Source organism: Pseudomonas fragi (assembly GCF_025426255.1).
Classification (GTDB): domain Bacteria; phylum Pseudomonadota; class Gammaproteobacteria; order Pseudomonadales; family Pseudomonadaceae; genus Aquipseudomonas; species Aquipseudomonas kulmbachensis.
In genome coordinates this window covers 624,735-740,077 of sequence record NZ_CP104861.1, presented here as the reverse complement: position 1 = coordinate 740,077, position 115,343 = coordinate 624,735, and the positions used below count along the sequence as shown (strand labels likewise).

Annotated in this window: 104 protein-coding genes (2 of these 104 cut by a window edge); 43 read left to right on the top strand and 61 right to left on the bottom strand. The window is 57.0% G+C overall.

All coding sequences use genetic code 11. The annotated features are described in order from the left end of the window. Positions 1-789: the 5' portion of a murein biosynthesis integral membrane protein MurJ gene (gene murJ, locus N7D90_RS03545; protein ID WP_261740903.1), read on the bottom strand. 750 nt of this gene lie to the left of the window's left edge; 789 of the gene's 1,539 nt are visible here — the first part of the coding sequence; it begins with the start codon at positions 787-789; its stop codon lies beyond the left edge, outside the window. Between the two features lie 250 nt (positions 790-1,039). Between murJ and rpsT the strand changes: the two genes are divergently transcribed. Then, positions 1,040-1,318, top strand: coding sequence for a 30S ribosomal protein S20 (rpsT, locus tag N7D90_RS03540; protein WP_003443902.1), 279 nt, complete (start codon positions 1,040-1,042; stop codon positions 1,316-1,318). 296 nt (positions 1,319-1,614) lie between these two features. Here rpsT and N7D90_RS03535 read toward each other — a convergent pair whose 3' ends face one another. The 5 genes from N7D90_RS03535 to rplU all read right to left on the bottom strand — a co-directional run bounded on the left by N7D90_RS03535 (position 1,615) and on the right by rplU (position 5,381). After that, the gene (locus tag N7D90_RS03535) at positions 1,615-2,076 is read right to left on the bottom strand and encodes a CreA family protein (RefSeq protein ID WP_261740902.1); all 462 of its coding nucleotides are present in this window, start codon (positions 2,074-2,076) and stop codon (positions 1,615-1,617) included. A 14-nt stretch (positions 2,077-2,090) separates the two neighbouring features. Next, positions 2,091-3,209, bottom strand: coding sequence for a glutamate 5-kinase (gene proB / locus N7D90_RS03530; protein WP_261742367.1), 1,119 nt, complete (start codon positions 3,207-3,209; stop codon positions 2,091-2,093). Positions 3,210-3,332: 123 nt separating this feature from the next. Next, positions 3,333-4,559, bottom strand: coding sequence for an Obg family GTPase CgtA (gene cgtA, locus N7D90_RS03525; RefSeq protein WP_261740901.1), 1,227 nt, complete (start codon positions 4,557-4,559; stop codon positions 3,333-3,335). A 197-nt stretch (positions 4,560-4,756) separates the two neighbouring features. Then, positions 4,757-5,032 carry a 50S ribosomal protein L27 gene (gene rpmA, locus N7D90_RS03520; protein ID WP_003443913.1) on the bottom strand — a complete coding sequence of 92 codons (276 nt, stop codon included), beginning with the start codon at positions 5,030-5,032 and terminating at the stop codon, positions 4,757-4,759. 34 nt (positions 5,033-5,066) lie between these two features. Beyond that, positions 5,067-5,381 carry a 50S ribosomal protein L21 gene (gene rplU, locus N7D90_RS03515; protein WP_003443915.1) on the bottom strand — a complete coding sequence of 105 codons (315 nt, stop codon included), beginning with the start codon at positions 5,379-5,381 and terminating at the stop codon, positions 5,067-5,069. A 241-nt stretch (positions 5,382-5,622) separates the two neighbouring features. Here rplU and N7D90_RS03510 point away from each other — a divergent pair, with 241 nt between their 5' ends. From N7D90_RS03510 to N7D90_RS03500, 3 genes are all read left to right on the top strand, one after another. Beyond that, positions 5,623-6,591, top strand: a complete 969-nt coding sequence (locus N7D90_RS03510; protein WP_261740900.1) for a polyprenyl synthetase family protein — start codon at positions 5,623-5,625, stop codon at positions 6,589-6,591. A 202-nt stretch (positions 6,592-6,793) separates the two neighbouring features. Next, entirely contained in the window at positions 6,794-7,135 is a 342-nt protein-coding gene (locus N7D90_RS03505; RefSeq protein ID WP_261740899.1) for a zinc ribbon domain-containing protein YjdM, read from the top strand. Positions 7,136-7,330: 195 nt separating this feature from the next. Then, a complete protein-coding gene (locus N7D90_RS03500) occupies positions 7,331-7,603 on the top strand; it encodes a hypothetical protein (protein WP_261740898.1) in 273 nt (90 codons plus the stop codon). 98 nt (positions 7,604-7,701) lie between these two features. Here the strand turns inward: N7D90_RS03500 and N7D90_RS03495 are convergent, their stop codons facing one another. Then, on the bottom strand, positions 7,702-8,319 hold the full coding sequence (locus N7D90_RS03495; RefSeq protein ID WP_016779413.1) for an FKBP-type peptidyl-prolyl cis-trans isomerase: 618 nt from the start codon (positions 8,317-8,319) through the stop codon (positions 7,702-7,704). 143 nt (positions 8,320-8,462) lie between these two features. Beyond that, positions 8,463-8,951, bottom strand: a complete 489-nt coding sequence (locus tag N7D90_RS03490) for a TIGR00645 family protein (protein ID WP_048362450.1) — start codon at positions 8,949-8,951, stop codon at positions 8,463-8,465. Between the two features lie 142 nt (positions 8,952-9,093). Here N7D90_RS03490 and N7D90_RS03485 point away from each other — a divergent pair, with 142 nt between their 5' ends. Next, complete coding sequence (locus N7D90_RS03485) at positions 9,094-10,926, top strand: hypothetical protein (RefSeq protein WP_261740897.1); 1,833 nt, start codon at positions 9,094-9,096, stop codon at positions 10,924-10,926. Between the two features lie 9 nt (positions 10,927-10,935). Here the strand turns inward: N7D90_RS03485 and N7D90_RS03480 are convergent, their stop codons facing one another. After that, positions 10,936-11,253 (bottom strand): hypothetical protein, encoded by a 318-nt coding sequence (locus tag N7D90_RS03480; RefSeq protein WP_261740896.1) that lies wholly within the window; start codon positions 11,251-11,253, stop codon positions 10,936-10,938. 304 nt (positions 11,254-11,557) lie between these two features. Next, complete coding sequence (locus N7D90_RS03475; RefSeq protein ID WP_261740895.1) at positions 11,558-13,996, bottom strand: Lon protease family protein; 2,439 nt, start codon at positions 13,994-13,996, stop codon at positions 11,558-11,560. A 273-nt stretch (positions 13,997-14,269) separates the two neighbouring features. On the opposite strand from N7D90_RS03475, the gene N7D90_RS03470 reads away from it, so the two are divergent. The 3 genes from N7D90_RS03470 (at position 14,270) to N7D90_RS03460 (ending at position 16,996) form a co-directional block, all read left to right on the top strand. Further along, positions 14,270-14,758, top strand: a complete 489-nt coding sequence (locus tag N7D90_RS03470; RefSeq protein WP_029611228.1) for a DUF3015 domain-containing protein — start codon at positions 14,270-14,272, stop codon at positions 14,756-14,758. A gap of 78 nt (positions 14,759-14,836) precedes the next feature. Next, the gene (locus N7D90_RS03465) at positions 14,837-16,690 is read left to right on the top strand and encodes a DUF4105 domain-containing protein (RefSeq protein WP_261740894.1); all 1,854 of its coding nucleotides are present in this window, start codon (positions 14,837-14,839) and stop codon (positions 16,688-16,690) included. Positions 16,691-16,705: 15 nt separating this feature from the next. Beyond that, positions 16,706-16,996 carry a chorismate mutase gene (locus N7D90_RS03460; RefSeq protein ID WP_261740893.1) on the top strand — a complete coding sequence of 97 codons (291 nt, stop codon included), beginning with the start codon at positions 16,706-16,708 and terminating at the stop codon, positions 16,994-16,996. A gap of 109 nt (positions 16,997-17,105) precedes the next feature. Here the strand turns inward: N7D90_RS03460 and gdhA are convergent, their stop codons facing one another. Both gdhA and ettA read right to left on the bottom strand, forming a co-directional pair. Further along, positions 17,106-18,443, bottom strand: coding sequence for an NADP-specific glutamate dehydrogenase (gdhA, locus tag N7D90_RS03455; protein ID WP_261740892.1), 1,338 nt, complete (start codon positions 18,441-18,443; stop codon positions 17,106-17,108). Positions 18,444-18,753: 310 nt separating this feature from the next. Continuing rightward, positions 18,754-20,421 carry an energy-dependent translational throttle protein EttA gene (ettA, locus tag N7D90_RS03450; protein WP_133078604.1) on the bottom strand — a complete coding sequence of 556 codons (1,668 nt, stop codon included), beginning with the start codon at positions 20,419-20,421 and terminating at the stop codon, positions 18,754-18,756. A gap of 268 nt (positions 20,422-20,689) precedes the next feature. On the opposite strand from ettA, the gene N7D90_RS03445 reads away from it, so the two are divergent. From N7D90_RS03445 to N7D90_RS03435, 3 genes are all read left to right on the top strand, one after another. Continuing rightward, on the top strand, positions 20,690-24,535 hold the full coding sequence (locus N7D90_RS03445; RefSeq protein ID WP_315968149.1) for an EAL domain-containing protein: 3,846 nt from the start codon (positions 20,690-20,692) through the stop codon (positions 24,533-24,535). A 104-nt stretch (positions 24,536-24,639) separates the two neighbouring features. Beyond that, positions 24,640-25,893, top strand: coding sequence for a serine hydroxymethyltransferase (gene glyA, locus N7D90_RS03440; protein WP_019824044.1), 1,254 nt, complete (start codon positions 24,640-24,642; stop codon positions 25,891-25,893). Between the two features lie 143 nt (positions 25,894-26,036). Further along, a complete protein-coding gene (locus tag N7D90_RS03435) occupies positions 26,037-26,591 on the top strand; it encodes a hypothetical protein (RefSeq protein WP_261740891.1) in 555 nt (184 codons plus the stop codon). 124 nt (positions 26,592-26,715) lie between these two features. Here the strand turns inward: N7D90_RS03435 and N7D90_RS03430 are convergent, their stop codons facing one another. The 7 genes from N7D90_RS03430 to katB form a co-directional block, all read right to left on the bottom strand. Continuing rightward, on the bottom strand, positions 26,716-26,985 hold the full coding sequence (locus tag N7D90_RS03430) for a short-chain dehydrogenase (protein WP_261740890.1): 270 nt from the start codon (positions 26,983-26,985) through the stop codon (positions 26,716-26,718). 290 nt (positions 26,986-27,275) lie between these two features. Next, positions 27,276-28,268 (bottom strand): GTPase, encoded by a 993-nt coding sequence (gene yjiA / locus N7D90_RS03425; protein WP_261740889.1) that lies wholly within the window; start codon positions 28,266-28,268, stop codon positions 27,276-27,278. Between the two features lie 150 nt (positions 28,269-28,418). Continuing rightward, positions 28,419-28,616, bottom strand: a complete 198-nt coding sequence (locus N7D90_RS03420) for a YbdD/YjiX family protein (RefSeq protein WP_003443968.1) — start codon at positions 28,614-28,616, stop codon at positions 28,419-28,421. A gap of 15 nt (positions 28,617-28,631) precedes the next feature. Beyond that, on the bottom strand, positions 28,632-30,698 hold the full coding sequence (locus N7D90_RS03415) for a carbon starvation CstA family protein (RefSeq protein WP_261740888.1): 2,067 nt from the start codon (positions 30,696-30,698) through the stop codon (positions 28,632-28,634). A gap of 214 nt (positions 30,699-30,912) precedes the next feature. Further along, a complete protein-coding gene (gene radA / locus N7D90_RS03410) occupies positions 30,913-32,280 on the bottom strand; it encodes a DNA repair protein RadA (protein ID WP_261740887.1) in 1,368 nt (455 codons plus the stop codon). 45 nt (positions 32,281-32,325) lie between these two features. Further along, complete coding sequence (locus N7D90_RS03405) at positions 32,326-32,856, bottom strand: ankyrin repeat domain-containing protein (RefSeq protein ID WP_261740886.1); 531 nt, start codon at positions 32,854-32,856, stop codon at positions 32,326-32,328. Positions 32,857-33,005: 149 nt separating this feature from the next. After that, positions 33,006-34,547, bottom strand: a complete 1,542-nt coding sequence (gene katB, locus N7D90_RS03400; protein WP_261740885.1) for a catalase KatB — start codon at positions 34,545-34,547, stop codon at positions 33,006-33,008. 278 nt (positions 34,548-34,825) lie between these two features. On the opposite strand from katB, the gene mscL reads away from it, so the two are divergent. After that, positions 34,826-35,239 carry a large-conductance mechanosensitive channel protein MscL gene (gene mscL, locus N7D90_RS03395; protein WP_048359302.1) on the top strand — a complete coding sequence of 138 codons (414 nt, stop codon included), beginning with the start codon at positions 34,826-34,828 and terminating at the stop codon, positions 35,237-35,239. Between the two features lie 70 nt (positions 35,240-35,309). Here mscL and N7D90_RS03390 read toward each other — a convergent pair whose 3' ends face one another. After that, positions 35,310-36,086, bottom strand: a complete 777-nt coding sequence (locus N7D90_RS03390) for a ferredoxin--NADP reductase (RefSeq protein ID WP_261740884.1) — start codon at positions 36,084-36,086, stop codon at positions 35,310-35,312. Positions 36,087-36,453: 367 nt separating this feature from the next. Between N7D90_RS03390 and N7D90_RS03385 the strand changes: the two genes are divergently transcribed. Beyond that, entirely contained in the window at positions 36,454-37,167 is a 714-nt protein-coding gene (locus tag N7D90_RS03385) for a LuxR family transcriptional regulator (RefSeq protein WP_261740883.1), read from the top strand. Between the two features lie 152 nt (positions 37,168-37,319). Further along, complete coding sequence (locus N7D90_RS03380; RefSeq protein WP_261740882.1) at positions 37,320-38,444, top strand: methyltransferase; 1,125 nt, start codon at positions 37,320-37,322, stop codon at positions 38,442-38,444. 138 nt (positions 38,445-38,582) lie between these two features. Here N7D90_RS03380 and N7D90_RS03375 read toward each other — a convergent pair whose 3' ends face one another. Genes N7D90_RS03375 through N7D90_RS03365 form a run of 3 tightly spaced genes read right to left on the bottom strand, consistent with a single transcriptional unit; the run spans position 38,583 to position 41,254 of the window. Continuing rightward, on the bottom strand, positions 38,583-38,750 hold the full coding sequence (locus N7D90_RS03375; protein ID WP_261740881.1) for a DUF2474 domain-containing protein: 168 nt from the start codon (positions 38,748-38,750) through the stop codon (positions 38,583-38,585). 53 nt (positions 38,751-38,803) lie between these two features. Continuing rightward, positions 38,804-39,811: a cytochrome d ubiquinol oxidase subunit II gene (gene cydB / locus N7D90_RS03370; protein WP_261740880.1), complete on the bottom strand. Its 1,008-nt coding sequence runs from the start codon at positions 39,809-39,811 to the stop codon at positions 38,804-38,806. Positions 39,812-39,814: 3 nt separating this feature from the next. After that, the gene (locus N7D90_RS03365) at positions 39,815-41,254 is read right to left on the bottom strand and encodes a cytochrome ubiquinol oxidase subunit I (protein WP_261740879.1); all 1,440 of its coding nucleotides are present in this window, start codon (positions 41,252-41,254) and stop codon (positions 39,815-39,817) included. 402 nt (positions 41,255-41,656) lie between these two features. On the opposite strand from N7D90_RS03365, the gene N7D90_RS03360 reads away from it, so the two are divergent. Continuing rightward, on the top strand, positions 41,657-42,880 hold the full coding sequence (locus N7D90_RS03360) for an MFS transporter (protein WP_261740878.1): 1,224 nt from the start codon (positions 41,657-41,659) through the stop codon (positions 42,878-42,880). A gap of 174 nt (positions 42,881-43,054) precedes the next feature. On the opposite strand, the gene N7D90_RS03355 is transcribed toward N7D90_RS03360, so the two are convergent. Then, positions 43,055-43,492 (bottom strand): YolA family protein, encoded by a 438-nt coding sequence (locus N7D90_RS03355; protein ID WP_261740877.1) that lies wholly within the window; start codon positions 43,490-43,492, stop codon positions 43,055-43,057. Between the two features lie 210 nt (positions 43,493-43,702). On the opposite strand from N7D90_RS03355, the gene N7D90_RS03350 reads away from it, so the two are divergent. Both N7D90_RS03350 and trmA read left to right on the top strand, forming a co-directional pair. Continuing rightward, positions 43,703-44,998 carry an NCS2 family permease gene (locus N7D90_RS03350; RefSeq protein ID WP_261740876.1) on the top strand — a complete coding sequence of 432 codons (1,296 nt, stop codon included), beginning with the start codon at positions 43,703-43,705 and terminating at the stop codon, positions 44,996-44,998. Next, positions 44,995-46,083, top strand: coding sequence for a tRNA (uridine(54)-C5)-methyltransferase TrmA (gene trmA, locus N7D90_RS03345; RefSeq protein ID WP_261740875.1), 1,089 nt, complete (start codon positions 44,995-44,997; stop codon positions 46,081-46,083). Before N7D90_RS03350 ends, trmA begins: the two co-directional genes overlap by 4 nt. Positions 46,084-46,197: 114 nt before the next feature. On the opposite strand, the gene N7D90_RS03340 is transcribed toward trmA, so the two are convergent. The 9 genes from N7D90_RS03340 to quiC all read right to left on the bottom strand — a co-directional run bounded on the left by N7D90_RS03340 (position 46,198) and on the right by quiC (position 58,829). After that, positions 46,198-47,487, bottom strand: a complete 1,290-nt coding sequence (locus tag N7D90_RS03340; protein WP_395246661.1) for a TolC family outer membrane protein — start codon at positions 47,485-47,487, stop codon at positions 46,198-46,200. A 29-nt stretch (positions 47,488-47,516) separates the two neighbouring features. Next, positions 47,517-48,845 (bottom strand): HlyD family type I secretion periplasmic adaptor subunit, encoded by a 1,329-nt coding sequence (locus N7D90_RS03335; RefSeq protein ID WP_261740873.1) that lies wholly within the window; start codon positions 48,843-48,845, stop codon positions 47,517-47,519. Beyond that, entirely contained in the window at positions 48,842-50,587 is a 1,746-nt protein-coding gene (locus tag N7D90_RS03330) for a type I secretion system permease/ATPase (RefSeq protein ID WP_261740872.1), read from the bottom strand. The genes N7D90_RS03335 and N7D90_RS03330 overlap by 4 nt, the downstream gene beginning before the upstream one ends. Positions 50,588-50,739: 152 nt before the next feature. Beyond that, positions 50,740-51,369, bottom strand: a complete 630-nt coding sequence (locus tag N7D90_RS03325) for a heme acquisition protein HasA (RefSeq protein WP_261740871.1) — start codon at positions 51,367-51,369, stop codon at positions 50,740-50,742. A gap of 102 nt (positions 51,370-51,471) precedes the next feature. After that, the gene (locus tag N7D90_RS03320) at positions 51,472-54,243 is read right to left on the bottom strand and encodes a TonB-dependent receptor (RefSeq protein WP_261740870.1); all 2,772 of its coding nucleotides are present in this window, start codon (positions 54,241-54,243) and stop codon (positions 51,472-51,474) included. A gap of 240 nt (positions 54,244-54,483) precedes the next feature. Then, complete coding sequence (locus N7D90_RS03315) at positions 54,484-55,485, bottom strand: FecR family protein (RefSeq protein WP_261740869.1); 1,002 nt, start codon at positions 55,483-55,485, stop codon at positions 54,484-54,486. Positions 55,486-55,571: 86 nt separating this feature from the next. After that, a complete protein-coding gene (locus N7D90_RS03310; RefSeq protein WP_261740868.1) occupies positions 55,572-56,078 on the bottom strand; it encodes an RNA polymerase sigma factor in 507 nt (168 codons plus the stop codon). A gap of 96 nt (positions 56,079-56,174) precedes the next feature. Then, complete coding sequence (locus N7D90_RS03305; protein WP_261740867.1) at positions 56,175-56,852, bottom strand: TetR/AcrR family transcriptional regulator; 678 nt, start codon at positions 56,850-56,852, stop codon at positions 56,175-56,177. Between the two features lie 66 nt (positions 56,853-56,918). Then, a complete protein-coding gene (quiC, locus tag N7D90_RS03300; RefSeq protein WP_261740866.1) occupies positions 56,919-58,829 on the bottom strand; it encodes a 3-dehydroshikimate dehydratase QuiC in 1,911 nt (636 codons plus the stop codon). Positions 58,830-59,073: 244 nt separating this feature from the next. On the opposite strand from quiC, the gene N7D90_RS03295 reads away from it, so the two are divergent. Both N7D90_RS03295 and N7D90_RS03290 read left to right on the top strand, forming a co-directional pair. Continuing rightward, complete coding sequence (locus tag N7D90_RS03295; protein WP_261740865.1) at positions 59,074-60,402, top strand: MFS transporter; 1,329 nt, start codon at positions 59,074-59,076, stop codon at positions 60,400-60,402. Positions 60,403-60,426: 24 nt separating this feature from the next. Further along, positions 60,427-61,311, top strand: a complete 885-nt coding sequence (locus N7D90_RS03290) for a DMT family transporter (protein ID WP_261740864.1) — start codon at positions 60,427-60,429, stop codon at positions 61,309-61,311. Between the two features lie 67 nt (positions 61,312-61,378). On the opposite strand, the gene pcaG is transcribed toward N7D90_RS03290, so the two are convergent. The 4 genes from pcaG to N7D90_RS03270 all read right to left on the bottom strand — a co-directional run bounded on the left by pcaG (position 61,379) and on the right by N7D90_RS03270 (position 64,765). Continuing rightward, positions 61,379-61,984, bottom strand: coding sequence for a protocatechuate 3,4-dioxygenase subunit alpha (gene pcaG / locus N7D90_RS03285; RefSeq protein WP_261740863.1), 606 nt, complete (start codon positions 61,982-61,984; stop codon positions 61,379-61,381). Positions 61,985-61,995: 11 nt separating this feature from the next. Continuing rightward, entirely contained in the window at positions 61,996-62,715 is a 720-nt protein-coding gene (gene pcaH, locus N7D90_RS03280) for a protocatechuate 3,4-dioxygenase subunit beta (protein WP_261740862.1), read from the bottom strand. Between the two features lie 98 nt (positions 62,716-62,813). Continuing rightward, positions 62,814-63,743, bottom strand: coding sequence for a pca operon transcription factor PcaQ (gene pcaQ / locus N7D90_RS03275; RefSeq protein ID WP_261740861.1), 930 nt, complete (start codon positions 63,741-63,743; stop codon positions 62,814-62,816). A 35-nt stretch (positions 63,744-63,778) separates the two neighbouring features. Next, positions 63,779-64,765 (bottom strand): YhcG family protein, encoded by a 987-nt coding sequence (locus tag N7D90_RS03270; protein ID WP_405046641.1) that lies wholly within the window; start codon positions 64,763-64,765, stop codon positions 63,779-63,781. A gap of 275 nt (positions 64,766-65,040) precedes the next feature. Here N7D90_RS03270 and N7D90_RS03265 point away from each other — a divergent pair, with 275 nt between their 5' ends. Together N7D90_RS03265 and N7D90_RS03260 are read left to right on the top strand one after the other, a co-directional pair. Continuing rightward, entirely contained in the window at positions 65,041-65,931 is an 891-nt protein-coding gene (locus N7D90_RS03265) for a neutral zinc metallopeptidase (protein WP_261740859.1), read from the top strand. After that, positions 65,932-66,918: an alpha/beta hydrolase gene (locus N7D90_RS03260; RefSeq protein ID WP_261740858.1), complete on the top strand. Its 987-nt coding sequence runs from the start codon at positions 65,932-65,934 to the stop codon at positions 66,916-66,918. 163 nt (positions 66,919-67,081) lie between these two features. Here the strand turns inward: N7D90_RS03260 and N7D90_RS03255 are convergent, their stop codons facing one another. The 3 genes from N7D90_RS03255 to N7D90_RS03245 form a co-directional block, all read right to left on the bottom strand. Continuing rightward, positions 67,082-67,672, bottom strand: a complete 591-nt coding sequence (locus N7D90_RS03255) for an HAD family hydrolase (RefSeq protein WP_261740857.1) — start codon at positions 67,670-67,672, stop codon at positions 67,082-67,084. Next, positions 67,669-68,538: an acyl-CoA thioesterase II gene (gene tesB / locus N7D90_RS03250; protein WP_261740856.1), complete on the bottom strand. Its 870-nt coding sequence runs from the start codon at positions 68,536-68,538 to the stop codon at positions 67,669-67,671. The genes N7D90_RS03255 and tesB overlap by 4 nt, the downstream gene beginning before the upstream one ends. Positions 68,539-68,625: 87 nt before the next feature. Next, positions 68,626-69,195 (bottom strand): GNAT family N-acetyltransferase, encoded by a 570-nt coding sequence (locus N7D90_RS03245; RefSeq protein WP_261740855.1) that lies wholly within the window; start codon positions 69,193-69,195, stop codon positions 68,626-68,628. An 86-nt stretch (positions 69,196-69,281) separates the two neighbouring features. Between N7D90_RS03245 and N7D90_RS03240 the strand changes: the two genes are divergently transcribed. Then, on the top strand, positions 69,282-70,202 hold the full coding sequence (locus tag N7D90_RS03240; RefSeq protein WP_261740854.1) for a histone deacetylase: 921 nt from the start codon (positions 69,282-69,284) through the stop codon (positions 70,200-70,202). Positions 70,203-70,538: 336 nt separating this feature from the next. Beyond that, positions 70,539-71,780, top strand: coding sequence for a TIGR03862 family flavoprotein (locus N7D90_RS03235; protein WP_261740853.1), 1,242 nt, complete (start codon positions 70,539-70,541; stop codon positions 71,778-71,780). A gap of 99 nt (positions 71,781-71,879) precedes the next feature. Here N7D90_RS03235 and N7D90_RS03230 read toward each other — a convergent pair whose 3' ends face one another. From N7D90_RS03230 to N7D90_RS03210, 5 genes are all read right to left on the bottom strand, one after another. Continuing rightward, the gene (locus tag N7D90_RS03230; protein WP_261740852.1) at positions 71,880-73,217 is read right to left on the bottom strand and encodes a DEAD/DEAH box helicase; all 1,338 of its coding nucleotides are present in this window, start codon (positions 73,215-73,217) and stop codon (positions 71,880-71,882) included. A gap of 67 nt (positions 73,218-73,284) precedes the next feature. Beyond that, complete coding sequence (gene yedA / locus N7D90_RS03225; RefSeq protein WP_261740851.1) at positions 73,285-74,175, bottom strand: drug/metabolite exporter YedA; 891 nt, start codon at positions 74,173-74,175, stop codon at positions 73,285-73,287. 320 nt (positions 74,176-74,495) lie between these two features. Beyond that, a complete protein-coding gene (locus tag N7D90_RS03220; protein ID WP_261740850.1) occupies positions 74,496-75,107 on the bottom strand; it encodes a PolC-type DNA polymerase III in 612 nt (203 codons plus the stop codon). Positions 75,108-75,135: 28 nt separating this feature from the next. Next, the gene (locus tag N7D90_RS03215) at positions 75,136-75,612 is read right to left on the bottom strand and encodes an NYN domain-containing protein (protein ID WP_261740849.1); all 477 of its coding nucleotides are present in this window, start codon (positions 75,610-75,612) and stop codon (positions 75,136-75,138) included. Between the two features lie 125 nt (positions 75,613-75,737). Next, entirely contained in the window at positions 75,738-76,397 is a 660-nt protein-coding gene (locus tag N7D90_RS03210) for a DUF2076 domain-containing protein (RefSeq protein ID WP_261740848.1), read from the bottom strand. Positions 76,398-76,573: 176 nt separating this feature from the next. Between N7D90_RS03210 and N7D90_RS03205 the strand changes: the two genes are divergently transcribed. The 3 genes from N7D90_RS03205 to N7D90_RS03195 all read left to right on the top strand — a co-directional run bounded on the left by N7D90_RS03205 (position 76,574) and on the right by N7D90_RS03195 (position 79,225). After that, entirely contained in the window at positions 76,574-77,233 is a 660-nt protein-coding gene (locus tag N7D90_RS03205; RefSeq protein ID WP_261740847.1) for a YciC family protein, read from the top strand. Between the two features lie 89 nt (positions 77,234-77,322). Further along, complete coding sequence (locus tag N7D90_RS03200) at positions 77,323-78,405, top strand: endonuclease/exonuclease/phosphatase family protein (protein ID WP_261740846.1); 1,083 nt, start codon at positions 77,323-77,325, stop codon at positions 78,403-78,405. Positions 78,406-78,559: 154 nt separating this feature from the next. After that, positions 78,560-79,225 (top strand): aminopeptidase P family protein, encoded by a 666-nt coding sequence (locus tag N7D90_RS03195; protein ID WP_261740845.1) that lies wholly within the window; start codon positions 78,560-78,562, stop codon positions 79,223-79,225. 66 nt (positions 79,226-79,291) lie between these two features. On the opposite strand, the gene N7D90_RS03190 is transcribed toward N7D90_RS03195, so the two are convergent. Beyond that, the gene (locus N7D90_RS03190) at positions 79,292-79,915 is read right to left on the bottom strand and encodes a hypothetical protein (protein ID WP_261740844.1); all 624 of its coding nucleotides are present in this window, start codon (positions 79,913-79,915) and stop codon (positions 79,292-79,294) included. 213 nt (positions 79,916-80,128) lie between these two features. On the opposite strand from N7D90_RS03190, the gene N7D90_RS03185 reads away from it, so the two are divergent. Beyond that, positions 80,129-80,470: an EndoU domain-containing protein gene (locus N7D90_RS03185; protein ID WP_261740843.1), complete on the top strand. Its 342-nt coding sequence runs from the start codon at positions 80,129-80,131 to the stop codon at positions 80,468-80,470. Here the strand turns inward: N7D90_RS03185 and N7D90_RS03180 are convergent. After that, positions 80,418-80,873: an RNA polymerase sigma factor gene (locus N7D90_RS03180; protein WP_261740842.1), complete on the bottom strand. Its 456-nt coding sequence runs from the start codon at positions 80,871-80,873 to the stop codon at positions 80,418-80,420. The two genes, N7D90_RS03185 and N7D90_RS03180, sit on opposite strands and share 53 nt — an antisense overlap. Before the next feature lie 477 nt (positions 80,874-81,350). On the opposite strand from N7D90_RS03180, the gene N7D90_RS03175 reads away from it, so the two are divergent. From N7D90_RS03175 to N7D90_RS03155, 5 genes are all read left to right on the top strand, one after another. Next, complete coding sequence (locus tag N7D90_RS03175; protein WP_261740841.1) at positions 81,351-82,553, top strand: pyridoxal phosphate-dependent aminotransferase; 1,203 nt, start codon at positions 81,351-81,353, stop codon at positions 82,551-82,553. A gap of 54 nt (positions 82,554-82,607) precedes the next feature. After that, positions 82,608-83,504, top strand: a complete 897-nt coding sequence (locus N7D90_RS03170) for a transporter substrate-binding domain-containing protein (protein ID WP_261740840.1) — start codon at positions 82,608-82,610, stop codon at positions 83,502-83,504. Positions 83,505-83,612: 108 nt separating this feature from the next. Next, positions 83,613-84,341, top strand: coding sequence for an amino acid ABC transporter permease (locus tag N7D90_RS03165; protein WP_261740839.1), 729 nt, complete (start codon positions 83,613-83,615; stop codon positions 84,339-84,341). A 2-nt stretch (positions 84,342-84,343) separates the two neighbouring features. Then, a complete protein-coding gene (locus tag N7D90_RS03160; protein ID WP_261740838.1) occupies positions 84,344-85,030 on the top strand; it encodes an amino acid ABC transporter permease in 687 nt (228 codons plus the stop codon). Then, positions 85,027-85,755, top strand: a complete 729-nt coding sequence (locus tag N7D90_RS03155; RefSeq protein WP_261740837.1) for an amino acid ABC transporter ATP-binding protein — start codon at positions 85,027-85,029, stop codon at positions 85,753-85,755. Before N7D90_RS03160 ends, N7D90_RS03155 begins: the two co-directional genes overlap by 4 nt. Before the next feature lie 495 nt (positions 85,756-86,250). On the opposite strand, the gene N7D90_RS03150 is transcribed toward N7D90_RS03155, so the two are convergent. The 5 genes from N7D90_RS03150 to N7D90_RS03130 form a co-directional block, all read right to left on the bottom strand. Next, a complete protein-coding gene (locus tag N7D90_RS03150; RefSeq protein WP_261740836.1) occupies positions 86,251-86,574 on the bottom strand; it encodes a DUF2790 domain-containing protein in 324 nt (107 codons plus the stop codon). Between the two features lie 144 nt (positions 86,575-86,718). Beyond that, positions 86,719-86,913: a co-regulatory protein PtrA N-terminal domain-containing protein gene (locus tag N7D90_RS03145; protein WP_261740835.1), complete on the bottom strand. Its 195-nt coding sequence runs from the start codon at positions 86,911-86,913 to the stop codon at positions 86,719-86,721. 139 nt (positions 86,914-87,052) lie between these two features. Further along, positions 87,053-90,220 carry a CusA/CzcA family heavy metal efflux RND transporter gene (locus N7D90_RS03140; RefSeq protein WP_261740834.1) on the bottom strand — a complete coding sequence of 1,056 codons (3,168 nt, stop codon included), beginning with the start codon at positions 90,218-90,220 and terminating at the stop codon, positions 87,053-87,055. 26 nt (positions 90,221-90,246) lie between these two features. Beyond that, complete coding sequence (locus tag N7D90_RS03135; protein WP_261740833.1) at positions 90,247-91,470, bottom strand: efflux RND transporter periplasmic adaptor subunit; 1,224 nt, start codon at positions 91,468-91,470, stop codon at positions 90,247-90,249. Positions 91,471-91,557: 87 nt separating this feature from the next. Continuing rightward, complete coding sequence (locus tag N7D90_RS03130) at positions 91,558-92,775, bottom strand: TolC family protein (protein WP_261742365.1); 1,218 nt, start codon at positions 92,773-92,775, stop codon at positions 91,558-91,560. A 547-nt stretch (positions 92,776-93,322) separates the two neighbouring features. Here N7D90_RS03130 and N7D90_RS03125 point away from each other — a divergent pair. Both N7D90_RS03125 and N7D90_RS03120 read left to right on the top strand, forming a co-directional pair. Further along, the gene (locus tag N7D90_RS03125; protein WP_261740832.1) at positions 93,323-93,997 is read left to right on the top strand and encodes a heavy metal response regulator transcription factor; all 675 of its coding nucleotides are present in this window, start codon (positions 93,323-93,325) and stop codon (positions 93,995-93,997) included. Continuing rightward, positions 93,994-95,430, top strand: coding sequence for a heavy metal sensor histidine kinase (locus N7D90_RS03120; protein WP_261740831.1), 1,437 nt, complete (start codon positions 93,994-93,996; stop codon positions 95,428-95,430). Before N7D90_RS03125 ends, N7D90_RS03120 begins: the two co-directional genes overlap by 4 nt. Before the next feature lie 46 nt (positions 95,431-95,476). Here N7D90_RS03120 and hrpB read toward each other — a convergent pair whose 3' ends face one another. Next, on the bottom strand, positions 95,477-97,996 hold the full coding sequence (gene hrpB / locus N7D90_RS03115) for an ATP-dependent helicase HrpB (RefSeq protein WP_261740830.1): 2,520 nt from the start codon (positions 97,994-97,996) through the stop codon (positions 95,477-95,479). Between the two features lie 98 nt (positions 97,997-98,094). On the opposite strand from hrpB, the gene N7D90_RS03110 reads away from it, so the two are divergent. Then, on the top strand, positions 98,095-98,514 hold the full coding sequence (locus tag N7D90_RS03110; RefSeq protein WP_261740829.1) for a polyribonucleotide nucleotidyltransferase: 420 nt from the start codon (positions 98,095-98,097) through the stop codon (positions 98,512-98,514). Positions 98,515-98,543: 29 nt separating this feature from the next. Beyond that, entirely contained in the window at positions 98,544-99,443 is a 900-nt protein-coding gene (locus tag N7D90_RS03105) for a cation diffusion facilitator family transporter (protein WP_261740828.1), read from the top strand. On the opposite strand, the gene N7D90_RS03100 is transcribed toward N7D90_RS03105, so the two are convergent. Continuing rightward, a complete protein-coding gene (locus N7D90_RS03100; RefSeq protein WP_261740827.1) occupies positions 99,437-100,528 on the bottom strand; it encodes a DUF6515 family protein in 1,092 nt (363 codons plus the stop codon). The genes N7D90_RS03105 and N7D90_RS03100 overlap by 7 nt on opposite strands. 406 nt (positions 100,529-100,934) lie before the next feature. On the opposite strand from N7D90_RS03100, the gene N7D90_RS03095 reads away from it, so the two are divergent. After that, positions 100,935-101,432, top strand: coding sequence for an Lrp/AsnC family transcriptional regulator (locus N7D90_RS03095; protein WP_261740826.1), 498 nt, complete (start codon positions 100,935-100,937; stop codon positions 101,430-101,432). Between the two features lie 252 nt (positions 101,433-101,684). Next, positions 101,685-101,894: a DUF2788 domain-containing protein gene (locus N7D90_RS03090; protein ID WP_261740825.1), complete on the top strand. Its 210-nt coding sequence runs from the start codon at positions 101,685-101,687 to the stop codon at positions 101,892-101,894. Here N7D90_RS03090 and N7D90_RS03085 read toward each other — a convergent pair. The 4 genes from N7D90_RS03085 to N7D90_RS03070 form a co-directional block, all read right to left on the bottom strand. Then, positions 101,889-102,455 (bottom strand): pseudouridine synthase, encoded by a 567-nt coding sequence (locus N7D90_RS03085; protein ID WP_261742364.1) that lies wholly within the window; start codon positions 102,453-102,455, stop codon positions 101,889-101,891. The two genes, N7D90_RS03090 and N7D90_RS03085, sit on opposite strands and share 6 nt — an antisense overlap. A gap of 143 nt (positions 102,456-102,598) precedes the next feature. Then, positions 102,599-104,071 (bottom strand): AMP nucleosidase, encoded by a 1,473-nt coding sequence (gene amn, locus N7D90_RS03080; RefSeq protein ID WP_261740824.1) that lies wholly within the window; start codon positions 104,069-104,071, stop codon positions 102,599-102,601. Between the two features lie 240 nt (positions 104,072-104,311). Continuing rightward, entirely contained in the window at positions 104,312-105,961 is a 1,650-nt protein-coding gene (locus tag N7D90_RS03075; protein WP_261740823.1) for an acyl-CoA dehydrogenase family protein, read from the bottom strand. A gap of 74 nt (positions 105,962-106,035) precedes the next feature. Next, positions 106,036-108,423: a hybrid sensor histidine kinase/response regulator gene (locus N7D90_RS03070; RefSeq protein WP_261740822.1), complete on the bottom strand. Its 2,388-nt coding sequence runs from the start codon at positions 108,421-108,423 to the stop codon at positions 106,036-106,038. A gap of 286 nt (positions 108,424-108,709) precedes the next feature. Between N7D90_RS03070 and N7D90_RS03065 the strand changes: the two genes are divergently transcribed. The 4 genes from N7D90_RS03065 to N7D90_RS03050 all read left to right on the top strand — a co-directional run bounded on the left by N7D90_RS03065 (position 108,710) and on the right by N7D90_RS03050 (position 112,235). Then, positions 108,710-109,507 carry a hydroxymethylpyrimidine/phosphomethylpyrimidine kinase gene (locus N7D90_RS03065; protein ID WP_261740821.1) on the top strand — a complete coding sequence of 266 codons (798 nt, stop codon included), beginning with the start codon at positions 108,710-108,712 and terminating at the stop codon, positions 109,505-109,507. A gap of 17 nt (positions 109,508-109,524) precedes the next feature. Beyond that, positions 109,525-110,148, top strand: a complete 624-nt coding sequence (thiE, locus tag N7D90_RS03060) for a thiamine phosphate synthase (protein WP_261740820.1) — start codon at positions 109,525-109,527, stop codon at positions 110,146-110,148. Between the two features lie 31 nt (positions 110,149-110,179). Then, the gene (gene hemL, locus N7D90_RS03055) at positions 110,180-111,463 is read left to right on the top strand and encodes a glutamate-1-semialdehyde 2,1-aminomutase (protein WP_261740819.1); all 1,284 of its coding nucleotides are present in this window, start codon (positions 110,180-110,182) and stop codon (positions 111,461-111,463) included. A 223-nt stretch (positions 111,464-111,686) separates the two neighbouring features. Then, positions 111,687-112,235: a tetratricopeptide repeat protein gene (locus N7D90_RS03050; protein WP_261740818.1), complete on the top strand. Its 549-nt coding sequence runs from the start codon at positions 111,687-111,689 to the stop codon at positions 112,233-112,235. 2 nt (positions 112,236-112,237) lie between these two features. Here N7D90_RS03050 and N7D90_RS03045 read toward each other — a convergent pair whose 3' ends face one another. The 3 genes from N7D90_RS03045 to N7D90_RS03035 form a co-directional block, all read right to left on the bottom strand. Further along, on the bottom strand, positions 112,238-113,497 hold the full coding sequence (locus N7D90_RS03045; RefSeq protein WP_261740817.1) for a hypothetical protein: 1,260 nt from the start codon (positions 113,495-113,497) through the stop codon (positions 112,238-112,240). 7 nt (positions 113,498-113,504) lie between these two features. After that, positions 113,505-114,002 (bottom strand): glycine-rich domain-containing protein, encoded by a 498-nt coding sequence (locus N7D90_RS03040; protein ID WP_261740816.1) that lies wholly within the window; start codon positions 114,000-114,002, stop codon positions 113,505-113,507. A gap of 492 nt (positions 114,003-114,494) precedes the next feature. Then, complete coding sequence (locus N7D90_RS03035; protein ID WP_019411970.1) at positions 114,495-114,821, bottom strand: DUF1820 family protein; 327 nt, start codon at positions 114,819-114,821, stop codon at positions 114,495-114,497. Positions 114,822-114,953: 132 nt separating this feature from the next. On the opposite strand from N7D90_RS03035, the gene miaB reads away from it, so the two are divergent. Next, positions 114,954-115,343, top strand: partial view of a tRNA (N6-isopentenyl adenosine(37)-C2)-methylthiotransferase MiaB gene (miaB, locus tag N7D90_RS03030; protein ID WP_261740815.1) — the 5' end (the start) only. 939 nt of this gene lie beyond the right edge of the window; only the first 390 of its 1,329 coding nucleotides appear in the window; it begins with the start codon at positions 114,954-114,956; its stop codon lies beyond the right edge, outside the window.

Here is a 115,343-nt window from a genome sequence, read left to right as displayed (position 1 = left end):
GGACACCGACCCGGCAACCAGGAATGAGGCAAAAATAGTGTTGATAATCAGAGAAATTTGACTGACTGAAACGCCCAGAATAGCTGGCAGCATTTGCTTCATGACCCGCCATACCCCGGTGTCACGCAGATTCAGCCGTGGCAGGACCAACATGCCGATTTTCTTTAGATGCGGCAGCTGAAACAGCAATTGGGCCAAACCGCCGGCCAACACCGCCCACCCGAGCGCCATCACCGGCGGATCAAAGTACGGGGTCAGGAACAATGCGAAAATAATCATGCTGACGTTAAGCAGCGTCGGAACAAAGGCCGGCACCGCAAAGCGGTTCCAGGTATTGAGGATTGCCCCTGCCAACGATGACAGCGAGATCAGCAATATATAAGGGAACGTTACCCGCAACATGTCAGAAGTCAGCTCGAACTTCTCTGGCGTGGTGGCAAACCCCGGCGCCGTCGCCCAGATCACCCAAGGCGCGGCAATCATTCCCAAAATGGTCACGATTGCCAGTACCAACGTCAGCAGACCGGCGACGTAAGCCACAAATGTTCGCGTTGCTTCCTCACCTTGCTGGTTTTTGTATTCCGCCAGAATCGGCACAAAGGCCTGTGAAAAAGCCCCCTCGGCGAAAATCCTGCGCAACAGATTAGGCAGTTTAAAGGCAATAAAGAACGCATCCGTGGCCATCCCGGCACCAAAAGTGCGCGCAATAATGGTGTCTCGGATAAAGCCCAGAACCCTTGAAATCATTGTGATAGAGCTGACGGCTGCTAACGATTTGAGCAAATTCATTGAAAGAGTTTTTGCCTATAGAGAAAGAGCAGGCGTACAAAGCGCCCACTTATGCGATACTGCGCGCCGCAACAGCACAGAGCCAAGCTCGCGAGTTTACAGGTCAAGCGCCGGAAATAAATATCCCGTCTGCCTCGATCCACCACTCAGCGGATCGCATCAAACGCCCTTGACAAGAGTTCTCGTCATCGGCATGATTCGCGGCCTATTTTGTTTGTTATTTCCCAAAAGTCTTTCGAGGAGCTCGACGGTGGCCAACACACCTTCCGCCAAAAAACGTGCAAAACAGGCTGAGAAGCGTCGCAGCCACAACGCCAGCCTGCGTTCCATGGTTCGTACCTACATCAAGAATGTAGTTAAAGCCATTGACGCAAAAGACGCTGCTAAAGCGCAAGCTGCTTATGTTCTGGCTGTACCTGTTATCGACCGTATGGCCGATAAAGGCATCATCCACAAGAACAAAGCTGCTCGCCATAAGAGCCGCCTGAATGGCCACGTCAAGGCGTTGAACCTTGCGACTGCCGCTTAAGCGATAAGCTTTTTAAAAAACCGACCTCAGGGTCGGTTTTTTATTGCCTGCGATTTGACACCCTTCCCGAACACAATGCACATCCTGTAGCCGCTGAGGAGCGGAGCGAGGCTGCGCTCAAGCGTGAACTATTCGCAAACCCGATAGCCCTCGCAACACCCGCTCCCCATGGTTTTGCGACGGCTTCGCCGCCGAACGCAGCCTCGCCCCACTCCTCAGCGGCTACAAAAGCGACAACGCAGCAAAATATCGGCAAAAAAAAGCTGCGATAACCGCAGCTTTTTTATTAAGACCCGTTACTCGTGCGGCCACGGCAAAATCGGGATCGCCGTTACCGCATTCTGCGGGCTACCTTCGATCAGACGGTCGCTATACACCAGATACACCAACGTATTGCGCTTCTTGTCGAGGAATCGCACGACCTGCATAGTCTTGAATACCAAGGACGTGCGCTCCTTGAACACCTCGTCGCCATCCTTCAGGTCACCCTTGAAGCTGATCGGACCGGTCTGACGGCACGCAATCGACGCCTCAGCACGATCCTCAGCCAAGCCCAGACCACCTTTCATGCCGCCCGTTTTGGCACGAGACAGGTAGCAAGTCACGCCATCTACCTTGGGATCATCAAACGCTTCGACCACAATGCGATCATTCGGCCCGACAAACTTGAATACCGTCGACACCGAGCCAATCTCTTCAGCCGATGCCAGCAACGGCACCGCCAATATCAACCCCAACAAACCGCCAATCAAGCGCATAGAACACCTCAAAATCAAACCAGAATCAGGTTATCGCGGTGAACCAGCTCAGGCTCCGCCATATATCCCAACAAACCGACAATCGCATCCGACGACTGCCCAATAATTTTTTGCGCTTCGCCAGCGCTGTAGTTAGCCAGGCCACGGGCAATTTCTCGACCGTCCGATGCCACGCACACCACCATCTCGCCGCGCCGGAAACCACCCTGAACCGCCTTGACCCCCACTGGCAGCAGGCTTTTGTTGCCCTGGGACAACGCAGCGACAGCACCATCATCCAGTACCAGCGTGCCTCGGGTTTGCAGATGCCCGGCCAGCCACTGCTTGCGCGCCGCCAGCAGGCCACGCTCAGGCGACAGCAATGTTCCCAGACGCTCGCCAGCCTTAAGACGATCCAGCACACGCTCCAGACGCCCGCCCACGATAATCGTGTGCGCCCCGGAGCGAGCCGCCAGACGCGCTGCACGCAGTTTTGTCTGCATGCCACCACGCCCCAGAGCCCCACCGGTACCACCCGCCACCGCATCCAGCGCAGGATCATCGGCACGCGCTTCGTAGATCATTTTTGCATCAGGGTTAGTGCGCGGATCGGCATCAAACATGCCGTCGCGATCGGTCAAAATCACCAACAGGTCCGCCTCAACCAGATTGGCCACCAGCGCCGCCAGCGTATCGTTATCACCGAAGCGGATTTCGTCCGTAACCACCGTGTCATTTTCATTAATGACCGGGATCACACCCAATTCCACCAGCGCACGCAGAGTGCTGCGAGCATTGAGATAACGCTTGCGATCAGACAGATCGTCATGGGTCAGCAGGATTTGCGCCGTGTGCCGGGAGTGCTCGGCAAAACTCGACTCCCAGGCCTGTACCAAGCCCATCTGGCCAATGGCCGCAGCCGCTTGCAGCTCGTGCATGGCACTCGGTCGCACCGTCCAGCCCAGGCGACTCATCCCGGCCGCAACCGCACCCGAAGACACCAGCACCAGCTCAACGCCCGCCTCGTGCAAGGCCACCATCTGCTCGACCCAAACGCCCATCGCGGCGCGATCCAGACCCTTGCCATCCGCTGTCAGCAACGCGCTGCCGATCTTAACAACCCAGCGCTGTGCACCCGTCACCTTGCTCCGCATCATCATCCAACCTATGCCTGAGAGCAGCGCGACCGAGCGCCACCCATGGAATTATTTTTGATTACCAAATCGTAGATGCTAAAACGCCGCTCATGGAGCGGCGCTGTAGTTTACTGCAACGAATCAGTCGCGGACGTAAATGATTTCCGGACCATCTTCATCATCAACATCTTCCTCATCCCAGTCATCGTCACCGATGTCGTGGACGCTCTTCACGCCGCTGCGACGCAGGGCACGCTTGTCATCCAGTGCTTGCAGCTGCGCACGCGCTTCATCTTCGATGCGCTGATCCAGCTCAGCCAATTCTTCCTTGTAAGCAGGATCATTGGCCAGACGGTCTGCACGATCTTCCAGATAACGCATGATGTCGTGGCACAGTTTTTCGGTACCGATCTTGGCAATAGCCGAGATCACGTAAACCGGGCCAGTCCACTCAAGACGCTCAACAACTTCTTTAACTCGCGCGTCATGCTCGTCTTGCGGCAACGAATCGCACTTGTTCAAGACCAACCAGCGATCACGCTCAGCCAGCGACGGGCTGAACTTGGTCAGCTCATTAACGATGACTTCAGCGGTGTCAGCAGCACTTTCACTGCCTTCAACCGGCGCCATGTCGACGAGGTGCAGCAACAGACGGGTACGCGCCAAATGCTTGAGGAAACGAATCCCCAGGCCCGCGCCATCGGAAGCACCTTCGATCAAGCCAGGAATATCGGCAATCACAAAGCTCTTCCAGCGATCCACGCTGACTACACCCAGGTTTGGCACCAGAGTAGTGAACGGATAATCCGCCACTTTTGGCTTGGCTGCAGACACCGAGCGGATAAAGGTACTTTTACCGGCATTCGGCAAGCCCAACAGACCCACGTCAGCCAACACTTTCAATTCCAGTTTCAGGTCGCGCTGCTCACCCGGTTTGCCCGGAGTAGTCTGGCGCGGAGCCCGGTTGGTACTGGATTTGAAACGGGTGTTACCCAGACCGTGCCAACCGCCATGCACCACCAGCAAACGCTGGCCGGCCTTGGTCAGGTCGCCGATAATTTCCTGAGTGCCCGCATCGATCACCGTAGTGCCGACCGGAACACGCAGCTCCAGATCTTCACCTTTGCGACCCGTGCAATCCGCACTGCCGCCGTTCGAGCCGCGCTGGGCATCAAAGTGGCGGGTATAACGGTAGTCAACCAGAGTGTTGAGGTTTTCGTCGGCGATCATGTAGATCGAGCCGCCGTCACCACCATCACCACCGTTTGGCCCACCATTTTCGATGAACTTCTCACGACGGAAACTCATGCAACCGTTACCACCGTCGCCTGCTTTTACTTTGATCGATACTTCATCAACAAACTTCATAACAAAACACGCCTCTCGTCATCAGGACGAGCCGATAAAAACCAAGACATAAGACTCTTGCAAAAATGAGCGCAGCGACCTCAATCAACGACCGTAAAATCCAGCGCCAGCAGCCCATACAAACAGTTTTGCAAGAGACTCACCCCACAAACGAAAAAGCCCCGTCGCAAGACAGGGCTCTTCCAGCTACCAAGCTATTACGCCGCGACGACTGCAGTCTTCGGAACGATGCTTACATAGCGACGACCGAAGGCGCCTTTAACCTGGAACTTGATCACGCCTTCCACTTTCGCGAACAGGGTGTGATCTTTGCCCATACCAACGCCGTAGCCAGCGTGGAATTGGGTGCCGCGCTGACGCACGATGATGTTGCCCGGAATGATAGCCTGGCCGCCATACATCTTCACGCCAAGGCGTTTGGCTTCTGAGTCGCGACCGTTACGGGTACTACCACCAGCTTTTTTGTGTGCCATGAGTCAATTCTCCTAGTGAGGAATTAGGCTGAAATTAAGCCTGAATACCGGTGATTTTGATCTCGGTGTACCACTGGCGGTGGCCCATACGCTTCATGTGGTGCTTACGACGACGGAACTTGATGATGCGGATTTTATCGTGACGACCTTGGGAGATCACTTCAGCAACAACAGTGGCGCCAGGAACAACTGGAGCGCCGATGTTTACGTCGTCGCCATTGGCGACCAACAGAACGCGATCAAAAGTTACGGATTCGCCGGTAGCGATTTCCAGTTTTTCGATCTTCAGGTATTCACCTGGAGCTACTTTGTATTGCTTGCCACCAGTAACGATTACTGCGTACGACATGGTATTTCTCCGATAATCCTGCTCACCCAGCTCTTTATAGGTAAAGGTATTGGCTGGCATGGCTGCATGGGGCTGGAACGGCCCAAGTGCAATTGCGTAAGGCAGGTGCTGCCCAGGAAGTTCAGGGTGCGCGATTGTACGCAAGCCATGCCAGGGTTGCAAGGGGCCGTCCATCGCGCCTTGACAGGCCCAGCCCCCCGACCTAGCATGCCGCGCAACCCTTCTGGAGCACCTGTCGCTGATGCAACCCCAAGCTTTCTACCGCGCGGTGGCGGACGATTTTAGCGCCGTCGATGGCATCATCAAGAAGCAGCTGACTTCACGCGTGCCGCTGGTCTCAAAAATCGGCGACTACATTACTTCGGCTGGAGGCAAACGCCTTCGTCCTTTATTAGTGCTGTTGTGTGGCAAGGCCCTTGGCCGCGAAGGCGACGATATGCGTCTGCTGGCAGCGACCATCGAGTTCCTGCACACCGCGACCCTGCTGCACGACGACGTGGTCGACATGTCGGGCATGCGCCGTGGCCGCAAAACGGCCAATGCTACGTGGGGCAACGCACCCAGCGTGCTGGTCGGCGACTTCCTGTACTCGCGCTCCTTCGAAATGATGGTTGAGCTGGGCTCGATGCCAGTGATGAAAATCCTGTCGCAAGCTACCCGCATCATTGCCGAAGGCGAAGTATTGCAGCTGTCTAAAGTGCGCGACGCCAGCACCACCGAAGAAACCTATATGGAAGTCATTCGCGGTAAAACCGCGATGCTTTTCGAGGCTTCGACCCACAGCGCTGCGGCACTGGCCGGTGCCACACCAGAACAAAGCGAAGCGCTGCGTACCTTTGGTGATCACCTGGGCGTGGCTTTCCAGTTGGTGGACGACCTGCTCGACTACCGCGGTGACGCCGAAACCCTGGGCAAGAACGTCGGTGACGACCTGGCTGAAGGCAAGCCGACCCTGCCGCTGATCTACACCATGCGTGAAGGCACACCCGAGCAGGCTGCCCTGGTACGCAAAGCCATCCAGAAAGGTGGCATTGAGGACCTTGAAAGCATTCGTGCTGCCGTTGAGGCCTCTGGTTCGCTGGAGTACACCGCACAATTGGCTCGCGACTACGTTGCCCGTGCCATTGTTTGCCTTGAAGCCCTGCCGCCAAGCGAATACCGCGACGCGCTGGTGGAACTGAGTGAATTTGCGGTAGCGCGTACGCACTGATCCCGTGACGCTGTAGCCGCTGCCGCAGGCTGCGACAAGGGCCGCAGGACCTTCGCTTGAGCATTCAAGAAGGGTCGCTGCGCAGCCCGTCGCAGCCTGCGGCAGCGGCTACGCGTTCGGTAAAGCTCCACGTTTACCCGCCCGCCAACAAAACCCTATATAATGCGTGCCTTTTAGCCATCCTGACTCTTAAGGAGCTTTAGTGAGCACGTTGCCACCCTGCCCAAAATGCAATTCCGAATACACCTACGAAGACGGCGCTCAGCTGATCTGCCCGGAATGCGCCCATGAGTGGTCCGCCAACGGCGAGGCTGAAGAAGCCAGCGATGAAAAAGTCTACAAAGACTCCGCGGGCACTATTCTGGTCGACGGTGACACTATTACCGTAATCAAGGACCTGAAAATCAAGGGCACGTCCCTGGTGGTCAAAGTCGGCACCAAGGTCAAAAATATTCGTCTGTGCGATGGCGACCACGATATCGACTGCAAGATCGACGGTATTGGTCCAATGAAACTCAAGTCCGAGTTCGTACGCAAAGTCTGATTCTGTTGCTTACCTTCCTGCGTTTCGCGCAGGAAGGTGCGACCTCCCCCGCCCCACCCCTTCGCAATATCAAAAAGCCAGCCGCTTTGATCGGCAGCAGTTTTTATCCAGAAAAAATACAAATCCGCCAATAGGCACTTGCTATTAATTGAATAAGAATTATTCTCATTGGTATTCATCAAGGAGATGACACACATGACTTATTTGATTGATGCCTGGCTGGACCGTCCACATCCCTACCTGCGAATCCTGCATCGGGAAACCGGGGAAGTCTGTGCCGTACTGGAAGAAGAAGCGCTAAACGAACTACAGGATCAGGGCGACCTGGATTTCAACGGTCTCAACTCAAGCGAGCCGGTGGTGCTCAAGGAGTTGGTGCGTAACTTGTTTCTGTTCTGCTATGCCCGGGCATTGCGCCCAATCGGCACGACCGACACTCACGAGCATCACGCCAAAATAGAAATATGACGTGCGCCAAAAGCAAACGGGCTTGCTCGCGATACAGACGACACACAGTCATCCCGATCGCCAGCAAGCCCGCTCTACAACGTTAAAGCGCCGAGTTCTTACAGAACGTCCAGCAGTTCCACGTCGAATACCAGCACGCTGTGCGGAGCAATGCTGCCAACGCCTTGCGCGCCGTAAGCCAGTTCGCTCGGCACGTAGATGCGCCATTTGCTGCCGGCGTTCATCAGTTGCAGGGCTTCAGTCCAGCCTGCGATCACGCCGCCAACCGGAAACTCAGCTGGCTGACCACGATCGTAGGAGCTGTCAAACACAGTGCCGTCGATCAGGGTGCCGTGGTAGTGAACACGCACGGTGTCTTCACGGGATGGCTTAGCACCTTCGCCCGCAGTCACAACTTCAAATTGCAAGCCGGAAGCCAGAGTGGTGATGCCGTCTTTCTTGGCGTTTTCAGCCAGGAAAGCCTTGCCTTCGCCTGCAGCAGCTTCTGCCTTGGCAGCGGCTTCAGCTTGCATGATCTCGCGGATCACCTTGAAGCTGGCCGACATTTCTTCCTGACCTACACGGCTTTCCTTGCCCGCGTAAGCGTCAGTCAGGCCAGCCAGGATTGCATCCAGGCTGATGCCCGGTGGCGGGTTGTCGCGCAGTTGGTCACCCAGCTGACGGCCAATACCGTAGCTAACGCGGGTTTCGTCGGTCGACAGATTTACTTCGGACATAACACTGCTCCGCTGTGGGGGTGCCCAGAAAAAGCCGTATTAACCGCTGCTCCCGGACACCCTGAACCAAAAAAGGGCCAGCAGACTACCACAGCCCCCAAAGCCTTCGCAGCCCGGGTTTGTGCACGCCTGCACGGCCGACCTCAGTGTTTGGTCAATTTATCCAGATAGCCCATCGCAAACGCCGATATCACAAAGGTCATATGAATAATCACGTACCACATCAGGTACTGAGGCTCGATATTGCGTGCATCCATAAACACCCGCAGCAGGTGGATCGAGGAAATCGCCACAATCGAAGCCGCTACTTTCATCTTCAGCGACGTGGAGTCCATCGTCCCCAACCAGCTAAGCTTCTCTTTGTGTTCGTCGATATCCAGTTGCGAGACGAAGTTTTCGTAACCGGAGATCATCACCATCACCAGCAAACCGCCCACCAGCGCCATGTCGATCAGCGACAGGATGACCAGGATCAAATCCGACTCACTTAGCGCGAACACGTTAGGGATTACGTGAAACACTTCCTGAAAGAACTTCAACGCCAAAGCCAGCAAGCCCAGCGAGAGCCCAAAATAGATCGGCGCCAGGATCCAGCGCGAGGCGTACATTGCGTTTTCGATAAAGCGTTCCATTGAATCTCACAGGAAATAAAAAAATGGGCGCGAGTATATCAGTGGGAAAACGGCATAGTTAAAGGCTTCGAAACAGCCTGTAAAAACAATTTCTGCTAGTGTCCACCTTCTCAGCTTTGTTTACGGACAGGAAAACCGAACCATGGATCTGCGATTCCCCTTGGCTTGTTTTGGGCTTTCGATGGCATTGCTCGCCACCGGCGGCTGCTCCCCTGACGATAAACATCAGCAGGCCAGCCTGGAAGAGCGCAGCGCGGCATTTGAAAAAAGCCTCGATGCCATCAAGGACCAACAGCTCAAAGACGCTGTAGCAGACCTGGGCGGCTCCCTGCTATTGCTGGAACGTGCACGCCTCAAGCTGCAAGACAAACCTGTTGAGACCGAGTACGCCACAGACGACCTCGCGCTGCTCAAGCATTACCCAAGCAGCCAGGCGCTTAGCGATACCTATATCAACGGCCTGTTTGTACTGCGCAAAAACTCCAGCTCCGATTACCTGACGGATCTGGAGCCAGTCTTCCCGTTCCCGCTCAACAGCGCCTCCGAGTTCCCGTTCCCCCACGCACTTGAATGGCAGTCCGTGACCCTGAGCAACAAGCAGGAGATACCCTTTCAACCAGAATGGTCCGAAACCGATCCAGGCATCCAGCTAAGCCCCTCCAGCGCCAACCTGAGCAACCCGGACGACCTGACTGTCACCTACCCCTACATAGACGGGATTGAAGTCGATAACACGCAGCAGCCTCAACCCCTGATGCTGCACGGCAAAGTCGAAGTCATTGCGCCAGGCAAAGTGGTCAACTTCAACCTGAGCAGCAAGGACGTGGGTAAAACCCGCACCGACGGTACGATCAGCGTGACCCTGCTGGCACTGGGCAAAAACTTTGCCGAGGTGGACATCGTCAACAGCGCCGCGCTGGCCGAGCAAGTACGCGACACCCCGCTCAACCCGCTGATCATCCAGGCCCGCGACCACTCCGGGCAGTTCCTGTCGCGCGCAGGCTCGATCAACGAGAACGCCGAACAACTGGCCTTTTATCAGCAGCAATTGGCCGAAATGCTCAAGCAAACAGCTTGGAGTGACGCATTCGAGCAGCAACTGGATACCGAACAAAAGGCCTTTGACCAAAAACACCCCCACCATTACAGCAAGGTGTACTTCAACGGTGTGGTCGAAAATGTCGACATCAACGTGCTCGACTTCTCCACCGCCAATGTCACCCGCAAAGCTCTCGACCTGCCAGTGCGCAAGCTCGACAAAACCGTCGTGGGCAAAGCTATCCAGCCGCTCCCGCTCAACGTTGTGGTCTATGACGATCAGGCCGCCAGCTACCTGAAAGACGCCAACCTTGACCCCGAGCAATTGGAAAAAAGCGTCGTGATCAGCCAGTCAGTGGACGACGCCAGCGCCGCGACCATTGAGTTCAGCCACCCGGCCACCTTCAATGATGAAATGCTCGGCGCGCTCCCCGACACGTCTGACGCACCTGTAACGTTCTTCGCCGAGGACGACAATGGCAACCGTGGCGAGCCACTTGAGCTGCCTGCCGAAGCCTTTGATGTTGACCCGCACACCGGTGTCATCACCTACGACCTGAACCTGTTTCCCGAAACACCGGCGTACGCGATTGGCTCTATCCCCCTGTTTGTCGCCGACATAGACAAACAAGCCCTGGACATCGCTCACCTGCCCAAAGGCCTTGAGCTCAAAGACAACGCACTGATCGTTGATCAAAAATTATTCCCGGCCGAAGCCTGGCGCTTTTACGCCAAGGACGACACGGGTAACTATCTGAAGGAAGTGGTCGCTGTAAGCCATTTGACCGAGCCCAACGGCTCGCCAATCTTCGACGTGCATTACTTTTATGGCCAGCCGACCCAACTGGAAAGCTATGCCCGCATTGCGCTGAACCCTGTCGAGTACGGATTCGAGGTCAAGCTCGATAAAGCCCCGGAAGCCAGCACCCCACAATAGAACCGCTGGTTAGCGGGATGCGTGACAACGCCCGCCATTGATCTGACGCAGCTGGGCCTGTACATGCAGGCACCAGATCTGCGGATCGTCCGCGAGCCGATAGCCATGCAACGTCAGGCTTTCAACAATTGACTCAAGAATAGTTTCGGCCACGAACGGGCCGGGGAATGGGCCTTGCGCCTTGATGGTGGAAGGTTGCTCACCTGCCAGTCCGGCAGCAAAGAGCAGCGTCCACATCCCGTTATTGCCTGCCAGCGGTCGAACGCTGCATTCAATACGGGTCACCAAGCCCAAGCATTGGCGAGTGAGGCAAAGGTTGCGCGACATGGCGGCGACCCTCGGTAGATCCTGTCTTCAGCCGCACACTACGGGCTGCATCGTTCCAGTGACGACAGTGGAGTCCTTGACCTCAGAATAGAAGAAATACCGCATAAGAAAAGTCGCCAATGACCAACGGCCTCGTCGGTTGGCGACTTTGTTTTTTGTGGGAGCAACTGCCTTGATGCTCACGCCGTTTTGTAGCCGCTGCCGCAGGCTGCGACGGGCTACAGAGACAATTCAATCGTGGGAGCGAGCTGACTCGCTCCCACTGGGGGCTTGACCTGGAACAAAGCATCTACAGAGTGACGGGTTAAGCCGGTTTCTTCGCCGCCAATGCTTCAGCCAGCAACTCCTTTTCGGCTTCCTTGAGGTCGTCGTCGTTGATCATTTCCGCAATTACCCGCAACCGCTCTACCACGCGAGCGTTGACGCTGCCTTCAGGGAACTGGCCCTCTTCATCCGGCTCACCGGCAGGCTCACCCACCAACAGGCTCAAGGCCTCATCGGCCTGGCGCACCGCGTACACGTGGAACTTGCCATCACGTACCGCCTGCAGCACCTTTTCATCGAGCATCAAGGTCGCTACGTTGGCCTGCGGAATAATCGCCCCCTGCTCGCCTGTCAGCCCCCGCGCTTCGCAGAGTCGGAAGAAGCCTTCGATCTTCTCGTTGACCCCGCCCACCGCTTGCACTTCACCAAACTGGTTGATGGAGCCGGTAATTGCAAAACACTGCTTAAGCGGCGTTTTCGACAACGCTGAAATCAACGTACAGGCCTCGCCCAGCGACGCACTGTCGCCATCGACGTAACCGTAGGACTGCTCCAGCGCGATACTGGCCGAAATTGCCAGCGGGAATTCCTGTGCATAACGGCTGCCCAAATACCCGGTCAGAATCATCACGCCCTTGGAGTGAATCGGCTGCCCGAGGTTAACCTCGCGCTCGATATCGACAATGCCACTGCCACCCGGATACACCGTGGCGGAAATCCGCGCCGGCACACCAAAGGCCGAGTCACCGACTTCCAGTACGGTCAGGCCGTTGCACTTGCCGACGGCAGCGCCATCGGTATCGATCAGAATAATCCCGGCCAGCATGTCATCCAGGATCCGTGCCGAGACACGCCCCGTGCGGGTGGCCTTGGCCTTGAGCGCACGCTCGATGTGCCCGGCGTCGGTCATTTCATCGCCCGCCAGGTGACGAATGAAATCCGCCTCGCTGACCAGCTGGAACAAATCGCCAATACGCGCCGACAATCGCTCCTGATGCTCGGCCAAACGCGCGCTATACGTCGCCAGACGCGCCACTGCATCGGCGGTCAGCGGTGCCATGCCTTCTTCCGAAGTGCGGGTGGTCAGCAACTGAGCGAACTGCTCAAGGCTCTCATCGACCATGGGGATATCTTCGTCGAAGTCCACCAGCACCCGGAACATCTCCTGGAAGTCCGGGTCGAGGTCCTGCAGCGTGTAATACAGCTGGCGGGCACCAATGATAATGACCTTGACCTGCAAGGGAATGACTTGCGGGTTGAGAGTGACGGTCGCCAGGCGGCCCATCTCGCCCAGCGGCGATTCCATTTTCAACTTGCGCGATTGCAGGGCGCGTTTGAGGGCATCCCAGACAAAGGGTTCGCTGAGCATTTTCTCGGCTTCGAGAATCAAAAAACCACCGTTGGCACGGTGCAAAGCACCGGGGCGCAGCTGCCGGTAGGTGGTGTACAACGCACCCTGGTCGGTGCTGTATTCGATACGGCCAAACAGGTTGTCGTAAGTCGGGTGCGGCTCAAATACCACCGGCGCACCGCCGCTCAGCGGCTGGCCCACCACCAGGCTCGGCAGGTACTGCTCTTCGAGCAGCTTGCGGGCCTGGGCGTCGGTCTTGCTGTCGTCGACCAATTGCTCGACCACGGTTTTCAGCAGGTAAACCTGCATCGCCTGCAAATAGCCGCAGACCGCGCCATTTTCGGCGTACTTCTGCGACAGCGGCGACAGTAATGGTTGCAGGGCCAGGGTGATGGTTTCTTCGTTCAACTGGCGCAGTTGATTGTTCGACTCACGCTTCCACTGCGGCAGGCTGGCCAGCTCTTCGTTCAGCCGCTCTTCCAGCCCGGAAATATCCTCGTGAAAGCGTTCGCGCTCGGCCTCGGGCAATTGCGAAAACTCAGCCTCATCCAGCGCCTTGCCATCACTCATCGGGGTGAATGCCACGTTGCTGCTGTCACGATACAGCGCTACGCCTTTTTCCAGCGCCAGACGCTCAATCACATCCAGCGCACGGTCGTAGCGCTGATTGAAGCCACGGTCGATCGCGCTTTTGCGCTGCTGATACGTCGGGTGCTCAAACACTGCCGGGAAAGTTGCCAGCAGGTTGTCGATCAAGTGATTGATATCGGCAATAAAGGCGCCAGCGGTACTCGACGGCAATTCCAGGGCACGCGGCTCACGCGGCTCATCAAAATTATTGACGTACACCCAGTCGCTCGGCGACTTCAGGCGCTTGCCTTCCGCCTTGAGGTAGCGTTTGACGAACGAAAAGCGACCCGTTCCCGGTTCGCCCATCACAAATACGTTGTAACCCGGGCGCGGCATGGCCACGCCAAACTGCAAGGCTTCGACCGCTCGCTCCTGGCCGAGAATTCCGCGAAAGGGTTCTAAATCATTGGTGTTAGAGAAGCTGAACTGTTCAGCAGAGAAAGGACGGGTTAGCGCGTCAGGCGCTAGACGCAAGCTGGTGGCAACAGAATCAGGCATCGGGCTTCCTTACATCGGGGCGGGGCAGATGGCAGCATTCTGGCGCTGGCTGTGCACCACTGGCAAGGAACACAACACGGGAAATCTCACCTCCCAGTGTTTACGGGCCGAAAATGTGCTCCAGAACAGATTGTTTTACAAAAAAACACGGAACCTGCTGATCGTGCCTAGACTCCAAGCTGTTACGCGGCTGGAAGGCATAACCGGCTCGTACTGGCGCTTCAGGGCCAGAAACCCTTGTCCATTGGTTGCACGCACATAGAGAACAAAGCTATGAAACGGATTCTTCTCGGTACTCTCTTTACTGTTGTTTCCCTCAATGCCATGGCCCAGGCACCGGGCGGCCCGAACTGCGGTTGGGGCAACATGCTGTTTGAAGGTCAGCGCGGTACTCCCGCTCACTTCCTGGCATCAACCACCAACGGCACGTCCGGTAACGCCACCTTCGGCATGACCTCCGGCACCAACGGCTGCACCACCAAGGACGCCCTGACTTACGGCGGCAAATCGTGGATTGCCATGAATGGCATGATGAACGAACTGTCCGAAGACATGGCTAAAGGCAATGGCGAAGCACTGACCACCTACGCGGTGGTACTGGGTGTCGCCCCTGAAGACCGCGAGCATTTCGCCGCTGTCACCCATGAGCACTTCCAGCAAATCTTCAGCAAGGCCGACGTAACGGCTGAAGACGTGCACAGCAACACCTTGGCTATTCTCAAAGGCGATGCTCGCCTGGCTAAATACGCCACTGCTGCGTAGTAAATGAGACCTGCCCGCTCCTCTCGGAGCGGGTATTCTCCTGCTTCACTTCTATTCGTCTGACAACAGTTGCCGACCATGCTCAAACGCCTTGCCTATCTGGCGCTCTGTGCCTGCGCCCCGCTGTATGCCGCACCCCCTATCGACGATCAACGTGTGCAACAGTTGGCCAACGACCCGTTCTGGATTTCGCTGGGGCACTACGAAGCCGGCAAGCTCAGCGGCTGGCGTAGCTATGTCAGCGACGATAAATTCTTTCTCGCCCCCGACGGCGCTCATCACCCGTACGCCGAACTGCGTGCCACCGTCGAGGCGTTGTATGCACCCGTAAGCCTGGGCGACAAGCACCCGCAGTGCGTGTACCCGGCCCGTACTCGCTGGCTCAAGGCTCAACTGAACCTGACCGACCTGCCCAAGGCCGAGTGCGCAGAGTTCACGCAATGGTTCAAGGACGTGGCGCCGCACAGCACGGTGATGATCTTTCCGGCGGCCTACCTCAACAGCCCGTCCTCGATGTTCGGCCATACCCTGTTGCGTATCGACCAAGCCGATGTGCAGAACAACAAGACCGCCCTGCTGAGCTACGCGATCAACTTCGGTGCCTATATCGAAGGTTCCGACAACAGCATTCTGTATGCCTGGAAGGGCTTGGCAGGTGGTTATCCCGGCCTGTTTGCGCTGGTGCCCTACCAGGAAAAACTCTCGGAATACCGTAGCCTCGAAAACCGCGACCTGTGGGAATACCGACTTAATCTCACACCTGAAGAAACCCAGCGCATGGTCGAACATGTGTGGGAGCTCAAACAGATCCAGTTCGATTACTTCTTCTTCGACGAAAACTGCTCGTACCGTTTGCTCGAACTGCTGCAAGTGGCGCGCCCCGGCTTGCAGCTGACCAGCCAATTCCCGCTGACCGCGATCCCCACCGATACGGTGAAAGCAGTCAAGGAAGCCGGGTTGGTCGAAAGCATCGAATACCGCCCGTCCCGTGAACGTGAGTTGCTCGACCGAGCCAAAGCCCTCGATCCAGAAGAACAGCAATGGGTCTTGCAGGTCAGTGCCGATCAGGCTCAATTGCAGAACCCGGCCTTCAAGGCGTTGCCCAAAGAGCGCCAGGCGCTGATCATCGACGCGGCTTATCGTATTGAGCGCTACAGGGCCAATGGCCTTGAGCGCGACACCGCTCGCTCACAACGCAGCTTTGAACTACTACGGGCAATCAACCAGAACCCTGCGTCTGAACTGCAGGTCGAAAAACCCGAGTTACCTGAAAACGGCCACGAATCGCGAACCTGGCAACTGGGCGCCGGTAGCCGTGACGACAAGGCCTTTGCCGAATACGGCCTGCGCATGGCCTACCACGACCTGAACGACAACGCCCCAGGCTTTCCGCTGGGTGCACAGATTGAAATCCTGCAACTCAAACTGCGCCAGTACGAAGGCAATAACTGGCAAGTTCAGCAATTGGACTTAGCCAACATCCGCTCCCTGACCCCACGCAACGAATTGCTGCAACCCTGGTCCTGGCAAGTGGGCGGGGGGCTGGAACGGGTACTCGGCAAACATGGCGACGAAAATCTGGTCAGCCACATCAACGGTGGCGCGGGCGGCACCTGGCAATTGGGTGAAAACATGCTGGGCTTTGCCCTCGGCACTCTGCGCGTGGAGCACAACAACGACTTTGCCGCTTTCGTGTCTCCGGCTGCGGGTTTTAACACCGGGCTTCTTTGGCGTAATCCGGTGGGCAACCTGAGCCTGGAAGCGAAAGGCGACTACTTCACTAATGGTGAAATCCGTCGTAGCCTGAGCCTGAATCAACAATGGGAAGTTTCGCGCAACCTCGGCCTGCGACTCACTGCACAACGAGAGTTCAGCAAGCTGACCTCCCCCATCAACGAGGTGATGCTGGAGTTGAAGTGGTATCACTACTAAAGGAGTTTTCAAGACATGGCAGTTAACTGTGATTCCCTTGAGCAAGTGCGCGAGAAAATCGACGGGCTGGATCGACAGATTGTCGGCTTGATCGCCGAACGCGGCGCCTACGTGTTACAGGCGGCTCGTTTCAAGAAAGACAGCGATGCTGTCAGGGCCCCGCAGCGGGTTGAACAGGTGATTGCCAAGGTTCGGGCATTGGCCTCAGAACTGGGCGCCAACCCGAACGTCACCGAAGACGTTTACCGCGCCATGATCGCGGCCTTTATCGAGCAGGAACTGGCGGAGCATAAGGCGCTTTCATAACAAAACCTGTAGCCGCTGTCGCAGGCTGCGATAAGGCCCGAAGGGCCTTTAAAGAAGGGCCGCTACGCAGCCCATCGCAGCCTGCGGCAGCGGCTACAGGATTAACGGATTAAACCACGCCCTGCGCCAGCATCGCATCGGCGACTTTAACGAAGCCCGCAATGTTCGCGCCTTTTACATAGTTGATCCGGCCGTTTTCTTCGCCGTAATGCACGCACGCGTGGTGGATCGACTGCATGATGTTGTGCAACTTGCTGTCCACCTCACCCGCCGTCCACAGCAGACGCATGGCGTTTTGCGACATTTCCAGACCGCTCACCGCCACGCCTCCGGCGTTGGATGCCTTGCCCGGTGCAAACAGGATACCGGCCTCGATAAACAGGTCGACGGCCTCAAGGGTGGTCGGCATGTTCGCGCCTTCAGCCACGCACACGCAGCCGTTGCTCAGCAACGTACGCGCCGCTGCAGCGTCCAGCTCGTTCTGGGTAGCACACGGCAGTGCAATATCACACGCCAGGTTCCACGGATGCTGGTCAGCCAGAAACTCCAGGCCAAACTCCCCGGCCATTTCGCTGATACGGCCGCGCTTGACGTTTTTCAGCTCCATCAGCGCTTCCCACTGCTCCTCGCTCAAACCGGCCTCGCAGTACAGCGTGCCTTCAGAGTCCGACAGCGAGATCACTTTGCCGCCCAGGTCCATGACCTTACGCGCCGCATATTGCGCCACGTTGCCCGAGCCAGAAATGGCCACGCGCTTGCCATCAATGCGCTGACCGCTGCGCTTGAGCATTTCCTGGGCGAAATACACGCAACCAAAACCGGTAGCTTCAGGGCGGATCAGGCTGCCGCCGTAGCTCATGCCCTTGCCGGTCAGCACGGAAGTGAACTGGTTGCTCAGGCGCTTGTACTGACCAAACATAAAGCCGATTTCACGGGCACCAACACCGATGTCGCCTGCTGGCACATCAACGTCCGAACCAATGTGGCGATACAGCTCACTCATGAAGGCCTGGCAGAAACGCATGACTTCGGCGTCGCTCTTGCCCTTGGGGTTGAAGTCCGAACCGCCTTTACCGCCGCCCATAGGCAACGAGGTCAGGGAGTTCTTGAAGGTTTGCTCGAAGGCCAGGAACTTCAGAACACCCAGATTCACCGACGGATGGAAACGCAGACCACCCTTGTACGGGCCAATGGCGCTGTTCATCTGGATACGGAAGCCACGGTTAACTCGTACTTTTCCTTCGTCATCGACCCACGACACGCGGAACACGATCGCACGCTCGGGTTCGCAAATGCGCTCAAGAATGCCTGAAGTCAGATAATGCGGATTGGCTTCAAGAAACGGCCACAGACTGCGCAGGACTTCTTCCACTGCCTGGTGGAATTCAGGTTGGTCCGGGTCACGTTTTTTCAGGCGGGCAAGGAACTGGTCGACGGATTCGATCATGGTTAATTCTCGGCAAATTTATTGTCGTTAAACGGAGATTGACCAGAACTTTATCAATTCATGTGGCACCGCGACAGCGCAAAATGTCGCAGTTCTGAATTTAAATGGTGCATTTATATAAATTACGCCGATTTCAACGGCTTTTGCGCACCAAAAAATAGCTTCTTGTACCCAGTTTCGCACCAACTATTACCCGAGAATTTACCGTAGCAGCTGCCGAGGAACGAAGGCTGCTACGAAATCGGGGGCATCCGAAAATCCACAAAAAACGGCGCCCGAAGGCGCCGTTCTGTACTGCAAAAAAACAGCCTTATTGGGCCAGTTTCTTGTGACGCACACGGTGCGGCTGGGTGGCCGCTTCGCCGAGGCGCTTTTTACGATCGGCTTCGTACTCGGTGTAGTTACCTTCAAAGAAGATCGCTTGCGAGTCGTCTTCGTACGCCAGGATGTGAGTCGCGACGCGGTCAAGGAACCACCGATCGTGAGAGATCACAATGGCAGCACCTGGGAAGTCCAGCAGTGCTTCTTCGAGCGAACGCAGGGTCTCAACGTCAAGGTCGTTGGACGGTTCGTCGAGCAGCAGCACGTTGGCGCCCTCTTTCAAGGTCAAGGCCAGGTGCAAGCGACCACGCTCACCACCGGACAAGTCCTTGACGAACTTCTGTTGATCGCCACCTTTGAAGTTGAAACGACCTACATAGGTACGCGACGGGATTTCGTAGTTGCCGATGCGGATCACATCGGAACCGTCAGAAATCGCCTGGAACACAGTCTTGCTGCCATCCAGGTCGTCACGGCTCTGGTCCACACACGCCAGTTGTACCGTTTCACCGACTTCAATGCTGCCCGAATCCGGTTGTTCCTTGCCCATCAACATGCGGAACAGGGTCGACTTACCGGCACCGTTACCGCCGATCACGCCAACAATGGCGCCTTTAGGCATGGCGAACGACAGGTTGTCGATCAACACGCGATCGCCGTAACCCTTGGATACGTTCTTGAACTCGATAACCTTGTCACCCAGGCGCGGACCGGCCGGGATGTAGATTTCGTTGGTTTCGCTGCGCTTCTGGAATTCCTGCGATTGCAGTTCTTCGAAGCGTTGCAGACGCGCCTTGGACTTGGACTGACGCGCCTTGGCGCCTTTACGGACCCATTCCAGCTCGTCTTTCATAGCCTTTTCATGGGCCGACTGCTGCTTGGATTCGGCAGCCAAACGATCGGACTTGGCTTCAAGCCAACCCGAATAGTTGCCCTCGTAAGGAATACCGGCACCACGGTCAAGCTCAAGAATCCAGCCCGCCACGTTATCCAGGAAGTAACGGTCGTGCGTAATCGCAACCACGGTACCCGGGAAGTCGTGCAGGAAGTGCTCCAGCCAGGCTACCGAGTCGGCATCCAAGTGGTTGGTTGGTTCGTCGAGCAGCAGCATGTCCGGGGCCGACAGCAGCAGGCGGCACAAGGCCACACGGCGCTTCTCGCCACCCGACAGGTGCTCGACCTTGGCATCCCATGCCGGCAGGCGCAGCGCATCGGCAGCGACTTCCAGTTGGCGCTCAAGGTTGTGGCCGTCGCTCGCTTGCAGGATCGACTCAAGCTTGGCCTGTTCAGCGGCCAGCTTGTCAAAGTCAGCATCCGGGTCTGCGTATTCGGCGTAAACCTGATCCAGACGTGCTTGAGCGTCCTTGATCACGCTAACGGCTTCTTCAACCACTTCGCGTACGGTTTTGCTCGGATCCAGCTGCGGCTCTTGCGGCAGGTAGCCGATGTTCAGGTCTGGCATCGGACGGGCTTCGCCGTCGAACTCGGTGTCGACACCCGCCATGATTTTCAACAGGGTGGATTTACCCGAACCGTTCAGGCCGAGTACGCCGATTTTGGCGCCAGGGAAAAACGACAGGGAGATGTTTTTCAGGATTTCCCGCTTCGGCGGAACAACTTTGCTCAGCCGATGCATGGTGAAAACGTATTGAGCCATGGAGAACCTAGGGTCAGTGACGGGTGAATAAGGTGCGAGCAGTGCCCGGATCAGGCCATAGCAGTCAGTCAGGGACTGATCGAGATCAATGCCTGCTCGCAGAAAAAGCATAAATGTAGACCCCCGAATCTACCTGAATGCGCTGAGCAGGGCAAACCAGCACAGACCAGAGGACTGGCACTTTGCCACAACCCAAGGCATGCTAGGCGCCCTCTGGGCGTCTTTAAGGGGGCCTCGCGCCATAGCCGCCAAATCGCAGGATCACAACTTGCCCAATGTCACCGAGCCAATTCTCGCCAAAGCGTCCAGCCAATTGTTTGGTACACCTGTGCGCGGGACGTTAAAAAGCGCGTTGGCGGCTCTGGTTCTATTGCTGCTGGCGATGCTGCTCTGGTTAGTGATCGAGCAGTTCCGCGAAACAATCCAGCAAGAGCGCCAAACCAGCATCAATTACAGCGCCGACCTGGCCGATAGCATCAGCCTGAACATGGCCCTGCGAGCCGAGACCGCCCTCAACCTGCTTGCGACAGAGCAACCACCGAAAAACCTGCGCCAGCAACAAGCGCTGGTCCAACAACTGAGCCAATCCCTGCCAGCCCTTCAAAGCCTGGCCTTGCTGAGCCCTGCCGGCGAAGTGCTGCTAGATAGTACCGGCACCAGCCCGGACGCCGCGTTCCTGGCTGATTGGGTCAAACACAACCCCTCATGCAGCCGTACCGATGGCTATTACTTCAGCAACAACGCTGACGCCAGCCTGATCTATTTGTTACTGCACCAGCCCAACGCCGCCATGGATGGCTACTGGCTGCTGCGCATAAGCCCGAACCTGCTGCAAAACCTGGTGCATCAGAGCGCCAGCAGCATTCGCCCGCAATGGCTGCTCGAAAACAGCCAGACCCACAAAGTGCTCAGCCGTGCGCAAAAGCCGGTTACGCCAGCCACGGCCCTGAGCCAGCGCGATGAAAGCGACACCATACTTCTGACCCCCATAAGTCACAGCGACTGGCAATTGCGAGGGCTGTTCAATGAGCGCGCTGCAGTTGAACAGTTGCTGCCCGGGTTGATCGGCAAATGCCTTCTGGGTCTGCTGCTGTCGTTACTGCCAATAGCAGCACTGCTGAGTTTGCGCCGACGCCAGCGCCGGTTGCATGAGGGCCGTCGTCGGTATCAGGATATTTTTGAAGGCACCGGCGTGGCCCTGTGCGTTCTCGACCTGTCGAGCCTGCGCGGATTTCTTGAACGAGAAAAACTGCATGACAGCGACAACCTCAAGCGGTGGCTGGACAACAACCCGCAACATAGACGCCAACTTTTTGAGCAGTTGCGCATTACTGAAGTCAATCAGATGTCCATGCAGCTGCTGGAGGTCGACTCAGGCAACGGCGCCTGGCTAAAGCTGATCAGCAGCTCGACCATCGGTTACACAATTGTCGAGGCGGTGCTCAATCAACAGCAGCAACTTGAGCTGGAAATCAAGCTGACCCATGCCAATGCCCAGGATCAGCATTTATGGCTGGTGTTACGCCTGCCGGTGGACCGCGAGGATTATCACTCGGTCATCCTGAGCATCAGCGACATCACCAGCCGTAAGCTGATCGAATTGTCCCTGCAAGAACGCGAGAGCTTTTGGTCCGATGTCGTACGCACCGTGCCCGACCATCTCTATGTGCAGAATGTGATCAGCCAGCGAATCATTTTCAGCAACCATCACCTTGGGCAAACCCTGGGTTATAGCGCCATCGAACTGCAAGAAATGGGCGCTTATTTCTGGGAGCTACTGCTGCACCCCGAAGACGCCGAGCGTTATCACCAGTTACGCCAAGAACAACGGGACAACGGCTACAAAAACCTGATGCAGTGCCAACTGAGATTTCGCCATCACCAGGGCACTTGGCGGCGCTTCGACATCCGCGAGCAAGCCTTCGCCCGGGACACGGGAGATCAAGTCACACGTGTTGTGGGGGTGGCCAAAGACATCACTGACCAGATTGAAGCCAGCGAGTCATTGCGCGACAGCGAACAACGTTATCGGATGCTGGCCGAAAGCATCAGCGACGTTATTTTCTCTACCGACAGCACGTTACGCATGAACTACCTCAGCCCCTCGATACAGACCGTACTGGGGTACGAGGCACAATGGGTGTTCGACAATGGCTGGCAATCGATTATCGCCACCCCACAACAGCTGGAGGGTATTTTCAGCCTGATCAAGCGCGTCAGTAACGCGCTCGACAAGCCCCAGCAACTATCGGCCCTGCGATCCCAGATGCAAACCCAGGTATTCCTGCTCGATTGCTTGCGTGCCGACGGGCATACCGTCCCGATCGAACTGCGCCTAGTACTGGTGTGGGATGAAAACGATACCTTCGAAGGCATCCTGGGTGTTGGCCGTGATATCAGTCAGCAGCGGCGTGCAGAAAAAGACCTGCGCATGGCTGCCACGGTATTCGAACACTCCACCTCGGCCATCCTGATTACGGATCCCGCGGGCTATATCGTGCAAGCCAACGAAGCATTCAGCCGGGTCAGCGGTTATGCCGTATCACAGGTGCTCGACCAATTGCCGAGCATGCTGACCGTTGATGCCCAGCAGCGCGCGCACCTCACCTATGTGCTCAAACAACTGAATCAGCACGGCACCTGGGAAGGTGAAGTCTGGCTCAAGCGCCTCAACGGCGAACACTACCCGGCCTGGGTCGGCATTACGGCCGTGTTCGACGACGAGGGTGATCTGGCCAGCTATGTATGCTTTTTCAGTGACATCAGTGAACGCAAGGCCAGCGAGCAGCGTATCCACCGCCTGGCCTATTACGATGCCCTGACCCACCTGCCCAACCGCACCCTGTTTCAGGATCGTCTGCACACCGCACTGCAACAGGCCGAACGTAACAAGTCGTGGGTTGTGCTGATGTTCCTCGATCTTGACCGTTTCAAGCCGATCAACGATTCCTTGGGCCACGCGGCAGGCGACCGCATGCTCAAGGACATGGCCATTCGCTTGCTGGCCTGCGTCGGCGACGACGATACCGTGGCCCGCATGGGTGGCGATGAGTTCACCTTGCTGTTGCAGTCACGCGTCACTCGCGAACTGGCCTTGAACCGCGCAATCAGCGTGGCCGAGCACATCCTTGCCAGCCTGGTAAAACCCTTCGTACTCGAAAGCCGCGAGTTCTTCGTCACGGCCAGTATTGGCATCGCCCTGAGCCCGCAAGACGGCAACGAACTCAGCCAACTGATGAAAAACGCCGACACCGCGATGTACCACGCCAAGGAACGCGGCAAAAACAACTTCCAGTTCTATCAGGCGGACATGAACGCCAGCGCCCTGGAGCGTCTTGAACTTGAAAGCGACTTGCGCCACGCGCTGGAACAGCAGGAGTTCATCCTTTATTACCAGCCGCAATTCAGCGGCGACGGCAAACGCCTGACCGGGGTCGAGGCGCTGCTGCGCTGGAACCACTCAAGGCGCGGCCTGGTACCACCCGGCGACTTTATCCCGGTTCTCGAAGAACTGGGGCTGGTGGTCGAGGTGGGCGACTGGGTACTGGCCGAAGCCTGTCGCCAGCTCAAGCTCTGGCACCAGGCCAAAGTGCGTGTGCCCAAAGTCTCGGTCAATATCTCGGCGCGCCAGTTCTCCGATGGCCAACTGGGCACACGCATTGCCAATATCCTCAAGGAAACCGGCCTGTCGCCTGCCTGCCTGGAGCTTGAACTGACCGAAAGCATCCTGATGCGTGAAGTCAGCGAGGCCCTGCATATTCTCGCCAGCCTGAAAAACCTCGGCCTGAGCATTGCTGTGGACGACTTTGGCACCGGTTACTCGTCGCTCAACTACCTCAAACAGTTCCCCATCGACGTGTTGAAAATCGACCGTACCTTTGTCGATGGCCTGCCCGCAGGCGAGCAAGACGCACAGATAGCCCGTGCAATCATTGCGATGGCCCACAGCCTCAACCTTGCGGTAATCGCTGAAGGCGTGGAGACCCACGAACAGCTGGACTTCCTGCGCGAGCACGGCTGCGATGAGGTCCAGGGCTACCTGTTTGGCCGACCGATGCCGGCACACCTGCTGGTCAAGCAGCTGCGAGCGGCAAGTGATGAACTTCAAGCTTGAAGCTTGCAGCTTGCAACTGACGACCATGAATCGCATTCATATGCCAGATAAAACCCTTTGAGTTAGAATGCCTTCCTTTTCTGCCCCGATCCTTGAGGACCGCCATGTTCAGCCGTGATTTGACACTTGCCAAGTTCGACGCCGACCTTTTTGCCGCCATGGAGCAAGAAGCTCAGCGCCAGGAAGAACATATTGAGCTGATCGCTTCGGAAAACTACACCAGCCCAGCGGTGATGGAAGCTCAAGGCTCGGTATTGACCAACAAATACGCCGAAGGCTACCCGGGTAAGCGCTACTACGGCGGCTGCGAATACGTCGACGTAGTTGAGCAACTGGCTATCGACCGTGCAAAAGAACTGTTCGGCGCCGATTACGCCAACGTTCAGCCGCACGCTGGTTCCCAGGCCAACAGCGCTGTTTACCTGGCCCTGTTGTCGGCTGGCGACACCATCCTGGGCATGAGCCTGGCCCACGGCGGTCACTTGACCCACGGCGCCAGCGTTTCGTCCTCGGGCAAGCTGTACAACGCCATCCAGTACGGTATCGATGCCAACGGTCTGATCGACTACGACGAAGTTGAGCGCCTGGCCGTTGAACACAAGCCAAAAATGATCGTGGCTGGTTTCTCTGCTTACTCGCAGATCCTCGACTTCCCACGTTTCCGTGCAATCGCTGACAAGGTTGGCGCCTACCTGTTCGTGGACATGGCTCACGTAGCCGGTCTGGTTGCAGCGGGTGTTTACCCGAACCCGGTTCCATTTGCGGACGTAGTGACCACCACTACCCACAAAACCCTGCGCGGTCCACGTGGCGGCCTGATCCTGGCCAAAGCCAACGCCGACATCGAGAAGAAGCTGAACTCTGCTGTTTTCCCAGGTTCGCAAGGCGGCCCGCTGGAGCACGTTATCGCCGCCAAGGCCGTGTGCTTCAAAGAAGCTCTGCAACCAGAGTTCAAGGCTTACCAGCAACAAGTCGTGAAAAACGCTCAGGCCATGGCTTCGGTATTTATCGAACGTGGTTTTGACGTGGTATCGGGCGGTACTGAAAACCACCTGTTCCTGCTGTCGCTGATCAAGCAGGACATCTCCGGTAAAGACGCTGACGCCGCACTGGGCAAAGCCTTCATCACCGTAAACAAAAACTCCGTACCGAACGATCCGCGCTCCCCGTTCGTGACCTCGGGTCTGCGTTTCGGTACTCCAGCAGTTACCACTCGCGGCTTCAAAGTAGAAGAATGCCGTGAACTGGCTACCTGGATCTGCGACATCCTGGCTGATATCAACAACGAAGCCGTTATCGACGCCGTTCGCGAGAAAGTCAAAGCCATTTGCGCCAAGCTGCCGGTCTACGGCAACTGAGTGTAAATAGCTAAACAAGAAGCCCGGCTTATTAGCCGGGCTTTTTATGGCGTCGGTTATTTTGAAACATATAGCGCAGCGCACCTGCACAATAACAACCTAGTCTGAACTTTATGCTTTTCATCCATTGCAGAGTTCAGACCATGACTAACGACACTCAAAAATCCTTTATCGCCACCTTACAAGTACCGAACTACAACCTTGATCTACTGGGCACACTTTACGGCCAGCCGGTAATGGTCACAGACTTGCTGGGCAGTGGCGGCGTCTTCTCCGGCCGACCGCAGACCCGCGATGACTCGGGCGCCATCGGCATACAGCCGCACGCCAACGGCGGGGTCAAGGCGCCACTCAAGCTTTACTTCCGCCATACTGCCAAGGGCTATGAAATACATATTAAACACACTGGGAAATATGATCGCCACCGGCTGGCTAAAAATCATTTAGACACCATCTATGCGAGAAGTCCGACATTAAAAGACCCTCTTGCCTTCACGCTACTTAGTCAACAAAACGCCAACGTTACGGGGGACACTTTGCTTGAGCGTCATACACTCATTACGTTAAAGACCCACAACAACAGGTCTCTCGGCATAAAGAAAGTTAAAGGTTCCCCTTACCACTATTTGGCCGAGACAGACGAAAGAAACAAAATGGTATTTCTGTTAACTATCCTCGAAAGAAACGTGCCTTATTAATTATCAACTTATTCTTCTGTGGGAGCTGGCCTGCCAGCGATGGTTTCGACCTGGTTTATCTGAAAGACCGCATTGCCTGAATCGCGAGCAGGCTCGCTCCCACAAAATGTAGTCCGTGACATGTTTACTTAGGCTGCAAACGCCAGCCCAATACATTCAACAGGTCACAGCCGTCACGAAGCAATAGTGCCGCAGTGATGGCCAGATGCTTGATATCAACGGAGTCTGCCTGCAACAGATCGCGGCTGGAAAAGGTTTCCATCATCTGGGTCACAGCCAGTACGCGGGCGACGGCGTTAGCGTGCAACACATCCACAGGTGCGTTGCGGTCGATCAACAAGGCGGGGATGGTGCAGTCGATGGCGGTTAGCGGTATGTATGAATTTTGTGTCATGGAAAAGACTCTTGTGCTTACGGATTTAAGCCACCCGCTTTTCTCGCCAAAGGAAATAGGTGGCCGCTGTACGCGGGTTGGCGAACCGGTAAGAGTCAAGAAAACCCGGCAGACCCGAAGATCTCCCACGTACAGCTGCCATAAAGCACAGCGAGCAAAATACACGCTCGGCCATAGATAGCAATTCTTGACGGATCCAGGTCGCCAAACCCGGTCGCCTTTAGGGCGATCGCTGACTATAGGCATCGAGCTCGTGGCGCAGCAATTGGCAAAGCTGTGCGAAAAATCTGCTATTTCCGTGAGGCGAGAAAATCAAAAGCCCCTAGCTGCGCAAACCCCTCGCGAATCTTTGCCTCAGGCAAGTCATCGGCAATAAACACCATCACGCTTTCACGCGTTTCACCTTCGGCCCACTCGGTGTCCCAATCAAAGCCATACAACTTGAGCACACCCTGAAACACCAACCGGCGATCTTCGCCGGCAATGCTCAGCACGCCCTTGTAGCGCAGCAACTGCGTGCCGTGATCTTCCAGCAGTTCGTTCATAAATGCGCTAAGGCTGTCGATATCCAGCGGTTTATCGGTGCGCAACACCACACTGGAGATACGGTCGATGGACGTCGCAGGCTGCACCGGGCGCAAGCTCAGGCCACCGCCCAGGTCTGCGTTCAGGTTAAACCCGCGCACACCCAGCAACTCGGCCAGATCAATCTTGCCGTGCTCGACCACGCGAATCGGCGCTCGACGGTTGATGCGGGTCAGGCGCTCACTCAGGGCAGCAAAGGTGGCGTCATCCACCAGGTCGCGCTTGCTTACCAGCAGGCGGTCAGCAAAACCTATTTGCGCTTGGGCAATGGTCTGGCTCAGGTGTACATCGGCGTGGGCGGCGTCCACCAGGGTGATGATGCCGTCCAGCAGGTAACGCTCGCGCAGTTCTTCGTCAATAAAGAAGGTTTGCGCCACTGGCGCCGGATCGGCCAGGCCGGTGCATTCGATCACCAGTCGGTCGAAGGCGATTTCACCGCTGTCCAGGCGTTCAAGCAGCAGATACAGCGCTTTGGTCAGGTCGGTGTGGATGGTGCAGCACACGCAGCCATTGGCCAAGGTCATCACTTGCACCGGCTCGTCGCCCAGCAACTGGGTATCGATCCCGGCATCGCTGAATTCGTTCTCGATCACGGCGATTTTCAGGCCGTGCTCGGCCTTGAGCAGGTAGCGCAACAACGTGGTTTTACCGGCCCCCAAAAAACCGCTGAGGATGGTGACGGGGATGGGAGAGGACATGCAGAGTCTCCTGAAAAATACAGCCAAAAACAAATATGGGAGCGAGCCTGCACGCGATTCAAGCAACGCGGTGTAACTAATACACCGCAGCGCCCTTATCGCGAGCAGGCTCGCTCCCACATTAATTAAATACAGCTCACCCTTGGCGGGTTAACAGCACTTGGGCCCGCCCTTGCCGCCGTAACGAGCCTCCTGGCGTTCGCGAAAGAACGCTTCGTAGGTCATGACCGGCTTGTCCGGGTGTTTGGTTTGCATATGCTCGACGTAGTTGTCGTAGTCGGGCATGCCGACCATCAGGCGTGCGGCCTGACCGAGGTATTTACCGAGGCGACTCAGGTCATTGAACATGGTTGCAACCCTCTGTTAAGCATCCGGCATGGCTTGGTACGGCGACTCTTTATCCGTACGTTCTTTGCTGCCCCATGCAGCTATACCCACTTTGATCGCAAAGAACAGAATACTGAACACCACGAACAGAAACAGCACGGTCAAACCGGCGTTGGTGTAGGCGTTGATGATCACGTGTTGCATCTGGTCGATGTTTTTCGCCGGGGCAATCACTTGGCCTGCGTCCAGTGCAGTGCTGTATTTCTTGGCCAAGGCCAGGAAACCGACCGCCGGGTTGGCGTCGAACAATTTGATAAAGCCCGCGACGGTGGTGCAGATCAGCAGCCAGATCGCTGGCAGCATGGTTACCCAAATGTAGCGCTGGCGCTTCATTTTGATCAGCACAACGGTTGCCAGCATCAGCGCGATACCCGCCAGCATCTGGTTAGAGATACCGAACAGCGGCCACAGGGTGTTGATGCCGCCCAATGGATCGATCACGCCCTGATACAGCAGGTAGCCCCACATCGCCACACACAGGCCAGTTGCCAGCAGGTTGGCGCCCCAGGACTCGGTGCGCTTGAGTGCCGGGACAAAGCTGCCGAGCAGGTCTTGCAGCATAAAGCGACCGGCACGTGTACCGGCGTCAACCGCAGTCAGAATGAACAGTGCTTCAAACAAAATAGCGAAGTGATACCAGAACGCCATAGTGTTTTCGCCCGGCAACACGTTGTGCAGGATCTGAGCGATACCTACAGCCAGTGTCGGTGCACCGCCAGCACGGGCCAACACAGTGGTTTCACCGATGTCCTTGGCCAGCGCGGTCAGCGCATCCGGAGTAATTGCAAAACCCCAGCTGCTAACGGTCTGGGCCACAGTCACCACGTCACCGCCGACGATAGCCGCCGGGCTGTTCATGGCGAAGTACACACCCGGCTCGATCACCGAAGCAGCAACCATCGCCATAATGGCCACGAAAGATTCCATCAGCATCGCGCCATAACCGATGTAACGAGCGTTGCTTTCGTTATCCAACAGCTTGGGTGTCGTACCCGACGCAATCAGCGCGTGGAAACCCGATACCGCGCCGCAGGCAATGGTGATGAACAGGAACGGGAACAGGCCGCCTTTCCAGACTGGGCCAGTGCCATCGGTGAACTGGGTCAGCGCGGGCATTTTCAGCTCGGGCATGGTAACCAGAATGCCGATTGCCAAGGCCACGATGGTGCCGATTTTAAGGAACGTCGACAGGTAGTCACGCGGAGCCAGAACCAGCCACACCGGCAATACCGCCGCGACAAAACCATAACCGATCAGCATCCAGGTGATTTGCGTACCGGTGAAGGTAAACACCGGAGCCCACTCCGGGCTGGCCGCAATTTGGCCCCCCAGCCAGATCGAACCGAGCAACAGCAGTACACCGACAACCGAGATTTCACCGATGCGCCCCGGGCGGATGTAGCGCATGTAAATGCCCATGAACATCGCGATCGGGATGGTCGCCATCACCGTGAACATGCCCCACGGGCTCTCGGCCAAGGCCTTGACCACGATCAGCGCCAGCACCGCGAGGATGATGATCATGATCAGGAAGCAGCCAAACAGCGCGATGGTGCCAGGCACCTTGCCCATTTCCTCGCGCACCATGTCGCCCAAGGAGCGACCGTTGCGGCGAGTGGACATGAACAGGACCATAAAGTCCTGCACCGCGCCTGCCAGTACGACACCGGCGATCAGCCAAAGCGTGCCCGGCAGGTAGCCCATTTGTGCGGCCAATACGGGACCGACCAAGGGGCCAGCGCCAGCGATGGCAGCAAAGTGGTGACCAAAAAGAATGTGTTTGTTGGTCGGCACATAGTCCAGACCATCATTGTTGAGCACCGCAGGCGTCGCGCGACCAGAGTCGAGCTGCATTACCTTGGTAGCGATAAACAAACTGTAATAGCGATAAGCAACCAGATAGATGGCAACCGCTGCCACTACGATCCACAAGGCGTTGATCGCCTCCCCTCGACGCAATGCCACTACGCCAAGGGCGCAGGCTCCTACTATTGCCAGCACCAGCCACGGAATGTGGCGTAGCAGGCTATTTTTATTATTCATTTTTAAATTCCGGCCAGTTGGACAAGAAAGACTGCTTCCGGAGTTTAGCGCTCTTGGCCCTAAAGACCAGCCCCTGACATTGATCTAGAGCCTTCTTTTGCGGATTTGTGCTGGGCGGCGCTGCACATTTTGTCCATGCAACGCCGCTGTCTGCCCCGGCCAGTTGAGCAGACACTGCGATCACCCCTTGCAGGTTTTTTTACCAATTTGAACCCTACTCGAACAACGCATCCAGCGCCTGTTCCAGACGGGTCACGCCAATCACTTTCAGGCCCGGCGGGGACTCTTTGGGGGCGTTGCCCTTGGGCACGATGGCGCGTTTGAAGCCGTGCTTGGCCGCTTCCTTAAGCCGCTCCTGACCGCTGGGCACCGGCCGCACTTCGCCCGACAGACCGACTTCACCAAACACCAGCAGGTCGTGAGGCAGTGGACGATTGCGCAGGCTGGACATCACGGCGGCCATCAGTGCCAGGTCGGAGGCGGTTTCCAGCACCTTGACCCCGCCCACCACGTTAAGGAATACATCCTGATCATGGGTGGGAATACCGCCGTGGCGATGCAAGACCGCAAGCAACATAGCCAGACGGTTCTGATCCAGGCCCAGGGTCACCCGGCGCGGGTTGGACATGTGGCTGTCGTCAACCAGCGCCTGCACTTCAACCAGCATCGGGCGGGTGCCTTCCCAGGTAGCCATAACCACACTGCCCGGGACTTCTTCCTGCGCGCGGGTAAGGAAAATCGCCGATGGGTTGGAGACTTCTTTCAGGCCCTTGTCGGTCATGCCGAACACACCCAACTCATTGACCGCGCCAAAACGGTTTTTCACTGCCCGCAGCAAACGCAAGCGACCGTCAGACTCACCCTCGAAATACAACACGGTATCGACCATGTGCTCCAGCACTCGCGGCCCGGCCAACGCGCCTTCTTTGGTCACGTGGCCCACCAGGAAAATCGCCGTACCGCTGGACTTGGCATAGCGCACCAGCAACGCCGCACTCTCGCGCACTTGCGACACGCCACCCGGTGCTGATTGCAGCTGTTCGGTGAAGATGGTCTGGATCGAGTCGATTACCATGACCTTGGGCTTCTCGACCTTGGCGGTGGCGATGATGTTTTCGATACAGGTTTCAGTCATCACTTTGAGCTGGTCCTGCGGCAACCCTAAACGCCGGGCGCGCATGGCCACTTGCTGCTGGGACTCTTCGCCGGTGACATACAACGCGGGCATGCGCGTCGCCATCTGACACAAGGTTTGCAGGAGAATGGTGGATTTGCCGATACCGGGATCACCGCCGATCAATACCACCGAGCCATCTACCAGACCGCCACCGAGCACTCGATCCAGTTCGCCGGAGGCGGTGGAAAAGCGCGGAATTTCGGCAATGCTGACTTCGGCCAGGGTTTTGATCTGGGCTTGTTGCCCGGTCCAGCCGGTGCGGCCGCTGGGTGGTGCGGCAGCCCCGCTTTCAACAATGGTTTCCACCAGGGTGTTCCAGACGCCGCACTCGCCGCACTGCCCGGCCCACTTGGGAAAGGTTGCGCCGCACTCGGTGCAGCCGTAAATGCGCTTGGGCTTGGCCATCTGAACTCCACGGAAAAACCGCGATGATAGCCCACTGAGCCTTGATCAGCGCGCAACCGGCATGCGGATTTCGCCATTGGCCAGCCGAGCGGCACTGTTGCCCAGTGCATCTTCGGCATTCAGGTCGGCGCCTTTACGTGACAAGTCGTTGAGCAGCTCGACCCGTTTAAACAGGCCCGCGTACATCGCGGCAGTCTGCCCCGCGCCATTGCGCTGATCGGGATTGCAGGCGGTCGCCATCAAGCGATGGGCGATCTTGAGTTCGCCTTTGAAAATAGCGCCCATCAGGGCGGTGTTGCCACGCTTGTCTTGCACACAGCCATTGGCACCTGCCTTGAGCAAATGTTCAACCGCCTCTGACTGGCCGTTATAGGCCGCGAGAATCAGCGCGGTGTAGCCTTTGCTGTCTTGAGTATCGAGGGCGTAACCGGACTCGATAAAGGTATCGAGTATCGCCACATCCCCGCGCCGTGCGGCGTCGAAATAGTAGCCCTGAAGCTGGGCCCCAACATCGGACTCATCGGCCAGCGCCATTGCACTCATCAGCAGCAAGGCAACAGATATAAAAATACGCATGATTACAGTTCCACTGAATGCCACTGCACCCTGTGGGAGCGGCGGTGCGACGACTCGACGTGCTCGCGATGCAGGCGCTGCGGTCTGGCGGGCAGACTGCAGTGATGTCATCGCGAGCAAGCCCGCTCCCACAAAAGCACGGTTTTCGGTTAATCCACCAATTTGGCAGCCAGTGCCTTGACCCGACTCAGATCGCCCTTGGCGACCTTGGTCACGCCGGTGCCGTACTCGGGATCAGCCTTGTAAAGGAACGACAGGATGATGTGTTTGCTTTCGTCATCGGTTGTTGCCAACGAACCACCAAAGTTCTCAATCAGGTCCTGACGCTCTTTCTTGCTGAAGGAGCGGTAAAGATCGCCCGCCTGTTTGAAGTTTTGCTCACGCTGAATTTTCGCCTGCTGGGTGGTGCCCGACAGCGGCATTTCGCTATAGCGCGCAGCTTGCGGCTCTTCACGCGGCATCAAGCGGCTCGGCTGGTAGTTCACACCCGAAGTGCTGTGACCCAGGTTCATTGCACCGTCCTGATTGCCATTATTCACCGCTACACGTGGAGCGTTGATCGGCAACTGCATGGCGTTGGCGCCCAAACGGTACATCTGGGTGTCGGCATACGAGAACACCCGACCTTGCAGCAAACGGTCTTCAGATGGCTCGATACCAGGCACCAGGTTGGCCGGGGCCATGGCGACCTGCTCGGTTTCCTGGAACACATTGGTCGGGTTGCGGTTCAGGACCATTTGCCCGACTTTGCGCTCAGGCACGTTCGGCCAGATCTTGGTCGCATCCAACGGGTCAAAGTCGAATGACTTCAAGTCTTCAGGCTTGAGCACCTGCACGTACAAATCCCACTTGGGGAAATCACCCTTGTTGATATGAGTGACCAGGTCGTTGGTCATGTGGCTGTAGTCCTGGCCCTGAACCTGTGTGACTTGTTTCGGGTCAAGGTTGTTCAGCCCCTGCAGGCTCTTCCAGTGGAACTTCACATAACGCACGTCGCCTTTGGCGTTGATCAGTTTGTAGGCGTGAACACCGTTACCGTCCATTTCGCGGTAGCTGGCCGGTGTACCCGCGTTGGAGTACAGCTCGGTCAAGGTACGGGTGGCTTCCGGGACGTGGGAGAAGAAGTCGAAACGGCGCGAGTCGTCGTCAAGGTTGGTACGCGGGTCTGGCTTGAAGGCGTGAACCATGTCCGGGAACTTGATCGCGTCACGGATAAAGAAGGTGGGGAAGTTGTTGCCAACCAGGTCCCAGTTGCCGTCAGCGGTATAGAACTTGGTGGCAAAGCCGCGCGGATCGCGCAGGGTTTCTGGCGAGTGGTTGCCATGCACCACGGCCGAGAAGCGCACAAATACCGGCGTGGTTTCGCCAGCGGCAAACACCCGGGCCTTGGTCAGGTCACTCAGGTCATTGGTGACAGTAAACGTACCGTGTGCGCCTGTACCGCGCGCATGCACTACACGCTCCGGGATACGTTCACGGTCAAAACGCTGAAGTTTCTGTAGTAGCTGCACGTCTTGCAGTAGTACCGGGCCATTGGCCCCTGCGGTTTGAGAGTTCTGGTTATCACCGACAGCTGCACCGTTATCACGGGTCAGGGTTGCCGCGTGAACCGAAACCGAAAGCAAACTGGCGCTTAAAACACATAACAGGCGGCGCTGTGAAAGCGTCCCGAAGCCAAAGTGGATGGTCATGCGTAAGTCCTCTGGTTATTGGATGTGCATAGCACTGACCAAAGGCTAGAGACCTACGGGGCAAATTCTAAATAGAAAGGTCGCAAGCCGGCGATTGAGAAAAAGGTCTGGCTTTAACCCAATCAATGGCGTATTCGCGCCAGTTGCGAGCCTGTTGAAAACTTATGGCGTTGGCGCTGGTCGATTACAGCGCCTGCGAGTATTCAACTGCGCGGGCATGATCCTGCAGGCTGATTTACACTGCACCTACCAACCTCATCTGTAACAAGGAATAACCTATGGGCGTGATAAGTGAGTTCAAGGCCTTCGCGGTCAAAGGGAACGTGGTCGATATGGCCGTCGGTATCATCATCGGCGCGGCATTTGGCAAAATCGTTTCATCCTTTGTGGGTGACGTAGTCATGCCACCGCTGGGGTTGTTGATTGGCGGTGTGGACTTCAGTGACCTTGCCATTACGCTGAAAGCCGCAGTTGGCGATGCGCCAGCAGTGGTCGTGGCATATGGCAAGTTCATCCAGAGCGTGATCGATTTTATCATCGTCGCATTCGCCATCTTTATGGGTGTGAAGGCAATCAACCGCCTGAAGCGCGAAGAAGCGGTCGCTCCTAGCGCCCCGCCATTGCCTTCCAAAGAAGAAGAACTGCTGGGCGAAATTCGCGACTTGCTCAAAGTGCAAAACAACCGGCCATAAGGGCTCACAACAAACAATGGCGCCCATAAGGCGCCATTGTTTATTTATGCCACACGCAATATAAAGCCCACTACCAGTAGTTCTCGACCGCTACTTGCCCAGGTCTGCGACTCAGGCTCAGTTGCATATTTCTCTCTTTCAGCAACTTTCGGGTGTCATCAATCATTTGCGGGTTGCCACATAGCATCACCCGTGAATGTTCGCTGCTCAGTTCAATGCCCGCCGCCCGTTCAAGCTCAGCATTTTCAATCAACGTGGTAATGCGCCCATTCAACGTACCGGGTACGTGCTCACGGGTGACAATCGGAATATAGACAAATTTGTGCCCGTATTCGGCAAGGTACTCACGCGAGCATAGCCCCGCGATCAAATCCTGGTAAGCCAGTTCGCGAGCTTCCCGGGCGCTGTAAACCAACACAATGCGCTCGAATTTCTCCCACACTTCAAAATCCTGCAGGATCGACAAAAACGGCGCAATGCCAGTCCCTGTCGCCAGTAGCCACAGATCACGGCCGTCGACAAAACGATCCAGGGTCAGAAAACCAAACGCCTGGCGCTCCACCAGCAATGTGTCACCGACGCCCAAACGACTGAGTTCGCTGGTGAACTCACCGCCCGGAACCACAATAGAGAAAAACTCCAGGAACTCGTCATGCGGCGAAGAAACCATGGAATAGGCGCGCCATACCGTGCTGCCATCGGCCTTGGTCACACCAAGCCTGGCGAATTGACCTGCGTGAAAGCGAAAGCCGGGATCGCGAGTAGTACGTAATGTAAACAGGCTGGGGGTCAGCGGGGTGACATCGAGAAGCGTCTGCTGGGTGAATTTCTCTGCGCTGGCAGTCATGGGGCACTCCATTGGCGAATGGCCCTAGTGTCGCGCAAAGGAGCCCGGAGAAACACCGGTGGTTTGTGATGGCTTTGCGACAGGCAGTCGCGCCACAAACATTATATTCAGTGCTATATGCATGACAGCAAATGAGAAGTTTTTCTTAAAATAACTCATTTAAACCAAACTCGGGCGATAGATATACATTCGAAATAGCATAATTAAACAGCGTGATTAAATTATCCTCCACATGTATAAACACCAAGCCTCCTAACCAAAAAACTTTACGCACTTATTACATAGCATTATCTGAAGTAGCACCTAAAATCATTTGATAGGACATTTCCTACAATCTTTACTAGCTTGCAGGCCGCCGGAGCGCCTTATGACTGCCCATCAGATAATAAATAAAACACAGTCCCTGGCTTACAGAAGCGAAGCAGAGCTGCGTACCTATGCACTCAAACAGATAGAAGAGTACGGCTTCGATTATTTTTTCTTTCGCATGATTCCTCGGCTTGGCAATATCACGGCGAACAGCAAAGTAATAACAAACTATCCAAATGATTATGTTGAGCGTTATGAAACTGGCCATCTTTCACAACGAAACCCACTCGTGGTGCATTGCCAGCTATCGATCGCGCCGATTATTTGGAGCTCCGAGGTTTTTCGTGAAAACCCTGACCTATGGAAGGCCACACAAACCTGCGGGCTGGCGTACGGATGGTCGCAATCGGTGCACGACCCCAATGGCGTGGTGAGCATATTGAGCCTTGGCCGAAGAAATCCGCCGCTGTCGGAGGGCGAGTTTATGGACAAGGCCGCCAATGTATTGTGGCTGTGCAACCAGTTGCACAGTGCCATGCTCGAACGCTGCCACCTTCACCATCAGTTGGAGATCCACGTCATCCGCTTGACCGACCGGGAGATTGAAATCATGAGGTGGACAGCCAATGGCAAAATCGCCTCCGACATTGGCACCATTCTGAGCCTGAGCACGCGCACGGTGAACTTCCATATCGCCAGTTCCATTAAAAAGCTGGGGGCCAACAATAAAACCTCAGCAGTCGCCATCGCTGCCAAGTCAGGCTTGTTGTAAGAGAACCCAGCCCGGTAACCGATAAACGCATCAGGCAATCTGCGGCAAAAAAAAGTAAAATCGCGTCTACCTGTAAAACCCACGGACTCCACTGCCAGCCAAGCCCCTCTCAGGGGCAGGCCGCAGCTGTCGATTCCTCAGAGTTTGTATAAATGCCTGTGCTAGAAAGCCCCTTCGCCCAACTTCGCCTGATCCGCCAACCTGAACAGCAAAGCGAGCCTTTACAGGCCTTTGATGCAGCGGATGAGTATTTGCTTAATCACTTGGCCGAACAGGCGCTGCCCGCGAACAGTCGGGTTCTGGTGCTTAACGACAGCTTTGGGGCCTTGGCGGTCAGCCTGGTCGGCTCGATGCATGTGACCAGCAGCAGCGACTCGTTTCTCGCCATGCAAGCATTGGAAAAGAACCTGGTGCGCAACGGTCATGCTTACGATGCGGTCGCGATCATTCCTGCCAGCGAGCCTTTGGTCGGCCCTTTCGATTGCGTGCTGGTGCGTGTTCCCAAAACCCTGGCGCTGCTCGAAGAGCAACTGATCCGCCTGCAAGGCCAATTGGCGCCCGGAGCACAGGTGATCGCTGCCGCAATGATCAAGCACTTGCCGCGAGCTGCAGGCGATCTGCTGGAGCGTTACATCGGCCCGGTACAAGCCTCACTGGCAGTAAAAAAAGCCCGACTGCTGATTGCCACACCTCAGGCTCTGGGCCCCTTTACTTCACCGTACCCTTCGCGTTACCAGTTGGATAAGCCAGCCATCGAGCTGCTCAATCACGCCAACGTGTTTTGCCGTGAAGACCTGGACATCGGCACCCGAGCATTCCTGCCGCACCTGCCGAAAAACCTGGGCACGGCACGGGTTGCTGATCTGGGATGTGGTAATGGCGTACTGGCCATTGCCAGCGCCCTGAATAACCCGCAGGCGCAGTACACACTGGTTGATGAATCCTTTATGGCGGTGCAGTCCGCCCGTGAGAACTGGCAGGCGGCGCTGGGCGATCGCGAGGTAATTGTGCGCGCAGATGACGGTTTGGCGAGCCAAGCACCGGACTCACTGGACGTGGTGCTGTGCAATCCGCCGTTTCACCAGCAACAAGTGGTGGGCGACTTTTTAGCCTGGCGCATGTTTCAGCAGGCGCGCGAAGCGCTGGTGGTGGGAGGCGCGCTGTATATCGTCGGCAACCGCCACTTGGGCTACCACAGCAAACTGGCCAAATTGTTTCGCGGTGTCGAGCAAGTCGCCGCCACGCCCAAGTTTGTGATCCTCAAGGCGCGCAAGTAAGCATGATTTTGTGGCCACTCCTATAACTGTGGGAGCTGGCTTGCCTGCGATGCATACAACTCGGTTTAGCTGCAATACCGAGGCGATACCATCGCTGGCAAGCCAGCTCCCACAGGTGAAATCATCAAGCGTTCAAAATCAGTGGCTCTTCATGCCCGCCGCGGTCATGAACAGACGGATCAACCAGGCAAATACTGCCAGGGTCGCCACACTGCCGGTCCAGATCACCAGCAGCCAGCCAACGCGTTGCCACAGAGGCTTTTTCTCGCACTCTTGGACGTCGTGTAGATAATCCTTGCCAGCCATGTTCAGGCCTCCTCTTGGGAAAAGGCTGTGGCCCTCAGGCCACAGCGGCGGTGCTAGTGATAACCGTCTTCGTGGGTCACCTTGCCGCGGAACACGTAGTAGCTCCAGAAGGTGTAACCGAGAATGAACGGGATGATGAACAAGGTGCCCACCAGCATAAAGCCCTGACTTTGCGGCGGTGCGGCCGCGTCCCAGATCGAGATCGAAGGCGGGATGATGTTCGGCCACAGGCTGATACCCAAGCCGCTGTAACCCAGGAAGATCAACACCAGGGTCAGCAGGAACGGCGTGTAGTGTGCTTTGCGCGCTATCGCCTTGATCAGGCCATACATCGTTACCAACACCAGGATCGGCACCGGCAAGAACCAGAACAGGTTCGGCAGGGTAAACCAGCGCGCTGCAATCTCCGAGTGTGCCAGCGGGGTCCACAGGCTCACGATGCCCATCAGCACCAATACTGCCAGCGCCAATGGGCGCCCCAGTTTGTGCATGCGCTCCTGCAATTGGCCTTCGGTTTTCATGATCAGCCAGGTGCAGCCGAGCAATGCATAGGCCACGATCAGCGCGATCCCGCAGAACACGGTGAACGGCGACAGCCAGTCCAGCCCGCCCCCGGCATACTGGCGGTTGACCACCGGGATGCCATCAATAAAGGCCCCCAGCGCCACGCCCTGAAAGAAAGTGGCCACGAGCGAGCCGCCAATAAATGACTTGTCCCAGATATGGCGTTTTTCCGGGCGGGCCTTGAAGCGGAACTCAAAAGCCACGCCGCGGAAGATCAAGCCCATCAGCATCAGCATCAACGGCAGGTACAGCGCCGACAACACCACCGAATAGGCCAGCGGGAAGGCACCAAACAATGCCGCACCGCCCAGTACCAGCCAGGTTTCGTTACCGTCCCAGACAGGGGCGACCGTGTTCATCATCACATCGCGGTCACTCTCGCCCTTGATAAAGGGGAAGAGGATGCCGATCCCGAGATCGAAGCCATCCATGACCACATACATCATGATCCCGAAGATGATGATGATTGCCCAGATAAGTGGCAGATCAATACCCATGACTCAATTCCCCTTAGTCAGGCTGTCGCTGTGGCCTTCATCTGTACCCTCATGGGCCGCAGACAGAGGACGGGCAGGCGTGCGTTGCTGGCCTGGGCCACCGTGGGTGTCGTCATCGCCTTCGTGAGTGATCGGGCCCTTGCGCACCAGACGCATCATGTAGCCCAGACCCACACCGAACAGCGAGAAGTACACCACTACAAACATCACCAGCGTGATGCTCATTTGCGTGACACTGTGATTGGACGAGGCATCAGCAGTGCGCATCAACCCGTAAACCACCCACGGCTGACGGCCAATCTCGGTTGTAAACCAACCTGCCAGAATCGCGATCAGACCCGATGGCCCCATCCACAGCACCAGGCGCAGGAACCAGCGGTTCTCGTACAGGGTGCCGCGTTTGCGCAACCACACGCTCCACAGGCCGATAAAGATCATCAGCATGCCCAGCGCAACCATGATGCGGAAGGTAAAGAACACAATGGTCGAGTTAGGACGGTCCGCTGCCGGGTAGTCCTTCATCGCCGGGATTTGCTTGTCCAGACTGTGGGTCAGGATCAGGCTGCCCAGGTACGGCACCTCGATCTTGTAGTCCGTGGTCTCGGTTTTCATGTTGGGGATGCCGAACAAAATCAGCGGCGTCGGCTCACCGGGTTTGTTTTCCCAGTGCCCTTCAATTGCGGCGATTTTGACCGGCTGATACTCAAGCGTGTTCAAGCCGTGGGCGTCACCGATCAGTGCCTGCACCGGCGCAACCACCAGGGCCATCCACATTGCCATCGAAAACATACGGCGAATGGCCGGCGTGTTGCGACCGCGCAACAGATGCCAGGCAGCAGAAGCCCCGACAAAAAACGCCGTAGCTACAAACGCAGCCGTGGCCATGTGCGCCAGACGGTAAGGGAACGAGGGGTTGAAGATGACTGCCAGCCAGTCCACCGGGATCACCCGCCCATCAATGATCTCGAAGCCTTGCGGGGTTTGCATCCAGCTGTTGGAGGCCAGGATCCAGAAGGTCGAAACCAGAGTTCCCAGCGCTACCATCGCGGTCGAGAAGAAGTGCATCCCGCGACCCACGCGATTCCAGCCAAACAGCATGACCCCCAGAAAACCTGCTTCAAGGAAGAATGCGGTGAGTACTTCATAGGTCAGCAGTGGCCCGGTAACAGCACCGGCGAAGTCCGAGAACCGCGACCAGTTGGTACCGAACTGATAGGCCATGACCAGACCCGACACCACGCCCATCCCAAAGTTGACGGCGAAAATCTTCGACCAAAAGTGGTACAGATCGCGGTAGGTGTCGTCACGGGTTTTCAGCCACATGCCTTCGAGCACCATGAGATAACTGGCGAGACCGATGGTAATGGCGGGAAAAAGAATGTGGAACGACACGGTAAACGCGAACTGAATTCGGGCGAGATCGAGAGCCTCCAAACCGAACATAAGTCTTCCTCTATCAGGTATCAGGTCGTTGAGGACACAGGCATCGCGCCTGAGTCCAACTACCCCGCAGCCATGGCCACCGCGAATCGCCGCTCGCTCTTTAAACCACAACGCAAAGGTTTTTGGCCGGCTGGCCACTCAGATAAAACCCGAAGGGCTTTGATCTGGATCAAGCATGGATGAAAGAGTAGTCCATTCCTGACACACGGCTAATGTGGTTTGTTGTCGCGTGACACGATGCCTCAGGGCTTGATATAGACCGTTGCAAGAACCATAAGGAATCGCGAAAAGCAGATTTTCGCGAACCCTGGCCTAGTCGGGACTTTGTGATATTTCGAGTCATTAATTGTTACAAAACAATGATAATCTCGACCTCCCCTGCTCTCGGCCACGATCCTTCAAATGACCAGCCAGCCCCTCCAGCTACGCCATCACCGGCCATTTGTGGCCTTCTGGTTTGCCCGCATCTTTACCGCCAGCGCATTTCAAATGCTCACCGTGGCCATTGGCTGGAATCTCTACCAGCTCACCGGCAATGTGATGGATCTGGGCTGGGTGGGCTTGATCGAGTTCGCCCCGCGCTTGCTGTTTATGCTGCACACCGGGCATGTGGCCGATCGCTATGACCGGCGCAAGGTGGCCGCGCTGTGCCAGTCGCTACAGGCGATGATCGCCCTGACACTGGCCATCAGCAGTGCGAACGATCACATCACCCGGGAGATGATCTTTATCCTGGCGTTTTTGCTGGGTGCTGCTCGCTCCTTTGAAATGCCTGCCACCCAGGCCCTGCTGCCCTCAATCGTACCGGTTGAACTGTTCCCGCGCGCAGTGGCTGCGGCGCAGGCAGCACAGCAGTCCGCCACCATTGTCGCGCCGGCGTTTGGCGGTTTGCTGTATGCATTTGGCAGTGTCTGGGTGTATGGCCCGAGCGTGGCGCTGTATCTGATTGCCGCAGTACTGATGAGCAACCTGCCTGCGCGCCAACTGCCACTGAACAAAGCCAAGGCCACGCTGGATTCGTTGCTGGCGGGTATTCGCTTTATTCGCAGCCGCCCGGATGTGCTCGGTGCCATCTCCCTGGATCTGTTTGCAGTCCTGCTGGGCGGAGCCACGGCGTTGCTGCCGGTGTTTGCCAAGGACATTCTACTGACTGGCCCGTGGGGGCTGGGCATGTTGCGCTCGGCACCGGCGGTCGGGGCCTTGATGATGTCGCTGTGGCTGGCCAGGTTCCCGGTTGAACGCAAGGTCGGGCGGGTGATGTTTACGGCCGTGGGGGTATTCGGGGTCGCGACCATTGCATTCGGCCTATCGACCTCGTTCTGGTTTTCGCTGGCGGTGCTGGTGGTACTCGGCGCGGCAGACATGATCAGCATGGTGATCCGCGCCTCGTTTGTGCAGCTGGAAACACCGGATGAGATGCGTGGCCGGGTCAGTGCGGTCAACGGCCTGTTTATCGGCGCGTCCAATCAACTGGGGGAGTTCGAATCCGGGGCCACTGCCCACTGGCTGGGCACCGTTCCCGCCGTGGTACTGGGCGGGATCGGTACGCTGGTCGTCACCGGGCTGTGGATAAAACTGTTCCCTGGCTTGGCCAATCGGGACCGGATGGTGGAAGAAAAGCCATGATTCCCTTACCAATACTCGTAGCAGCTGCCGAGGAACGAAGGCTGCGTTCGACGACGTAGTCGTCGCAAATCAAGGGTCTCGGTGTGTCAGGGTTATTGAGTGCACAGGTTTACGACGGCTTCGCCGCCGAACGCAGCCTTCGTTCCTCGGCAGCTGCTACAGGTATCTGCAGCCTTACTTTATATAAAGCCGCACACCCAACCGGTTGTGCGGCGGCACCAGCGAGGCGTTACTGAATTCAAACCAACCGCCGTCCTTGTTACCCAGGTCGAAGGTATACAAGTGCCCCACCGTGGTGCCCGCCCCGTTACAGGCCACCAATCCCTCGCCCTGGTTGCAGACCGGGGCACGAACACCGTCCACTTCCTCGCCATCCAACGTCACATTGGGCTGACCACCGTAACCGCGCTCCAGCACATAGACCTTGATAGCAGGACCGTTATGGTTACAACGGGTCTGCTCGCGGCCATCCGACACATCCTCTACAGCGCAGGAAACAGACGCCACCTTGAGAATCTCGACGGTGCTCAAGGGCATTGCCGGCGCAGCGCTGACGGCGGCACTTATAAAGAAGCCGAAACACGCGAAAACAGGTTGGATGGTGCGCTTCATAAATCCCTCCGAAAGCTGGCACGCAGTATGCCTGCCACATCAAGGTTATAAAACATGGCCCCGCAGGGTAACCAAAGCAGCCATATCTACGAGCTGCTGGTATGATGCGCGGCTTTTTCCGACAGACAGAAAAACCTCAGACGGTCCGCGTCTGTGCTTTGCTGTTGAAAACGATTTAATCACGGCGCATTTGGCGCCACGGGGACTGGCATGCTGGAAAGGCTGTTTCAACTAAAAGCACACAACACCAACGTGCGTACCGAGATTCTTGCGGGTATCACCACCTTCCTGGCGATGGCCTACATCCTGTTTGTGAACCCGAGCATCCTCGGTGAGACGGGCATGGACAAAGGTGCCGTATTTGTTGCCACCTGTCTGGCCGCGGCCATTGGCTCGGCGACCATGGGCATCATCGCCAACTACCCGATTGCCCTGGCACCGGGTATGGGCCTGAACGCCTTCTTCACCTACACCGTGGTCCTGCATATGGGCCATACCTGGCAGGTCGCGCTGGGCGCGGTGTTTATCTCCGCGGTGCTGTTCTTCCTGCTGTCGATCTTTCGCATCCGCGAATGGATCATCAACAGCATCCCGCTGCCTCTACGTTCGGCCATTGCCGCCGGTATCGGCCTGTTCCTGGCGTTGATCGCCCTGGGCAACGCCGGCATCGTGGTTGCCAACAAGGCAACGCTGGTAGGCATGGGTGATCTGGCGCAGCCAAAAGTGATCCTGGCATCCCTGGGCTTTGCCCTGATCGTCGCCCTTGAGGCGATGAAAGTCCGTGGCGCAGTGCTGATCGGCATCCTGGCCGTGACCATTGCTTCGATTGCATTGGGCGTGACCGAGTTCGGTGGCGTGATGTCGATGCCGCCATCCCTGGCCCCGACCTTCCTGCAGCTGGACATCAGAGGTGCCCTGGACATCGGCCTGATCAGCGTGATCTTCGCCTTCCTGTTCGTTGACCTGTTCGACAACTCCGGCACCCTGATCGGCGTCGCCAAGCGCGCTGGCCTGATGGGCAAAGACGGCCACATGCCAAAAATGGGCCGCGCCCTGATCGCTGACAGCACCGCGGCCATGGCTGGTTCGCTGCTGGGCACCTCGACCACCACCAGCTACATCGAGTCGGCAGCTGGCGTGAGCGCCGGTGGCCGTACCGGCCTGACCGCCATCGTAGTCGGCATCATGTTCCTGCTGGCGTTGTTCTTCTCGCCATTGGCCGCCAGCATTCCAGCCTTCGCCACCGCGCCCGCGCTGATGTTCGTAGCCGTACTGATGATGAGCGGCCTGGCAGAAATCGAATGGGACGACGTCACCGTTGCCGCACCAGTGGTGATCACCGCACTGGCGATGCCGTTCACCTACTCCATCGCCAACGGCATCGCCTTCGGCTTTATTTCCTGGACCGTGATCAAACTGCTGTCGGGCCGTGCCCGCGAGCTGAATGCACCGCTGATCATTCTGTCGGTTCTGTTTGTGGTCAAGCTAGGTTGGTATCCAGCATGAGTGCTTTGCCGTTTGATTCTGCTACCTACGCCGTTGAGCTAGAGGCCAAGGCCAATCGTCTGCGCGAGCTGCTGGCGCCGTTCGATGCACCTGAGCCGCAGGTATTCGATTCGCCTCTGAAGCACTTTCGCCTGCGGGCCGAGTTCCGCCTGTGGCGCGAAGGGGGCGAGCGTCACTACGCCATGTTCGCCCAGGATGAAAAGCGCACGCCGATCCTGATCGAAGATTTCCCGATTGCCAGCCTGCGCATCAATCAACTGATGCCTCAGCTCAAAGCCGCTTGGCAAGCCAGCTCAGCCTTGAGCCACAAGCTGTTCCAGGTCGAGTTCCAGACCACTCTGGCAGGCGATGCGATGGTCACTTTGTGCTATCACCGCCCACTGGACGAGCATTGGCAAAACGCTGCCGAGCAGTTGGCCAAAGACCTGGATATCAGCGTAATAGGCCGCTCCAAGGGCAAGCGCGTAGTGATTGGCCGCGATCATGTGGTCGAAAAGCTCGAAGTCGCGGGGCGCACCTTCACGTATCAACAGCCTGAAGGCGCGTTCACTCAGCCAAACGGCACGGTCAACCAGAAGATGCTCAATTGGGCATATGACGCGTTGGGCGAGCGATCGGATGACTTGCTGGAGCTGTATTGCGGCAACGGCAACTTCACCCTGCCGCTGGCTACTCGCGTGCGTAAAGTACTGGCCACCGAAATCAGCAAGACCTCGGTGTATGCGGCACTGAACAACCTGCGCGACAACGCTGTGGATAACGTCACGCTGGTGCGCCTGTCCGCCGAGGAACTGACCGAAGCCCTGAACGAAGTGCGTCCGTTTCGTCGCTTGCAAGGCATTGACCTGAAAAGCTACGAGTTCGGCAGCGTCTTCGTCGACCCGCCGCGTGCGGGGATGGACCCGGACACCTGCGAGCTGACCCGTCGCTTCGACAATATCCTGTATATTTCGTGTAACCCCACGACATTGGCCGAGAACATCGCCCAACTGCACGATACGCACCGGATTGAGCGTTGCGCGGTATTTGACCAGTTCCCGTGGACTCACCATATGGAATCGGGTGTTTTGCTGGTTCGTCGGTAAGCCGCTCGCATCATTTTTGTAGCCACTGCCGCAGCGCTGCGATAAGGGCCGAAGGACCTTCAAGGTTCCAGAGCCCGGGACTGCTTCGCAGTCCATCGCAGCCTGCGGCAGCGGCTACAGAAGTTCCTGAAAATACCCCGCCACCTGCCGTAAATCCCCTTCGCTCAACAAGCCCGCGTAATACTTGAGTTGCACCCGCGCCAGCAAATACGCATAGCGCGCCTCAGCCAAATCCCGCTTGGCACTGAACAACTGCTGTTCGGCGTCCAGCACATCCAAATTGACCCGCTCACCTGCGCTCACGCTTTTCTGCGTCGCCTGCACCAGGGCACTGGCGGACTCCACCGCCATTTCATAAGCCCGCACCTTGGCCGCCGCGCTGCTGTTGAGGTTGTACTGTTTGCGCAGGTCTACCAGCGTGGTTGCCGTTTGTGCGTCCAGCTCAAACTGGGCCTGGGACAGTTGCCGTGCCGCCTGCCGGGTCGATGCCGACACCGAGCCCCCCGCAAACAACGGCACCGTGAGCTGAATACCGACGCTGTTGGTGTCGTACTTCTGGTTGTAGGTACTCTCCGAATCGGAACTGGTCTGACGGCTGCTCGCATACAAACTGAGCTTGGGCAAATGCCCGGCGCGCTTGCGTTCCACTTCGTACTCGGCCGAGGTCAACGCATGGTGCTGCGAGGCCAGCTCCGGGTTATTGGCCAACGCCAGTTCGCGCCAGCTTTCAAAACGCTGCGGTTCCAGGGGCAGGATTACAAAACGCGGCGACAAGGGATCAAGCTGTTCTATTTGCAAGGGTTCGCCAAGCATTGCCTCCAACTCACGCAAGGCGGCGTCCTGATTGTCTTGCGCCTCGATCTCCTCAGCCACCGCCATGCTCAGGCGCGCCTGGGTTTCCAGCACATCGGTGCGGGTGCCCTCGCCGCCTTTCAACAACCGCTGGTTAAGCTGCAAACGCTCGGCAAAGGCACGCTTTTGCGCACGGCTAAGCTCGATCCGCTCCTGTGCCAGCAATGCCTGGCTGTAGGCACTGAGCAGACGCACCGCCAGATACTGGCTTTTGCTACGAAAACGCTCATCGGAGAACAACGCCTGCGCTGCACCTTGTCGGAAACGAGCATAGGCTTCGTAGTCCAACAGTGGCTGCTGCAAGGTCAAAGTTGCTGCATAGCTGCGGTAATCGCGGTCGGTACGGGTACTGGCCTGGGTGACTTCGGACTCGTTGCGCGAGTTGTTATAGTTCCACGACAAAGTCGGCAATAACGCCGAGCGGCCCAGTGCACGGTTCTCCTCCCCGGCCGCCCGCTCTTCAATCGCCGCCTGAAAGGTCGGGTCGTTGCGGATCGCCAAGTCGTAGGCTTCAAGCAAGCCCAATGCCTGCGCCGGCCCCGTACACAGCATGAACAGCCCGCATAAAATCTGGCGCACGATCATTCTTCCACCAACGCCATATGGGTACGGTCAAGCAGTGGCTTGAACAGGTAATTGAGCATCGAGCGTTCGCCTGTGCGCACGAACGCCTCCACCGGCATGCCGGGGCGGATCTGCAACCCGGCCAGTTGCGCCATACCGGCTTCGCTGACTTGCGCACGCAACGTGTAATAAGGCTCGTCGGTGCGTTCATCGACCTGACGGTCCGCCGACACCAGCGTCACCTCACCCGCCACCCGAGGCGTGGTGCTCTGGCTAAAGGCCGAGAACATCAGCTCGACCGGCAAGCCGGGGTGAACCTTGTCGGCCAGCTCAACCGGTACCCGCGCCTCGACCAGCAGTGGCTCGCCCTGGGGCACGATCTCCATCAGCGCCTGACCGGGCTTGATCACCCCGCCTTCGGTAAATACATCCAGCCCCACCACAATCCCCGCCACCGGGGCACGCAACTGGCTGTTGGCCAATTCAAACTCGGCCGAGGCCAGTCGATTGCGCAAATCCTCGGTACGTACGCGGGTGTCGGCCAGTTGGGTGCGGACTTCCTTTTGATACTCCTCGGCCAGTTGCCGAATCTTCAAACGCATCTCCAACACTTGTCGCTGTAACTGACCGATGCGGCCGTAGTCCTCGCTGATCGAACCCAGCACCTGGGCGTACACCCGCTCGCTGTCCAGCAGCCGGTTACGCGGGATGTAGCCTTCGCGGGCCAGCTCACGCAGGCCTTGCAACTGTTCGGTCAGGGCCGTGCGTTGCAGCACCTTGCTGGCCTGAGAGTCACGCACCCCGCGCAACTGCGCCTCGGCGCCTGCAATGCTTTCGTCGATACCCTGCTGGTCCAGCAGCAAGGCCCTACGCCGACTATCGAACAGTTGCTGTTGCAAGGCGAGGTTGGAAGCCACTTCCGGGTCGGCCGCCAATGCCGTCAGTTCGGCAGGGAAGTTAACGCGGCTGACGCCATCTCCCTCGGCATCAAGCCGCGCCTCACTGGCGAGTGATCCATAGAACTGGCTGCGCAACGACTGGGCTTGCCCCAACAACGGGGTTTCCTTCAGTCGAATCAGCACCTGGCCTGCGACGACTTTGTCGCCGTCACGCACATCAATACGTTCAACAATCCCGCCGCTGGGGTGCTGCACTACCTTGCGATGGCCCGAAACCATCACCTTGCCCGACACCGCGACACCCTTGTCCAACGGCGCCAATGCGGCCCAGCCAAGAAACCCGAGAAAGCCGCCGAGCATCAGCAGCCAACCCAAGCGCGAATAGCGAGTGTCATCCAGTTGCAGCACATTGCTGTCGCCAAGGGCCTTGGCGTTTGACTGCTTCATACCTTGCTCGCCTCTGCCGTTCCGAGCCGATAGCTCACATTCATTGCCGGTTTCGGCACTGCAGGCTTGGACGCCGTGGGAGCACCGAGCACCTTGGCGGTCGGGCCAAAGGCTTGCAGCTGGCCATCGCGCAGGATCAAAAGCTGGTCGGTCAGGGTCAGCACATTGGGTTTGTGGGTAATCAAAATCAGGGTTCGCTTGTGCTGTTTGAGCTGGGCAATCGCCTGCAACAAGGCCTGCTCACCGGCTTCATCGAGGTTGGAGTTGGGTTCGTCGAGCACGATCACCGCCGGCAAGCCGTACAGCGCACGGGCCAGGCCGATGCGCTGCTTCTGCCCGCCGGACAACCCCGCTCCGCCTTCACCGAGGCGAGTGTCGTAGCCCTCGGGCAATTGCAGGATCAACTGATGCACGCCCGCCAGTTGCGCGGCGGCCAGCACCTTGTCGGCATCCACCTCGGCAAAGCGTGCGATGTTTTGTGCGATGGTCCCGGCGAACAGCTGAATGTCCTGGGGCAAATAGCCCAGATGCGGGCCGAGCTGGTGTTTGTCCCACTGCGACAGCTGCGCACCGTCCAAACGCACCTTGCCCGCCAACGGCTGCCACACGCCGATCAGCAAACGGGCCAGGGTTGATTTACCGCAACCGGACGGTCCAATCACGCCCAGCACTTGCCCCGCAGGCAAGGTGAAACTCAGATTGGCCAAGGTAGCGCGACGGGTGCCGGGTGCGCTGGCGCTCAGTTGCTCAACCGACAACTCGCCCTTCGGTGCGGGCAATACCATACGCTGCGGGCGCGGCGGATAGGCGTGCAACATGGCTTCGAGGCGTTGGTAAGCCAGCCGTGCCGAAGTCCATTGCTTCCATACACCGATCAGTTGGTCGATTGGGCCCAGCACCCGGCCCATCAGGATGGAGCCGGCAATCATCATCCCGGCCGTAATTTGCCCTTGCACCGCCAGCAAGGCGCCGAGCCCAAGCACCAACGATTGCAAAGCCAGGCGCACGCCTTTTGACCAGGCGCTGACGGTGGCGGTTTTTTCACTGGCAAGATTTTGCTGCGCCAAAAATGCTGTGTGCTGCGCCAACCAGCGCCCGCGCAACGTGTCGAGCATGCCCATGGCTTCGATGGCCTCGGCATTGCGCAAATGCGCACTGGCTTGCTGGGTGGCCTCCACCGACAACTCGCTGGCGGCTTTAAGCGGCGCTTGCGAAACGCGCTGATTGACCCACGCCAGAATCATCAACAGCACCGCCCCACCCAGAGCCAGCAGCCCTAGCCAGGGGCTGAACATAAAAATCACAAACAGATACACCGGAAACCATGGCGCATCGAAAAACGCGAACAGCGCATTGCCGGTGGCGAACTGGCGCAGGCTGGTCAGGTCATTCAACGCCTGCCCCGCCGCAGGGCTTCCGGTACGTAATTGCGCCTCGAAGGCAGCGTCGTAGACACGCTGGTTCAAGCGCATATCCATCTGCGTGCCGAGGCGGATCACCACCTGGCTACGCACCCATTCCAACGCGCCCATCAGGCCAAAGAGGCCGAGGATCATCAGCGTCAGCATCAACAGGGTCATTTGATTGCCCGAGGCCAACACCCGGTCGTACACCTGCAGCATGTACAACGCCGGGGCCAGCATCAGTAAATTGATCACGGCCGAGAACAAGCCAATATTGAAAAAAGCACGTTTGTAGGCCGTCAAGGCAGCCAGCATCTCGTTGGCTTTGGGCCGGGTCATGGACAGATTCCGAAGAAATGAACCGAGTACCCTGTGGGAGCTGGCTTGCCTGCGATGCAAACGACGCGGTGCTTCTGTCAGACCGTGTCGATGCAATCGCGGGCAAGCCCGGCTCCCACAGGATTGGTGGTGTTCACTGAAGCAGGCGAGTATTACGCCGCCAGTGCCCAGTCTTGAACCAGCTCCTGCACGCCTACCAGGCTGATATCAGCAGCCAGCGGTGCATCGGAGTGAGCCAGGCCGGCAGCCGCCAACTGGTCGAAGGTCGAATCGGTGCTCAGGCCGAAGCCGCTCAGCAGGTTGTTGAGCACACCTTCCAGACCCGACACGTCGCCTTTCATCAGGCCGTAGATCACGTCCTGAACAGCGTTGCCAGCACGGCCAGCATCGCTGGCGGCAGACAGGTCGAGGCCGTTGAAGCTGACGGTGTAGTCGTCCAGTGTAAAGTCGCTGCCCTTACCACCGCCAAGTACTTCACCCAACTGCACGTTATCCAGGCTGCCCCACAGGAAGTGGTTCATGTTGTCGCCCGCAGACAGTTTCGGATTAAACACGTAGTTCAAACCATTATCCGTATTGCTCTCAGCCACAAAGGCGTAGTTCGAACCATTGGCCCCCTGAGTTGCATACTGCTCGCCTGTCATTGCACGGCCGCCGGTGTTGAAACCACCGGTATTCGCGGTGCCATGATCAGCAGTGCGGAAACCGGTCGACCATTCGCTCAACACATCTTTAACCGAAATATCGCCGTACAGAGAATTATAAGTTACTGAGATAGTCATGTTTACTTTCTTCCATTGATAGATTTAGTGACAACCTGCACACGACTGCGTGCTTTTGCTCAATACGAGCAAAATCCGTTAACAACGAAAACTCGCTGTTGTTTAAAATTTGTATTCGAGCATCCCGCTTAAGGTGCGACCCCGAGCCAAACTCAAGTTATTGGCATCGCCCATGGCAACGAAATATGCCTCATCAGTGGCGTTCTCCAGCACTAATGTAAGGTTCACATCATTAGTGGGCCAATAACTGGCATACAGATCATACACACTGTACTTAGGCCAGGTAGCTTGTTCAATATCGTAGTAATTATGCGCATTCATATCGGCGCCGTTTCCGCGGCTATAGCGTAAACGAATACCTGTATCCAACCGTCGTTCCAGGAAACGCGCACCAACCGTTAAAGATCCCCGGTCTGCAGGCATATGCGCCGCGCTGCCCATGATGCCGCCGCATGCGACGTAGTTGTTCATTTCATTATTATCCAGATACTCACTCTCTCTCACCTTTCTAAAACCCATTGTCCCATCAGGTCTTACATAGCGCTCCAAATAATCTTTAAACCTCTTACCACTTTTTTTGGCGCCTCCAAGATAGTGATCATTTGCGCAAAAATCGTTAGTACCAATCATATGGGTGTAACTCAAGTTAGTATACACACGCCCCATATCATAGTTGAGCTGGTACTCAACCCCCCTGAAGCGTGTGTCATTCAAATTATTAACGTATGCCAGATCACCAAAATTATTTTGTGCTTCAGGAAGCGCGATACCGTACTGCATAAACGTGAAGTTTTTGATTCGGTTATCAAAGTAGGAGATCTTCATGCCCAGCCGATCATTGTTAAAAAACAACGATTCTTTAAATATATTAAAGCCCACTTCCCACTCTCTGGATTCCTCTGCCTTGAGGAAGGGGTTTGGGAATACCCGTTCAGGGGCATTGCCGCCATGGGGCCGCCCCGTCATCAATACTTCGGTCACCGCCGGTGGCCGCCAACCTTTGCCCCAACGTGCATACAACTGAAGCCAGTCAACGCCGGGTTTGATCGCAATACCGAACGTGGGTGAAAACTTGCCGCTTTCTTCATCCAGGTCATACGTATCTTCGACGCGCTTTGCAGGGTCCGCATTCACCACTGGCACACCATTCTCATAACGAATGATTTGTCTACGGAAGAGCGTCATGCCTGTCTTGCCTTCAAGACGATAACGGTCATACCGCAAGCCGCCATTAAGGGTCAGCCAGCCGTTGTAATCGTATTCCAGATTGCTGAACAGGCTGGCCATGGTACGTTTGCCAGAAGGGTCGGCCCCCTCAACATAAGGCTTGACCACTTCACTCAAGGCCGCAACTTTATTGCTCTTGGGCTTGAAGGTGTCCTGGTACATCTCCAGGCCATAATTCCAGGTCAACAAACCGTAGGCATCGAAGTTGAAGCGCGAGGTGTTCTCGCCTTGAATGCCCCAGGTATCAGTGCGGAAAAAATCTTTGTAGGGATCGTAGTTATTCCGCACTTCGCTCGTTAGATGCCCAGCATTGGAACGCACCAGTTCCGTACTGACGAAATACACTTTGCTCTTGAAGTCGATCAGTTCGCTGTCCGGGTTGTAGCTGTAATCGAGCCCATAGTTGGCGGTGCCAAGGTTATTTTTACTGTGCCGTCTGTACTCATAGTCCGTCTCGTTGTTGATCGCGTAAGTCCATGAGTCGTTGCTGTCGCTGTCGGTGTTCAGGTAGTTCAGTTGCACACGCTGATCATTGGGCAAGTTGAGGCCGAACTTGACCATCTGCGAGCGCGTCACACTGCCCGCATCACCCACCTCATTGTTCAGCCAGTTGTTCCAGGCTTCGCGGCGGGTTTGTTTGACGCGGATCTCATCCCCAAGGTTGTCGGCGTTTTGCCGACCGCTGCGGTAGTTGCCGAAATGTCGTTCGCTGTACGCAAACAAGGCATCGCCAATCTCATTACCGAAGGCGAACACCCCGCCACCGTTGAAGTATGTGCCGTTACCCAGTTCACCGATGCCGCTGCCGGCGCGGACACGCCCGCCGAACTCTTTGCCATCCTTCAAAAATTCACTGGCTTCAAGTGTTTTAAAAGTGGCAATACCACCCAGCACTGCCGCGCCGCCCATACCGGATTGGGTGCCTTTATCGATTTCGATGCTCGAGATCATTTCCGGATCGATCAGCATCACACCGTTGCGATGCTGGTGACCATTGACGTTGAAGTTCTGGCGCATGCCGTCAACGTTCATGTTGACCCGACCATAGTCCTGAAGGCCGCGGATGTTGACGGACAAGCCGGGGTCACGCTGGTCTACTGCCGTGTAAACGCCTGGGGTTTCTTCCAGCATGTCGGCTGTGTGACGAGGGGCGCGCTTGTTGATTTGCTCGCGGGTGATAACGGACACCGCTTCGGGGGTCTGGTACACCCAATCCCCACTGTTGCCTTCGCTGGCAGTCACGGAGGTAGTGCCCAGCGCCAGCGCGCCTGCGTGTTCTCCGCTGACGCGGGTCAGGGTGACCTGGCGTTCGCCGGTGAAGCGGTATTCCACCGGGTTGTTGCCCAGCAAGCGGGCCAGGCCTTCCTGGACGCCGAAGTCTCCGTTCAGTGCCTGTGCCTGCAGGCCGCGTAGCACCTGGCTGTCGAACAGCACTTGCAGGCCTGCCTGTTCGGCGAAGATCAGTACCGCCTTGTCCAGCGGCTGCGCCGCAATATGGAAGGCGATAAATTCCTGTTGCACCGCACTGCTGGCTTTTGGCGCAGCATGCACCGGCGTTTGCGCCGCCAACACGGCAACAATCCCGACATGAACAGCAAAGGCTAACCGACTTGCGGACCGCACCCCTTTGCGCTGACTACCGATCATTTTTATTATCCCCAGGTTGCACGAGCTGCTTTGCGAATGAATCTCAATAGCAAGACGTGTTACCGGGAGAAAGTCAGTAAAGGTTTTTGCGATTAGTTTTCAAAAAGTATTTATTCAATACGAAAGGAGGCCCCATCTTGCGTTTGTAGCCGCTGCCGCAAGCTGCGATAAGGGCCAAAACAGCAGGGTCGCTGCGCAGCCATCGCAGCCTTCGGCAGCGGCTACAGGGTCAGCGCAAAGTCAGTAAATCAGGCTGACGCCCGCCAGTTCGACGCGTTTTACGTGCAGCTCCTGGGTCAGGGTTTGCAGTGCGCTGTCGAGCATCTCCAGGCGGAATACGCCGCTGACCTGTCGACTGGCCAAGGCCCGGTTGGCCAATACGATCTGGCCGGGACGATAACGGTTGAGCTGCTCAATCACCTGCGCCAACGGCTGGCGGTCAAAGATCAGCACGCCCCGGCGCCAGCTCGTCGCCGCGCTCAGGTCAAATCCAGGCAGTTTCTGTACTCCACCTTTTGCGCTGTAGCGGGCGCTTTGGCCTTCTTCCAGGATTTGCTGCGCCGAGCCTTGCGCCGGCTGGCTTTGCAGGCTGACCGCAACGCTATGCTGCAATACACCGACCCAGGCCTGGTCTCGGTCTTCCCGGCCCACCACGAATTGAGTACCCAGTGCCTTGGTCCGTCCACCCGCGCTTTGCACCACAAATGGCCGGGTTTCGGCGTCATCCATAGGGGCTACATCAAACACCGCTGAACCCGCCAACAGGCTGATCCGCCGTTCGTTGCTGTCGTAGTCGATACTGATTGCACTGGCCGCGTCCAGTTCTACCGAACTGCCATCATCCAGCTGAACCGTGCGAAGTTCTCCTGCGCCAGTGCGGTAGTCGGCCTGCATCTGTAACAGCGCCGTCGGGCCACTGACCCAGCCCACGGCCAGCACCAGCGACAGCACCGCCGCACGCCCGACCCAACGCAGTGGGCGCCGACGGCGAGTCATCGGCACTGTCCCAGCCTCTGCCATGCGCTGGCGGTGGGGGGTGGGCCTGCTCTCCAGCGCCAGCTCCCCCAGTGCCGCCCATGTCTGTTCGGCAAAGCGCAGCGCAGGCGCATGGCGCTCGTCGGCAGCCAGCCACTGCTCCAGTTGCGCTTGCGCCTCTTCACTCAATGCACCCGCGTGCAGACGCACCGCCCACTCGGCGGCCGCTTCAGTAATCATCTGCTGTTGGGGGCCTTGGCTATTCACGTGTGAATCTCTATTTCTCGTTATATATAAGCAGTGACGTCTTGTTGGCTGAAACTCAGTAAGCCATTCATCGACAAATGTGGAGGTTATTTCTCAGGCTCTTGTAGGCGCTGCATGACGTAGGCCAAAGCTTTCGACAGATGTTTTTGCACTGAACTGTCGGAAATTTCAAGGTGACGCGCGACTTGAGCATGGGTCATGCCCTCGATGCGGTTGAGGCGGAAGATTTCCTGGGTGCGTTCCGGCAATTCGGACAATGCCTGTTTTAGCGCCATGCGCTGTTGTTCTGCCATTGCCTGGGCCTCCAGGCCTGCCATTTCGTCTTCGATTTCGGCCAGCGCTTCGTGGGTTACCGTGTCGGTCTTGCGCCGGGTTTCCTGGCGAATGTGATCGACCAGCAAGTTGCCAGCAATGCGATAGAGATAACCGGGGGAGTTGTCGATTCGCTCCTTGCGCCCACGCTCTGCCATGCGCAGAAAACTTTCCTGCACCAGATCCGCTGCCAGTTGAGGGTCCCGTACCTTGCGCGCCAGATACCCACGCAGGGTACTGGCATGCTTGAGGAACAAGCCTTTGAGGTCCATATCCGACAAACCGACTCCCTGAGCATGAAGGAAAGGGGTCGCTATCTTACTTTTTGTCGAGAATGATTTTCAATTGATATTAATTCCCAAGGCATAACCTTAGGATCAAGCCTGCAGATAACGCAGTACTGAGTCGCAAATCATCTCACGTTGGCGCTGCTTGATTTGCGCATCAGACAAGTCGATCTGGAAAATCTCGCCGAGCGTGTACCGATTCGACACGCGATAAAAACAGAACGAACTGACGAGCAAGTGAACATCCAGCGGGTTCAGCCCAACACGGAATACCTTCTGTTCAACGCCACGCTGCAGGATGCTTTCAAGCGCCTGCACAATGGTGTCGTTCATGTCCTTGATCCCTTCCGAGCGCTTGATGTATTCACCTTTGTGGATATTTTCGATGCTGACGATGCGCACAAAATCCGCGTTCATATCGTGGTGATCGAAGGTGAACTCCACCAGCCGCCGAATCGCTTCTACCGGTTCAAGCTGATCCAGATTCAAGCGACCTTCGATGCTGCGAATTTCACCGTACAGTTTCTCCAGCACCTCGACGTAGAGCTGTTCCTTACTGGTGAAGTAGTAATAAATCATGCGCTTTGAGGTCTTGGTACGCTCTGCAATAGCGTCCACGCGCGCACCCGCCAGGCCTTGTTCGACAAACTCGACGATTGCTTCTTGCAGGATGTTTTCGCGCGTCTTCTCAGGGTTGTTCTTACGGCTTTTACGCGGTTCGACTACCGGTGCCGTGGCGCCGGTGTCGACTTCTTGGGTCTTGGTCATAAAGGCTCACGGCCATCTTGGGATGGCCGCGATTATGGGCCGCCCTGCTCTGTGAAGGAAGCCGCCTTACAGCTTTGCCTGCCGTGCCGCGCCGCTGCGTGACTTGGCCATCGCAGCCAGACGCACCGCAACGTTCGCCGCGCCATACCCGGCGTAGCCATTTTTGCGTTGCAAAAGCTCGAAGAAAAAACGCCCTTCAAACGGCTCGGTGTACACATGGAACAACTCGCCGCCCTGTGCATCACGGTCATACAACACGTTGAAATAGGCGAGCTTGCTCAAGAACTCGTCATCGAAATCAAAACGCGCCGCCAGGTCGTCGTAGTAGTTGAGCGGAATATCCAGCAGCGGTACACCGGCTGCTTTGGCGCGACTGACCTCGGCGAACAGGTCGTCACATTCAAAGGCGATGTGATGCACTCCGGAGCCGCGATAACTCGACAAGGCATGTGAGATGGCGGTGTTTCTGTTCTCGGAAATATTCAGCGGCAAACGAATCGAACTGCAACGGCTACGCAGCGCTCGGCTTTTTACCAAGCCATAAGGATCTGGCAGGACTACTTCGTCATCGGCTTCAAAATCCAGCAGGCTTTTATAGAACAACACCCAGCTGTCGAGGCTATCGGCGGGCAATGCCATGGCCATATGGTCAATACGCTTGAGGCCACCCTGGGTTGAGGGGGTTGGCGCGATATTGAAGTCCGACTCGTACAGCGGCTTACCGGAGGCGTCCTTGTCCACCAGGTAAATCAAGCTGCCATCGGGGGCACGCACCGCCGCCAACTCCAGCTCATTGGGGCCGACCAGTCCGCGATAGGGCTGACCTTTGTAAGCCACCGCACGCGCCAGAGCGCTGGCGCTGTCCTGCACCCGAATGGCGGTGGCGCATAACGATGGGCCGTGGGCCTCAAAAAAGTTGTGCGCGAACGAGTACGGCTCAGCGTTAAGAATCAGGTTGATATCGCCCTGACGCAGCAAGCTCACATTCTTTGAGCGGTGTTGGCCCGCCTTGCTGAACCCCAGGCGCTCGAGCCAGTGAGTCAATTGCGCGCCCTGATTTTCATCCACGGCAAATTCGAGAAATTCAATGCCGTCGTACTGGCTCGCAGCAGGCGGCGCGAACAAGGGTTCCAGGGTCGCACCCGGTGCCGCTTGCTGCGCCAGACGCTCGCGGGTTTTCTCTTCGAGGTAGAGCAACGAGCGTAAACCGTCGGCAGCATTGGCCCGGGGCGGGGCTGCACGAAAACCGTCGTTGAAGATTTCCAGCGACAAGGGACCGGTGTAGCCACTTTGTATGATTGGAGCCAGAAAGCCCGGCAGATCAAACTCACCCTGACCGGGGAAACAGCGGAAATGACGACTCCATTCCAGCACATCCATCGCCAGAATCGGCGCGTCGGCCATCTGCACAAAGAAGATCTTGTCGCCGGGGATTTGCGCAATCGCACTCGGATCGCCCTTGAGCGACAAGGTATGGAAGCTGTCGAGCAATACGCCAAGATTGGGATGGTCGATCTCACGCACCAGATCCCAGACCTGTTGCCAGGTATTGACGTGGCGGCCCCAGGCCAGCGCTTCGTATCCGATGCGCAGGTCCCGGGCCCCTGCACGTTCGGCGAGCAGGCTCAGGTCATCGAGCAAAATCTGCCGATCCCCCACCGAGTCCGCTGCAGCGTTACTGCAGACCAACACCAGATCGGTGCCAAGCTCTTGCATCAAGTCAAACTTGCGTTCGGCGCGGTCCAGGTTGCGAGCAAGACGTTCGCGGCGGCAGCCTTCAAAATCACGGAACGGTTGAAACAGGCTAATAGCCAGCCCCAGATCGGCACACATCTGGCGCACTTCACGCGGGCTGCCGTCGTAATACAGCAGGTCGTTTTCAAAAATCTCGACCCCGTCAAAACCTGCCGCGGCAATGGCGTCCAGCTTTTCTGGCAAGGTGCCGCTCAAGGAAACAGTGGCGATCGAACGCTTCATTAATAACTCCCAGGATTGGCGCAGCCTGCAGGCAACGGCATTTCTTAATGGTTTGATTATTAAGGGCGCCCTATTATTGAGCAACCAATCTGTACCAACTGGTTAGTTTTGCGTGCGATTATCGAACATTATGGCCTATCTTGAATTGACGATTTTTCGTCCACTCGCCACCATCAAGTCCGAACTACTTGCGTCAAAAGCTGAGCAACACCACATAACAATTCCAAGAAACGGGTAAACAACCATGGTCCCCTCTCCGACTGCACGCACTACCTCTGCCCACGCTTCAAGCGCAGGGATCGGCGACAAGATCCGCGGCACCCTGGCAATTGGCAAAACCCGTTGGGGCATGCTTGCATTGGTGTTTTTCGCCACCACGCTGAACTTTATCGACCGTGCCGCCCTGGGCGTCATGCAACCGATCCTGGCCAAAGAGATGAGCTGGACGGCGATGGACTACGCCAATATCAACTTCTGGTTTCAGGTGGGCTACGCCATTGGCTTCGTCCTGCAGGGACGTTTGATCGACCGAGTCGGGGTCAAGCGCGTGTTCTTCTGCGCCGTGTTGCTGTGGAGCCTGGCTACCGGTGCTCATGGCCTGGCTACTTCAGCGGCGGGCTTTATGATTTGCCGCTTTATCCTGGGCCTGACCGAAGCCGCCAACTACCCTGCCTGCGTGAAAACCACGCGCCTGTGGTTCCCGGCCAGCGAGCGGGCTGTGGCCAGCGGGATCTTCAACGCCGGGACCAACGTCGGCGCCATGTTCACCCCAATGCTGTTGCCACTGGTGTTGCATGTGTGGGGCTGGCAAGCGGCCTTTTTGTGCATGGCGGCATTGGGCGGTATCTGGCTGATTTTCTGGGGCCTGAAGTACTACAACCCAGAAGAACATCCAACCGTTAGCCAGGCAGAACTGGACTACATCCAGCAAGAAAAAGAGCCTGAGCAAACCACCGTTTCTTTCGGCACCATCCTCAAGATGCGTGGCACATGGGCCTTCGCCCTGTCCTACGCCATGACAGCTCCGGTGTTCTGGTTCTACCTGTACTGGTTGCCTCCGTTCCTCAACCAGCAATACAACCTGGGCATCAGCGTTACCCAGATGGGCATCCCGCTGATCATCATCTACATCACTGCAGATTTCGGCAGCGTCGGCGGCGGAATTCTGTCTTCGGTACTGATCAAGCGCGGTATGGCGGCGGTCAAGGCACGGCTGGTATCGATGCTGTTGTGCGCAATCAGCATCATCGGCGTGGTGATGGCTGCAGGCTCCAGCGACCTGTGGGTCGCGGTGGGCGCAATCGCTCTGGCACTGGGTGCGCACCAGGCCTGGACTGCCAACGTGTGGAGCATGGTGATGGACTACACACCCAAGCACATGATGGGCACCGTGTTCGGCTTTGGCGGCATGTGCGCCGCTATCGGCGGGATGTTTATGACTCAGTTCGTGGGCTATGTACTGACCGTCACGAACAATAATTACACCTTGTTGTTCACTATGATTCCAGCGATGTACTTCATTGCGTTAGTGTGGATGTACTTCATGGCACCGCGCAAAATCCCACAGGTTTGACGCATAGACACAACGAGGTCATCGATGACATTGCCCACGCCCCTTTCGGGGGTGAACCATCCTTTGAAGGGCATCTTGCTGATAGTGACAGCCACTGCGCTGTTCTCCAGTCACGATGCGCTGTCCAAGTACCTCAGTGGTTTTTACCCGGTAGTGATGGTGGTGTGGGCACGTTATCTGGTGCACACCGTGTTGATGGCGGGGATCTTTCTGCCGCAGTCAGGGTTGCGGGTACTGCGCAGCAAACGGCCTTTGCTTCAGGTGTTGCGGGCCATTTGCCTGTTGGGTTCAGGCCTGTTTTTCACCTATGGGTTGTTGTTCATCCCACTGGCTGAAAATACGGCGGTCAACTTTCTGGCACCGCTACTGGTAGCGGCTTTGTCAGGGCCCTTACTGGGCGAGACGGTTACACGTGGGCAGTGGCTGGCCGTGGTATGCGGATTTATCGGGGTGGTGATCATCATTCACCCCGGGGGCGAGTTGTTTACCCCAGCGGTGTTATTGCCGATGGCCGCAGCGCTCTGCTTTAGCTGTTATCAGATCCTCACGCGCAAACTCAGCGCATATGACAGCCCCACCACCAGTAACTTCTTTGCCGGGCTGTTCAATGTGCTGGTGATGAGTGCGCTGGTGCCGTTTTTCTGGCAAACCCCGACCCTGGCCCACGGCCTGCAAATGCTGGCGCTGGGCTCCCTGGGCATGACTGCTCACTTGCTGTTGACCCAGTCGTTTCGCGTGGCGGCACCGGCATTGCTGGCACCATTCAGCTATTGCCAGATCGTGTTTTCCGGGGTTTTGGGCTGGTTACTTTTCGACCACACGCCTGACCTGGCCAGCCGGGTCGGTATTGCGATTATCTGCGTCAGCGGGTTGGCGGCGGCGTGGCAGCAAAGGCGCGGCCGCGCTTGAGTTTCGTAGCAGCTGCAGAGGAACGAAGGCTGCGTTCCTCGGCAGCTGCTACAGGTGTTGTGGCGTATTAAAAGTCGAAAAACACCGTCTCCCCTTCGCCCTGAATACGGATATCAAACCGATAGGCCGTTTTGCCATTCACTTCACAGCGATGAGCGATCAAGGTTTCGCGGCGTTGTGGCTGCTCGATCAGATTGAGCACCGGGCACTTGGCATTCGCCTCCGACTCGTCGCTGAAATAGAGGCGCGTCTGCAGGTGAATGTTGATGCCACGGGCAAACAGCGACACGTTGATATGCGGCGCCATCGGCACACCGCTCGCATTGTTCACCACACCAGGTTTGATGGTGTTGAGCGTCCACTCACCTGCATCGAAGGTGGTCGCCGTACGGCCAAAGCTGTTGAAGGCTTTTTCCGAATCAAAGTCTTCGTCATAAACCCCTTCATGGTTGGCTTGCCACAGCTCCAGAAAAGAGTCGCGCACCAGGTGGCCATTACCGTCATAGACGTTGCCAAACAGCACGACGTGCTCGCCCGCAGCGTCCGGCTTGGCCATCTCGCTCCAGATTTCTTCAGGGCGCGACGGGTTGCCGGCCGCAGCCAGCGCCAGGCCGATATGTACATAGGGGCCAGCAGTTTGCGATGGGGTTTCCGGTAGCAATTGGATAGGCATGACGGGGCTCCTCAGCAGTTTTCGAAGTGAGTCTGGCGCTGACCGCGCAGCACGATGTCAAAGCGATACGCCAGGCAATCCATCGGATTGGCCGCGCCCATGTCCAGCCGAGCAATCAGGCTTTGCACTGCCTCGGGGTTGGTAATCGATTTGACGATCGGGCACATCGGGATCATCGGGTCGCCTTCGAAGTACAACTGGGTAATCAGCCGCGTGGCTATCGAGGGGCCACTGATGGAGACGTGAATATGCGCCGGGCGCCAGTCGTTTGGCCCGTTACGCCACGGATAAGGCCCCGGTTTGACGGTGCGGAAGCTGTAATACCCTTCACTGTTGGTCAAGGTGCGGCCTACGCCACCAAAGTTGGGATCCAGCGGTGCCAGGTAACGGTCGTTCTTATGGCGATAACGACCGCCAGCGTTGGCTTGCCAAACTTCAACCAGGGTGTGAGGAATCGGTTTGCCGTACTGATCGCACACGCGACCCGCGAGGATGATCCGCTCGCCAATAGGCAAACCGCCATTGTTGAAATTGAGCAGCAGGTCGTTGTCGAACTTGCCAAATTTCAGATGGGAAAAATCAGGGCCGCTGGTTTCGCTAACCGACTGCGGGATGCTCACCAGCGCCTGGCGCGGGGAACGGGCAATCGAGGTTTTGTAGTCGGGCGTCAGGGCTTTGGGGTGCCAGTTGCGATCACGGATGATAAAACGCCGGCTGTCTGCATCGGACATGTCGATCTCCTGTTGTTTTTATAAAGGCTAGAAGCCAGTTTCAAACAACAGACGCCCAAGGACTACTGAAAAGGTCAGCCCAATACATAACCATATGGTTATGGATAAATCCCTTCCCCATAGGCCCGGCCCAATTCACGTAAAACCTCGACACAGCCCTGCGCCGCCACCGACATCGGTACGTGGGCGTTGCTGCAAATACCGATCGAGCCGCCCGGCTCGCGCTGGCCCAGGTCGATTTCCTGCAGCTCGCCACTGGCCAGGTCGAGGCGTACGGCATCCAGAGGCGCGATCCAGACCGCATCGTTGCGCAGCACGTAGCGCCGACTGAGGGTAATCGACAGAGTTTCCAGCCGTTGCCGGGACTGGCTGATGCCGCATTGCACAAACAGGCTGTCGGCAAAGGCACGAATAGTGGTGTTGGCCAGCGGCAATACCAGTGGGTAGTTTTCGAGCAAACTGCGGTCAAGCGGGCCTTGTGTCAGGGGATGACCTGCACGCGCCACCAGGGTCATGGATTCGCTGTAAAGATGTTCAAAATTCATGCCCTGAATTTCCGGGCTGTCGGTCATGCGCCCCACCACAAGGTCAACATCACCTACACGCAATTGCGATAACAGATACGCACTCGGTCCAGTTACAACACTCACCACCAGCGACGAATGCCGGGCATGCAGACGCTGCACCAGTTCGGGTATCAGCAGGCTCTCCACCGTCGACAACACCCCCAGACGCACCGTACCTCCTACATATTCACCGCCACGCAAGGCATTGACCCCTTCGCGCAACGCCTGCACCGAAGGCGTCGCATAACGCAGAAACGCCACCCCGGCCTCGGTCAGAGTGACGCCGCTTTTACTGCGCACAAACAGGCTGACCGTCAGCAGTTCCTCAAGCTCCTTGAGGGTTTTTGACATGGCCGGCTGGCTTACCGCCAACACATCCGCCGCCCGCGCCAGACTGCCCTGGCGCGCCATCTCCAGAAAGCACACGAGGTGGCGGTACTTGATGCGGGTATCAATGTTCACAAGGCTTACAACTCCGGAGCGGGGATCAGGTGGGGTCACGTGTCATCTACAGGGACGTTTTGCAGATAAAACTCATGCAGCTTGGCTTGCAGAATCTTCTTGTCCGGCAGCCTGGTTTGATATTCGGCGATCAAAGCGGGCGACAGCGAGCGGTTCAGCGCGTATTCAACCACTTCATCTTCCTTGCTGGCGCACAGTAATACTCCGATTGCCGGATTTTCGTGAGCTTTGCGGTGGTGGCGGTCGAGCGCTTCGAGGTAGAAGTTGAGCTTGCCCAAGTGTTCAGGTTCGAAGCGTCCTACCTTTAATTCAATCGCGACCAGACAATTCAAGCCACGATGGAACAGAAGCAGGTCCACTGCAAAATCCCTGGTTCCTACCTGTAATGGATACTCTGAGCCCACAAAGCAAAAATCATGGCCCAACTCAGTCAGAAACTCCTTTAAACGCCCCAGCAAACCTCGATGTAACCCCGACTCGTTGTGCCCGCTGGGTAGCTGAAGAAACTCAACAAAATAAGCGTCTTTGAATACATCCGTTACACCTGCAACACGTTCCTGTAATGCAGGGGAAAGCTTGGCTGGGCGAATCACCATTCGCTCAAACAACGCGCTCCCCAACTGACGATCCAGTTCACGACTCGACCATTTTTGGACAACGGCGCTGCGCATATAAAATTCGCGTTCCTGAGCGGATTTACACTGACTCAGGAGCATCAGATGGTGAGTCCAGGGCAATTGTGTCAGCAGTGCTGACACTAAGTTTTCATCCTCTCTATATGCCTCATAAAATTGACGCATGCGGAACAGGTTGCGACGGGTAAACCCTCGAAGCCCAGGCTGGGTAGCAGCGATGTGAACTGCCAACTGCTCGACTACAGAGTCCCCCCACTCAGCTCGTTCCAGCTTTTGACTGATAAAAGCACCCACCTGCCAGTACAAACCGATTAGCTGCGTATTCACGGCAACAACGGCATTTTGTTGGGCATTTTTGATTAGTTTCACTACATGGGTGAAACCAATGGTCGAAGTCTGATGTGGCGTATTTAAAAAGTGGGAGCTCACTGAAACCTCGGGAATGCAGGACGAATAGAGCAACACACCCTACGACCCACTCCCACCCTCGTCAGTCAGCCCTTACCCACAAAAGGCCGATACACTCTGTAGCCTTCACCTGCAAACCCATCAACCCAAATGCCATACTCCTTCGCCAATTAACAAGCGTCTGACAGCCGGGCTGGCATTGTCCCAACTCAGCTACAACACTTGAATACACGATTTATCAGAGGACTACCCCCATGCTTTGGAAAAAAGGCCGACGTAGCGACAACGTTGAAGACGTGCGCGATCAAGGCACCGGGGGCGGCGGGATGCGGATCGGCGGCGGTAAAGGCTTGAGCCTGGTGGCTGTGGTGGTGATTGTGGGTATCGGTCTGTTAACCGGACAGGACCCAATGCAGATTCTCGGGCAGTTAAGCGGCCAGCTTACCGAGCAATCTTCGCCCCAGATTACCCAGCAAGCCGGGCATGCACCTCCCGCTAATGATCAACAAGCTGATTTTGTGCGGGCGATTCTGGGCGATACCGAAGACACCTGGCGGCAAATTTTTCAGCAAGCTGGTCGCACTTATAAAGACCCGACCCTGGTGCTGTTTCGCGGCCAAGTGAACTCGGCCTGCGGCTTTGCTTCGGCCGCAACCGGGCCGTTCTACTGCCCGGCCGATCAGAAGGTCTATCTGGATATGAGTTTCTTCCAGGAGATGACCCAGCGCTTCAAGGCCGGAGGCGATTTCGCCCAAGCCTATGTGATCGCGCATGAAGTGGGCCATCACGTGCAGACCCTGCTGGGTGTCTCGTCAAAAATGCAAATGGCCCGCCAACAAGGTCAGCGCATGGAGGGGGCCGGGGGCTTGCTGGTGCGCCAGGAACTACAAGCCGACTGCCTGGCAGGTGTGTGGGCCAACCATGCGCAAAAACGCCTTAACTGGCTGGAACCCGGGGATATCGATGAGGCCTTGAATGCCGCCAATGCCATTGGTGATGATCGTTTGCAGCAACAAAGCCAAGGCCGCGTGGTGCCCGACTCCTTTACCCACGGCACTTCGGCGCAACGGGTGAAGTGGTTCAAGACCGGTTTTGCACAAGGCAATATCAATCAGTGCGATACCTTCTCGGCAGCGAAGCTTTAGATGCTAGTGCGCTCAATCGCGCCAATAATAGGCCTGTTGCTGGCCTTCTCGATGGCTCAGGCGGCCGAGCACGGGGTTAAAGAACTGAGCCCCGAGCGTCTGAATATTGGCCCCGGCGAGTTGAGCGTGGGGCTGAGCCAGGACTGGAAGCGGCCACTGCCACAGGTGCAGCGCGCATTGATTGTGATTCATGGGCGCCTGCGCAATGCCCAGACCTATTTACGCAGCGCCGAACAGGCTGCGACGCAAGCCGGGCAGTTATCCACAACCCTGATCATTGCACCGCAATTTCTCAATCAGCGTGATCGCACTCGCCATGCCCTGCCCGACGCGGTCTTGCGCTGGCATGCCAATGACTGGATGGCCGGTGCCCCCGCGCTGAGCCCGGCGCCGCTCAGTTCTTACGCGGCGCTGGATCAGATCCTTGAGCGCCTCAATGACCGCAAACGCTTCCCGGCCTTGCGTGAGGTAGTGATTGCCGGACACTCAGGGGGCGCGCAAGTGGTGCAGCGTTATGCCCTGACGACACAAGCCGACAAGGCTTTGCAGACAGACGGGATCAAGGTGCGCTATGTAATTGCCAACCCTTCGTCATATGCGTACTTCAATGCGCAGCGGCCGATTCCGACCTTTGATTCGGCGAACTGCCCGGGCTTCAATACCTGGAAATACGGGCTTAAGGATCTGCCCGCCTACGCCATGGGGCAAAAAAAACGACAGCTGGAGCAGGCCTATGTTGAACGCGACATTACCTATTTATTAGGCGCCAAGGACACTGACCCCAACCACCCGGCACTGGATAAAAGCTGCGAAGCCGAAGCCCAGGGTGCCTTCAGGCTGGAGCGCGCAAAGAACTACTTTGAGTATTTGCGCCAGCAGCATCCGCAGGGGCTGAATCAGCGGCTGATCGAAGTGCCTGGTGTTGGGCACAACGGCGACCAAATGTTCACCTCGCCAGAGGGGCAGAAGGCGTTGTTTGGCGGGTAAATACACCCTGTGTAGCAGCTGCCGAAGGAACGAGGCTGCGTTCGATTGCGAAGCGATCGTAAAATCTGAGTGCACGTTTTAACTGACGCACCGCGCTGCCTGGATTTACGACGGCTGCGCCACCGAACGCAGCCTCGCTCTTACGGAAGCTGCAGGTGTTAAGTCAGGTAAGTAACTGGCGCAGCTCGAAACAGTCCTTGGCATGCCAGTCGGTCAGTTCCGGCCATGGGTTTTCAGGCACATTGACCAATATGGTTTTGCTGCCTGCAGCGCGGCCACAGGCCAGGTCAAAGTGATAATCCCCCACCATCACCATCTTCGCCGGGGCCACATCCCACGCCCGCGCCAACTGAAGAAGGCCATCCGGGTCTGGCTTGTGTACGGCGTTGTCGCGACCCAGTACATCCTGGGGCGCGAAGCACTGGTCCAGGCCGATGGCCTTGAGCGTGATATGCGCCAATTCCTGAGCATTGCGGGTCAGGATGCCGAGGCGACATCCCTGAGCGGCCAAGTCGCGCACCAGTTCGACCGCACCCGGAGCAGCTGTTGAAGCCAGCGCCAGCTCGCGCTCGTGCTCCAGCAGCCAGGCGTGCTTGGCTGCCGCGACTTGCGCGGGCAAGCCGTTGAGGTGAGTCAGGATATCTTCATCGGCAGGGATCTCCAGCTCACGACGAATCGCGGCAAAGTCATGCACGGCAATAGTCAGGGTGCCGTCCATGTCGAAAACCCAGTGTTTTACGTCCTTGAGTGTCATGCCCAGTCCTTGCGGTGGCGGATCAAACCTTCCTGTGTGACCGAGGCTACCAATTGGCCAGCGCGGTTGTACACGCTGCCACGGGAGAACCCGCGCGAGTTGCCCGCCCACGGGCTGTCCATTGCATAGAGCAGCCAGTCATCGGCACGCAGATCGGCGTGAAACCACAACGCATGATCGAGGCTGGCAACCTGCATATCCTTTTGCCACACGCCTTTGCCGTGGGGCAGCAACGAGGTAGTCAGCAAGCCAAAGTCCGATGCGTAGGCCAGCAGGTATTTATGCAGGGCGGGCGAATCAGGCAGTGTGCCGTCAGCACGAAACCACACGTACTTGATCGGGTCGCTGACCTGGGGGTTGAAGGGGTCTTCACCCACCACCGGACGAAACTCGATGGGCTTGGCGCACAACAGCTTTTCACGCATCGACTCAGGAATCAGGTGCGCGCGCTGACGAATCATGTCGAGTTCCGACGGCAGATTCTCCGGTCCGACTACATCGGGCATCGGGATCTGATGCTCAAAACCGCTCTCGTCGTACTGAAACGAAGCGCTGCTGGTAAAAATCGGCTGGCCCTTCTGGATCGCAGTCACCCGGCGTGTGCTGAAACTGCCGCCATCGCGCACCCGGTCAACCTGGTACACCACAGGCAGGCTCGCATCGCCGGGGCGTAAAAAATAGCCATGCATCGAGTGCACATGGCGGGCGTCTTCAACCGTCTGGCTCATGGCCGACAGCGATTGACCGAGCACCTGACCGCCGAACAACTGGCGAAAGCCCAAGTCCTGACTGCTTCCGCGAAAGAGGTTCTCTTCGATCGGTTCCAGGGTCAGCAAATTGACCAGATCATCCAACACTTGGCTCATTCAGATTCTCCTCACACAGAGCATTACCCTCGTAATCTTCGTTACGCAGGTCAAAAATTCCGGCTTTCGCCGCGTTACTGCACCCGCTTAGCCGTGCAGGGTTTCCAACCACTGTGCCCGCGTAATGCGGTACAGCACATGGGGCCTTAGCGGGTCGCTTTCAGGCAACCGAGGGTGTTCAAAGCCACCGTGCGGATCGTGTTGCATACCAATGGCCTGCATGACTTTTTGCGATGGCAAGTTCACCTGGCTGGTAAACGACACCACCTGATCCAGGGCCAATCGATCAAAGGCACAACGCAATGCCGCCCAGGCCGCCTCACTGGCGTAGCCCAAACCCCAGTGTTCGGGTGCCAGCCGCCAGCCGATTTCAACGGCCGGAGTAAAGGGCGCCTCAAACGAGACATTCATTAGCCCGGTGAAACCGATAAAAGCGCCCGTATCCTTACGCTCTAGTGCCCATAGACCGTAGCCGTACTCGGCAAAGTGACCGCGAATCCTGCCAATCAGCGCCGCACTTTCGAGGCGACTCAACGGGGCCGGAAAATAACGCATCACCTGAGGATCGGCACACATCGCAGCGAACTCGTACAAGTCTGTGTCACGCCAGGGGCGTAAGTGCAAACGGGCACTTTCGAGTTCTTTGATCTGCTCCATCGACTCTCTCCGATTTGTTACCGGGCTTTACCGAGCAGTGTACAGCGCTGTTAATATCCAGCGCTCGTTACGACGCGAAATTCCCTATGCCTGTGCCGCTGATTTACCACGATGACTACAGCCCGCAGTTCCCAGCAGATCATCGTTTTCCGATGGACAAATTCCGCCTGCTCCGCGATCACCTGGTCGAGTCCGGACTGACCCGCGATGCAGACCTGCTGCGCCCGGAACTTTGCCCTGTGGATATCCTTGCGCTGGCCCATGACCGCACCTATATCGAGCGCTATATGGCGGGCGAACTGGCCCGCGAAGATCAGCGCCGCCTGGGCCTGCCCTGGAGCGAAGCGCTGGCGCAACGCACCATTCGTGCGGTGGGCGGCTCATTACTGGCCGCCGAACAAGCGCTGGAGCACGGGCTGGCCTGTCACCTGGCGGGGGGCACCCATCACGCGCATTACGATCACCCGGCAGGCTTTTGCATCTTCAATGATCTGGCGATTATCAGCCGTTACATGCTGGAAAGCGGTCGGGTGAACCGGGTACTGATTTTTGACTGCGATGTGCATCAGGGCGATGGGACTGCACGAATTCTTGAACATACGCCGGACGCCATTACCGTTTCCCTGCACTGTGAAAAGAACTTTCCGGCACGCAAAGCGCAAAGTGACTGGGATATAGGCCTGCCTATGGGTATGGGCGATGCCGAATACCTGCAAGTGGTCGATGAGGCACTCAATTACCTGTTGCCGCTGTATCAACCGGATCTGGTGCTCTACGACGCCGGAGTCGATGTGCATAAAGATGATGCCTTGGGCTATTTGAAGCTCACCGACGAAGGCATTGGCGCCCGTGACGAGAGCGTGATGCGCCACTGTCTGGGCCGCGATATTCCGGTGGTCGGGGTGATTGGCGGCGGTTACAGCAAAGACCGCAAGGCACTGGCACGCCGCCACGGGATTTTGCACCACAGTGCGCAAAAGGTCTGGTTGTCATTGGGTTGTCACTAAGCTGTGATTTTTTACCCACAATGCCTGTGGAACTGCCTGTGGATAACCTGAGTGAAAGCACCTGCAGGCCACGGTGAGTAAGGCCTGCAGATAGCTGTATGTTTTTCGTACAGCTATTGCACTCCTGGTAGCAGCTGCCAAGGAACGAAGGCTGCGTTCGAGCGCGAAGCGGTCGTAATACCTGAACCCGCGGTGTATCTGACACTGCGCGTCCACTGACTTTACGACGGCTTCGCCGCCGAACGCAGCCTTCGTCCCTCGACAGCTGCTACAGGGGATCTGCTCCGCGCAGTCAGGTAGAATGCGCAGCTTATTTCGCCGATTTGCAGCCCTGTCATGACTGATCCCACCCCTCTCCACTCCCATCACGTCGCTATTATCGGCGGTGGCCCAGCCGGTTTGATGGCCGCCGAAGTGTTGAGCCAGGCAGGCGTGCGGGTTGATCTATACGACGGTATGCCGTCGGTGGGCCGCAAGTTTTTGCTGGCCGGGGTCGGCGGCATGAATATCACCCACTCCGAAGCCTACCCGACCTTCCTGTCACGCTATGCCGAGCGCGCACCCCAGATCGCCCCATTGCTGCGGGCCTTCGATGCCGATGCCTTGTGCCAGTGGATCCATGACCTGGGCATCGAAACTTTTGTCGGCAGTTCCGGCCGGGTGTTCCCCACCGATATGAAAGCCGCGCCGTTATTGCGCGCCTGGCTCAAGCGTCTGCGCGAAGCCGGGGTAGTTATCCACACCCGTCATCGCTGGCAGGGCTGGCAAGCCGATGGCCAGTTGCGTATCGACAGTCCTGAAGGCGAAGTACAGCTCAAGCCTGATGCGGTGTTATTGGCGTTGGGCGGCGGCAGTTGGGCGCGACTGGGGTCGGATGGCGCATGGATGCCATTGCTGGCCGAGCGCGGCGTCGAGCTCGCGCCGTTGCAGCCGAGTAATTGCGGGTTTGATGTGGCCAGCTGGAGTGAGGTACTGAGCAGCAAGTTCGCCGGTGCGCCGCTAAAGAACATCGCCATTGCCCTGGAGCACAGCCCCCCTCGCTTGGGCGAGTGTGTGATTACCGCCAGCGGCATTGAAGGCAGTTTGATTTACGCCTGGTCGGCACCGATTCGTGAAGCGATCAATCAACAGGGCGAAGCGACCATCCTGATCGACCTGTTGCCGGGCAAGCCTGTGGATAAAGTCCAGGCAGCACTGGCTAAGCCTCGCGGCTCGCGCTCGATGAGCAAACATCTGCACAGCCAGTTGGGCCTCGATGGCGTAAAAGCGGCGTTGTTGCGCGAGTTAGCACCCGCCGAATCCTTCAACGACCCGGCGCAACTGGCCAAGGCCATCAAGGCGCTGCCCCTGAAACTGATCAAGGCGCGCCCATTGGACGAAGCGATCAGCAGCGCCGGCGGTGTGCGGTTTGAGGCTGTGGATGAAAACCTGATGCTCAAGGCAGTGCCCGGCGTGTTCTGCGCAGGCGAGATGCTTGATTGGGAAGCCCCCACCGGCGGCTACTTGCTCACAGGCTGTTTTGCCAGTGGCCGTGCTGCCGGGTTGGGGGTTTTGAGCTGGCTTAAAGCGCAACACTAATCCTGGTCAGGGCCCCTGTGGGAGCGAGCCTGCTCGCGAAGGCTGTTCGCGAGCAGGCTCGCTCCCACAGTTGAAGTTTCCCCAGGGTCGGCGTCGACCTTACGGCTTGCGCTTGCGCGGGCCGGTGTTGAACACAGGGACTTTACGCACAGGCTTGACCGACGGTTCTGCCGGGGTTGCTTCGCCGCTGTCTACCCACTTGCCCAAGTTGCGCTTGCCGCCACCACCCGAGGTTTTCGGTTTTTTCGGCTTCTTCGGTTTTTTGATCACTTGACCGCTGGCATCCGTGTCGGGCACGCGGTGCTCCGGCTCGAAATCTTGCTCTTGGTGACGAGTCAAAGTCTGACGGGTCAGCATCTCGATTGCCGACAGCATGTTCACTTCGTCAGCACAGACCAGCGAAATGGCTTCGCCCTTCTGACCGGCGCGACCCGTACGGCCGATGCGGTGAATGTAGTCTTCGGCCACGATTGGCAGGTCGAAATTGACCACCAGCGGCAGGTCTTCGATATCCAGACCACGGGCTGCAACGTCGGTTGCTACCAGGATCTGCACTTCACTGGCCTTGAAACGATCCAGCGCCCGTTGGCGCGTGGCTTGCGGCTTGTCGCCGTGGATACCATCAGCGTTGATCCCCAGACCTTGCAGCTTGCCCACCAATTCGTCCACGCCGTTGCGGGTTTTGGCAAACACCAGCACTTGCTTCCAGTGCTGGGTGCGCAGCAGGTGCAAAAACAGCTCTGCCTTGCGCTTTTTGTCGACCGGGATCACCCACTGCTTGACGCTGCTGGCGGCCACGTTGCGCGGGCTGACTTCGATGCTCAGCGGGTTGTCGAGCATCTGCTCGGCCAACAGGCGAATCGCGTCAGAAAAGGTCGCCGAGAACAACAGGGTCTGACGCTTTTTCGGCAAAGCACGGTAGATATCGCGTAGCTCTTCGGAGAAACCGAGGTCGAGCATGCGATCCGCTTCGTCGAGGATCAGGGTTTGCAGCTGGTTGAACTTGATCGCTTTCTGACGATACAGATCGAGCAGACGCCCAGGCGTTGCGACCAGAACATCAACACCTTTGCGCATTTTCATCATTTGCGGGTTGATGCTGACGCCGCCGTACACCGCATAGGTGCTCAACGGCAGGTGTTCGGCGTACTGGCGGATGCTCTCGTGAACCTGTTCGGCCAGCTCGCGGGTGGGCACCAGTACCAGTGCACGCACCGAGTTGCTGGCGACTTTCGGGCCTTCCATGGTCAGCGACTGCAACAATGGCAGGGCGAAACCGGCGGTTTTGCCGGTGCCGGTCTGAGCTGCGGCCATCAGATCGCGACCAGCCAGTACGGCGGGGATCGCTTGGGCCTGAACCGGGGTTGGGGTCTTGTAGCCGAGCGTCTCAAGGGCGCGCAGCAAGGGTTCGATCAGGCCAAGGGTGGCGAATGTCATGGGGATACCGTCGAAAAAGGTCAGCGCGTGGGTGCATAAGTTGCAATGGCGCGCAGTTTACCCTAATTCACGCGGGTTTCTGCTTGCGCCACTGCGGCAAACCGATCAACACCACGGCGCTGATAATGACCGCCATCGCCAGGCACTCTTCAAAACCGATGCTCTCACCCGCGAAGGCGATCCCCAGCATCACGGCCACGGCCGGGTTGACGTAGGCGTAGCTGGTGGCGGCTGCCGGGCGCACGTTTTTCAGCAGGTACATATAGGCGCTGAAGGCGATGATCGAGCCGAAGAACACCAGGTACAGCAACGCGCCCCAGCCTGCGGCAGTGGGCATTTCGGTCATGCGCTCGCCACTGAGCAGGCTGGCCGCCAGCAGCATGGCGCCTGCGGCAAGCATTTCGGCAGCACTGGCCATTGCCCCAACGGGCAGTGGCAAATGGCGGCTCCACACCGAGCCAAAAGCCCAGGCGGCGGCAGCAAAAATAACCATCGCCGCGCCCATCGGACTGGCTTGCAAGTTAGAGCCCAGGTTGAGCATGCCGATACCGACCAGCCCGAGGGCAATCCCGGCCCATTCCAGACGGGTGTTGCGTGCGCCCCAGAAGTAGCCGAACAGCAAAGTAAACAACGGCACAGTAGCCACGGCCAGCGCGGCGACGCCGGAGGCCACACCCGAGTGTTCGGCCAGTGTCACACCACCATTGCCGCAGGCCAGCAACAGAAAACCGATCATGGCCGCCGAACGCCACTGCACGGCAGTGGGTGCAGGCGCACCACGCCAGCGCATAAAGCCGTACATCAAACTGCCCGCAATCAAAAATCGCACCCCGGCCATCATCAATGGCGGCCAGGATTCAATGCCAATACGAATGGCCAGATAGGTCGAGCCCCAAATCACGTACAAGGCAAAGAAAGCACCGATCAGTTGTAGCGGAAAACGACGTGCGGCAGGCATGAAGGCAGCTCAAGGGCAGAGGCAGGGGACTGGGGAGTCTAGACAAGAGATGGAGAAATAATAAGTAACAAAACGCACCAAAAGTGACCGTACACTTTAATCGGAACCAGAAACACGGACGAGCATTGCAGCCGGGTACGAGATTTTGGTAGCAACTGCCGAAGGAACGAGGCTGCGTCCGAGTGCGAAGCGCTCGTAAACCCGTAACTCCGGGTTTGTCTGATACACGGATGAGCCTGATTTTACGACGGCTTCGCCGCCGGACGCAGCCTCGTTCCTCCACAGCGGCGACACGAGGCACGTCGCCCAAAGTTCGGGGGTTAAAACCCGCGATAACGCTTCAGATGCTCGTTGATCTTCGCCGCAGGGACTTTTTGCAGGCCGCACAGCAGGTCGTGATTGAGTTCTTTCAAACCGTGCTTCTGGCGCAGTTGCTGGGCCAGGTGTGCAGTCAGGTTGGCCGCCATTTCAGCATCGGCCATGGCCCGGTGAGCCTGGCCGGTGTGGGGCAAATCGGCAAAGGTGGTCAGGGTGCCGAGCTTATGATTCGGCGCCGCAGGCATCAGGCGGCGCGCCAGCAACAAGGAGCAGGCGAAGTTCTGTAAACGGGTGCGCTTGATGCGGCCCATTTCGAAATCCCAGAATTTTTGGTCAAAGGCCGCGTTGTGGGCCAGCAGCGGTGTGATGCCAACGAACTCGTTGACTTCGTTCATCACCTGCTCGGCCGACGGCGCGGTGCGCAGCATGGCGTTGCTGATACCGGTCAACTGTTCAATAAACCCCGGCACGCGCACGCCTGCGTTCATCAGGCTTTGGTAACGCTCGACAATGCGCCCACGCTCAAGAATCACCACGGCAATTTCGGTGGCCCGGCAACTGCTGCTCGGGGAGATACCGGTGGTTTCAAAGTCAATTACCGCAATGCGTTCCAAACCTGGTCAATCCTGTAAAAAATGAGAGTTACTTAAGCAGCAGACTGCCTTCAATCGGCACGTAACGGCTGGCAGCACGAATCAATGAGTTGGCAGTCAGGCCAGGCACGCCATAGGCAACGGTTTCAACCCCGTGCTTGCTGGCAATGCGTTCGAGCAGAAGGTCGAAATCGCCATCACCCGAGGCCAGCACCACCTCGTCCACGTTGGCGGCAACGTCCATTATGTCGATGGTGATACCTACGTCCCAGTCGCCCTTGGCCGAGCCGTCGCTGCGCTGGATGTAGGGTTTGAGTTTTACGATAAAACCGAGGTTGCGCAGGATCTGCTGAAACTGCTGCTGCTTGCTGTCACCCCGATCAATCGCATAGGCGTAGGCCTCGACGATTTCACCGCGTTTGCTGATATCAGCCCACAAGGCGGCGTAATTGAAATGGCAGCCATAGGCCTGGCGAACCGTGTAGTAGAGGTTCTGCACATCCGCGAAGACAGCGATTTTTTTCACCGGCAAACCTCAAGGCACCCATGCAAGCGGGCACGCGACTTAAAAACAAGACCGCAGTATGCCAGCCTGTCGAGTGTTTGCGCGGATAAACCGCCCGGCGTGCAGTCACATGCCGGGGGCTAAGATCAAACGTAGGAGTCGTCAGAAAACAAGTCGTCGTCATCCAGACCAACGTCCTCGATACCAGAGCCGCTATTGGCAAACTGCTGATTGCCGCTGCCCCAGCCACTGTCGCTGGCGGACGTCGGTTGTTCGATGATTTCTTCGATAACTTGCGGTTGCTGATGGTGACTGAACAGGCTGCTGATGCCCTCCGCCAGCATCACCCCTCCCGCCACGCCCGCAGCCGTTTTGAGGGCGCCACCAAGAAAGCCGCTACCTGACGCCGCAGGCGCAGGGGCCGGTTGAGGGGCCGCTGCAGGCGCTGCCGCCGGGCCGTCACGCCAACCGCCAGTGCTCGACGGGGCACTGGGCGCAGCAGCAGGGGCACGATCACCACCACCGAAAAGTCCGGACAAAAAGCTGCCGCCCGATGGCGCGGGTGCCGGCGTTGCCTTTGCCTGAGCCAGTTCCGCCTGCAGTTGCCTGTTCTGTTGGTCGAGCTGCTTGAGTGCTGCTTCTTGCACCAGAATTGCCTGAGTCATGTAGTACGTCGCCGCTGGCTGACGCGCCAGATATTCATTGATACGCGCCTGGGCCTGGGCATCTCGCGGGGCAGAGCCTGCCTCAGCTTGCTGCAACCGTGAAAACAACCCGTCAATAAGGGTTTGCTCTTCGCTGTTCATGACAACCTCGTTCGATTGCAGAAAAAACCTGCCCCATGCATTACGCAGAAGCTCAATAAAAGTTATGGGGGGGATGACAGGAAGTTTCAACGGTATTGGGTCTTCATTAACTTTTGTTCATCTTGGCGTTTCATCGGTTAAAGTGGCGCACCGCTTTTGACTGCCGACAACTGCCAATGAACCCGCTGACTGTTATTCGTGACTCCCTGTATTTCTTCCAGCGCAATCTGAGCCAGATCGTGATGCTGTGCTTGCCGCTGGTCATCCTCGAGGCCGTGCTGCAGCACATTGTTGATAACGCAGTGGGCCCTGATGCGTCGCCCGGTTATGGTCTGATTGTCGGGTTGCTGCTGTACCCGCTGTACACCAGCGCCCTGATCCTGTTTCTCGATGCCCGCAGCCGGGGCGAAAGCCCGCGCAACCGCGACCTGCTGGCACTGGCCATCAATCTGTGGCCCAAGTTTGCTCTGCTCTCGGCAATCAGCACGCTGCTGATCGTGCTTGGGTTGTCGATGTTTTTTATTCCCGGCATTTTCCTGACTGTCGTACTGGCCTTTTCCGAGTACCGACTGGTGCTACGTGGCGATGCACCACTAGCCGCCATGAAGTCGAGCTTCAACCTGTCCCGTGGCCATTTCTGGCGGATTTTTGTTTGCATACTGGCTGTATTGGGGCCGCTGATGCTGCTCAAGGAGTTCAGTTACTCGCTGTTCTCAAAAGATGACAACACGCTGCTTTCGTTGGTACTCGACAGTGCCAACAGCTTTTTGCAGTTGTTTGTCTCTGTGGTCCTATTTCGTTTGTTCATGTTAATAAGCGACGCGTCTGACAAATAAAAAGAACAATACCTACATGCAGAGCCTTGGGATGCTGGGCTGCCGTCGGGTATGTTCATTCATTCCTTGTAACGTCATAAGCCGAGCCCATGCCACGTTTCTTGCGCCGCACCGTATTTGGTTTGCTGCTGATCACAACGCTACTGGCAAGCCTGATTTATAGCGTTACATGGCGACCCGATGCCAAAGAGGTACTGACACTCACGTGCCCGATCACGGCGCCTGTGCTGATACCCGGCCAGGCGCTCAAGGTCATGACGTGGAACATTCAGTACCTGGCCGGCAAGCGCTATGTGTTCTGGTACAACCTGGCCGACGGCAGCGGCCCCGATACACGCCCCACCCGAGAAGACATGGCCTTCAGCCTCGATGAAGTGTCGCGGGTCATTCGTGATGAGCGCCCTGATCTGGTACTGCTGCAGGAGGTCGATGACAACGCCAAAGCCAGCGACTACCAAAATCAATTGGCGCTGCTGCAAGAACGCCTGATCGACATCTACCCGTGCAGCACCCAGGTCTTTACCTGGAAAGCCGACTTTGTACCCGACTGGCACATTTTCGGCAGCGTCGGGCGCACGCTCGTCACCCTCAGCCGCTACCAGATCGAACACGCCGAACGCCTGCAATTGCCAGTCGCCGACGCCAACCTCATCAGTCGCCAGTTCCAGCCCAAGCCTGCACTACTGGTCAACTACCTGCCGCTCAGCGACGGCGGGCAACTGGCGGCTATCAATACGCAACTGGATGCCCCCACGCAGAACAACAGTAACCTGCGCCGACAAATGCAGGCCGTCACAGCACTGGCCGACCGGCTCGAAAGCCAGGGCACGCCGTGGCTGATCGGGGGGGATTTCAACTTGCTGCCCATTGGCCAGTTCTTGCGCTTGCCCGCCCCTCTACGGCTGGGCTACTCACCGGACAGCGAACTGCATCTGCTCTGGGAAAAGTACCCGATGATCCCCAGCAACCCTGAAGCCACCGGCATCGACCGCGAGCTGTGGCTGACCCACTTCCCCAACGATCCACGTATCGAAGCGCCCGACCGCACCCTCGACTACCTCTTCCACAGTCCAAAACTGCAGCGCATTACAGGTTATGTGCGTCAGGAAGACACGCAGACCATCTCGGATCATCTACCGGTTGTGGGGCGTTTTTTGTTGCCTGCGGACTGAGTTCCAGCCCTGCACATCCCTGAACCGACGCGGTGTTTCCAGGCTCGCTCCCACACGTTCAGTGAGCAGCATTGCGCTGGGCATTTTTAATGGGATATCGCAATATACAAAACTATACAGCGCAGACCGCGCCTTCTCGTAAAAGGAATGACAGATGACCCCGACCTTGGGCGGCAAAGAAGCAGTAGGCGAGCATTTCGCGCTGGAATCGATGCGCTATGCGCAGCAAATGACCTGGAAAGCGGTCGAGCAGATTGCCCGTGGTATTTGCCCCGGCATGCGTGAGTCCGAGGCCCTGTTGATGGGCAAACAAGTACTGGCCGAACTGGGTATGGATCGAATCTGGCACCCGCTGCTGATCCGCTTTGGCGCCAATACACTCAAGATGTTCAAAGAGCGCTCCGATGGCGACCCGGTGTTGGGTGATGACGATATCTTCTTCGTCGACATGGGCGTGGTATGGCAGGGGCACGAAGGGGATGCCGGGGCGACGTTTACCACCGGCAGCGACCCGCAAATGGCGGCCTGTGCCGCGGCTGCCAAGGAGCTTTTTGATCGGGTTGAGCGCCTGTGGCGCAGCGAGGGTGTTACCGGCGTGGCGCTTTACGACTATGCCGCGGCTCAGGCGCAGGCCATGGGCTGGAAGCTCAACCTGGACATCAAGGGCCACCGTGTCAGCGATTTCCCCCATGCGATTTATCGTGGCGGAGACCTCGGTGATTTCGAAGCGTCTGCAAACCCCGGCCTGTGGATTCTGGAAATCCAGCTAACTCACCCAGAGCTTGCTTACGGCGCGTTCTACGAAGACTTGCTCATTTGAGCGCACAAGGCTGGCTGACCATTGGGTAAAAACGCACGCAACGATACTTCGTTGCGTGCGTGGGTTTTACTGGGCCTGGAAGTCAAATGCCCAGAGGCCATCGGTACGGCTGACGGTCACATTGACATCGGTGGCCGTGATCGGCGCGATGTACTGGGTCATGTCAGAGAAGTTCTGCACGATGTAGGTCTGACCGATCATCGGTGGCGTCGCCACCATAAAGTAGAAGTTCGGCTCGTACTCGAAACTCACGGTCATGCACGAGTCCACCTTGGGCATGGTGACCACCGGTAAACCGTTGACATACCAATTGCTGTCGAGCTGAACGTACGGGCTGGTCATGTTGACGACCCCACACTGTTGCAGCGTGAGCTTTTCCTTGGCCTTGGAGGCCGATACCGGTGTCAGGGAAGGCGACAACCCACCTGGGCAAATAGCCTGAAGCAAGTTGCCGGGGAGGATGGTCTGGCGCCCCGAGATAATCGTGTTACTGGTCTGCACCCCTACCGACGTGACATCGGTTTCGATCACGGCTTCATAGACAAACGACTCGGTAGAGTGCGCTGAGCCCGTCAGCACCTGCCAGGCATGAATCAGATAGTTACGCTGGGCCTGTTGCGGCTTGAGAAACACCAGTACGGTTTTGCCTTCCATATCGTCGACAGCGAAGTTGACATTGAAAGTTGTCATCGTCCTTCTCCTTGTTCCCTGAAAGCCGCAGCAAAACGCCATGGCTTGTTACTCCAGACGGGATTCGAAACACCTTGTGAACGGCTTTTTTCAGCCCGTGCGAAGAACGACAAACGGCCAAACCTTCTGAGCTGTCACAACACTTCACAACATCTCGCCAGGTCGCGTCCTAGGCTTGGGGCATCTCGCCCCAATGTCAGAAGGAGTCTCATCATGCACACCCTTCCCACAATCGCCGCTGGCCTGGCGACTTCACTGCTGAGCTTGTCCGCTGCCGCGCAGATCGATTGTTCCGCTCTCTCGGCCGCAGTCATGCCATTGCCCGTACAAGTCAATAACGTGGCTCTCGCTAACAGCCGGGTAAACCCGCAGATCAACCAGCGGCATATCTTCTGTGGCGAGATCAATGCGGGGGGGAATGCCGTCGGGTTTCACTCCCAGCCCGCCGGGCACGTTCCTACCCAGGTCAACCCTCCGGGTGCTCCAGCGGCGCCGGCGGCCATTACCATCGGTGCACCGGTGTACATCGTGCCCTATGGTTTGTCTGCTCGCTGATCGCCAGCTTACTGGCCATGTTCTGGTATTCGGCGCCCTCGATACAGCGCAACTCAAGCGCCTCGCAGAGCAGCACCGGTAGCTGATCCATAGCGAGGCTGAGCGCCTCAAGGCTTTGATGCAGGGATGCCGTGTGCTCGGGGCTGTAACACAAGGGTTGCCAGGTCACGCTGTCATACAAGTCCTGATCCAGCCAATCGAGACTGCAGGTAACGGGGGATTGGCGTATGCGGTCAATGCAGAGGTTGGTGGCCACTCGTTTTAGCCAGGCTTGCACATTATCAATAGTGATCAGCCGTTCAGGCTCCTTGTCGAACAGGCTGAACAGACGTAATCGCAGCTCACTGAAAGCATCTTCCGCATCCTGCGAGCATCGGGTCAGTTGCCGACATCGCCTGCGCATGATTGCTTCGTTATCGATCAGAAAAATCCATATTGCTCCCTGCGCAGCACTCAACCTGACATCGCACGGAATTACATCCATATGCCTCGCCATAATCGTTCCTTGACTGACCGCAACGCCAGAACTGGAGGGCTCTGTACCTGGAGCAATCCGTAATCCGGCTGGAACATGCAAGACGAAGCAGAACGAAGATTTGTGACAGACGGCGATGCAATTACAAATGCGAAATTTGGAGCGCTAACACGCGATTGAACAGCCTGCGCCCAAGGTTACACAACGTTGAATTTCGGGCCTTGGCGCTGCCTGCACAGCAACTGGGCACACCAGCTTTTGCTCCGAAAACATGCCACTTCCAGGACTTTTTTCAGCGTGTCTGCTCAATTGCGCAGGCTTTTTTTTTAAGTCATACTACGTCATACAACTACAACGAAACGCTCAGTGATTCTCAGCGAACCTCCAAAGAAGGCGGGTATTTTCATGAGTTTCGAAAGTCAACGCGTCAAACAAATCTCCTCCTCCCCCAGCATGGCCATCTCCATGCGCGCCAAGGAATTGGCCAGCCAGGGCCGCGACATTGTCGACATGAGCCTGGGCGAACCCGACTTTGACACTCCGCCGCATATCATCGATGCGGCCTGCCAGGCCATGCGCGATGGCCATACCCGTTACACCGCACCGCAAGGCACCCTGGCCCTGCGCCAGGCGATCATCGGCAAATTCCAGCGCGAAAACGGTCTGACCTACAGCGTTGATGAAATCACCGTAGGCAACGGTGCCAAACAGGTGATCTTCAACACCTTCATGGCCACCCTGGAAGCAGGTGACGAGGTCATCATCCCCGCGCCGTACTGGGTTTCGTATTCCGATATCGTCACGCTCAATGGCGGCAGCCCGAAGGTCATCCCATGCGCGATTGATGTCGGCTTCAAGCTGACCGCCGAGGTCCTGCAAGGCGCACTGAGCGAAAAAACCCGTTGGCTGGTTCTCAACTCGCCCTCCAACCCCAGCGGTGCCATCTATTCCAAGGCAGAGCTGCAGGCGTTGGGCCAGGTGCTGGAGGACTTCCCCAACGTGCTGGTGATGTCCGATGAGATCTATGAGCATGTGTTGCTGGCTGACCAGCCATTTGTTTCGTTCGCCAATGCTTGCCCACAGCTGCGCGAGCGTACGCTGCTGATCAACGGGGTCGCCAAGGCCTACGCCATGACAGGCTGGCGCATCGGTTACGGCGCAGGCCCCAAGGCACTGATCACCGCCATCAGCAAAATCCAGTCGCAGAGCACATCAGGTGCCAGCGCCATTTCCCAGGAGGCGTCCCGCGCCGCCCTTGAAGGCCCGCAAGACTTCGTCAGCCGCAGTGCCACCGAGTACGCCGAGCGCGGTCGCTTGCTGGTGGAGGGTTTGAGTCAATGCGAGGGGTTGCGCCTGAGTGCTCCGGCCGGGGCCTTTTATGCCTTCCCCGAGTGCAGCCAGTTGCTGGGCCGCGCAACCCCACAAGGTCAGGTCATTAATGATGATGTTGAACTGTCCGCCTACCTGCTCGATCAGGCTGGTGTGGCTGTAGTACCGGGCCTCGCGTTCGGCTTGCCGGGGTATTTCCGGTTGTCGTTCGCTACATCTCGCGACCAAATAAAAAAAGCTGTCGTACGTATCAATGAAGCCTTGAGCGCCCTGCGCTAAAGCCTTCGCCCTTCTGCTGTGCCAAAGCTGCCATAACAATAGTCGGAGATGTTCATGTTCGATCACAAAAAAAAGCTGCTTGCCCTCGTCATCGCTGCAGGTCTGTGCGCCACCGTGCAGGCTGATGACCTCACCGGAACGCTGAAAAAAATCAAGGAGTCGGGCACTGTCACCCTCGGCTATCGCGATGCGTCGCTGCCCTTCTCCTACCTCAACGATGCCCAGCAGCCAATCGGCTACAGCATCGAGCTGTGCCAGAAGATCGTGGATCAGATCAAGGTCAAGGTCGGTGAACCCAACCTCAAGACTGAGTACGTCTCGGTGGTCGCGGCCACCCGTACCCCGTTGCTGATCAACGGCACCATCGACCTGGAATGCGGCGTCACCACCAACACCGTCGAGCGCCAGAAGCAGATCGGTTTCCTGCTCACCAGCTATGTGGCCAGTGCCAAATACGCAGTGAAGAAGGCCGCAGGAATCAATAACGTTGACGATCTAAAAGGCAAGGCGGTGGTGGTAATTACAGGCGGCAGCGGTGAGTGGATCACCAAAAACCTGAACCGCGAAAAACAGCTGGGCCTGAAGATCCTCAATGCCAAGGACGGTGGTGAAGCCTTCCTGATGCTGGAGACCGGCCGCGCCGTGGCCTACATCAACGACGATGTGCAGTTGATGGCGACCATTGCCCAAAGCCGCAACCCGGATGCCTACACCTTGCTGTCCGAACCGATGTCCGCTGAACCCTATGCCATCGGTATCCGCAAGAACGATCCGCAATTCAAAACCTTTGCCGACGACGTTTTGCGCAACCTGTACAGCACTGGCGTTATCGAGACCCAATACCCGAAATGGTTCCAGCAGCCGATCCCACCGAAGAACGCCGTGATCAACCTGCCAATGAGTGATGCATTGAAAGAAGCCATCGCCCACCCGAACGATACCGGCGTCTGATTCCAACCTGTCAGGCGCGCCCTGACTCCGGTCATTCAAGCCCGAGCTTGAGTGGCCAGGGCCAAGGTGTGCTGCGATTTGTATTCCCTTTCAAAGGTTGATGCTTTCATGGATTACAACTGGAATTGGAGTGTTTTCTGGGAGTCCGCTCCTGGAGAGTCTTCGTCGTATCTGCACTGGCTGATTAACGGAACCAGCTGGACCTTGGCGACCACTGTTGTCGCGTTCGTTCTGGCGTTTCTGATCGGTGGCCTGGTCGGGACTCTGCGCACCACGACACTGCGCCCGGTGGTGTGGCTGTGCAACCTGTACACGGAAGTGTTTCGCAACATCCCTTTGCTGGTGCAGATGTTTATCTGCTTCTTCGTGCTGCCTGAGCTGGTGCCCGTATCGGTCGGTGACTACCTCAAGCAGGACTTGCCCTACCCCTCGTTCTTCAGTGCGGTCGTGGCCCTGACCCTGTTCACCTCGGCCAAGCTGTCCGAGTTGTTCAAGGCTGGGATTGAGTCGGTTGCTGTCGGGCAGCGTGGCGCCGCACTGGCGCTGGGGCTGCGGCCAACCCAGATGTACCTGCAAGTGCTGTTGCCGCAAGCGATCCGCGTGGTATTTCCGCCCCTGACCTCCGAAGCGCTTAACACCCTGAAGAACTCATCGGTGGCGCTGACAATCGGTCTGATGGAGTTGACCGCGCAAGCGCGCAACATCAGCGAGTACTCGTTCAACACCTTCGAAGCATTCACCGCCGCGACCGTGATTTACGTGGTCATTTCGCTGCTGGTGACTTTCGTCATGGGCCATATAGAACGTTCCCTGACCATTCGCGGCGCGACGAGGTAGTCATGTTCGATTTAGATCCAAGCGTTATTGTCCGGGCCATGCCCGCGCTGTGGAACGGCCTCAAATTCACCCTGCTGCTGACCTTCGTCGCCATGTCGGTGGGTATTGTCGCGGGCACCTTGCTGGCAATCATGCGTCTGTCGCACAACCGCGTGATGCGTGGTTTTGCCTTGGGCTATGTCACGGTCATGCGCAGCATCCCTCTGGTGCTGGTGATTTTCTGGTTCTACTTCCTGATGCCCCTGTTGCTGCAAATGGCATTCGGCACTGAACGGCCAGTGCAGATCGGGCCGGTGGTCACTGCATTCGTGACGTTCTGTATGTTCGAGGCCGCGTATTACAGCGAGATTATTCGCGGTGGTATCCAGAGCATCAGCGGTGGCCAGAAACAGGCGGCCGCAGCCCTTGGCCTGCGCCCGACGCAATCGATGATTTACGTCATCCTGCCGCAGGCATTACGCCGCATGGCACCGTTGCTGCTGACCCAGACCATCATCCTGTTTCAAGACACCTCATTGGTATACGTGCTGTCCATCGCCGATTTCACGGGTGCCGCGAGCAAGTTCGCGCAACGTGACGGCCGCCTGGTGGAACTCTATCTGTTCGTAGCCTTGGTCTATCTGGTGATCTGTTACCTGCTGTCCAGCCTGAGCAAACGCTTGAAAACAAACGTAGGGAAAACCGCATGATCCAGATGAACAACCTGAGCAAATGGTACGGGAACTTCCAGGTCCTGAAGAACTGCACCACAGCGCTTTCCCGCGGCGAAGTCGTGGTGGTGTGCGGCCCCTCCGGCTCGGGCAAGAGCACCCTGATCAAATGCGTCAACGGTCTGGAGCCGGTGCAAGAGGGTGAGATTTTTATCGAGAACCAGCCTGTCACCGGCAAGGGCGTCGACTTGCCGAAACTGCGTGCCCGGGTGGGCATGGTGTTCCAGCATTTCGAGCTGTTCCCGCACCTGACTATCATCGACAACCTCAACCTGGCGCAGATCAAGGTACTGGGCCGCGATCGCCACGCGGCAACAAAAAAGGGCATGGCCCTGCTGGAACGGGTCGGCCTCAAGAGCCATGCCCACAAGTACCCGATTCAGTTGTCCGGCGGCCAGCAGCAACGGGTAGCGATTGCCCGCGCCCTGGCCATGGACCCCATCGCAATGCTGTTCGATGAGCCGACCTCGGCACTGGACCCGGAGATGGTCAACGAGGTACTGGATGTGATGGTCGAACTGGCTGGCGAGGGCATGACCATGATGTGCGTCACCCACGAAATGGGCTTCGCCCGCAAAGTGGCGGATCGCATCGTGTTTATGGACGGCGGCGAAATTATTGAAGACGTGAAGTCGGAAGAGTTCTTCAGCGCTCCGCGCTCTGATCGGGCACGCAGCTTTCTGTCCAAAATATTGCAGCACTGATTGTTTTTTGCCTATAGTTGTATGACGACGTATAACTATAGGCAAACAGCACCTGTACCACGGCACATCGGATACCCTGTTCCAGGCCAAGCCCCCTGCTCGCGAATGATCTTCGCGAGCAGGCTTGCTCCCACGCTTGAAGTATCTCAAGCCGCTGCCCCCGAAAATTACAAAAAAGTAATGCTTCAATCATCTACGCGTAAGGTTGAGGTATCTATAATTGTTGGGAGCCAACAGGGATGTAGCCAGCGCATCTGGCGAGCCCTCCAAGGATAAGTAACACGTCTGCAATCATCTGGGCTCACGGCGGTAAAGTTTAAATAACCGGCATCTTTGGAAGCGCTATTACTTCTTGATGATGTTGGGCATTATGACGTCCTTCGGGGCGTCTTTTTTTGAAAATACCTTCTTCATCGTAATCGCTCGACACGCCTGCATCCGAATGACTAACCGTCGTTATTAATTAACCTGATAAAAACGCAGTGGCGGGCAACCTTATTTCTTACAGTGACCTGCCACGGTATATTTAAGCGTATTCAGTTGCCCCTGTGTATCTTCATAAGTCATTGCCGCTGGCACCACTGCGCAGACGTTAGCAGGCTGCACGACACTGATTATCTTTACGACATCCAACTTCATTCCGTATGTGTAATGCTTCGCTACAGGGGCACTCTTTCCCTGGCTGACAGCATACGCCTCCATGGCTTTGGCATTCGCAATCATTTTTTTCTCAAAAGCCTTGTCCACTCCAACGCCTGCAAGTGCGCTGAAAGAGATCGCCAGTGTGCTTGCGAAAGCGAGGGTGATGATGAATTTCATATTTTTGCACCTGATACAATCATTGCCTTAACACGGCCAAGTTCAAGAGTACGGCGTTCGATTTACGAATATGTAATGAACCTTTTTATAAGTAACCCGCCTCACAAAAATGGGACGGGTTGTTTACACTCAACGCTATACGCGTTATTTATCCGCCTCAACGCGACTATCGCTTGATACTAGCGTGGGATTCCTTACTTCATTGGCAACATACTTTTCCATGACCTGATCAGTCGCTTGCGTGGCTTTAGCAAACGTCCGGTCTCCGCCACCTTCCGCCAAGGCAGCAGAAGAAAATAACAACACGCCTGCAAGCGCGCAAATCCGAGTAATGTTCATAGTGACGCCTCATATTTATTCAGCCACTAGCGTATCAATCCGAACCTAACGTCACGGTGGCACCCAGATTACATACTGGTCATCTTTGCCAACTTTAAAGCCCGCTGCCGGATAACTTCAGCGGGCCAGTTGAAGGCATCTAAACGTTGGCTTTTTTGTTCTCTTGCACTGCATCCTCGTCCCGACGGTGCGCCCAGTGATACAACGCAGGCAATATCAACAGGGTTAACGCAGTTGAAGACAGGATGCCGCCAATCACCACTGTCGCCAGCGGTCGTTGGACTTCAGCCCCGGCTCCGGTGGCCAAAGCCATAGGAATAAAACCCAGAGAGGCCACCAGTGCAGTCATCAACACCGGGCGTAGACGTGTCAGGGCTCCCTCATTGATAGCAGAGCTCAACGAATACCCCTCCTCACGCAGATTGCGGATGAAAGCGATCATCACCAGGCCGTTCAGCACCGCCACACCTGACAACGCAATAAAACCAACACCGGCCGAAATTGACAGTGGAATATCGCGCAGCCACAAAGCCATGACTCCACCCGTCAGCGCAAAGGGAATCCCGGTGAACACCAACAATCCATCCTTCAAATTGTTGAACATCATGAACAGCAGGGCGAAGACCAGGAGCAAGGCCACCGGCACAACGACTTGCAGGCGTTTGGCAGCGGATTGAAGTTGCTCGAATTGCCCCCCCCAACTGGTCCAGTAACCCGCAGGGATCGGCACCTCCTGATCAATCGCCTTTGTGGCTTCCTTTACGAATGAACCAATATCTCGTCCACGCACGTTGGCGCTGACAATAACCAGACGTTTACCGTTTTCACGACTGACCTGATTTGGCCCCAACACCAGATCAAGGCTCGCCACCTCTGAAAGAGCAATAAACCCAATCTGGCCTGCATTGCTGCCAAGCAGCGCCGGGACCGGGATCAAGAGTGTGGACAACCCATCCATATCCTTGCGCATCGCGTCAGACAAACGCACGACCATGTCGAAGCGCCGATCGCCTTCATACATCGTACCGGCCTGGCGGCCACCGACTGCAACCGCAATGGTGTCTTGCACATCCCCAACGTTCAGGCCGTAACGCGCAGCTTTGTCACGATCGATGTTGATGGTCAGCACCGGCAGCCCTGTCGTCTGCTCGACTTTGACCTCAGAGGCGCCATCAACCCTCTGCATGGACGCGGCAATTTTCGCAGCGGTGCTGTTAAGCACCTCCATGTCATCGCCAAAAACCTTGACCGCCACATCACTGCGCACGCCTGAGATCAATTCGTTAAACCGTAATTGAATCGGCTGGGAAACCTCATAGTTGCTACCGGGCATAATGGCCGCAGCTTTCTGGATCTCGTCTATCAACACCTCCCGGGATTTCCCCGGATCTGGCCATTGATCCTTCGGCTTGAGCATCACATAACTGTCAGAGATGTTAGGTGGCATTGGATCTGAGGCAATTTCTGCGGTACCGGTACGAGCAAACATCCGCTCGACTTCCGGCACCTTTTCCAGCACCAGCTTTTCCAGGCGCTGCTGCATTTCCACCGATTGCGTCAAGCTGGTGCCGGGAACCCGCAAGGCTTGCAGGGCAAAATCACCTTCGCTCAAGCTCGGCACAAACTCGCTGCCCATTCGACTGGCGACGCCAGCACACGCAGCGATGACGACCAAAGCCATGGCAAATGCCAGTGATCGATGGCGCATGACCCAATCCAGAGCGGGTGCATACACCCGACGCGCCCCACGCATGATCACGTTCTCTTCTTCCTTGACCTTGCCCGTCACGAACATGGCAATTGCAGCAGGAACAAAGGTGACGGACAGCAGCATGGCGCCAAGCAAGGCGATCACGACGGTAAACGCCATAGGGTGGAACATTTTCCCTTCAACGCCGGTCAGGGCGAAAATTGGCAGGTAAACAACCATGATGATCAACTGACCAAAAATCAGCGGTCGACGGGCCTCCCTGGCGGCAGCAAACACTTCGTGAAAGCGTTCGGAGCGCGTGAGGATGCGTCCGTGACGCTGCTGAGCATGAGCAAGACGCCTGATGGCATTCTCGACAATCACCACCGCTCCGTCGACGATGATGCCGAAGTCCAGAGCACCAAGACTCATCAGGTTGGCACTGACTTTGTTGGCGAACATACCCGTGAAGGTAAACAACATCGCCAACGGGATGACCATCGCCGTGATGAGTGCAGCGCGAATGTTGCCCAGGAACAGGAATAGAACCGCGATTACCAGGATCGCACCTTCAATCAGGTTCTTCTTGACCGTGGCAATAGCCTTGTCCACCAGGTTGGTGCGGTCGTATACGGGAACTGCTGCCACCCCTTTGGGCAGTGAACGATTGATTTGCTCCAACTTGGCGGCAACCGCCTGAGACACGGTACGGCTGTTCTCGCCGATCAGCATGAAGACCGTACCGAGTACAACTTCACGGCCGTTTTCGGTCGCCGCTCCGGTGCGCATTTCACGACCAATATCCACGGTCGCCACATTCTTTATACGGATGGGCGTGCCATCGACGTTGGCCATTACGATATTGGCGATGTCTTCAGTGGTCGCCACCTGGCCGGGAGCACGGATCAGCAGTTGCTCACCGCTGCGCTCAATGAAACCGGCGCCAACATTGGCATTATTGCGCTCCAGCGCTGTCACTAGGTCAGTCAGAGTCAGCTTGTAAGCCGCCAGGCGTTTTGGATCGGGGGCAATCTGGTACTCCTTGGCAAACCCGCCAATGGTATTGATTTCAGCGACGCCCGGAACGTTACGCATCTGAGGTTTGATGATCCAGTCCTGGATCACCCTCAAGTCCGTCGGTGTATAGGGATTCCCGTCCTCCTTGACGGCTCCTTCCTGGGCCTCGACCGTCCATAGGAAAATCTCCCCCAGGCCAGTAGATATCGGCCCCAAAACAGCTTTCACACCTTCGGGCAGTTGTTCCTTGGCCACCTGTAATCGCTCATTGACCAATTGCCGGGCGAAGAATAAATCGGTGCCTTCCTTGAAAATTACAGTGACTTGCGACAAACCCGAGCGTGATAGCGAGCGGGTCTGCTCTAGAGCTGGCAGGCCGGCCATAGCGGTTTCAATGGGGAACGTGATGCGCTGCTCGGTCTCCAGTGGCGAGAAACCTGCCGCCCCCGTGTTGATTTGCACCTGGACGTTGGTGATATCTGGAACGGCGTCGATTGGCAGCTTCTGGTAGCTTGAAATACCAAGGCCGGCCATAAGGAGAACCGCGAGCAGCACGATGATGCGCTGCTCGATGGCAAATTGGATCAGGCGTTCGAACATGAGAACCTTCTCGTGGAAGTGGCAGATCAGTGAGCGTGTTCAGCGGAGGCTTTACCCAGCTCTGACTTCAAAATGAAGCTGGCCCCAGCGGCAACTTGAACACCGGGTTCCAGCCCTTGTGTGATCTCGACCAACCCCTGCGAACGGCCGCCGGTCTGCACTGGCTGAGCCTTGAACCCATCATTGGTGCGGACGAAAACCGTTTGTTTGTCCTCAACCGTCTGGACAGCGGCTTGCGGTACCGTGACCTTTGCTTGCCGGGTATCCGTGGCAACTCGTACGTTCACGAATAACCCAGGACGCCAGGCGCCTTGTGGGTTGGCCAAGGTCACCCGGACCGTTGCAGTTCGGGTTTGCTCGCCCAACAGGCTGCCAACATAGGCCACGGTTCCAGAGACTTCGGCGTTCAGTTCCGCAGCCATGACCGTGACCGTGTTTCCCACCAGTACCCTGTTCAAATCCTTGGGCGAGACCCCAAAGGTCACCCACACCCGTGACAGATCCGAGAGGATGAAGGCGTTGGTTGTTTCGCTGACAACCTCGCCAATGCCCAAGTGTTTCTCAACCACAACGCCATCGAACGGCGAGCGCAACTCATATTGGTTACCGCCGCTGGCCACCGAGCTGCCACTGAGTGCACTGATTTTCTGACGAGCATTAGTGAGGGCTATTTCGGCTTCTTGCAAAGCCTGCCGGGCTTGCAGGAAATCCTGTTCGGCAGAGATCTTGTCCTGCCATAGCTGTCGCTCGCGCTCGTAAGTGGTGCGCGCCAACTCCAGGCGACGTTGTGCGGAGGCTTGCTCACTGCGCTGATCCGAAATTTGTTGGCTGGCGATAACGGCAAGGAGCTGCCCTTTTTTCACCTGTTGCCCGAGATTGACATGGACCGATTCGACGACCCCGGCCACTCGGGGCACCACATGCACCGTTCGGTCTTCATCGAATCGAACTTCTCCGGGAAAGGACAATGAGAGGCTAATGTTCCGAGCCTTGGCTTCGACTAACTGGATGCCAGCTGCAGTGATCTGCTCTTCACTTAGAGTCAGGTTTCCCTCTGACGCCTCACCTTCGGCATGTTTGCCCTCAGCCGATTTATTACCCTCGGCTTCATCGCCGTGATCGTCATGGCCCTTGTCTTCCAAGGCTTGAACTTCCGTCGACGGAGCCAAAGGGCTGCCTATCCACAATGAGCCGATAGCGATACCCACCGTCAAAGTCAGTGCAGTGACGATGCTTAGTTTTTTGTCCATGGTGACTCCTTCCACCGCCCAGTCGACAGTCACGGATTGACCGTGACGAACGATGTAGAGCCGCGGTAAAAAAACGTTTTATGAAATTCAAGGGGTACGAGTGATCGGAGCGATATCACCGAAAATTCGCTCGATGCGCACCCAGGCGTTGGTCGCCTCGGTAATGGCCTGGATGTATTGGGTGCGGGCACTGATTAAGGTGCGCTGTGCATCAAGAACGTCCAGAAAGTTAAACTTGCCCATTTCGAAGCCGCGCGTAGCGGTATCGACGGCACTTTGCGCGGCAGGCAGGATGGTTTGATTAAACGAAGCAACTTCCGTATTGGCAGTCCGCCATTGATCCAGCGTGGTCTGGATTTCTGTGCGCAGACGTAGCTCGCTGGCGTTGCGAAGATCACGGGCTTGGTCGGTACGGCGGGCGGCGGCCAAAACATTGCCCTGGTTACGGTTAAACAATGGGATGGGCATAGACAGCCCCACGACATTCACCCGCTCGCGCTCGAGCGCATCGTATTGGCTGCCTACACTTACCGTCAGATCCGGAATACGTTGCGCCCTCTCCAACTCAAGAGAGGCTTCCCGTTGATCAATTTGCAGCGCTGCCAATCGCAGCTCTGCGGTCCTGTCGATGCGATCAAGCAGCAATAACGGGTCCGGTACCGCTGGCATGGACCGGCTTGAATCACCCACGACCAGAAATACTGGCAAAGGCGCCCCCATGACTAGAGCGAGCTGCTGGAGCGCACTAGCCTCATCCCGCTCAGCTCGCCGCAGCTCCAGGCGCACTTCTGAAAGCTGAACCTCTGCGCGCGTACCTTCAACAGGGGAGGTTTTGCCACTCTTGATGCGACCTTGGGCAACCCGTAAACCGCGCTCCGCCAGTTCAAGTGATTGACGTGCCAAGAGCACTCTTTGCTGAGCCGTTGAGGCGCTGGAAAATGCCTGGATAACATCGGCACGCAGTACATTGCGCTTTCGCTCCAATTCAATCCCGACCGCATCCTGATTTCGACTGGCCACGTCGACCCTGGCTCCGCGCTTGCCCCCAAGCTCGATCTGCTGATTGATCAGCACCGTCGTAGTCCGCGAATTTCTCCGCGTATCTTCAGCCTCCCAGGAGACCTGCGGGTTTGGCATCAACCCCGCCTGCTGCAAATCTCCTTGAGCGATGCCAATGTCCCACTGTGCAGCCGCCAATTCAGGATTGTTTGAAAACGCGGCCTCAAGTGCTTGATCCATGGTCAGGCTTTGCAAAGGTGAAACTGCAACCGCAGGGGGGCCTACCAGTAAAAGTGCACAACCAATACTGACTACCAGGAAGGTCTTTATTGATGCAGCTATTTCTTTATGCCGATGCAATTCAATAGTTCCTATAACGCGAAGTTTCAGTGTTCAACACTTTAAAGCCAGCACTTATCAACAACGTGACTGAAGAATTACAAATACGTTATCTTGAGATTCGGCTGTGTTTTTACTCTAAAATCAAAGGCATTAGAAAACAGATCAACAGGTCGCCAGTTTTACGAGCCCCCCCTCAGCCCGCATATCCCAAATAACATTTACCTCCGTCACTCAAGTACTTTTGCCCTTGTCACTCGCGGCTGGAGCCAGGATTCACCGCCGCGACAAATTGTCGCAACACACTGATTTTTATAGCTCAATCACGCAGCCATGACTTGACCCTATAGTCGCTACAGGCTTTAGGCTGATCCGTATTCGCTAACATCTGGACCGTACGCCCACACATAACCGAGTTATTTAAACGCCGTTTTTATTTCGATCAGAAAACCATAAGAAAAATAATATTTTCTCTGAATCAACTCATTATTTTTATTAACAGTGGTGACCTATCATGCGAATCCTTGTCATTGAGGACGAGCCTAAAACTGCCGAGTACTTGCACCAAGGCCTGACTGAAAGTGGGTATGTTGTGGACCACGCAGCAACGGGGACAGATGGACTTCATCTGGCGCGCCAACATAGCTATGACGTGGTGATACTTGACGTTAATCTTCCAGAACTTGATGGCTGGGGAGTACTTGAACGTCTGCGTCAGAGCAGTAATGCGCGGGTCATGATGTTGACGGCACGCGGGCGCCTGGCGGACAAAATTCGCGGGCTGGATTTGGGTGCCGATGACTACCTGGTGAAACCGTTCGAGTTTCCTGAGCTACTGGCCCGCGTACGAACCCTGATGCGGCGCAGTGAGCACACTCCGGTTCCACAGGTGCTCAAGGTCGCCGATCTGGAGCTTGATCAAGGACGCCACCGGGCTTTTCGTGGTGACCACCGTATAGACCTTACGACCAAGGAGTTTGCGCTTCTGCACCTGCTGATGCGTCAAACCGGCGAAGTGCTCTCGCGCACCCAAATCATTTCATTGGTTTGGGACATGAACTTTGACTGCGACACTAACGTTGTCGAAGTCTCAATTCGTAGATTGAGAGCCAAAATTGACGACCCGTACGATAACAAACTGATCCATACACTCCGCGGTGTTGGCTACGTACTGGAAGCGCGCGAATGAAGCCGGTCAGTCTGTCAATGCGACTAGGTTTGACCGTAAGTATTTTGGGGGCGTTGCTGGTTGTATCGTTGGCTATCCTGGCTTTTTTCGCGTTGACACATGAGCTGGATACGCTAGCCAGAAGCAGCCTGGACAAGAAATTGCAGCAGGTTGAACAGCACCTCTCAATGTACGACGACACGGCCGATGTAAGCTCTAAACCTCACTCGTTGCTGGACCAGGTCATGGGGCATGACAATCTGAACCTGACCATTTATGACCTGACAAACCTCAGAAAACCCTTACTGAAGTTCGGCTCTGGCTTGTCGGATTTTCGGGTTGAGTTGAAAGAAGCGAGCGCGACCGGCGACAAGATTACCTATTCCACTTATACCGATGACGAGGGTCGACACTTTCTTACTGCGTCCAAACTTATCCGGTTAAAGAACGGAGTGAGCGTTCCCGTATTGCTGTCGATGGACTGTGCAAACGATGAAGCGCTACTAAACGCCTATCTTCGCTCGACGATTATTGCTCTGCCGCTTTTACTGATATTCATCGGGATTAGTGCTTGGGCGGTGGTGCAACGAGGACTTTCGCCACTGAGAGAGTTCCGCAAAGTCGCCGCCATGATCTCGGCTCAAGACCTCAGCCACCGACTCTCCGTCGTCAAAATGCCTCAGGAACTCAGTGAACTGGCACATGCAATCAACTTCATGCTGCACAGACTCGACAGCGGCGTTCAGCAACTGTCGCAGTTCTCCGATGACTTGGCCCACGAACTGCGATCTCCTATCTCCAATTTGATGGGCAAGGCCCAAGTGACCCTGACTCGGGAGAGATCGGCACAAGAGTACAAAACGGTGCTGGAATCCTGTACCGAAGAACTGGGGCGCGTCACCCGAATCGTTGCGGACATGCTCTTCCTCGCTCAGGTCAGTCACCCGGCAGCGCTTGTCCCGTTCGAGACAATTACCCTGGAGGATGAAGCGCTGAAGGTCATCGATCTGTTTTCGCTGTCTGCGCAAGAAAAACAGATAAGCCTGAACGTCACCGGAAACGGCAAAACCATTGGCGACAGATTGATGATTCAGCGAGCTATATCAAACCTGGTATCCAACGCGATACGGCACTGCCCCGCAGAACATTCCATCTCGGTTGTTATCGAAAAACATGCCAAACACATCTCGCTACTTGTAGCCAACCCAGGCCCAGGGATCGAGTCTCAGCATCTGTTGCACTTGTTCGACCGTTTTTATCGAGTCGACACTAGCCGATCGCGAGGGGAAGGCGGTACCGGTCTTGGCCTGGCAATTGTCCGGTCGATCATGAGCCTTCATCAGGGTACGGCGCAGGTCCAAAGTGTGACTGGCGAAATCACCGTTTTCAGCCTGCACTTTCCTGATATTGCTGGGCAGACCACCTGGCAACAAGCAAGAAAGGCTCAAGCTTGAATTGAACCGCCCGCATGACGGCTCAACGACAGGGGCAGAAACCTGACTATGTCCCTTTCGGCTTTACCCGTGCAGTAGCTTGCGCGACCAAAGGGTCGTCAGGCCAAAAATGCTTGGGGTATCGGCCTTTGAGGTCTTTCTTGACCTCGTCGTATGTCGACTTCCAGAAGTTGGCCAAGTCCTGGGTCACTTGCACCGGACGCCTGGCAGGCGATAACAGGTGCAACTTGACCACTTGCCGACCACCGGCGATACGCGGGGTATCCGCCAGCCCAAACAGCTCTTGCAGGCGTACCGCCAGAATAGGTGGGTGCTCGCTGTAATCCAGCCGCACCGAAGAGCCCGACGGCACTTTGATGTGATGCGGAGCAAGCTCCTCCAGGCGCTGGGGCAGCGGCCATTTGAGCAAGTTATGCACAATGCTGGACAGGTCGAGGCTGGCAAAGTGGCTCAACCGCGAGACACGCCCCAGGTACGGCGCCAGCCAATCCTCAAGCCCTGCCAGTAATGCAGCATCGCTGACATCCGGCCATTCACTCTGGCCTTGAGCCTGCATATCAAGCTGACGCAGCAACGCCACCCGAGCCTGCCATTGGCGCAACTCCGGCGTCCACGGCAACAGCTCCAGCCCCTTGCGCCTTACCAGATTGATCAGTGCTTGCGTGCGCGCTGCTTCGTCCAGCCCGGTTAGCGGTTCGCGGCTGAGTACCAGCTCACCGACCTTGCGCTGACGCTCAGCGCGCAACACGCCTTCGCGCTCGTCCCAGTCAAGCTGATCGACAACGCTGACCTGCTCGCTCAATACGCCATCCAGCAACCCGGCGTCGAACTCGGCAGCCAGGTAGATGCGCTCTTCACGTTGGCCTTGGCGGCTACCCAAATCAGCGATCACCAGCCAGGGATGTTTCATCAGCACATCGCTTTCGGTAAATACAGCAGCACGCCCGTTGGCCAGCCGGTACTCGGCACCGCCGGGTTTGCGTTGCAGGGCGATGCGGTCGGGGTAGGCCAGCGCCAGCAAGGCGCCCAGCCAGCGCGGGTGATCGGGGTCAGTGACCGGTTGTGTGGCTTTGCCGCGCAAGTAGCCGCGATATTGCCGGGCCAGTTGCTTGGCGCGCTGCACCCCACCCTGCCCGCCTCGCGCCGCGCGGCTTTCGCCCGAGAGCAGGGCCAGACGGCTGTGCACGTCCGCCCCGGCGCCGCGCAAAATATCTCGCTCACCCAATAGCGCCGCCACGTCACAGGCCATGTCGGCCAGCCCCAAATCCTGCCCGCGAATCAGCAAATGTGCGATACGCGGATGCGCCGGGAGCTCGGCCATCGCTTGACCGTGAGACGTCAGCTTTTGCTCGCGCAAGGCGCCCAGGCGTTCCAGCAATTGCTGAGCCTGTGCATAACTTGCACCGGGAGGCACGTCGAGCCAGATCAGTTGCTCCGGCGTCACGCCCCAGCGCGCCAGTTGCAGCGCCAGCCCGGCCAGATCGGCCTGGAGGATCTCCGCGCTGCCATAGGCGGCCAGTTGCGCGTGTTGATCTTCGGACCACAACCGGTAACAGACACCAGGCTCCAGCCGCCCGGCGCGACCGGCACGCTGAGTGGCACTGGCGCGGGAAATACGCTGAGTGTCGAGACGGGTCATGCCGCTACCCGGATCGAAACGTGGCACCCGCGCCAGCCCGGCGTCGATCACCACCCGCACGCCGTCAATGGTCAGGCTGGTCTCGGCGATATTGGTGGCCAACACCACTTTGCGCAGGCCCTTGGGCGCGGGCTCGATGGCCGCACGCTGGGCCGCGAGGTCCAGCTCGCCATGCAACGGGCAAAGCAAAACATCGCTGCGCGACCCCAGCGCGTCGGCCAATTGCTGATTAACCCGGCGAATTTCTGCCTGCCCGGGCAAGAACACCAGCAGGCTGCCACTCTCATCATTGATGGCATCGAGAACGGTTTGTACCACCCGGGGCTCGATAAATTCACCGGGCACAAATGGTCGCCCCCAGCGCATGGTCACCGGGTACATGCGGCCTTCGCTGCGCAGGATCGGCGCATCGTCGAGAATGTTGGCCAGCCGCTCGCCTTCAAGGGTCGCAGACATCAGAAGGATTTTCAGCGGCTGCTCGTCACGAAACAGCTCACGACCATTGAGGCTCAGGGCTAACGCCAGATCGGCATCCAGACTACGCTCATGGAACTCGTCGAAAATCAGCAGGCCCACCCCCTCCAGTGCCGGGTCGTGCTGCAAGCGACGGGTGAGGATGCCTTCGGTGACGACTTCAATGCGGGTATTGGGACCGACTTTGCTTTCGAGCCGAATCCGATATCCTACGGTTTCGCCGACTTTTTCACCCAGTTCGCTGGCCAGACGCTCGGCCGCTGCACGGGCAGCGAGACGCCGGGGCTCGAGCATCAGGATCTTCTGACCCGCGAGCCACGGCTCGTTGAGCAGGGCCAGCGGAACACGGGTGGTCTTACCTGCGCCTGGCGGGGCTTCAAGCACGGCTTCGTGGCGCTCGGCCAAGGCCAGACGCAGCGCAGGTAAAACTTCATCAATCGGCAAAGAAATCATGGTGGCTCCAGAACAGAGCGACGAGTATAACGGCGAACAGTTGGGCATTAAGCGCGGTCTTAATGATCCACTCCTTTAAGTGTCCTTGAGGTTTTTGTATGCGAATGTCTTCCCGTGTGATCGGCGGGGTCGTGGTTGCGGCCCTGTTCACCCAATTGACTGCCTGCGGCAGTATTTTCTTCCCCGATCGTCGCGGTCAAATCGACGGCAAGATCGATCCGATGATTGCGGTGCTCGATGCCGTAGGCCTGCTGTTTTATGTGATCCCGGGCTTGATCGCATTCGGTGTCGACTTCGCTACTGGCGCGATTTATTTCCCACCGGGCAAAACCGCACAAATCGCCCCGGAAAAACTGCGCGAAGCCATCGGTGCAGACGGCAAAGTGGATAACGCCAAGCTTCAGGCCATTCTCGAAAGCGAGCTGGGCCGCAGCTTCCCGTTGAATGACCCGCGCCTGATCCAACACAAGGGCAGCGCACAGCAGTTGGCCATGTACGGTTTGCAGCCGGCCGCCTGAAGCCGTTGCCAGCAAAAAAAGGAAGCTCTATGACCAGCAGCCCGGAACACGCTCGCCTGTTACGTCTGGCCACCCGCGCGTCGGTGGCGGTGGCGGGTCTGTTAATCGTGACCAAGGCCGTCGCCTGGTGGCTCAGCGGTTCGATCAGCATGCTCGCCGGCCTGACCGACTCGCTGCTTGATGGCGTGACCTCGTTTCTCAACTTGCTGGCCGTGCATTACGCGCTGCGCCCCGCCGATGAAGATCACCGCTACGGCCACGGCAAGGCCGAATCGCTGGCGGGCATGGCGCAAGCGCTGTTTATCGGTGTGAGTGCGGTGTTGATTGCCTTTCAGGCCTTCGAACGACTGAAAAACCCAGAGCCTGTGGGCGCGCCCTGGATCGGGATCGGCGTCATCGTATTTTCGCTGGTGATGACCGTGGCATTGCTGGTGCTGCAACATCGGGTGATCAAGGCCACGGGCTCAAACGCAGTGCGCGCAGACTCGCTGCATTACCGCTCGGACTTGATGCTCAATGGCAGTATTTTGGTGGCACTGGTATTGGCCAGTGTGGGTTTCCCGCAACTCGATGCATGGTTTGGTCTGGGAATCGCGGTGTATATCCTCTGGAGCGCCATCCAGATTGCCCGTGAGAGTTTTGCGGTATTGATGGACGAAGAGTTACCGAGCAACGTCAGCGATGACATGCTGAAGCTGGCCTGTGGGGTGCCCGGCGTGCTCGGCGCTCACGACCTGCGCACACGTATCTCGGGCAACATCTGGTTTGTGCAGTTGCACCTTGAACTGCCAGGTGAGCTGACGTTGTCGGCGGCCCACACCATTTGTGACCGTGCCGCCGAAGCCATTGCAAAGGTCTACCCTCGGGCCGAGGTGCTGGTGCACGCCGACCCGCAGGAAGTGGTCAAACCCCAACCCGCCCCTCAATAATTGACCTGATACCCGCGGCTGCTCAGGCAGTTGCCTTGCGCCTGCCGGTAGGTTTGCACCACTGTCGGTGAAGGTGCATAGGTCACTTTGGCCGGGTCAAAGCCGCTTTGAGTCACAGCCCAGCGATAACATTCGTAGCCATCCTGACTGACTTGCGCAGGGCTTTGGCCGTTCGCCGGGTAGGCCACGACGTCATAGCCGTTGCTCACAGGTTGCGGGGCTGCAGCCGGGGGCTGGACCACAATGTAATCCTGAGTCGCGGGCTGATACTCGTAATAGGCGCCAGCGGCCAGAAACATCAGGGTGCTGCCGATCCACAGTTCTTGTGCATAGTCGGGCAAATACCCTACGCGAATCCCGTACGGTGGCTGAACCACGATGTAACGAGGCCCTTGTGGGCGATACCAGTAGCCGCCTGAAAAGAAGTAATTCTGACCACGATAAGGCACTTGCCAGTGCCGATCGGGGAACCGGTCGACCATATAGCCCGGGCGATATTTCGGCCCTGAACCCCAGCCATTGCCATGTCCGGACGGACGACCGGCCCAGCGCTGGTCATTGGGATGGCTGTTATTGGCTCCCTGGTTGTAACCCGGTCTTGGGCCTGGCGTTGGGCTAGGAGTTGAACCACCGCCATGCCAATTCTGATTGCCGCCGCGGTTCGGGGCTTCGGTTTGCTGCACGGCACTGGGACGAGGCTGGATCGGCAGGTTATTGACCGGTGGGGCCGGATGGCCCTGGCCATTTACCTCCTGATGCGCACGCCCCTGCCATTGCCCAGCTGGCGGTTCGCTACGCACAGGGTTGGGCTGAATGTGCTCTACACGCGGTTGATTATGCTCCACAGCAGGCTGAACATGTTCTCTGCCAGGCTGGTTGCCGGGGTTGCCTTGAGGGCGGCCCTGTTCACGCTCCGGGCGCGGCTGGTTATTACCACCCTGCCCTTGCGGCCCGTGTTGCTGCCCGTTATTAGGGTGAGCGTGAACCGGGTTCTGCTCACCTCGCGGCTCTTCGGCCAGCACCTGGCCACTGACACTCACAAAGAGCAAGCCGACTGTAGCCAAACGCCAGATACGCGATTTCATGCTGATTCTCACTGCGAGATAGGGCCTAAATATAAGACTGGAAATTCGAGAACCGGTTCTACGCCAAGCACGCTGCAACGCAACTTATTTTTGGCAGACGAAAAAAAGGGCGACCCGTCGGTCGCCCTTTGCTTCTTCAAAAAATTTCGTCCTGGCTCAACACTTGTGATGTTGGCTCACCTCGCGCCGTCTTCTGGACAGTGCGTAGCCCGGGGGCCGGGGCAACCCTATGGGGTTGGCGGCCGCGGCTGGCCTGATTCGGCGGGCCGCTGTGGACTCTATGTCCGGGCAGTGATTCTGGTAATAAGAATAGGCCTGAGGCCGCAGCAGGCGATTGCGAAGATTGCTGGATAAAACATCACTTGCGCAATTTTTGACTTAAGGTGGATACTTTCACGCAATAGTTATGACAAAGGGTAACTTCGTGAGCAAACTCGACCGGTACGACCTGAGCATTTTGGCGGAATTGCAGCGTGACGCACGCATCTCTAACCAGGAACTGGCCGAGCGTATTGGCCTGTCGCCTTCCCCCTGCTCACGCCGTGTCAAACAGCTTGAGGATGACGGCTACATCACCCGTCAGGTGGCGCTACTCGACCGCAAGCTGCTGGGCTTAAGCCTGACGGCCTACGTATTGATCGGCATGGACCGACACACGCCAGAGCGTTTCGAGAATTTTGAAGCCTGTATCCGCAACCTGCCGCAAGTGCTGGAGTGCAGCCTGGTGACCGGCATGGACGCGGACTATCAGTTGAAAGTGGTGGTAGCCGACATGGACCACTACCAAAAACTGCTGCTGGGCGAACTGACCCGCATTGAAGGCGTGACCAGCGTGCGCTCGAGCTTTGTGCTCAATCAGGTACTCAACAGCACCGAGCTGCCGTTGACTCATCTGCGAACCTGACAAACCGGTAGCAGCTGCCGAAGGAACGAGGCTGCATTCGATGGCGAAGCCATCGTAAGATCAGAGTGCGCGGTATAACTGAAAAATCGCGTGTGCTGATTTTACGACTGCTTCGCCATCGAACGCAGCCTTCGTTCCTCGGCAGCTGCTACAAGTTATGCGAACCCCTATCACCCTCCAGATCAATATCCGCCCGCACTCACTGGCGTATACTCCCCCGGCCTTTACCCCCGATGACGCTGGAGAACACTGATGGATCCTGCCGTACTTGAAGAATGGATGATGACGATTCTGGTCAGCGTGCTGATCATTTTCATGGCCTTTATCGTCTGGGATCTGGCGAAAAAGTCCAAAGCCGGGCGCTTCGGCTCATTTATTCTGTTTTTCGTACTGGGCCTGGGCGTAGCTGCGTTCATCATCAAAAGCGTGGTCATCGCACTGATCGAGTCCGGCGCGCTATAGCCGCGCAGGCACTTCCTTGTATTGCCCCTGCTCAAGCCCTTCAATCGACCAGTCACCAATGCGTACTCGCACCAGACGCAGGGTCGGCAGCCCTACAGCTGCGGTCATGCGCCGCACCTGACGATTACGCCCTTCGCGAATCACCAGTTCCAGCCACGACGTCGGAATGCTTTTGCGAAAGCGCACGGGCGGATTGCGCGGCCAGAGCTGCGGTTCTTCAAGAGCACGGGCTTGTGCGGGCAGGGTCTTGCCATCATTGAGCTCTACACCGTCGCGCAACTGCTGCAGCTGTTCTGGCGTGGGCTCGCCTTCCACTTGTACCCAGTAGGTCTTGGGCAGCTTGTGCTTGGGATCGGCAATCCGCGCTTGCAACTGGCCATCGTTGGTCAGCAGCAGCAAGCCTTCACTGTCCCTGTCCAGACGCCCGGCCGGGTAAATTCCCGGAATCGGGATAAAGTCCTTGAGCGTCGCCCGCCCACCTTCGTCGCTGAACTGGGTCAGTACATCAAAGGGCTTATTGAATAGATACAGCTTGGGATCAGACGGTGGCGCCTTGGCCACACGGCGACTGGCAGCTTGAGGTGTCGGACTTTTCGATGCCGGACGGCGTGGGGCGGGACGAACAGGACGGGACATGGCAAAAAGGACATCTAACGATCAGGGCCTGTAATGCTAGTGCCCTGATCGCTAAATGACCATGTCTATCAACGGAACGGTGGTTCGTCGAAGCTGCGCAATTTGCGCGAGTGCAGAGAGTTGAGCTGACTGCGCATCAAATCCACGGCGGCAATACCGATTTTCAAGTGCTGGCTCACGGCCCGCTCATAGAAGGCATTGGCCGAACCCGGCAGTTTGATTTCGCTGTGCAGCGGTTTGTCCGATACGCACAGCAACGTGCCATACGGCACACGCAACCGATAACCCTGAGCGGCAATGGTGCCGCTTTCCATATCCACGGCTACGGCACGGGACAGATTGATCAGCGGACGTTCCTGAGCCCAGCGCAGCTCCCAGTTACGATCGTCATAGGTCAGTACGGTGCCGGTGCGCAGGCGCTTTTTCAGCTCATCGCCACGTTCGCCAGTGACCTGTGCGGCAGCTTCCTGCAACGCCAGTTGCACTTCAGCCAAGGCCGGGATCGGAATATTCGGCGGTACAACCCGGTCGAGAATCCCGTCACGACGCATGTATGCGTGGGCCAACACGTAATCGCCGATGGTTTGCGACTGGCGCAGGCCGCCGCAGTGACCAATCATCAGCCAGCAATGCGGACGCAGCACGGCCAGGTGATCGGTGATGTTTTTCGCGTTGGACGGGCCGACACCGATGTTCACCAGAGTCACGCCATGACCATCGTTGGCCTGCAAGTGATACGCCGGCATCTGGTAGCGGTGCCACACCACACCGGCCGCAATGGCCTGGGCCTCGCCGTAGTCCATCGACTTTTCGATGATCACGTTACCCGGCATCACCATGCGCACAAAGCGCGGGTCATCACGCAGTTGCTCAAGGCCATGGAGGATGAACTGGTCAACATAGCGGTGGTAGTTGGTCAGCAGAATCCACGGCTGCACATGGCGCCAGTCACTGCCGGTGTAGTGCACCAGACGGCGCAGCGAAAAGTCGACCCGTGCCGCGTCGAACAGCGCCAGCGGCAACGGATCGGTGTTTTCCCAGTCGTACAGGCCATCGGCAATGCCGTCGGTGGCGGCGGACAAGTCGGTACTCGGGAACACACGCGCCAAGGCCGCAGCGGTCACACCGGAGCCGGCAAGTTCATCGCCTTGTTCAACCACATAGGGGTACGGGATATTTTGCTGGCTGACACCGACCTCCACCTCAACGGTGAAGTCGCGCATCAACGGCACCAACTGCTCCAACAAATAGTTACGGAAGGAGGCGGGATGAGTGACGGTGACGCTGTAGGTTCCCGGCAGTTGGACCTTGGCATAAGCGCGAGTGATAGTCGGCACGTCGCCATGACTACGGTAGGTCAAACGCAGTTCCGGGTAGCGAAACAGTGCGCGTTCCTGTGCAGAGGGTTCAGCTCGATCCTTGAGATAACGCTTGAGCGCCTGACTCAAGGCCGTAGTTGCACGCTCGTGCAAGGCAGCAAGGCGGTCGACGGCCTCTTCAGCGGTGGAAACGACAATAAAAGCTTCAGTCACGGTAAGCATCCTGTCTTCTGAACGGGCAGGCCTTTATCTTGCCTGCATCGCAAAGCAAAGCACAGCGGCTACAACAACTAGAAACTGCGTAGCAGCTGCCGAGGAACGACGACTGCGTCCGGCGGCGAAGCCGTCGTAAAACCTGAACACTCAATAATTCTGATACACCGAGGCGCTTGATTTGCGACGACTGCGTCGTCGAACGCAGCCGTCGTTCCTCGGCAGCTGCTACGAAACTCTGCAGTTATTTCAAATAACCTGAGGGGTTGAGCGAGCAACGATCACCGCCACATTCACCCCCCGTGGCAAGGTGCCATAGACCCGGCCGCTGCCTTGCAGGCGACTGGCGATAAAGGCGTCGCTCACATCGCTATTACCTGCCTCCAGCAGCAGCTTTGCCTGTAGGCCCAAGGCGATGTGTTCAGTCAGTTGCCGCGCACGGTATTGAATGTCATCCGTGTCTTTAAACGCAGCGTGAAGCTGCGCAATGTGCTGCGCCAAATGCCTGTCGCCATGCCCGTCGCCCAATTCGGCAAACAAGGCATCGAGTACGCCCGGTTCCTTGGACAAGGCGCGCAGCACGTCCAGGCACTGCACATTGCCCGAACCCTCCCACGTCGAGTTCACGGGGGCCTCGCGATACAGGCGCGGCAGGATGCTGTCTTCCACATACCCGGCACCGCCCATGCATTCGGCCGCTTCGTTGATCATTGCCGGGGCCCGCTTGCAGATCCAGTACTTGCCCACTGCCGTCACCAGCCTTGAAAACCGGACTTCTTGCGGGTCATCCAAATGGTCCAGCGCGCGGCCCATACGCAGGCTCAGGGCCAGTGCGGCCTCACTTTCCAAAGCGAGGTCGGCCAATACGTTTTGCATCAACGGCTGGTCTGCCAACACCCGCCCACCTACAAGACGATGAGCACAGTGATGGCTGGCTTGGGTCAATGCCTGACGCATCAAAGCGCTGGAGCCGACCATGCAATCGAAGCGGGTCATGGCAACCATTTCAATAATCGTCGGTATGCCGCGCCCTTCTTCACCAATCATCCAGGCCAGCGCCCCACGAAACTCGACCTCACTGGAAGCGTTGGAACTGTTGCCCAGTTTGTTTTTCAGGCGCTGGATATAGAGCTCGTTGCGGCTACCGTCCGGGCGATGGCGCGGCAGCAAAAAACAGCTCAGGCCCTTGTCGGTTTGCGCCAAGGTCAAAAAGCCATCGCTCATCGGTGCCGAGCAAAACCATTTGTGCCCCAGCAGTTCATAAGCTTGCCCCGGTCCCTTTGCCCCCACCGGGTAGGCCCGCGTGGTATTGGCCCGCACGTCGGTGCCGCCCTGTTTTTCGGTCATGGCCATGCCGAGGGTGACTCCGGCTTTTTGGCTGATGTCGACATTACGCGGGTCGTATTGGGTGGCAAGAACCTTGGGCAGCCATACCTCGGCAATTTCCGGTTGCAGGCGCAAGGCGGGAACACTGGCGAAGGTCATGGTCAAGGGGCAACCGCTGCCCGCTTCGGCCTGGCTGTGCAGATAGGTCATTGCCGCACGAGCAACATGGGCGCCGGGTTGCGGGTCGGTCCAGGGCAAGGACGGCAAGCCGTGTTCAATCGCGGTGCGCATCAGCTCGTGATAAGCCGGGTGAAACTCCACCAGATCGATCCGATGACCGTAACGGTCATGACTGACAAACTGCGGTTTGTTTTCATTGGCCAAAAAACCCGCAGCCATCAACGGGCCGCCCGCCAGTGCCCCGTAGTGATCAATCCGCGGCTGCGCCCAACCGGCTCCAAAATGCTGGCTCCAGTACTGCAACGGCAAGTCGATGCGGAACAGGTTCGCGCCGTCCAGCGACGGCGGCTGATTGGTCACCTGGTGGGTTTCAGCGTATTGATGCAGGTTCATTGCGCGGGCTCCAGTGGATCATGCCAATAAGCCAGTGAAGCACGCATCTACGTCTAAACAAGTGGCATAACCGCCTAAAATTCGGCGCCTTTGTCACTTTCCTGCAGCAACAGTCGCTGTGACAAGGTGTGTTGCAGCTCTTCAAAACGCAGCGGTTTGAGCAAGTAATCGGTGATGCCATCAACTTGCTCACGGGCTTGGCGAGCCTGGGCTTCAGAGTCGAACAGCGCCAGCACCGGCAACTGCGCGCACGCAGCCAGAGTCAGCAACTGATTGCCCATCGAGGTGCCCGATACCTGAGCCAGCGGGCACGCCAACAACACCGCATCCACCCGCTCGCGGCGCAGGGTTTCGATCGCCGCCTGCCCAGAGTCAACACTGAGCACGCGGTAACCCAACTTGAGCAACATGCCGCGCACCATTACAGGATTATCGGGATCCTCGACCAGCAGAACGACATACTCACCCGGCGCTCGGCTGAGCACCGAAGCGGTAACCAACTCCGGCAGGGGCATCGGGGTTTGAGTCACTGAATCAAGCTCCAGCAACAGCTGGAACTGGGAGCCCTGCCCCGGCTGCGAATGATGGGTCAAGCGCCCGCCAAGCAGCTCCACCAGGCGTCGGCAAATCGCCAGACCGATGCCCAAGCCACCGTACTCGCGGGTCATGGAGCCATCGACCTGAAAGAAGTGCTGATACAGCTCGGCTTCCTCCTGGTGAACAAAACCGATGCCGCTGTCGATTACATTGAAGGCCAGCGCCCAACGTCCCGATTCTGCGAGCTTGCCGGTGACACGCAAAATCACGCCCCCTTCACAGGTGAACTTGACGGCGTTATCCAGCAAGCACTCAAGGCACTGACGAATTTTCTCGGCATCGCCTACCAATTTATCTGGCAAGTTGCGCGTTATTTCATACGAGAATTCCAGCCCTTTGCCACGTGCAGCTGGCCCGAACTGATCGTCCAGGCCCTGCAGCAGCTCATTCAGACTAAACGGGCGAGGACGCGCAGTCAGGCGACCCGCTTGCAGTTCTGTCAGGGCCAGAATGCCATTGACCATGTGCATCATTTCTCGCGCAGAGCCTTCAGCAGTCTGGGTGTACTGCTCAAGCTCTGGCCCCATGTCCAGGGTTTTGATCAACTCCAGGGAGCCAATCACACCGTTCATCGGGGTGCGCAGCTCATGGGTAACGGTCGCCAGAAATTCGTCTTTAAGCTGGTTGGTCCGAGCCAGTTGCTGGTTCATGGCCGCCAGCTTTTGCCCGGACTCTTGCAGCGTGCGCGCCTGCAGGTCGCGCATGGCATTGATACGGTCGGCAAGCGCCAGCGACAGCAGTCCCACTTCAATCGCCGAGCCGATCTGGCTGGCATACATGGTCAGGAACACGTTTGGCAGGTAGCCCAGCACCATCAGCGTATTGACCAGACCACCGAGCAAAAACGCCGACCAGGCAATCACGAAATAGCGCGCAACGCGCAGGCCCCGAACCCAGGCCACCACCCCGGCAGTGAAAATGGTAACGATAAACGCCAGCGCCAGGCCTGTGGCCAGACGCAACGACACGGCATAGCTGGTGGTCAGTGCAAGCACCATGACCAGCGCGCCCACTACCATCAGCAGTATCAGGGCACGGTCAAGCCAGCGACTGTGGGAAGCGGTGTGCAAAAAGGTACGGGCGAACTGGCAGCCGAAGAACGCCGATGCACCAATTAAAAATGGCGTGGACGCATTGGCCCACCACGGGTTGTTCGGCCAGAAGTACTGCACCGCCGCGCCATTGACCGACAGCTGATACAAACCGAATGAGGCGATATAGAAGATGTAGTAGAGGTAACTGGTGTCACGCACGCTGAGGTAAATAAACAGGTTGTAAACCAGCATCCCCAGCAACACGCCATAGATCAGGCCCAGGATGTAAATCCGCACGGGCTGCTGTTCGAGGTATGACTGAGCAGACCACAGCGTTAATGGCGCCTGAACCGAGCCCTGGCTGGCCAATCGCAGATACACCGTCTGGCGTTGTCCGGGACTGAAGTCGAGTTCAAACAGGTAGTTATTTTCTTTGATCGAGCGACGGTCAAAAGGCAGCGCATCGCCCGTGTGCTCGGCCAGCCGATAGCTACCTGCGGCATCCGCCAGGTACAACTCGATGGAATCCAGCGGCGGGTAGGCCAGTTCCAGCAGCCAGGTGCGTTGCACTTTCGGGTCTTGCGGCTGGTAGCGCAAATCCACTTTGACCCAGAAGGCCGAGTGCGAATAGCCCTCGTTCAGCGTGTCTTTAGTGTGTGGTTTGAACAGCTCGTCGCGGGCCGTGACATCGGCCAGAGTAGCCTTGCCACCTACGTCTTCGAACACCTGCATCACGCGGCCCAAGGGCAGGCTTTGTGTGGTTTCGTCAAAAGCGACTGCGCTGGCCAGCATCGGTAGCCAGCCCAACAACATCATCAGCAAATAGCGCATACAGCCCCAACGTGGTTCAGTCGATCACGTGTGCAGCCTCATATTCCCTCTGAGACCACGGCGACCGAATGACCTGTTATTAATTTGCAGTCACTTTAACATAGCCATTAATGGCACATACACAGTACGTACAATATCAACTAAAAGGCTCTAGATAGGGCGTTACAGCGAAGAACACGAGATTGACCGGATAACAATTTCGGGGCAATCAAGCACTTATAAACAACATATAGAGCAATACGGACCAAGCGCCCCAAAAAACCGTTTGGTGGTAAGCTCGCGCACCATGAATATCTACAGTTCTCGCCCCGTTGTCCTCTGTCTCTCCGGCCATGACCCCAGTGGTGGTGCCGGCTTGCAGGCAGATATCGAAGCCCTGCTGGCTCAAGGTTGTCACGCCGCCCCGGTAGTGACCGCCCTGACTGTGCAGAACACTGTCAATGTCAGCGATTTCCGCGTGCTGGATCGTGAGTGGGTACTGGCGCAAGCCGATGCCGTGCTCAGCGACTCCACCGTTGCGGCGGTCAAGCTGGGCATGCTCGGCTCACTGGAGATGGTCGACACCGTGGTCGAACTGCTTCAGGCCCACCCGCACCTGCCAATGGTCTGCGACCCCGTGTTGCGCGCGGGCGGTGGCGGACGGCTAGGCAAGGACGAAGTGGGCTACGCCATGCGCGAACGCCTGCTGCCGCTGGCAACCATTGCCACCCCCAACCTTCCCGAAGCCCGCATCCTGGCCGAGCTGCCCGATGGCAGCGCCGATGAGTGCGCAGAAAAACTCCTGCCTTTTTGCCAGCACCTGCTGATCACCGGCGGTCACGGCGATGAACACGAAGTGCATAACCGCTTGTACAGCCGCGACGGTAGCCGCCATACCTTTACCTGCCATCGCTTGCCTGGCAGCTACCACGGCTCGGGCTGTACCCTGGCCAGCGCTTTGGCCGGACGATTGGCCATTGGTGAAGAACTGGTCAGCGCCGTGCAAACCGCGCTTAATTACACGTGGCGTACCCTGCGCGATGCCGAGCAACTAGGGCAAGGCCAATTTGTGCCGCGCCGATTGCCGCTGGACTTCTGCTCGTAACGAATGAGGCATGACCCATGACACTGCGCGGCCTGTACGCAATCACTGATAGCCAATTGCTCGCGGGCAAACTGCTGCCCTTTGTTGAGGCGGCCCTCGATGGTGGCCTGACGCTGTTGCAATATCGCGACAAAAGCAGCGATGACGCCCGCCGCCTGCGCGAAGCCGAAGCCTTGCGCGGTTTGTGCGAGCGCTACAAGGCGCACTTGATCATCAACGACGATGCCGAACTGGCCGCGCGCCTGGGTGTTGGCGTCCACCTTGGGCAAACCGATGGCCCGTTGACCCCGGCCCGGGCACTGCTTGGGCGCCATGCCATTATTGGTTCGACCTGCCACAGCCAGATTGAGCTGGCCGAGCAGGCCGCCAAGGAAGGCGCCAGTTATGTCGCCTTTGGCCGGTTCTTCAACTCCAGCACCAAACCCGGCGCCCCTACCGCGACCCTGGATGTGCTGGACCAGGCACGGGCCCGTCTCAGCCTGCCAATTTGCGTGATTGGCGGCATAACCCTGGATAACGCCGCGCCACTGGTTGCCCACGGTGCAGATCTGCTGGCCGTGGTACATGGCCTGTTTGGCGCCGAAAGTGCCCAGGAAGTTACTCGACGCGCCAAGGCATTCAACACCTTGCTGTCTATTTAAATACCGAATCCTGATTCAGAGAGAGCCCAGCATGTCTCGTTCCGAAACCCTGTTTGCCAATGCCCAGAAACACATCCCCGGCGGCGTGAACTCGCCTGTGCGTGCTTTCAAGAGCGTGGGCGGCACCCCGCTGTTCTTCAAACATGCCGAAGGCGCCTACGTAACCGACGAAGACAACAAGCGCTATGTGGATTACGTAGGCTCGTGGGGCCCGATGATTTTGGGTCACAGCCATCCAGAGGTACTGGACGCCGTGCGAGCGCAACTGGAGCACGGCTTGTCGTACGGCGCCCCGACCGCCATGGAAACCGAGATGGCCGACCTGGTATGCGCCATTGTGCCGTCGATGGAAATGGTGCGCATGGTCAGCTCCGGCACTGAAGCCACCATGAGCGCTATCCGTCTGGCCCGTGGTTTCACCGGTCGCGACAACATCCTCAAGTTTGAAGGTTGCTACCACGGCCACTCCGACAGCCTGCTGGTCAAGGCCGGTTCCGGCCTGCTGACTCAAGGCGTGCCAAGCTCAGCCGGGGTTCCAGCTGATTTCGCCAAACACACCCTGACCTCTGCGTTCAACGATATCGACGCGGTTGAAAAACTGCTGGGCGAAGTCGGCGACACCGTGGCCTGCATCATCGTCGAGCCGGTGGCCGGCAACATGAACTGTGTACCACCGGCGCCGGGCTTCCTTGAGGGCCTGCGCAGCCTGTGCGACAAGCACGGCGTGGTGCTGATTTTTGACGAAGTGATGACCGGTTTCCGTGTTGCCCTCGGCGGTGCTCAAGCCCACTACGGCGTAACCCCGGACCTGAGCACTTTCGGCAAGATCATTGGCGGTGGCATGCCGGTCGGCTGCTTTGGCGGCAAGCGCGAAATCATGCAGCACATTGCGCCACTGGGCCCGGTCTACCAGGCAGGCACGCTCTCCGGCAACCCGTTGGCAATGGCGGCAGGCTTGACCACCTTGCGCCTGATCAGCCGCCCGGGCTTCCACGCCGAGCTGAGCGACTACACCACACGCTTGCTGGATGGCTTGCAACAACGCGCCGATGCTGCCGGCATTCCATTCGTCACCACCCAGGCTGGCGGCATGTTCGGCCTGTACTTCAGCGGCGCGGATGACATCGTCACCTTCGATGACGTGATGGCCAGCGATGCCAACCTGTTCAAGCGCTTCTTCCATCTGATGCTTGAAGGTGGCGTGTACCTGGCACCAAGTGCCTTTGAAGCCGGTTTCACCTCGATCGCCCACGGCGAAACCGAGCTGCAACTGACCTTGGACGCTGCAGAGCGCGCATTTGCCGCACTGAAGTGACCAACAAAAACGGCAAGGGTTAATGCCCTTGCCGGTTTTTATGCCCGTAATGACCTGATCTTTTACCCCGCCCGTCCAAAATCGTCTTAAATCAATGGATATCGCGGTCACGCAGCAGAAAAACGAGTAAAGACTTTGTAAGGTTGCCTCTGCTTATTTCATAATGCGCGCCTATATATCCCACGGTCGGGTTAACCCGTCTTTCAGAGGTACGTCGATTCCCATGAACCGCACCGGCCGCGCCCTTGCACTGGGCTGCCTGTTGCTCCTACAACCGCTGCTTGTCCAGGCAGGCGGTAACTCGTTGTTGATCCCAGCGATGGGTCGCTGCACCCTCAATACTCAGCCTGAAGACCTCGCCGAGGCGCTTGCGGCATGCGTAGAGGCAGCGAAAACCGGGGATGCAGAAGCCGAATACGAGTTAGGCGAGTTCTATTACGACGGTAAAAACACACCTCGCGACCTGAATCAGGCCCTAAGTTACTTCGAGCAGGCATCGCTGCAAGGCCACGCCATGGCCCAGTTCCAGCTCGGCACCATGTTCTTCAAGGGCGAAGGCGTACCGGCCAATAACATTCAGGCGTATATCGTGCTGAAAATGGCCGCAGTAAACGGCGCCGAAGACGCATTGGACACCGCCGACCTGGTGGCAGAGCAAATGCCTCGTGACCAGTTGGAAACCGCCACCCAGATCCTGGGGCAGATTTTCCGCAAGTACCTGCAAGAACTGCAATCGACCGACGCCCGCTCGCCGTTTTCGCCGTTGCCTTGACTTCAAACCGTGGCTGGTTTGACCGTTTTGACGTGCATATGCCAGATACGCAGTTGCAGTAAAATAAAACCCGTGAACAGGCCTGCACTTTGCAATCTGAGGTAAAAATGGATATCGGCTGCCTCGGAACTGACGAAGTAAATAATTGGCACCAAGACGCTTAACATAACCAGGTTCATCATCAATTGAGGCGCAAGGGTATCGCGCAGACCGCGCAAATGGGAGGTACTCAGGGATAAAACCGAACCACTCACCAACAGATAGCCGACTGATATAAAAGCATCACGATTGAACGCAACTATTTTCTCGCCCAACCAAAAGAAAAGAGAATGGCCTACCACTAACAGTGCACAGAGCAGCAGCACAATCAACATCAACAACCCCAACTGACCTTTCCCATAAGAAGTTAAACGTTGCTCGACGTGCCTGCTGATATAAAGACTATGAGCCTGGCAGTACGCAACAACAGGAATCATAAACAGCCCCACCACCGACATATAAACCGATAATTGAGCTACCCGCGCAGACGCTTCTGCCGCCAACCTTTCATTCAATAAATAAAAATACAGCTTCTGCCCTGCCAATCCAAAAGCGATTGGAAAACCCAACCTGATAACATTTCGCACTGTCCGTTTACAATACATCGGACAAAAGTCGAAGTTGCGCTTCCATGAAAGCCATAGCAGACAGAGCAGCAATAAGGCTTCACCGAATAAAAAATACCCCATTGCCCAATAAATAAAATTTTCGACACCTGCAGCAAAAGAAGCCAATCCTACATACAAACCCGAACACATCGTGACACCCAATCTTATTATCGAACACACTCGAGCATGTCCATTCGCCTCATGAAAAAAATGGAGAAACGTATTAATGACCAATAACGGTATCGCACCGAGATAAATAACCGCCAACGAATGAACCTTATCAATATTCATTTGGGCTCCCGGCAAATCGGCAATCAACTCGAGTATTACGAAGCCAATCAATAGTGATACCACAGCCATTACTAGTGAAACGCTGAAGCCACCGCGAAACAAATGCGTTTTTTCCTGGTCGTCATCCGAATGCTCCGCGATTAAATTACCCGTCGCCCCCAATGACATTGACAGCATCACGGCCACTACAGAAAAAATCGCCAGTACGTAAGAAATCAACGCCAAGTCACTCGCGTGCTTGTGAGCCACCAAGGCCAGCAAGAGTGTTATCCCGCAATATGGCATGATTCGACTGGTGATGAGAGGTACTAAAGAGCGACGCATGAATCTTTCATAGCGCATCACTTACTCCCCACACAGAAATCATTTTCTTACCAAACTCAACTTCATGCAGCGCCTGCATGACCTCAAACGCTACGTGCAGGTTAACTTCATCCTCTGCACTTCGCACTCCGAAGTATGGATAGTGATGAAAAAAGTAACCAAATATTTTTTCACAGTCATACTTATACTGCCGAGTGTCCATTATATGATGATGCCACACCTCATCCACCTCAAGTAAAGGAGGGAGAACAGGATACAAGTGAGCATATTTTTTGTTCAAAAAAAGAAAATTCTTGTAATACTGTATCGCAATCTCAACCTCTAAAGGCACCCACTTCCGACACAACAGCCTATCACCCGACATAAGTTTGTTTTTTATCAGATTGAAATCCATACCGTTAATATGCGCCACGGCTTCTTCCAAGGTTGGCAGCACCCTATCGCCAACAACAACCTCCATTGAATGAGGAAGTGTTTTAACAATATCACCGTATTTGTTGGCCATAAAAGCCCCTCCATTAAGCTGCCGATATTTAAGCCGGCAGCAACACCTTATTACCAGTTACCATCACCTCCGCCCTGACAATGACCGCCACTTCCATTATTGTTCGCAGTGGCAAGCACCTTCATGGCCTCGACAGATAGTTTCTGAGCGGGCTTAACTTGATCTACGGTCGATACTTTACTAGAAGCTTTCATTTCAATATCTCCACATAAATATCAATGGCCAGCCGAATAGCTGACAACAAAAAAATACACCCAAACAAAAAGACAACTCAACAAAAATCCTAGACAGACGAAGACCAATTTCTCGCAAGCAATTTCCTACATACACACTCGAAATTTCAAATACAAAACGCACCCAAGCTAAAGAGCTGATTGAACAGCAACTTTGTTAGTAACGGATAGCTCAAACTTATTTATAGACGTGCACGTTGAGCGGATAGAAGCACCCAACGCTATACAAGAGGAGAGGACGCGCTAAAAAGTAGAGTCCTTACTTTTCCGGCATCGGAAACGGGAATGGCATTACGTTGCTGACGCCACGGGCTTCGCTGATTTTCGGCGTACCCAAGCGTTCAACCTCGTCGATACGCACAATCGAGTGCATCGGCACAAAGCTGCGCACCACGCCTTCGAATTGAGCTTTGAGTTTTTCTTCGCTCGGGTCGACGACCATTTGCGTACGCTCACCGAAGACGAATTCCTCTACTTCCAGGAAGCCCCACAGATCACTTTGGTAGATCTGCTTGGCGTACATTTCGAACACCTGGCCCTGGTTAAGGAAAATCACCTTGTAGATTGGAGCTTCACGTTTGGTCATGGTGGGCGGGTAAGCATCTGGAGGTATAAAAGAGGGCGCGAACTATAGCATAGCCGTCGGACGCACAATGCTAGGAAGCAACGGCTATGACCCCTATAATGCGCGGTTCTTTGAATCACTTGATGAACACCCATGGCCAAGAAGCTTTACATCGAAACCCACGGTTGCCAGATGAATGAGTACGACAGCTCGCGCATGGTCGACCTGCTGGGTGAACATCAGGCCCTGGAAGTCACGGCGCGCGCCGAAGACGCTGATGTCATCCTGCTTAATACCTGCTCGATCCGTGAGCGAGCCCAGGACCGCGTGTATTCGCAACTGGGCCGCTGGCGTGAGCTGAAATTGGCCAACCCCGACATGGTGATTGCCGTGGGCGGCTGTGTTGCCAGCCAGGAAGGTGCGGCGATCCGTGATCGCGCCCCTTACGTGGACGTGGTTTTCGGCCCGCAGACCCTGCACCGCTTACCGGAAATGATCAACGCTGCTCGCCTCACCAAGCTGCCGCAGGTCGATGTGTCGTTC

Excerpts from the sequence above, each read along its gene's own strand:
- N7D90_RS03535 (WP_261740902.1), bottom strand. The coding sequence starts at position 2,076 with ATGCGCTTGATTGGCGGTTTGTTGGGGTTGATATTGGCGGTGCCGTTG.
- proB (WP_261742367.1), bottom strand. The coding sequence starts at position 3,209 with ATGCGGAGCAAGGTGACGGGTGCACAGCGCTGGGTTGTTAAGATCGGC.
- cgtA (WP_261740901.1), bottom strand. The coding sequence starts at position 4,559 with ATGAAGTTTGTTGATGAAGTATCGATCAAAGTAAAAGCAGGCGACGGT.
- rpmA (WP_003443913.1), bottom strand. The coding sequence starts at position 5,032 with ATGGCACACAAAAAAGCTGGTGGTAGTACCCGTAACGGTCGCGACTCA.
- rplU (WP_003443915.1), bottom strand. The coding sequence starts at position 5,381 with ATGTCGTACGCAGTAATCGTTACTGGTGGCAAGCAATACAAAGTAGCT.
- N7D90_RS03510 (WP_261740900.1), top strand. The coding sequence starts at position 5,623 with ATGCAACCCCAAGCTTTCTACCGCGCGGTGGCGGACGATTTTAGCGCC.
- N7D90_RS03500 (WP_261740898.1), top strand. The coding sequence starts at position 7,331 with ATGACTTATTTGATTGATGCCTGGCTGGACCGTCCACATCCCTACCTG.
- N7D90_RS03495 (WP_016779413.1), bottom strand. The coding sequence starts at position 8,319 with ATGTCCGAAGTAAATCTGTCGACCGACGAAACCCGCGTTAGCTACGGT.
- N7D90_RS03490 (WP_048362450.1), bottom strand. The coding sequence starts at position 8,951 with ATGGAACGCTTTATCGAAAACGCAATGTACGCCTCGCGCTGGATCCTG.
- N7D90_RS03485 (WP_261740897.1), top strand. The coding sequence starts at position 9,094 with ATGGATCTGCGATTCCCCTTGGCTTGTTTTGGGCTTTCGATGGCATTG.
- N7D90_RS03480 (WP_261740896.1), bottom strand. The coding sequence starts at position 11,253 with ATGTCGCGCAACCTTTGCCTCACTCGCCAATGCTTGGGCTTGGTGACC.
- N7D90_RS03475 (WP_261740895.1), bottom strand. The coding sequence starts at position 13,996 with ATGCCTGATTCTGTTGCCACCAGCTTGCGTCTAGCGCCTGACGCGCTA.
- N7D90_RS03470 (WP_029611228.1), top strand. The coding sequence starts at position 14,270 with ATGAAACGGATTCTTCTCGGTACTCTCTTTACTGTTGTTTCCCTCAAT.
- N7D90_RS03465 (WP_261740894.1), top strand. The coding sequence starts at position 14,837 with ATGCTCAAACGCCTTGCCTATCTGGCGCTCTGTGCCTGCGCCCCGCTG.
- N7D90_RS03460 (WP_261740893.1), top strand. The coding sequence starts at position 16,706 with ATGGCAGTTAACTGTGATTCCCTTGAGCAAGTGCGCGAGAAAATCGAC.
- gdhA (WP_261740892.1), bottom strand. The coding sequence starts at position 18,443 with ATGATCGAATCCGTCGACCAGTTCCTTGCCCGCCTGAAAAAACGTGAC.
- ettA (WP_133078604.1), bottom strand. The coding sequence starts at position 20,421 with ATGGCTCAATACGTTTTCACCATGCATCGGCTGAGCAAAGTTGTTCCG.
- glyA (WP_019824044.1), top strand. The coding sequence starts at position 24,640 with ATGTTCAGCCGTGATTTGACACTTGCCAAGTTCGACGCCGACCTTTTT.
- N7D90_RS03435 (WP_261740891.1), top strand. The coding sequence starts at position 26,037 with ATGACTAACGACACTCAAAAATCCTTTATCGCCACCTTACAAGTACCG.
- N7D90_RS03430 (WP_261740890.1), bottom strand. The coding sequence starts at position 26,985 with ATGACACAAAATTCATACATACCGCTAACCGCCATCGACTGCACCATC.
- yjiA (WP_261740889.1), bottom strand. The coding sequence starts at position 28,268 with ATGTCCTCTCCCATCCCCGTCACCATCCTCAGCGGTTTTTTGGGGGCC.
- N7D90_RS03420 (WP_003443968.1), bottom strand. The coding sequence starts at position 28,616 with ATGTTCAATGACCTGAGTCGCCTCGGTAAATACCTCGGTCAGGCCGCA.
- N7D90_RS03415 (WP_261740888.1), bottom strand. The coding sequence starts at position 30,698 with ATGAATAATAAAAATAGCCTGCTACGCCACATTCCGTGGCTGGTGCTG.
- radA (WP_261740887.1), bottom strand. The coding sequence starts at position 32,280 with ATGGCCAAGCCCAAGCGCATTTACGGCTGCACCGAGTGCGGCGCAACC.
- N7D90_RS03405 (WP_261740886.1), bottom strand. The coding sequence starts at position 32,856 with ATGCGTATTTTTATATCTGTTGCCTTGCTGCTGATGAGTGCAATGGCG.
- katB (WP_261740885.1), bottom strand. The coding sequence starts at position 34,547 with ATGACCATCCACTTTGGCTTCGGGACGCTTTCACAGCGCCGCCTGTTA.
- mscL (WP_048359302.1), top strand. The coding sequence starts at position 34,826 with ATGGGCGTGATAAGTGAGTTCAAGGCCTTCGCGGTCAAAGGGAACGTG.
- N7D90_RS03390 (WP_261740884.1), bottom strand. The coding sequence starts at position 36,086 with ATGACTGCCAGCGCAGAGAAATTCACCCAGCAGACGCTTCTCGATGTC.
- N7D90_RS03385 (WP_261740883.1), top strand. The coding sequence starts at position 36,454 with ATGACTGCCCATCAGATAATAAATAAAACACAGTCCCTGGCTTACAGA.
- N7D90_RS03380 (WP_261740882.1), top strand. The coding sequence starts at position 37,320 with ATGCCTGTGCTAGAAAGCCCCTTCGCCCAACTTCGCCTGATCCGCCAA.
- N7D90_RS03375 (WP_261740881.1), bottom strand. The coding sequence starts at position 38,750 with ATGGCTGGCAAGGATTATCTACACGACGTCCAAGAGTGCGAGAAAAAG.
- cydB (WP_261740880.1), bottom strand. The coding sequence starts at position 39,811 with ATGGGTATTGATCTGCCACTTATCTGGGCAATCATCATCATCTTCGGG.
- N7D90_RS03365 (WP_261740879.1), bottom strand. The coding sequence starts at position 41,254 with ATGTTCGGTTTGGAGGCTCTCGATCTCGCCCGAATTCAGTTCGCGTTT.
- N7D90_RS03360 (WP_261740878.1), top strand. The coding sequence starts at position 41,657 with ATGACCAGCCAGCCCCTCCAGCTACGCCATCACCGGCCATTTGTGGCC.
- N7D90_RS03355 (WP_261740877.1), bottom strand. The coding sequence starts at position 43,492 with ATGAAGCGCACCATCCAACCTGTTTTCGCGTGTTTCGGCTTCTTTATA.
- N7D90_RS03350 (WP_261740876.1), top strand. The coding sequence starts at position 43,703 with ATGCTGGAAAGGCTGTTTCAACTAAAAGCACACAACACCAACGTGCGT.
- trmA (WP_261740875.1), top strand. The coding sequence starts at position 44,995 with ATGAGTGCTTTGCCGTTTGATTCTGCTACCTACGCCGTTGAGCTAGAG.
- N7D90_RS03340 (WP_395246661.1), bottom strand. The coding sequence starts at position 47,487 with ATGCTGTGTACGGGGCCGGCGCAGGCATTGGGCTTGCTTGAAGCCTAC.
- N7D90_RS03335 (WP_261740873.1), bottom strand. The coding sequence starts at position 48,845 with ATGAAGCAGTCAAACGCCAAGGCCCTTGGCGACAGCAATGTGCTGCAA.
- N7D90_RS03330 (WP_261740872.1), bottom strand. The coding sequence starts at position 50,587 with ATGACCCGGCCCAAAGCCAACGAGATGCTGGCTGCCTTGACGGCCTAC.
- N7D90_RS03325 (WP_261740871.1), bottom strand. The coding sequence starts at position 51,369 with ATGACTATCTCAGTAACTTATAATTCTCTGTACGGCGATATTTCGGTT.
- N7D90_RS03320 (WP_261740870.1), bottom strand. The coding sequence starts at position 54,243 with ATGATCGGTAGTCAGCGCAAAGGGGTGCGGTCCGCAAGTCGGTTAGCC.
- N7D90_RS03305 (WP_261740867.1), bottom strand. The coding sequence starts at position 56,852 with ATGACCAAGACCCAAGAAGTCGACACCGGCGCCACGGCACCGGTAGTC.
- quiC (WP_261740866.1), bottom strand. The coding sequence starts at position 58,829 with ATGAAGCGTTCGATCGCCACTGTTTCCTTGAGCGGCACCTTGCCAGAA.
- N7D90_RS03295 (WP_261740865.1), top strand. The coding sequence starts at position 59,074 with ATGGTCCCCTCTCCGACTGCACGCACTACCTCTGCCCACGCTTCAAGC.
- N7D90_RS03290 (WP_261740864.1), top strand. The coding sequence starts at position 60,427 with ATGACATTGCCCACGCCCCTTTCGGGGGTGAACCATCCTTTGAAGGGC.
- pcaG (WP_261740863.1), bottom strand. The coding sequence starts at position 61,984 with ATGCCTATCCAATTGCTACCGGAAACCCCATCGCAAACTGCTGGCCCC.
- pcaH (WP_261740862.1), bottom strand. The coding sequence starts at position 62,715 with ATGTCCGATGCAGACAGCCGGCGTTTTATCATCCGTGATCGCAACTGG.
- N7D90_RS03265 (WP_261740859.1), top strand. The coding sequence starts at position 65,041 with ATGCTTTGGAAAAAAGGCCGACGTAGCGACAACGTTGAAGACGTGCGC.
- N7D90_RS03260 (WP_261740858.1), top strand. The coding sequence starts at position 65,932 with ATGCTAGTGCGCTCAATCGCGCCAATAATAGGCCTGTTGCTGGCCTTC.
- N7D90_RS03255 (WP_261740857.1), bottom strand. The coding sequence starts at position 67,672 with ATGACACTCAAGGACGTAAAACACTGGGTTTTCGACATGGACGGCACC.
- tesB (WP_261740856.1), bottom strand. The coding sequence starts at position 68,538 with ATGAGCCAAGTGTTGGATGATCTGGTCAATTTGCTGACCCTGGAACCG.
- N7D90_RS03245 (WP_261740855.1), bottom strand. The coding sequence starts at position 69,195 with ATGGAGCAGATCAAAGAACTCGAAAGTGCCCGTTTGCACTTACGCCCC.
- N7D90_RS03240 (WP_261740854.1), top strand. The coding sequence starts at position 69,282 with ATGCCTGTGCCGCTGATTTACCACGATGACTACAGCCCGCAGTTCCCA.
- N7D90_RS03235 (WP_261740853.1), top strand. The coding sequence starts at position 70,539 with ATGACTGATCCCACCCCTCTCCACTCCCATCACGTCGCTATTATCGGC.
- N7D90_RS03230 (WP_261740852.1), bottom strand. The coding sequence starts at position 73,217 with ATGACATTCGCCACCCTTGGCCTGATCGAACCCTTGCTGCGCGCCCTT.
- yedA (WP_261740851.1), bottom strand. The coding sequence starts at position 74,175 with ATGCCTGCCGCACGTCGTTTTCCGCTACAACTGATCGGTGCTTTCTTT.
- N7D90_RS03210 (WP_261740848.1), bottom strand. The coding sequence starts at position 76,397 with ATGAACAGCGAAGAGCAAACCCTTATTGACGGGTTGTTTTCACGGTTG.
- N7D90_RS03205 (WP_261740847.1), top strand. The coding sequence starts at position 76,574 with ATGAACCCGCTGACTGTTATTCGTGACTCCCTGTATTTCTTCCAGCGC.
- N7D90_RS03200 (WP_261740846.1), top strand. The coding sequence starts at position 77,323 with ATGCCACGTTTCTTGCGCCGCACCGTATTTGGTTTGCTGCTGATCACA.
- N7D90_RS03195 (WP_261740845.1), top strand. The coding sequence starts at position 78,560 with ATGACCCCGACCTTGGGCGGCAAAGAAGCAGTAGGCGAGCATTTCGCG.
- N7D90_RS03190 (WP_261740844.1), bottom strand. The coding sequence starts at position 79,915 with ATGACAACTTTCAATGTCAACTTCGCTGTCGACGATATGGAAGGCAAA.
- N7D90_RS03185 (WP_261740843.1), top strand. The coding sequence starts at position 80,129 with ATGCACACCCTTCCCACAATCGCCGCTGGCCTGGCGACTTCACTGCTG.
- N7D90_RS03180 (WP_261740842.1), bottom strand. The coding sequence starts at position 80,873 with ATGCGCAGGCGATGTCGGCAACTGACCCGATGCTCGCAGGATGCGGAA.
- N7D90_RS03175 (WP_261740841.1), top strand. The coding sequence starts at position 81,351 with ATGAGTTTCGAAAGTCAACGCGTCAAACAAATCTCCTCCTCCCCCAGC.
- N7D90_RS03170 (WP_261740840.1), top strand. The coding sequence starts at position 82,608 with ATGTTCGATCACAAAAAAAAGCTGCTTGCCCTCGTCATCGCTGCAGGT.
- N7D90_RS03165 (WP_261740839.1), top strand. The coding sequence starts at position 83,613 with ATGGATTACAACTGGAATTGGAGTGTTTTCTGGGAGTCCGCTCCTGGA.
- N7D90_RS03160 (WP_261740838.1), top strand. The coding sequence starts at position 84,344 with ATGTTCGATTTAGATCCAAGCGTTATTGTCCGGGCCATGCCCGCGCTG.
- N7D90_RS03155 (WP_261740837.1), top strand. The coding sequence starts at position 85,027 with ATGATCCAGATGAACAACCTGAGCAAATGGTACGGGAACTTCCAGGTC.
- N7D90_RS03150 (WP_261740836.1), bottom strand. The coding sequence starts at position 86,574 with ATGAAATTCATCATCACCCTCGCTTTCGCAAGCACACTGGCGATCTCT.
- N7D90_RS03145 (WP_261740835.1), bottom strand. The coding sequence starts at position 86,913 with ATGAACATTACTCGGATTTGCGCGCTTGCAGGCGTGTTGTTATTTTCT.
- N7D90_RS03140 (WP_261740834.1), bottom strand. The coding sequence starts at position 90,220 with ATGTTCGAACGCCTGATCCAATTTGCCATCGAGCAGCGCATCATCGTG.
- N7D90_RS03135 (WP_261740833.1), bottom strand. The coding sequence starts at position 91,470 with ATGGACAAAAAACTAAGCATCGTCACTGCACTGACTTTGACGGTGGGT.
- N7D90_RS03125 (WP_261740832.1), top strand. The coding sequence starts at position 93,323 with ATGCGAATCCTTGTCATTGAGGACGAGCCTAAAACTGCCGAGTACTTG.
- N7D90_RS03120 (WP_261740831.1), top strand. The coding sequence starts at position 93,994 with ATGAAGCCGGTCAGTCTGTCAATGCGACTAGGTTTGACCGTAAGTATT.
- hrpB (WP_261740830.1), bottom strand. The coding sequence starts at position 97,996 with ATGATTTCTTTGCCGATTGATGAAGTTTTACCTGCGCTGCGTCTGGCC.
- N7D90_RS03110 (WP_261740829.1), top strand. The coding sequence starts at position 98,095 with ATGCGAATGTCTTCCCGTGTGATCGGCGGGGTCGTGGTTGCGGCCCTG.
- N7D90_RS03105 (WP_261740828.1), top strand. The coding sequence starts at position 98,544 with ATGACCAGCAGCCCGGAACACGCTCGCCTGTTACGTCTGGCCACCCGC.
- N7D90_RS03100 (WP_261740827.1), bottom strand. The coding sequence starts at position 100,528 with ATGAAATCGCGTATCTGGCGTTTGGCTACAGTCGGCTTGCTCTTTGTG.
- N7D90_RS03095 (WP_261740826.1), top strand. The coding sequence starts at position 100,935 with ATGACAAAGGGTAACTTCGTGAGCAAACTCGACCGGTACGACCTGAGC.
- N7D90_RS03090 (WP_261740825.1), top strand. The coding sequence starts at position 101,685 with ATGGATCCTGCCGTACTTGAAGAATGGATGATGACGATTCTGGTCAGC.
- amn (WP_261740824.1), bottom strand. The coding sequence starts at position 104,071 with ATGCTTACCGTGACTGAAGCTTTTATTGTCGTTTCCACCGCTGAAGAG.
- N7D90_RS03075 (WP_261740823.1), bottom strand. The coding sequence starts at position 105,961 with ATGAACCTGCATCAATACGCTGAAACCCACCAGGTGACCAATCAGCCG.
- N7D90_RS03070 (WP_261740822.1), bottom strand. The coding sequence starts at position 108,423 with ATGCGCTATTTGCTGATGATGTTGTTGGGCTGGCTACCGATGCTGGCC.
- N7D90_RS03065 (WP_261740821.1), top strand. The coding sequence starts at position 108,710 with ATGAATATCTACAGTTCTCGCCCCGTTGTCCTCTGTCTCTCCGGCCAT.
- thiE (WP_261740820.1), top strand. The coding sequence starts at position 109,525 with ATGACACTGCGCGGCCTGTACGCAATCACTGATAGCCAATTGCTCGCG.
- hemL (WP_261740819.1), top strand. The coding sequence starts at position 110,180 with ATGTCTCGTTCCGAAACCCTGTTTGCCAATGCCCAGAAACACATCCCC.
- N7D90_RS03050 (WP_261740818.1), top strand. The coding sequence starts at position 111,687 with ATGAACCGCACCGGCCGCGCCCTTGCACTGGGCTGCCTGTTGCTCCTA.
- N7D90_RS03045 (WP_261740817.1), bottom strand. The coding sequence starts at position 113,497 with ATGCGTCGCTCTTTAGTACCTCTCATCACCAGTCGAATCATGCCATAT.
- N7D90_RS03040 (WP_261740816.1), bottom strand. The coding sequence starts at position 114,002 with ATGGCCAACAAATACGGTGATATTGTTAAAACACTTCCTCATTCAATG.
- N7D90_RS03035 (WP_019411970.1), bottom strand. The coding sequence starts at position 114,821 with ATGACCAAACGTGAAGCTCCAATCTACAAGGTGATTTTCCTTAACCAG.